Consider the following 110,570-nt stretch of genomic DNA (forward strand, 5'->3'; position numbering starts at 1 on the left):
CCGGCCTTCGCCAGCGTCATCGTGATCGCCGCCGTCAGCGTCGTCTTGCCGTGGTCAACGTGACCAATCGTGCCGATGTTGCAGTGCGGCTTGTTACGTTCGAACTTTTCCTTGGCCATGGCCAAAACTCCTGTGGCCCGGAAGGGGGCGGGTGGATCATCGAAATTCTGGAGCGGGTAGACGGAATCGAACCGACATATTCAGCTTGGAAGGCTGCTGTACTACCATTGTACTATACCCGCGCGGAGACGGCCTCGGGCCCGAAAGCCTTCGACCGCCGACCCGATATGGGGTCCGGACCGTCGTTTCGAAACCGCGTGGTGGGGGAAGCAGGACTCGAACCTGCGAAGCTTACGCAGGGGATTTACAGTCCCCCCCCTTTGCCGCTCGGGACATTCCCCCAGCGCGTTCTCGAACCGTCGGACCGATGCGCCGGCAACCTTTCGGTCGTCGAAACAACAAAAGCTCTCGGTGTCCCGCGTCGCCTGGTTTAGGAGGGGCGCCAGACCCGAAAGCCCTCTGGGCTCCAAATCGGAGGGCGTCTTATAGTGTCGAGAAATCCAGAACGCAACGACCGGAAATCGGGCAAAAAGCCGGTCTTCGGGGACCGGTCCGCGACCCGTCCGGGCGGCTCCGGAGGGGGTGGCAAGGGCCCCTCTGCGGGCGGTCCCGACCGCGGCGGCTGGAACCCCAATCCCAAGCCGAAAGCCTTCTCTGATTCCGCGCCGCGCCCGTCGCGTGCCAAGGCGGACGCCGACAATTTCGTCTGGGGCCGCCATCCGGTCATCGCCGCCCTGGCCAATCCGGCCCGCAAGGGCATGGGCCGTCTGCTGGCGACCGCCGACCGTGCCGCCGAGCTTGAGCGGGACAAACTGGCCAACGGGCACAGGATCGAAATCATCGAGGCCCAGGCCCTGGACCGGATGCTGCCGCCCGGCGCGGTGCATCAGGGTCTGGCCTTCAAGGTCCAGCCGCTGGAAGGTGTGGCGCTGGCGGACATCGCCGGGGACGGCGGCGTCATTGTCATGCTGGACCAGCTGACCGATCCCCAGAACGTCGGGGCCATCTTCCGTTCGGCCCTGGCCTTCGGCGCGAAAGGCATCGTCGTGCAGGACCGCCACTCACCCGCCCTCGCCGGGGCCCTGGCCAAGGCCTCGGCAGGGGCCACAGAACGTCTGCCCTGCGCCCGCGTGACCAATCTCAGCCGGGCGCTTGAAACCCTCGCCGACATGGGCTGGCGGGCCGTCGGCCTCGACGGCTCGGCCGAGCTGACGCTGGAACAGGCCCTCGACGACCGCCCGACCGTCCTGGTCATGGGCTCGGAAGGCGACGGCATTCGCCGGCTGGTGGCGGAGCATTGCGATGTGCTGGCGAAGATTCCGATGCCCGGCGGGTTCGAGAGCCTCAACGTCTCGAATGCCGCCGCTGTGGCCCTTTATGAGGCCAACCGGAAGCAGCGGTCGTGACCGCCTTGCCGATCATCGCTTGATCCTGCCCCACCCCCTGCCCTAGACGCGCGTCATGGAATTCCTCTCGTCTCCCGAATTCGCCAGCCAGGCCGCAGCCCTCGGCCAGGTTCTGATGATCGATCTGGTGCTGGCCGGCGACAATGCCGTGGCCGTCGGCCTGGCGGCCGCCGCCCTCGCCCCCGAGCAGCGCAAGAAGGCCATCCTCATCGGCCTGGCCGCGGCCGTCATCCTGCGCATCGGCTTCGCCCTGATCACCGTGCAGCTGCTGGCCATCATCGGCCTGCTGCTCGCGGGCGGCATCCTGCTGTTGTGGGTCTGCTGGAAGATGTGGCGCGAACTGCAGGAGCAGAGGACGCACGACCAGGCCGAGGCCGAGGCCGAGCTGGAAACCGCCCTGTCCGCCCACCACGGCGGAGGCCCGCCGCCCGAGGCCCTGGGCATCCCGCGAAAGACCTTCGCCGCCGCCCTGATCCAGATCATGATCGCCGACGTCACCATGTCGCTGGACAACGTCCTGGCCGTCGCCGGTGCCGCGCATGAGCATCCCTGGATCATGGTCTTCGGCCTGGTCCTGTCGATCGCCCTGATGGGTGTGGCCGCGACCTTCATCGCCAAGCTGCTGACCAAACACCGCTGGATCGGCTACGTCGGCCTGGTCATCGTCCTCTATGTCGCCGTGCACATGATCTGGGACGGCGCGCGGTCGGTGATCGTGCGGACCGACCGGATGGACGCCTTCAACGCCTCGGCCCCGGCCTTCCTCGACATCAGCGAGAAGGAGAAGGCCAAATTCCTGAAGGGTCTGCCCGCCGAGCCTGCCTCTGAGGCACCGCCACCGGTGACGGTCACTCCGGCGGCAGCGTCCCCCAGCGGCGCATCGCCGACCTGAGCCAGTCCGGCGCAAGGGCCGGGTCGGGCTGGGGCGCGGTGATTGCCGCCGCACGCGCCTGCATATCGGCAAGGGGCGGGACGTCATTGGCCAGACGCTCGGCGTCCGTGGTCGCCGGATCGACGTCCCAGAGCCGCCAGCCGACGCCGTCGGGCACGATATTGGTGCCGTATTTCTGGGGCAGACCGGCATACATCAGCGACCGGTCCAGCGCAGCCGCCGCCAGCCAGCGCGCGCCGGTATGGCCCAGCGCCGCTGCCCGGGCGGCCAGACGGCTGCCAAGGGCGGCCTCCTCCGACAGATCGCCGTGGTTCAGGATCCAGGCGGCGGCATGGAGGGCGTCCGCATCCTCCGGCCAGCCCTCCGCCAGCAGGGCCATGACCGCTTCGCGGCGTGCCCGGTCCCGCGCTCGCAGGGCGACCCAGGCGGGCTCGCCCGCCGACACCGCGCGATCCTCGGCCTGATCCCCGGCCAGCAGCCTGACGAGGGCGGCCGACCGATCCATGGTCAGGCGTCCGCGCCGCCGAAGCGTTCGGACCACTCGGCCACCTGCGTGTCCTCGATCTTGGTGAACAGCACCCCCGCTGCCGCGACCGTCTGACCCCGCGGCAGGGCGTCCAGCAGAGGCTCATCCGCCGTCGGCCAGCTCAGGTCTGTCGCCCCGACGGCGGCCCCGATCTTCACCGCCGAATGCGGCATCACCGGCGCTGCCAGACGGGCGAACAGGGCGACCAGGTTCAGGCCGGTGCGCACGCCGACCGCCGACCGCTCGACATCGGTCTTGAAGGCCGTCCAGGGCGCGGCTTCCTGCAGATATTCATTGCCCAGCACCCAGACGGCGCGCAGGGCCACGGCGGCCTTGCGAAACTCCATCGCCTCGAACTGCGCCGTGGCCTCGGCGATGCCGGCGCGCAGGTCGGCCTCCAGCTTCACCTCCAGCGGCCCCGGCTCGCCCGCATCCGGCACGACACCGTCGAATTTGCTCTCGGCAAATTTGACGATCCGGTTGACGAAATTGCCCAGCACATCGGCCAGGTCCTTGTTGGTCGTCGACTGGAACTGCTCCCAGGTGAAGGCCGCGTCGGAATGCTCGGGCCCGTAGGCCGTCAGGTGCCAGCGCCAGTAGTCGGCGGGCAGCAGTTCCAGCGCCTGGTCCATGAAGACGCCGCGCTTCTGGCTGGTCGAGAATTTGCCGCCGTACCAGTTCAACCAGTTGAAGGCCTTGAGCGTATCCACCGTCTTCCAGGGCTCGCCCGAGCCGAGGATGGTGGCCGGGAAGCTGACGGTGTGGAAGGCGACATTGTCCTTGCCCATGAACTGGACGTAGCGGACGTCGTCCGCCCCCTCGTCCGTCCGCCACCAGTCGCGCCAGGTGGTCCCGGTCGCCTCGGCCCACTCCTCGGTCGCGCCGATGTATTCGATGGGGGCGTCGAACCAGACATAGAAGACCTTGCCCTCCATCCCCGGCCGCGGGCCGCCGTCGGGACCCACCACCGGCACACCCCATTTCAGGTCGCGGGTGATCCCCCGGTCGATCAGCCCCTCGTCGAGATGCTTCAGCGCGATCGAGCGCGCCAACGTCTGCCAGTCATGCTTCGAGCCGATCCACGCCCGGATCCGGTCCGCCAGCTTGGTCTGCAGCAGATACAGGTGCCGCGTGTCCCGGACCTCGAGATTGCGCGAGCCCGACACCGCCGAGTACGGATCGATCAGATCGGTCGGGTCCAGCAGCCGCCCGCAGTTGTCGCATTGGTCGCCCCGCGCACCGACATGGCCGCAATGCGGGCAGGTGCCCTCGACGTAGCGGTCGGGCAGGAAGCGGGCGTCGTCGACGGAATAGATCATCCGGTCGACCCGCTCCTCGATCAGGCCGTTCTTCTCCAGAACCGCGGCGAAATGCTGGGTCAGCCGCTGGTTGGGCGCGTTCGACGACCGGCCGAACCAGTCGTAGCTGAGGCCGAAGGCCTGACCCGCCGCCTTCTGGACCTCATGCTGTTCGTCGCAATAGGTGCGCACGTCCTGACCGGCGGCCGCAGCGGCCAGCTCGGCCGGTGTGCCGTGTTCGTCCGTGGCGCAGATGTAGAGCACCTCATGCCCCTGCGCCCGCTTGAACCGCGCATAGACGTCCGCCGGCAGCATCGACCCGGCGAGGTTCCCCAGATGCTTGATGCCGTTGATGTACGGCAGGGCCGAGGTGATGAGGATGCGGGACATAGAGGCCAGGGATCAGGGATGAGGGATCAGGGATTGGCCATGGTTAGTGGCGAGTGCTTGAGGACATCGCAACCCCGATGCCCCCTAATCCCTAATCCATAATCCCCAATCCCTGCGGTGCCAGCCGCCGCGCCACCCGCACGAACCGCGCCGTCAGCAGCACCGACGACACAAGGCTGGCCACGATCACGGCCCAGACCAGGCCGTTGACGCCCAGCGTATGCGCCAGCCACCAGCCGAGCGGCATCATGATCCCGCCGTAGGCGACGAAATGCATGATAGTGGGCCACCAGACGTCGCCCGCGGCCCGGTTCGCCTGGGCCGCCACCACCTGGATCCCGTCGGCCACGAAGAACAGCGTCGCCAGCACCAGAGCAGGCGCTGCGATGGCCAGCAGAACCGGATCGCGGTTATAGGCACTGACCATCAGACCCGCCGACGGCCAGACGATCACGGCCACGATCAGGGTCAGGGCCGTCACCACACCGATACCGACCAGCCCCGCCCTCAGGACGGCACGACCGTCGCCCGCGCCGTGCGCCCGGCCCACGAGCACAGCCGTCGCCGACGACATCCCCATGGGGACCATGAAGACGATGGCCGAGACATTGAGGACGATCGCCCAGGCCGCTGTTTCGTTGGTGCCGAGCTGGCCGGCGAAGAAGGTCATCGCCGCAAAGGCCGTGACCTCGATGAAATAGGAGGAGCCGCCACCATAGCCGATCTTGCGCTGCTCACGCGCCGCAGCCGGGTCGGGCCGGGGCCGCCTGAACACGCCCAGCGCCCGCGCCTCGGGCAGGCGGGCGATATAGGTCAAGAGGAAGATCGCCAGGGCCGCACGCGCGCAGAACGTCGCCCAGCAGGATGCGATCGCTCCATCCAGCCCTATCCCCAGCAGGTCCGGCACCAGCAGGAGGTTCAGCGCCAGGTTCACCCCGTTGGCGACCCACATCGCGACCATGCCCGGCTTGGGCCTGCCCAGGGCCTCCAGGAAGAACTGGGCCGCCACCGAAACCAGATAGGCGGGCATCGAAAGCGCCAGCACGATCAGTGCCGGCCCTGCCCCTTCCGCCAGTCCCGCCTCCAGATTCATCTGGCCCAGTGCCCATGGGCCGATGAAGATCAGGGCGATACAGGCCGCCACCCCGAGCTGCAGCGAATAGGCCAGCCCGCGCCGCAACACCGCTCCGACCTCTTCGCGCCGGCCCTCGCCCAGCACGCGCGCGGTCATCACCTGCACGCCGAACAGCAGGCCGACGGCCGTGACCACGATGATCGAATGGGGGGCCCAGGCCAGCGAGTGGAAGGCCAGTTCCCGGCTGGCGAAATTGCCGACCACGATCGCGTCGGTCAGACCCATGGTCATGATGCCGATGCGTGCCAGCACCACCGGCCACGCGAGTTGCAGCAGGTCCTTCAGGGTCGCGCGGGTCTGGACGTTGAAGCCGATCATGGGAGGCGGGACAGGCCATGGCACAGGTTCCGCGTCAACCGGATTTGCTTCGCGACGGCATAAGGCGGGCCATGCTCGCACAGCGCAGAGGCGGTGGCGCCGGGCTGGTTCATCACAAAGGCCACGAAGGAGGCACGAAGAACACGAAGGGGCCTGGGCACGGATCGCGCGGAGCGCCATCAAGTCCTCCACATTGGAACGCCTGCGGCGCCACTCGCTCGCTCTCTTGGTGACCTTCGTGCCTCCTTCGTGGCCTTTGTGATGAACCAGCCTCGCCGGACCCGCGTGCGTCGACCGAAGGCGCGCTCCACCTTTCCCGCGCCCGCGAACCCGCTTAAACCAGCCGCATGCCCAAGCTGACCTCCGCTATCGACCCGCACAGCCCCGCCTTCAAGGCGCTCGACGCCCACAATCGGGCCCTCCGCGACGAACTGCACGCGCGGGTGGCGAAGGCCGCGCGGGGCGGATCGGACGCCAGCCGCGACCGCCACGTCTCACGCGGCAAGCTGCTGCCCCGCGACCGGGTCGAACGGCTGCTGGACCCCGGCTCGCCCTTCCTCGAGATCGGCCAGCTGGCCGCCAACGGCATGTATGGCGATGCCAGGGACCCTGACGGCGCCCCCGGCGCGGGCATGATCTGCGGCATCGGCCGGGTCTCGGGCCGCGAGGTCATGATCGTCGCCAATGACCCGACGGTGAAGGGCGGCGCCTATTTCCCGATGACGGTGAAAAAGCACCTGCGGGCCCAGGAGATCGCCGAGCAGAACCGCCTGCCCTGCGTCTATCTGGTCGATTCCGGCGGGGCCAACCTGCCTCACCAGGCCGAGGTCTTCCCGGACCGCGACCATTTCGGTCGCATCTTCTTCAACCAGGCGCGGATGTCGGCTAAGTCGATCCCCCAGATCGCCTGTGTGATGGGCTCCTGCACCGCCGGCGGCGCCTATGTCCCGGCCATGTCGGACGAGAGCGTCATCGTCCGCAACCAGGGCACCATCTTCCTGGCCGGCCCGCCGCTGGTGAAGGCCGCCACGGGCGAGGTCATCTCGGCCGAGGAGCTGGGCGGGTCCGAGACCCATGGCCGCAGGTCCGGCGTCGTCGACTATGTCGCCGAGAATGACGAACACGCGCTCGAGATCGTCCGCACCATCGTCGACAGTCTGAACACGGTGAAGTCGGTCGAGATGGACGTCCGTGAACCCCGCCCCCCCGCCTTCGACGCCGGGGAGCTGTACGGCCTGATCCCCGACGATGTCCGCGCCCCCTATGACGTGCGCGAGGTCATCGCACGGCTGGTCGACGGCTCGGAGTTCGACGAGTTCAAGGCCCTGTACGGCACCACCCTGGTCTGCGGCTTCGCCCGCATCTGGGGTTATCCGGTCGCCATCCTGGCCAACAACGGCGTGCTGTTCTCCGAGAGCGCCCTCAAGGGGGCCCATTTCATCGAACTGGCCTGCAAGCGGAAGATCCCGCTGGTCTTCCTGCAGAACATCTCGGGCTTCATGGTCGGCGGCAAATACGAGGCCGAGGGCATCGCCAAGAACGGGGCCAAGCTGGTCACCGCCGTCTCCTCGGCCGAGGTGCCCAAATTCACCGTCCTGATCGGCGGCAGCTTCGGGGCCGGCAACTACGGCATGTGCGGCCGCGCCTTCGCCCCGCGCTTCCTGTTCACCTGGCCCAACAGCCGGATCAGCGTCATGGGCGGCGAGCAGGCTGCGGCCGTCCTGGCCACCGTCCACCGCGACGCCGACAGCTGGACCCCGGACCAGGCCGAGGCCTTCAAGGCCCCGATCCGTCAGAAATACGAGGATGAAGGCAGTCCCTGGTACGCCACCGCCCGCCTCTGGGACGACGGCGTCATCGACCCGGTTCAGACGCGCGATGTGCTGGGACTGGCCATCTCGGCCAGCCTGAACGCCCCGATCCCGGAGACGACGTTCGGCGTGTTCAGAATGTAATCGTCGGCCGCACCGGCTCGTCCAGCGCCCAGCGGTAGGAGTCCGGGCCGAGCGGCAGGTCGAACAGGCGCGGCGCTTCGCTGTCCGGGGTCGGGTTCCTGTGCAGTTCGAAAGCCGACAGCAGGGCGCGACGGGTGCGTTCCGCGGCCGGACCCTGGACGCCCCTGCTCTGCAGGATGCGCCCGATGACCACATCGCGATGCGCAGCCCCGCCCTGGGCCCTGAGCTGCTCGCGAATCTCGGCGGCCAGTTTCGACTTGGCCGGCGTCAGCCGGGCCGGGTTGCGATGGCGGGGGGCGGATGCCTGCGACATGCGGAGATTTCGTCCCTGGGACGACCCTGATTAACCTTTCAGTCATCAAAACGAACCGCGTTCTCCTGTCAAGATAACTGTGATCTTTGAGGCAGAGCAATGCGATTTGCCGGGTGATGCGTTAGAGACGCACAGCCTCAAGAGGACCTGCCATGAGCCAGCCGACCGACGCCGAATTGAACGCCCTCGACATCACCCCGGGCGAGGCCGCCGAGATCAACGCGATCGCCCATCCGCTGCTGACCGATCCGGCACCGGACGCCAATGACGATCTGGTCCGGATCGACTCCACCGCTGACGGTGTGGTCTTCATCACCATCAACCGTCCGGACCGGCGCAACGCCTTCGATGCGCCGACCATCGCCGCCCTCTATGAGGCCTTCGAGACCCTGCAGGGCGCGGACCATGTGCGCGTGGTCTTCATCCGTGGGGCCGGCGGGACGTTCAGCGCCGGGGCCGACCTGGCCTGGATGGCCGACGCCGTCCGCTGGTCCGAAAGCGACAACCGCGACGACGCCATGGGGCTGGCGAAGATGCTCAAGGCCCTGCACGAGATCCCGGCCCTGACCTGCGCCATCGTCGAGGGCGCGGCCATGGGCGGCGGGGCGGGCATCGTCGCGGCCTGCGACATGGCCGTGGCGGTCAAGGGAACCAAATTCGCCTTCTCCGAGGTCAAACTGGGCCTGATCCCGGCGACCATCGCCCCCTATGTCATCGAGGCCCTGGGGGCCCGCACGGCACGCGCCCTGTTCATGACCGCAGACCTGTTCGACGCAGACGCGGCCATGGGTTTCGGCCTGGTCGGCCAGGTGCTGGACAGCGCCGACCAGATCGACGGCTTCATCGCCGGCTTCACCGACCGCATGAAGGCCTGTGCACCGGGCGCCGTCGGCGACGCAAAGCGGCTGGTGAACCATGTCACCGGCCAGCGTATCGACCACGGCCTGATGGAAGAGACCGCCAAACGCATCGCCCGCGCCCGCGTCTCGCCCGAGGGCCAGGAGGGCGTCAACGCCTTCCTGGAGAAGCGCAAGCCGCGCTGGGCGGAGTAGAAGAAGTGGCTGGTGATTAGTGGCTAGTGGCTAGTGGCCAACGATGGCCGCGACGTTTCGAGCGAAGAAACACACCGTCAGTCGCGGCCGGCCATGTGCCAGCCGCCCACTAGCCACTAGCCACTAGCCACTAGCCACCTCTACAACCGTTCCCATGTTCACCTCCGTCCTGGTCGCCAATCGTGGCGAGATCGCCTGTCGCGTGTTCCGCACCGCCCGCCGCATGGGCATCCGGACTATCGCCGTCTATTCCGAGGCCGATGCGAAGGCCCTGCATGTCCGCGAGGCCGATGAGGCCGTCCTGATCGGCCCGGCCCCGGCGCGCGAGTCCTATCTGGACGCGGCGAAGGTGCTCGCCGCCGCCAGGGCCACGGGCGCCGAGGCTATCCATCCCGGCTACGGCTTCCTGTCCGAGAATGCCGACTTCGCCGAGGCCGTCATGGCCGCCGGCCTGGTCTGGATCGGCCCGCCGCCCGCCGCCATCCGCGCCATGGGGCTGAAGGATGCTGCCAAATCCCTGATGATCGCGGCCGGCGTGCCCGTCACCCCCGGCTATCTCGGTGAGGACCAGTCGCTGGCCCGCCTGCAGACCGAGGCCGACGCCATCGGCTATCCGGTGCTGATCAAGGCTGTCGCCGGCGGCGGCGGCAAGGGGATGAAGAAGGTCGACCGGGCCGAGGATTTCGCCGACGGCCTCGCCTCGGCCCAGCGCGAGGGCCAGTCCTCCTTCGGCGACCCCCGCGTCCTGATCGAGAAATACATCACCCGCCCGCGCCACATCGAGGTGCAGGTGTTCGGGGACACGCACGGCACCGTCGTCCATCTGTATGAGCGCGACTGCTCCCTGCAGCGCCGCCACCAGAAGGTGATCGAGGAGGCCCCCGCCCCCGGCATGGACGCCGCCACCCGCAAGGCCGTCACCGACGCCGCCATCAAGGCCGCGAAGGCCGTGAACTACGAGGGCGCCGGCACCATCGAATTCATCGCCGACGCCTCGGAAGGGCTGAAGGCCGACCGCATCTGGTTCATGGAGATGAACACCCGGCTGCAGGTCGAACATCCGGTCACCGAGGCCGTCACCGGTGTCGATCTGGTCGAATGGCAGTTCCGCGTCGCCGCCGGCGAGCCCATGCCGCTGAAACAGGACGAGATCGGGCTGAACGGCTGGGCCATGGAGGCCCGCCTCTATGCCGAGGACCCCGCCAACGGCTTCCTGCCGAGCATTGGGCGGCTGGAGCATTTCAAACTGCCCAACTACCGCCGCCTCCGGATCGACACCGGCGTCGAGCAAGGCGGCGAGGTCAGTCAGTTCTACGATCCGATGATCGCCAAGCTGATCGTGCATCGCAGCACGCGGACGGAGGCGGCGGACGCACTCGCGTCTGTCTGCGCCGAAGTTGAGGTCTGGCCGGTCAGGACGAATGCAGGGTTTCTGGTGCGATGCCTGAAACACCCGCGGTTCGTTTCCGGCGACGTGGATACGGGGTTCATCGGAGCGGAAGAGCAGAGCCTCGTCGTCACCGAACCATCAGAAACGCTCCTCGCGGAAGTGGCCAACCACGCCCTGGATCGCGACCCGCCCGGCAACGAGAGAAGTTCAGCCTGGTCTTCCCTGGCTGGAGCCAAGGGATTCCGGCTCAACGCCAAACCGCGCACGGCGGTGCAGCTGTGGACCGCTGCGGGTGCTCAGGAGGTTCATCCGGCTGAAGCCGCAAAGTATCTGCGAACCACCATCCTGACGGGTTCTTCAATCGTAGGCTTTGAGCGAGGCGGCGCCTTCGAGTTCTTCGACCGGCCGCCGCTGTCCGGCAGCGGCGGTACCGGCCCCGCCTCCGACGGCGCCCTCCGCGCCCCCATGCCCGGCAAGATCGTCGCCACCCCCGCCAAACCCGGCGACACCGTCACCAAAGGCCAGCCCGTCGTGGTGCTGGAGGCCATGAAGATGGAGCACGCCCTCGTCGCCCCCTTCGACGGCGTGGTCGGCGAGATCGGCGTCTCGGTCGGCGATCAGGTGGCGGCGGATGCGGTGCTGGCGACCGTCGAGGCGAACGCTTCGCCTCAATGACGTCGCTCCACATGATCAAGCTCTGCGTCGGCGTCGCCAGGGTGGAGACGCTGGAGCGCCGTGCCGCCAAGGGCGAGTGGCTGACCGTCCACACCCGCATGACCCCCAAGCGCGCGGCGGAGCTGGAAGACGGCGGTTCACTCTACTGGGTGATGAAGGGTTCGGTGACCTGCCGGATGCCGATCCTCGACATCGTCACCCGGGGCGAGGGCAAGGCCTCGATGTGCCACATCACCCTGTCGCCCGAGGTCATCCGCACCGCCCCCCAGGCCCGCCGCCCCTTCCAGGGCTGGCGCTATCTGGAACCCAAGGACGCCCCGCCCGACCTGTCGACCCTCGATGCGGGCGAGGTGCCGGAGGATCTGGCCAAGCGGTTGCGGGAGATGGGGGCGTGGTAGGGGTCGTAGGGCTTAGGGCTTAGGGCTTATAGGGATTAGGGATTAGGGATTAGGGGCGCTTGCTGCGACGATTGCAGCTCGTAAGTTCGACTTCCCCGCCATCAGCCCCACATCCTGATCCCTAATCCCTAATCCCTAATCCCTACGCCCCCCATGCCCTCCCCCCGCTCCGACCGGCTGGAAGACGCCCTGCATCGTATCTTCGAGGGCGGAAAGACCACGCGTGCCAGCTGGTTCGCCCTGACCGGCGGCGAGACCCTGTTCGCCGAGGGCGACGCCGCCGATACCCTCTATCTGCTGCGCAGCGGCCGTCTGGGCGTGTTCCGCCGCGATCACGGCGAGGCCCGGCCGCCCCAGTTCGTCGGCGTCATCCGGCCCGGTGAGCCCGCCGGCGAAATGGCCATGCTGGCCGGGACCGAACACACCGCCGACGTCGTCGCCCTGCGCGACTGCGAGGTTCTGGCCCTGCCCCGCGACGCCTTCTTCGAGGCCGCGCGGACCGAGCCGGACCTGATGGTCGAGCTGTCCCGGCTGATGATCCAGCGCGCCCGCGACCGACGCTCCGGCGGCGGCGAGCCCAGCGTGTTCGGCTTCATATCGGCCCGCCCTCGCCCGATCCGCGCCTTCGTCGAGCGGATCGCCGCAGCGATAGAGGCGGAAGGCTTCACCTGCCAGGTCATCGACCAGACCGCCCTCGCCTCGGCCGCCGAGTGGTTCAGCCGGGTCGAGGACGCCCACGACTTCGTCCTCTATGTCGCCGAAATGGAGGAGGCCGCCTGGGCCGCCCTCTGCGCACGGCAGGTCGACCGGCTGTTCGTGGTCGGCAACAGCCTGATGGCCCCGCCCAACCGGCCCATGCCGCATGCGGGCGTGCTGGACGCCCAGCGCCGCACCGACCTCATCCTGCTGCGCGAACCCCATATGGCCCGGCCGGCCAATACGGCGGTCTGGCTCGACTCCATCCAGCCCGGCCGCTGGTTCCAGGCGGTCGAGGGGGACAAGGCCGACGCCGATCGCATGGCACGCGTCATCACCGGCTCGGCCGTCGGGGTCGTCATGTCGGGCGGCGGCGCCCGGGCCTATGCCCATCTCGGCGCGCTCAGAGCCCTGCATGAGGCAGGGGTGCCGATCGATTTCGTCGGCGGCTCGTCGATGGGTGCGGTGATCGCTGCCGGTCCGGCGATGGGCTGGTCGCAGGAAGAGCTGGAAGCCCGCATCCACAAATCCTTCGTCGAGAGCGATCCGCTTTCGGACCTGGCCTTCCCGATCCTGGCCATGACCCGGGCCAGGAAGGTCGATCGCCTGCTGTTCGAGGCCTATGGCGAGACCGATCTCGCCGATCTGGTGATCCCGTTCTTTGCGGTCTCGACCAATCTGACCAGCGGCCGGATCGAGGTTCACAGGCGGGGCCTGATGCGCCGCGCCATGCGGGCCTCGATCGCCATTCCCGGCCTGCTGCCACCCATCGTCATCGACGGTCAGGTGCTCGTCGACGGCGCCGTCCTGAAGAACCTGCCGACCGAGGTCATGCGCCAGATGCACAGCGGCCCGATCATCGGCGTCGACATGTCCGAGGCCCGCGGCGTCGATCCTGACCTGATCGAGCACCCGCCGTCGATCTGGCGGCTGATCGTGACCGGCGCCTGGCGACGCGGTCCGCCCATCGTCTCCATCCTGATGCGCTCGGCCACCCTGACCACGGATGCCGATATCGAGAGTTCGCGCGCGGCCACGGATCTGTTGATCCAGCCGACGCCGGACCGGCTGGATATCCGCGACTGGAAGGGTTTCGACGTCGGCGTCGCCGCCGGCTATCTGGCGGCCTCGGAGGCGCTCGCCAGGCTTGATGGGCCCGTGACCGGCCTCCGGCGAAGACATCCGGGCGCCGACATCCCACCATCCCCGGCTGACCCTCAAGCATAAGGCCCGGGGCTTCGGCAGGCCACCCCGGTCCGGGGTGCCTCAGGCTGACGACTGATGGAAGATGGTACCGCCTCTCAGGCTTGAACTGAGGACCTCCGGCTCCACAAACCGGCGCTCTAACCAACTGAGCTAAGGCGGCGCACTCTCGCGAGCGGCGTGTCTAGCGGGGTCTCGGGCGCCGATCAAGACGGATATGGGATTGTGCCCGTCTGTCGTCAGGACGCCCCGTCGCCTGCCCTGCCGTTCCAGCCGCGCCCCCAAAAGAAAACGCCCCGGAGGCGGACCTCCGGGGCGCTGACTTGTTCTGGATCTGTCGGATCACTCCGGCGGAGGCGGACGGAACCGGACGGTCCATTCCACCCGGGCACCGACAGCGGCACCGTCAACCGTACCCGGAGTCACCCGCGAGCGGCGGGCGGCTGCGAGGGCGGCGGCACCGAAGCCCATGCCTTCCGGATCTTCCGAGACCACCCGACAATCCGTCAGGCTGCCACTCGGTTGCAGACCACAGCTGACGCGGACCGAGGAGATACCCTCGACGCCACGGGCGGCTGCCCGCTCCGGATATTCCGGAAGAACCTGGCGACCCCAGCTCGGGTTCGTCACGACCGAAGGACGCGGCGGAGGCGGAGCCGGCGGCGGCGGCGGACCGGGGACGATAACCGGGGGACCACGGTACTCGACACGGTCTTCCTTCTTCGTCGGCTCGATCGGCAGGGTCATCGGCGGCGGCGGCGCGTTCGGCACCGCGACCGGGGGACGCACCTGCAGCTTGGGCGGCGGGGGCGTGTCCGGCGGAGGCGGCGGCGGCGGCGGAGGCGGCGGCGGGATGGGCTCAATCAGCTCCACATCCACCGACTCGTCCGAGTAGTTGATTTCCCGCAGCTTGAACTGGGCGTTGATGAAGTAGAACGCCAGGATCGAGAACAGGATGCTGACGACCAGGATGCTGGCCAGAAGGACGCCCGGGGGAACCCCGAACAAACCCTTGGCCTTCGGCGCATCGTATCTGGAACGGTGATATTGGATGTCTGTCATGATCTCACCGTTTCCTACTGAACGTCCGTATCTTCACCGACCAGGGCAACGCTGTAGAAGCCGTTGTCCTGCAGCGAATTCATGACCTGCATGAAGTCGCCGTAGCGGGTGCCTTTGTCCGCCCGGATAAAGATACGTTCGTCGGCCGGACTACGACGGCCGATCTGGGCCGTAAGCTCCGAACCGATCTGGTCCAGTTCGAGGGCACCGTCGCCAAGATAGGCCTGACCATCGGCGGTGATCGAAATATAGATCGGCGTCGGTGGGTTTGGAGCGAGCGGAGCAACGGCACGCGGCAGCTTCACCTCAACGGACGGTGCGGCAAGAGGGGCCGCCACCATGAAGATGATGAGCAGAACAAGCATGATATCAACGAATGGCGTAACGTTGATTTCGCTGTTCTGCTCAACCTGGTACTTGCCGCCCCCGCCGCCGGAAAGTTTGGCGGCCATCGGGCTTACGCTCCCTTGTCGAGGTTACGCGAGATGGCGTTGGTCAGCTCGGCCGAGAAACCGTCCGAACGGGTGCCGTACGCCGAGATGCGGGTGTTGAAGTAGTTGTAGAAGATAACCGCCGGGATAGCGGCGAAGAGGCCGATACCGGTGGCCAGCAGCGCCTCGGCGATACCGGGGGCGACGACGGCCAGGTTGGTCGTGTTGGTGTTCGCGATGCCGATGAAGGAGTTCATGATCCCGTAAACCGTACCGAACAGACCCACGAACGGGCCGGTCGAACCGGTCGAGGCCAGGAACTGCTGGCCACCCGAGAGGCGCTTGGCAAGGCCGGCCTGAACGGCACCGACAGCGTGCTGGGCGCGCGCCAGGGCCGAGTCAGCGTGATCGCCGGTGACCGAGAGGCCAGCCTGACGCGACAGTTCGATTTCGTCGGTCGCCGCGGCGGCCATGTCGGCCAGCGGGTTACCGTCGAACTCGTCCGACGTTGCCACCTTGCGCATGTCCGCGATGGTGCGGGCCTGGCGGAAGCTTTCGAGGAACTGGTCGGTCTTGCGGTTCAGGGCACCGAACTCGAACATCTTGATGAGGAGCAGAACCCACGAGAACACCGAGGCCAGGACGAGGCCGATCATAACGACCTTAACGACCGGGTCGGCTTCCATGAACATGCTGGCCGGGGTCAGCTTGCCGTGGCCGCCTTCTGCAGCGGGCTCGGCTTCGGCAGCCGGAGCAGCGGCGGGTGCGGCGGCGTCAGCGGCCGGAGCGGCGGCTGCGGCGGCCGGAGCGGCGGCGGGAGCATCCTGCGCGAGAACCGGCGTACCGGCCATAAGAACGCCGGCGGCGGCCATGGCCAGGAGGATGTTGGTCTTCTTGAAATCGAACATAGTTCGCCAGTTCCTGCTGTTTAGTCTGACTTGTGGAACCCAAAAGGAACGGCCGCAGACGACGACCGCCCTCGATGAAAATCTTGTCCGCAGATGACGGGAGAGACCCCCGAATCCTTGGAACGCCTTCTGACGCTTCCGGTTGCCGAATGGCTTCCGGCGCGGCACCGACGGGTTGAGGGAAACCGTTTTCCCCGCCCCCGAAAGCTGCCCGCAAAAGAACGCGGTCAAGCTCCTTTGACGAACGCTTACCGGAGCGTCAAGTGCGCGACAGTGCTTTTCCCCTCGCAAGGGAGCTACTAGCCCCAAAGCTGAAGATTCAGGCCCCAAAGAGGCGTTTTACTGATGGGACCGGGCCGCAATCCCCGACCGGGAAGGGACGATGGTGCCTGGGGGCGGATTCGAACCACCGACACGCGGATTTTCAATCCGCTGCTCTACCAACTGAGCTACCCAGGCAAGCCGTCTGCTCGCGCGAGGGGGGGTCTATAGGCGAGCCGTCCGGGGGTGTCCAGCCGTCTGATCAGTCTTCGGCCGGGTCTTCCGTCGAGACGTCGTCGACGCTTTCCGGGATGACATATCCGCCGGTGAACCAGCGCTGGAGGTCAATGTCGGCGCAGCGCCGGGAACAGAAGGGCTTGTAGTTGCTGTCCGCCGGCCGGCGGCGACAGATCGGGCAAGGGGTCATGATCACTGATCCTCGAGCAGAAAAACGCCCGGTGCCATCGCCGGATCGGCTTTCAGATGGGCGCGCGGACCGAGACGGGCCACCAGCGGTCCGGCCAGCGCCGCATCCACCGGTGCCGCCCGCGCAGTGATGCGCGCGCTCTTCGTATCCGAGAGCAGGCCGAACCGCAGGCTGCGCACAATATCCTGCGCCCGCTGTTCCGGTCGCCGGCCTCTGTCGCGGCCGTTGAGAACCTCCTCCAGTGGCGTACGACGCCATGGCACGGCCAGTTGCAGCACGCCGAACCGGTTCACCGGTCCGAAAACCACGTCAGGGTCACCGCCGAACGCCTGTCTGGCCGCCGTCATGACGGCATCGCCATCAAGGCCGGTCCCGATCAGATCGACCGCCACAAGCCCGCCCCAGCGCCTCAGCCGGATCATGCGGGCCGCCATGTGCAGACCCTGCCGGTTCGCGCGTGTTCTTGCCGGTGCCCCGAATGCCACGCCCGGTGCCGGGGCGAGATCCAGATCGACCGCAACGAGCGCCCGGGTGCGCTGGATCATCAGATCCAGGCCTGTCTCCGGGAACAGTTCGAAGGGCAGGCCCGCTTCTTCCTCCGCGCTCCGGCTCGCCTGAATGCCGGCGAGGCCGGTGGCGGGCTCCACGCCAGGGGCCAGAACGGCCAGCGTCTCCGCCACCGTGGGTCCGGGCAGGAGCAGACGCGGTGCCCCCTCTCCCGCCCCGATCAGGCGCAGGGTCGGCCCCTTGCCCTCACGCGGTTCTGCCGAGACCTCGACCTCGACCTTCTGCCCCTCATTCAGCCGATCCTGTCCGCGAAAGGGCAGGAAACCCGGCAAGTCCGTCCCGAGATCGACGAAGGCGCCCTTCAATCCCGGATGGACCGCGGCAATTCGTCCGATGCAGCGCGCGCCGAGACGATGTTCGGCGACGTCGTCCTCGCGCTGGATCAGCAGATGTTCGAACCGGCCATCCCGTGCGACCACGCCCCGGACCTCGCCGGGCGTGTCGTCAAGGAAGACCTCGACCTCGCTCATGCGCGCCAGCCGGCCCCGTTCAGCAGATTGACCGTCTCGAACAGCGGCAGGCCCATCACCGCCGGATAGCTGCCGACCAGCCGGGTAACGAAGGCCCCGGCCCGGCCCTGGATGGCATAGCCCCCTGCCTTGCCCCGCCATTCGCCCGAGGCGACATAGGCGGTGATCTCGGCGTCGGACAGAACCTTGAAGCTCACCCGGGTGTCGACGACACGATGCGTGGTCCGAACCCCGGCGGTCACGGCCACGCCGGTGAAGACCCGGTGGTTGCGGCCGGAAAGCAGTTTCAGGAACCGGACCGCCTCGGCCTCATCCAAGGGCTTTTCCAGCAGACGCCGTCCGACGGCCACCACCGTGTCAGCGGCCAGGACGACGGCATCCGGTGCCCCGGCCGCTACAGCCTCGGCCTTGGACACAGCCAGCCGCGCGGCAAGGCGCGTCGGCGTCTCATCCTTCAGCGGCGTTTCGTCGATATCGGCAGGTTCGACGCGGTCGGGCGTTATCCCGACAAGCGCCAGCAGTTCAATGCGGCGCGGGCTGGCAGAGGCCAGCACGAGATCCGGACGGCTCATCTGAGCCGGCCCTTACTTGAAGCGATAGGTGATACGGCCCTTGGTCAGGTCATAGGGCGTCATCTCGACCAGGACCTTGTCGCCGGCCAGCACGCGGATGCGGTTCTTGCGCATCTTGCCCGCGGTATGGGCGATGATCTCATGGTCGTTGCCCTCGAGCAGCACGCGGAACGTCGCATTCGGCAGCAGTTCGCTGACGACGCCGGGAAACTCGAGCAGTTCTTCCTTAGCCATGCGGCCTCTCGCGCCCTGAAAACAGGAGTCCGAACACGCGCCGGGCGAAAGCGCGCGTGGTTAAGGAGCGGGCGTATGCCTGAAAACGGCGGGTTAGTCGAGGCAGCTGGGTCGCGGGAATGATTAGTGATGAGTGGTTAGTGGTTGGCCGATGCCGCCGATGGCGTCCACCGATGCGCCGCCTCTGCCTGAGGCCGGCAGCCACTAATCACTAACCACTCATCACTCCTCTTTCACCCCCGCCGGTAAAGCGCCGTCACCAGGGTGAACAGCCGCCGCGCCGTCTCATGGTCGATGGCGATCTTGCCCGCCAGCCGGGCCTGCAGAATCTCGGCCCCTTCGTTGTGCAGGCCACGGCGCCCCATGTCGACGGCCTCTATCTGGGCCGGCGAGGTCCCGCGCAGGGCCTCGTAATAGGTGTCGCAGATGGCGATATAGTCCTTCACCACCTTGTTCAGCGGCGTCAGGGACAGGCCGTGGACGCGGTGGAACGCCGGCCCGGTGATATCGAAGGCCAGCCGTCCGTCCACCATCGCCAGCGTCAGCGCATAGGGGCCTCCCGCTGCGCCCGCCGGCTCGAAACTGTTCTTCTCGATCAGGTCGAAGATGGCGACACGCCGTTCATGCTCGATCTCGGCGGTCGCTGCGTGCAGCGTCGCGGAATCCAGCGCGATTGAAGTCAGCCGGTGCTCGCTCACCCGGGTTCCCCCGCTTCTGACAGATGGCTCGGTGCCAACCGGGCGGGCCAGCGTTCCGACAGATCGGTCAGCACGGCGTCGAGGCATTCTACGTCGATACGCAGATCGCCGCCGCCGGCGAACATCAGAATCACCCGCCCCCCCGGGGCCTCGTCCGGCGCGAACTCCATGGCGAGCAGTTCCAGTGCGCTCTCGGGCAGGCGCGGCAGGCGGCGACTCTTCACCGCAATGACGTCGCCGAACTGCATGGCCGCCATGACCCGCGTGCCGCCGCATTCCCAGCAGAAACGGCTCAGTTTCAGGGTGACCCGCCTCGAGCCGGGCTCCCAGACGATATCAACGGGGCGCAGGATGGCGTCCTGCAGGGCCGCCGAAATGATGTGCAGGTCCTCGGCATCCTCGGCCAGGAGGCGCAGCGGCTCGACCGGCGCGACCGCCGACGTGTTCGCCCCGACCTCGCCGGCCTCAGTGCTCATGGGCAGAGTCCCGCACACGGCGAATCTCCGCCCCGCAGGCGCTGAGCTTTTCTTCCAGACGCTCAAACCCGCGATCGAGATGATACACGCGTCCGACGGTGGTCTCGCCCTGGGCCGCCAAACCGGCGATCACAAGGCTGACCGACGCCCGGAGATCGGTGGCCATGACCTGGGCACCATGCAGGGTGGCGACACCATGCACCACGGCCTCCCCGGCCTGGACATGGATGTCCGCCCCCAGCCGCGCCAGCTCCGGTGCATGCATGAAGCGGTTCTCGAAGATGTTCTCATGGATGACGCTGTCGCCCTCGGCTGTGGTCATCAGAGCCATGAACTGGGCCTGCAGGTCGGTGGCGAAGCCCGGATAGACCTCGGTCGCCACATTGACCGCCTTCAGGCGCACGGCCGGGTCGCGCCTCACGATCACGCCGTCCGGGGTCGGCGTCACCTCGACCCCGGCCTCGATCATCTTGTCGCTCAGGGCTGCCATCAGCTCCGGCCGGGCCCGGGTCAGCCGCACCTCGCCGCCGGTCATGGCCGCCGCCACCGCATAGGAACCCATCTCGATCCGGTCGGGAATCACCGACCAGTTCGCGCCGCCCAGCGAGGACACCCCGGTGATGGTCAGGACATCGGTATCGATCCCCTCGATCCTGGCCCCCATGGCCGTCAGGCAGCGCGCGAGGTCGCCGATCTCCGGCTCCCGCGCGGCCTTGCGAAGGACGGTCACACCATCGGCCAGAACCGCGGCCAGCAGGGCGTGCTCGGTCGCCCCGACCGAGACGAACGGAAATTCTATCTCCGCCCCCTTCAGCCCGTTCGGCGTGCGGGCGATGACATAGCCCTCCTCCAGCTCGATCTCGGCCCCCATGGCCGTCAGGGCCTGCAGATGCAGATCGACCGGCCGCGCGCCGATGGTGCAGCCGCCGGGCAGGGAAACCTTGGCCTCTCCCGTACGCGCCAGCAGCGGCCCCAGCACATTGAACGAGGCCCGCATCTGCCGGACCAGATCATAGGGCGCGAAGGTCGAGGTCAGGGCTGCGGCGTGGAACAGCGTCTCCTGTCCGTCGGCGCCGTCGCGTTCGGTAACCTGGACCCCGAGCTCGCGCAGCAGACGTCCCAGAAACTTGGTGTCGGCCAGGCGCGGCATATTGGTCAGCAGCAGCGGCTGATCGGTCAGGATCGATGCGGCCATCAGCTTGAGGGCGGAGTTCTTGGCGCCGCTGATCGGAATGCTTCCGTTCAGACGGGCGCCGCCGGTGATGGCGATGCTGTCCATATCGTCTCTTGCGGCCCCGAGCAGGGCGCAAGGGGTTCGGTTCTCTAGCGCGGACCGCCACCCTTGCGAAAGGCCGACAACCGTCCGGGCGATGACATTCAGTTGCTCGGCTTTGCAGCCTTGCCCGGGCCGGCCGCCGCCTTGCGACGCCGGAGGTTGTCCCGCAGGGCCGAGGCAAGGCGCTGGGCCCTTTCTGTCGCGGGCGTTTTCGCCGGTGCCAGGGGATCCGGCAGGCTGACCGGCAAATCGGGTTGGGGCAACGCGGCCTTCGACTCATCCATGGGTTTGACCAGACCCCGTGTCAGGCTTTTCCGCAAGCGGACACGCCTCCCGGGACGCGCGAACCACATTTATCCCGCAATCGAAGCAAAAGTGGTTCGGGGGCTTCCCCCTTTGTCCCCGGTTGGCTATAGGGCCGCTTCCTCAGATCAGGCCGCCGTAGCTCAGTGGTAGAGCGCATCCTTGGTAAGGCTGAGGTCGTGGGTTCGATTCCCCCCGGCGGCACCACCCTGAAGACAGAAAGGACGGCGCTTCCTGAAGCGCCGTCCTTTTCCGTTTCGGGCCTTCAATCCGACACCCTCCCCGACAGGCCTCCGAACCTTGTCGTCCCGGACTCCGCCTCCCGGCTGGACCCGCTCTTCCAGTCGCAGAAACCTCTTGTGCGGGCGGCGACGACGACATACTCTTTTAAAGAGAAAACGGAGTCGGCATGTTCAGGAAGATCAATCCAACCCGTCCAGGTTTGACCGGTGTCGCGCTTGTTCTGAGCGGTATTGCTCTGCTGCTCGGCGTCTATCTCCTCTTCGACCGGCAATGGCTCGCGGCTCTTGAAACGGGCCGGCTGGACTTTCTGGAGTTCCTGGGCTGGTACAATTTCTTCGGCTACGCCGCGATCGGGCTGGTTGTGGTCGGCACCATCCTGTTGCTCGTCTCCTTCGCCCGTCGAAGAGGCTGACCTTGTCATCCCGGACGCCGCAAGGCGGCGAGCCGGGACGCATGACCGCAAACCTCCCTCCGCCCGGAAGTTGCGTCAGCGGCTATCCGGGCGACGGGTCAGGACAAACAGCGGCGGTGACCTGCTCTCCCGGATAATCGCAGGGCAATTTCCGGGAGGTTTGGTTGGGGGGCGCATTCCGTCCCGGCCCGGCGCTTCGCTTGGCCGGGATGACAAGGCGAAGCGGCTCAGTCGTCAGCCCGGTCCGGCTGAACCAGCGGAAAGCGCCGCGGCGGGCCGCCCGGGCGCATGACCCGCGCCTCAAACGCCCCGGCCGCGCCCTCAGGCTGATAGCCGGGGAAGGCATAGCCGCTGTCGTCGAAATAAGGATTGTCGTAGCCGCCGCCATACCCCCCGTAGGGATAGCCGTTCTCGACCTGGCGATAGCTGAGATCCAGCCGACCATTCTCGCCGACCGGCAGGGACACCGCCACGCCATAGTCGCGATAACCGTCTGTGCCGATGCCGAAACGGACCTCGCCGTGCGGCTTGCGATCGTCGGCAGGCGCGCGCGCGGCGTCGGCCCAGGGCTTGTCGGCGGTCGAGCGGCCGGCGATCCAGCGGTCGATCTGCTGGTCGGTGGTCAGGCCGTGCGGCACGGCGTCCTGGGTCGCCCCTTCGGTCGAGGCCGCGACCGGCCGGGCGGTGGCTTCCAGATCGACCGGGGTGGCCGGTGCGGTGACGACGACGCCGTCAGGATCGGACGCCAGCAGCGCGGCCGTCAGGATCAGTGCAAAAACGGCCATGCGACGAACTCCACCAGAACCCGCACCCTAACCCCAAATGAGGCCAAGGTCAGGCCGGTCTTTCAGGCCATTCCGTCGCCGCGTCCCAGCGGGTCGGGCAGAGCCCCGCCCTCGGCCACAAAGGTCAAGGCCACGGAGTTGATGCAGTAGCGCAGACCACCCGGCCCGGGCCCGTCCGGAAACACATGGCCCTGATGGCTGTCGCAGCGCGCACAGCGGGTCTCTGTGCGGGTCATGCCGTGGGAGCGGTCGGTGATGGCGAGGACGTGGGCAGGGTCAACCGGCCCGGTGAAACTGGGCCAGCCGGTGCCGCTCTCGAACTTGGTCCCCGTGCGGAACAGCGGCAGGCCGCATTGCCGGCAGCAGAAGACCCCGGCCCGCTTCTCACCCAGCAGGGTCCCGCAGAACGGGGCCTCGGTGCCATGCGCCAGCAGGACACGCTTCTCCTCGGCGGACAGGTCCGCTTCCAGCGCCACCCGCTGGCTGTCGCTGGGAGGCGTCAGGTCATAGCCGGACGCGGAACGGTGGGTGATGGCGGTGTCCTGATCGGTCATGGCCCGAACATAGGAAGGGCCGGGCGAGGGTTCCACCCCGTCCGGCCCGGTCCCGATATCAACCCGTCAGACGCCGGGCCCTGGTGCCTTACTGGAACAGCGTTCCGACCCAGGCCCGCACGGCGTTCTCGTCCACCGGATCACCGGTGTAGATCAGGCCCTGGGCCGGCGCATAGGGCTGGTTGTTGGCGCGCGGACGCGAAGTCCAGGCCTTGTGACCGTAGCTGAGGTCCGAATAGTTCGACGGCAGACGCTCGACCGTCGGCTCGACGAAGATCGAGTCGGTGGCCGTGGTCGAGCCGGCGATACGCACGTTCGGCAGCCGGGACAGAAGGTCCAGGGTATCGAGGCAGCCACCCGAGCAGCCGGCGTCGACCAGGACGATCACAGGCCCCTGCACAGGGTTGGTTGCACCCGTGTCCGAAACCGCCGGGCGTCCAGCCAGTGTAAAGGTCGGCTGACCGGCCGCGATGGCGGCGTCAAAGGCAGCCACGATCTCGCGCGTCTGCTCGATCACGAACATGGACTCCTGCACGAAATACGGATCGGCCTCCATGCGGCCGAGGGCACCGGCGTACCAGTCGCGGTTGCCCTGGGTGGCGCGGTAGGTGATGTCACCCGCGGCGGGCTGGCGGCTGACCGTGAACTCGGGCGTCCAGATGCGGTTGGCCAGGCCGTAGCCACGTGCGGTCGAGGAGTTCTCACCCGAGCCGCGGGCGGCACGGAGGTCCAGCACAAAGCCCTGCGGGCCGCGCAGCGCGGCCGCCTGGGCCTCGACGGCAGCGTTGAACGCCGGCCAGCCGGCGCTGTCCGAGAAGGAATGAACGTGCAGCCACGGGCGACCGTTGACCGTCTCAACCGCCAGCGGCGTCGCCGGCGGCATATAGACCGTGGCGCGATAGGCGGCCTCGAGGTCCCCCGGGACAATCGGGATCGGACGGATCTGGATATCGCGCGGACGGCCGCGGCCCGACTGGAAGCTGCACTGCGAGGGCACGCCGGTGGTGAACGGGTTGTTCCGGTTCCACATCAGATAGGGGGCCGACGTCACCCGACCGGCCTCGGTCTCGAGGTTGCCTTCCCAGCGGTCCAGCTTGGCGCGGGCGAACTCCTCGATCGGGATGAGGTTACAGTCCGTGACCAAGTCGCCGACCCGCGGTGCGTTGCGCGTACCCGGCTTCACATAGGTCACGACATAGCGGCCGTTGCGCCAGCCGGTGGTGAAACCCGGCCAGCTGATGCCGAAATAGGGGCCCGTGCCCTCAAACGTCGGGCTGACCTGAATGTTGGAGTCGCGGAAGCCGCCGGCGAAGAAGCGCAGCAGATAGGCGTGGCTGTCGCCGCTGTTCACGCGCGGGGTCAGGGCCAGCGATTCCTGCAGACCGGTGTCGAGCCAGGCGCGGAAGCCCTGGCTGGCTGCGCCCGGGATCGCCGGGGCCGGATGGTTGGCCGCCAGTTCATCATGCGCCCGCTGCAGGTCCTGTCGTGCCAGGGCCCGGAAGTCCTGGGCGAAGGCGCTGCCGGTGCTGACGGCGACAACCAGGGCTGCAGTGGCGACAACAGAAAGGAAACGGGACATCAGGTCAGGCTCCAGGCCAGTAAGCGGGACAGGGACAGGATCGGATCGGGCGGACAGGCAAGAAAAGGATCGGAAGGCGTTAAACCCCATCGGAACCGCCCTTGCCAAGCCCATACGCGGCTCAGGTGAACGACCCCTCGGTTTACTCCCGTGGGATCGCGGCCTAATCGGGGCGATCATCCCAGGCTGCGATCACATTCGCTTCAGATTCAAAGACACATGTTCTCCAAGATCCTGATCGCCAACCGCGGCGAAATCGCCGTCCGCATCATCAAGACCTGCCGCCGCTTGGGGATTGCGACGGTGCAGGTCTATTCCGAGGCCGACGCCGGTTCGCTGGCGGTCGAGATGGCCGATGAAGCGGTGCTGATCGGCCCCGCTCCGGCGGCCCAGTCCTATCTGCTGGCCGACCGGATTGTGGAGGCGGTGCGTCAAACGGGCGCGGAGGCCGTCCACCCCGGCTTCGGCTTCCTGTCCGAAAACGCCGGCTTCGCCCGCCGCCTGCGCGACGAGGGCATCGCCTTCATCGGCCCCAACCCCGAGGCCATTGAGGCCATGGGCGACAAGATCAGCTCCAAGAAACTGGCCGCCGCCGCCGGGGTCTCCACCGTCCCCGGCCACATGGGCCTGATCGAGACGACGGAAGAAGCCGTGCGTATTGCCAACGGGATCGGCTACCCGGTCATGATCAAGGCCTCGGCCGGCGGTGGCGGCAAGGGCATCCGCGTCGCCCACTCCGACGCCGACATGGCCGAGGGCTTCGCCGCCGTGAAGGCCGAGGCGCTGGGTGCCTTCGGCGACGACCGCGTCTTCCTCGAGAAATTCATCATCGACCCGCGCCACATCGAGATTCAGGTGATGGGCGACAAGCACGGCCATGTCGTCCACCTGTTCGAGCGCGAATGTTCGATCCAGCGGCGGAACCAGAAGGTCATCGAGGAGGCCCCCTCCCCCCTGCTCGATCCGGAGACCCGCGCCGCCATGGGGGCCCAGGCCGTCGCCCTCGCCAAGGCCGTCAACTATGACAGTGCCGGCACCGTCGAATTCGTGGCGGGGCAAGACAAATCGTTCTTTTTCCTCGAGATGAACACGCGCCTTCAGGTCGAACATCCGGTCACCGAACTGATCACCGGGGTCGATCTGGTCGAACAGATGATCCGCTCGGCCTGGGGGGAAAAGCTGGCCTTCGAACAGAAGGACCTGGCCATCAAGGGCTGGGCCATCGAGAGCCGCATCTATGCCGAGGACCCGTATCGCGGCTTCCTGCCCTCGATCGGGCGCCTGGTTCGTTATGAGCAGCCCGAAGAGGGCGACCAGGGCGACTATACGGTCCGCAATGACTCCGGCGTCCGCGAGGGCGACGAGATCTCCATGTTCTACGACCCCATGATCGCCAAGCTCTGCGCCTGGGGCGAGACCCGCGAGGCCGCCATCGACGGCATGGCCCGGGCGCTGGAGGACACCCATATCCAGGGCGTCGGCCACAACATCCCCTTCCTCGCCGCCGTCATGGACCAGCCGCGCTTCCGCTCAGGCCATATCTCGACCAGCTATATCAAGGACGAATTCCCGGACGGCTTCCACGGCCTCGCCCCCGACCGCCGCCAGACCGACATCCTGATCGCCTCGGCCGCCGCCATGAACGAGATCGCCGCCGAGGCCTCGGGCGACCCCTCCGGGCGCACCGACTGGATCGTCCTGATTGACCGGGAGGCCCACGGCGTTTCCCTGTCCTATGACGACGACGAGGTCCTGACCCTCGACCTCGCCGGGGAAGACCGCGCCCTGCAGCTGAGCGACATCGACTGGCGCCCGGGCCTGGCCCAGTTCCGCGCCGTGCTGGACGGCGTCCCCTTCACCGCCGAGGTCGCCCGCGTCGCCGACGGCTTCAGCATCCGCACCCGCGCCGCCCGCGCCCGCGTCCGCGTCCTCAGCCCCGCCGTGGCCGCCCTCTACGCCCGCCTGCCGGAGAAGGTCGCCGCCGACACCTCGAAACTGATCCAGTCCCCCATGCCCGGCCTCGTCGTCTCCATCCCGGTGACGGTGGGCCAGGAGGTCAAGACCGGCGAAACCGTCGCCATCATCGAGGCCATGAAGATGCAGAACATCCTCAAGGCAGAGCGGGACGGCGTCGTTAAGGCCGTCAGCGCCGCGGCCGGCGATCCGGTGGCGGCGGATGACGTGCTGGTGGAGTTCGAATAGCCGACGCCGGTCTGAGCGAAGCCGACAGAGAAGTCCCTGTAGCCCCCTTGAACAGCCAAGCTTCCGAGGGCACAACTCATGGATGAGCGATCTTCCGAAGCGCGGTAAACTTGTTGCCACGCCTGCGATGGTGCGGGCGGTGGACAGGACCTCCTCGGTGTCGGCTGTCGCGCCGAAGCCACCGCTCGAGATTCGACGCTCAACCCGGTTAGGCGAGGTCTACTGGTGCGCATTCAGCCCGCATCACTACCCACCCGAGTTCGACGACAAGCACCTCGTGGTGGTGATCCGTGGAGCCAAACCCGTATTCGGCGCTCACGTCGTGGTTCCGCTGACCAAGAAACCACAGCTAGACAACCCTCACGGTTACAAGCTGATCCGAAACCCGAACCCCAAGTCGGCCGATCAGTCCTGGGCTGTTTGCGACCACATCTACACCGTCGCCTCCGAGCGGCTGCAGCGGTTACGGGATTCCAAAGGCGTGATGAAAGAACCTGAGCGGATCGATGCGGCCGATTTCAGGGAGATCAGCCTGCGGGTGTTGAACGCCTTGAAACCCTTTCTTGCGCAGGCGCACCTGCCCGTGACCGGCCCCCGGGACAGCGGGGACGGGGCTTCTGCCGACACGCCTCCCGCCAGGGCGAAGTCTGCATCGCGCGCCGATCCCACTTGATTTCGGAGCCCGAACCGCTATTTTTCTTCCACGGTTTCGGCCGCCGGACCGCAAGGTCCACGCCCCGAGAGGGGCCAAAGCAAAGGCCAGCCGTCAGGCTGGCCTTTTTCTGTTTCCGGCTTCTGACCGAACGCGCGCCTACCCGATCGCCGCCCTCTTTCGGTAGGCCTTCGACAGCCGTCGGTAAGGGTCCGAGGTCCCGGCCAGCACCAGATAGACACGGGCGATCATCTTGGTCGCGAACACAGATCGTGTCTCCAGAAACGGTCAGAAGGTCAGGGCCGCGACATAGATCCGACAGGACGGACTTCACACCGGCCCCACGCCGGCTAACGTCTGTCCGAACACCCGTCCGAAACTGACCCTCAGCGCCTCATCCGCCTCGTCCATGGTCGCGGGCACGCCCAGATCGACCAGGCTGGTCACCCCGTGCTCAGCAATCCCGCACGGCACGATCCCTGTGAAATGGTCCAGCGCCGGCTCCACGTTCAGGCTGATGCCGTGGAAGCTGACCCATTTGCGGACCTTTACGCCGATGGCGGCGATCTTGTCCTCACGCGACCAGCCCGGCCCCTTGCGCTCCACCCAGACTCCGACCCGGCCCTCTCGCACATCGGCGGGGACGCCGAACTCAGCCAGGGCACCGATAATCCATTGCTCCAGCCCGCGTACGAAGGTCCGCACGTCCTTGCCGCGCTGGTTCAGGTCCAGCATCACATACACCACCCGCTGGCCCGGCCCGTGATAGGTGAACTGCCCGCCCCGGCCGCTGCGATGAACCGGGAACCGGGCCGCATCCAGCAGGTCGCCGTCCTTCGACGAGACCCCTGCCGTATAGAGGGGCGGATGCTCCAGCAGCCAGACCAGTTCGCCGGCCTCGCCGGCCGCGATGGCCGCCGCCCGCGCCTCCATGACCGCCACCGCCGCGTCATAGGCGACATAGCCTTCCGAGACCGCCCATTCGGCCGGGCGGCCATCGGCGCGAATTAGTTTTTCCATCGCGTCGCTTAAGGCTTGGGAAAGCATGACGCCTCCATTGTGGGTGGCGGAAGCACCATGCAAGCCCAGACCGCTGAATCACAGCCAGTATTCGAGTCCCCCTTGAGCCAGATCGATGCCGTCGAAGTTGAGATCTCGGTCATCCTGGGGCGATGCGTGCTGCCTATGAACCAGCTGCTGAAGATGGGCCGCGGAGCCGTGATCCCGCTCAACGCCTCGGAAACCGACGAGGTCTGGATTCTCGCCAACAATCATCCGGTCGCTCGCGGCGAGATCGAAATTCGTGATGACCGCATCGCCATCACGGTCACCCGGGCCGCCGATGTCTATGACTTCATGGCCGGCTCGGCCTGAGGGCGATTGGTGGTTCGTCGTTGGTGATTGCCGGGCCGGATACCGTTGGTTCCGCGCGGCCCCCAGGCGATGAAGCAGCAGTCACCAACTCCTGATCACCAACCACTCAGACAACCCCTTCCCTTCCAGCCCGACCTCCGCTATCAGCCCCCCTCCGATGCGAGCGGTCGTGGCGGAATTGGTAGACGCGCAGCGTTGAGGTCGCTGTTCCCTAACCGGAGTGGAAGTTCGAGTCTTCTCGACCGCACCATCTGATTTGACAGGGCGAAACATCGGCGACAGCTGATCTGAAAACAGGGGAGGCCAAGCGTGAGCAAAACCGCAGACGCCCCCCTGCCCGTCGCCTCCCGGACTGAAATCGACCACATCGCCCTCGACGAGGACTATGTGCTGACGGCGGCCTTCGTCGAGAAGGTCGTCGACGCCTCGGACGCCGGCGATGGGCTGAAGCTGCGGTCCCTGCTGGAAGATCTGCACCCGGCCGACGTAGCCGATCTGATGGGTTTCCTGACCGCCGAACACCGCGCGGTCGTCGTGCTGTGGCTTCCGCCCGACCTGCTGGCGGAAACCCTGCCCGAACTCGACGACAATATCCGCGAGGAGGTCCTGGAGCGCGTCCCGCACCTGACCCTCGCCGAGGCCCTGCAGGAGCTGGACTCCGACGACGCCGCCCTGGTGGTCGAGGACCTGGAAGACGATCAGCGCGAAAAGGTGCTGGCCGCCATGCCCGAGGTCGATCGCGCCGCGATCGAGAGCTCGCTGCGCTACGATGAGGATTCCGCCGGCCGCCTGATGCAGCGCGAGGTCATGGCCGCGCCGTCGTTCTGGAACGTCGGCGATACCATCGATCACATCCGCAAACAGGGCGAGGACCTGCCGGAGCTGTTCTTCGACATCTATGTCGTGGATCCCTCCAACAAGCCGGTCGGCGGCCTGTCGGTCAGCGGCCTGCTCCGCGCGCCACGCACGACGGCCCTCGTCGACCTCATGGAGCCGGTCAATGCGATCGCCGTCGACCAGGACCAGGAAGAAGTCGCCTACATCTTCGAGAAATACCATCTGATCTCGGCCCCGGTCGTCGATGCGGCGGGCCGGCTGGTCGGTCAGATCACCGTCGATGACATCGTCAACATCATCCAGGAAGAGAACCGCGAGGACATCCTGCGCCTCGCGGGTGTGTCCGACGAGGACCGTGGCTCGTCCGTGTCCGAGATCGTGCGCGGCCGCGTGCCCTGGCTGGCGGTCAATCTCGGTACCGCCGTACTCGGTTCGATCGTCATCTCATGGTTCGAGGTCACGATCGCCCAGATCGTCGCCCTGGTGATCCTGCTGCCCATCGTCTCGGCCATCGGCGGTAATGCCGGCACCCAGGCCCTGACCGTGACCGTTCGCGCCCTGGCGACGCGTGAGCTGAACAGCTCCAACGCCGCCCGCACCTTCCGCCGCGAGCTGGCTGTCGGCCTGGCCAATGGTCTGGTGCTGGCCCCGCTGATCGGGACGGCCGCAGGCCTCTGGTTCCAGGACTGGCGCATCGGCGCCGTGATCGGCATGGCCATGGTGCTGAACCTGCTGGTCGCGGCCACCGTCGGGGTCCTGACGCCCCTGACCCTGTCACGGCTGAAGTTCGACCCGGCCGTATCCTCCGCCGTCTTCGTGACGGCGACGACGGATTTCTTCGGCTTCCTGATCTTCCTCGGTCTCGCCACCCTCGTCCTGCTGTAGAACGGCGTGTCCCTTGCTGGTTCCCCGGTCGGGCGAGCGCGCCCGTCTCGATTTGGGTCAATCCGTGTCCGAAACGCCCACAACCCGTCTGAAGGTCTCCCGCGAAGGGATCGTCCTCATCAAGAGCTTTGAGGGCTTTCGTCCGCGCGCCACGCAGCGGGAGGACGGCCGCTGGGTCATCGGCTATGGCCATACCGCCTCGGCCCGCGAGGGTCTGACCGTCGCCGAGGCCGATGCGGAATTGCTGCTCCGGTATGATCTCCTGCCGGTCGTGAAGGCGCTGAACGAAGAGGTTCACAGCCCGCTGAACCAGCATCAATTTGACGCCCTGGCCAGCTTCGCCATCTCGGTCGGTGTGGACCGCTTCCTTGCATCCGATGTCCTTCAGAGGTTGAACGAGGGTCACGCCATACAGGCCGCGGACGCCCTGATCGGGTGGCCGGAAGACATCTCCGTGGACGCACGCCTGCGCCGCCGCTCGGCCGAGCGGGCCCTGTTCGTTGCTGACCCGTCCTCACCGGTCACCCTCGCAGCCTTGCTGGCCGCGCCCCTTCCGTCGGCCGGGCCGGAGGCCGCCGAACCGGATCCGACGCCGCCCCCCGCGACGTCCACCCCTGAACCTCCGGTCCTGCAGCCTGCGGAGGGCGTCGCGCGGGTCAGTCTGGATCGCTATTCCCCCTATGCGGCCCCCATCATCGGCCCCCTGCCGGGCTTTGCGCCCCGGGATCCGGTCGAAGCACCGGTCGTCGCGCCCGTCTTCCCGGCCCAGCCCGAGCCGGCGATAGCCGCGCCGGAACCGGAATCTCAACCCGAGCCAGAGCCGGAGCCTCAGCCTCAGCCCGAGCCTCAGCCCGGGCCCGAGCCCACAGACACCGGTCCCGTCATCCCGCTGGTGTCTACCGCCCTCCTGCCCTCGCCCTTCCCGGCGATGGAGTCCGAACTGGTCCTGACCCCCGCCACCGAGGCCGACTTCATCGAGGCCGAGCGTCCGGTCTGGCCGTCGGACCAGCGCGACCCGGTTCCTTCCGCTGAGGAAACCGGCCTGTTCGAGGACGAACCGACCCTTTCTGTCCTGCGCCACGAGGTTGAACCGGCCGGGCCTCGCCGCTTTGACTGGAGCGAGACCGGTGCCTTTCTGATCATGGGCGGTGTGGGCCTGGCCGCCTGCGGGGCCTCGGCCGCCGCCTTCCGTCTGGCCGTGGAACAGCCCTCACCGATGGGCGAGACGACCGTCATCGCCTGGGCCCTCGCCCTGATCGGGGTGATTTGCGTCGGCGTGTCGTCGTGGAACCTCTATGTGCGGTGGGGCAAGCCGGACTGACTTTCCGGCGAGAGCGGGCGGTGCTACCTCCGCGCCCATGAGCATTCCCAACGCCCCCCAATCCATGGAATTCGGCCTCGGCGAAAACGCCGACATGATCCGTGAGACCACCGCCCGCTGGGCGACCGACCGTCTGGCCCCCCTGGCCGCCGAGATCGACGAGACCAACGCCTTCAAGCGCGAGCTCTGGCCCGAGATGGGCGAGCTGGGCCTGCACGGCATCACCGTCGAGGAAGAATACGGCGGCCTCGGCCTCGGCTACCTCGAACACGTCGTGGCCATGGAGGAGGTGTCCCGCGCCTCTGCCTCGATCGGCCTGGCCTACGGGGCCCACTCCAACCTGTGCGTCAACCAGATCCGCCGCTGGGGCACCGAAGCCCAGAAACAGAAATACCTGCCCGGCCTGATCTCGGGCGAACACGTCGGCTCACTGGCCATGTCGGAAGTCGGTTCCGGCTCGGACGTCATGTCGATGCGGACCCAGGCCGTGAAACAGGGCGACCGCTACGTCCTGAACGGCACCAAATTCTGGATCACCAACGCGCCGCACGCCGAGACCCTGGTGGTCTATGCCCGCACCGGCGAAGGCAACGGCGGCGTCACCGCCTTCCTGATCGAAAAGGGCATGAAGGGATTCAGCGTCTCGAAGAAGCTGGACAAGATGGGCATGCGCGGCTCGGACACCGCCGAACTGGTGTTCGAGGACTGTGAGGTCCCGGAAGAGAACGTCATGGGCCCCGTCGGCGGCGGTGCCGGCGTGCTGATGAGCGGCCTCGACTATGAGCGCGCCGTGCTGGCGGCCGGGCCGCTGGGCATCATGCAGGCGGCGCTCGACGTGGTCCTGCCCTATGTCCGCGAGCGCAAACAGTTCGGCAAGCCGATCGGATCGTTCCAGCTGATGCAGGCCAAGGTCGCCGACATGTACGTGGCCCTGAACAGCGCCCGCGCCTATGTCTATGCCGTGGCCCGCGCCTGCGACCAGGGCAAGACCACCCGCTATGACGCCGCCGGGGCCATCCTGCTGGCCTCCGAGAATGCCGTGAAGGTCAGCCTCGAGGCCGTCCAGGCGCTCGGCGGGGCGGGCTATACGAAGGAATGGCCGGTCGAGCGTCTGGTCCGCGACGCCAAGCTCTACGACATCGGTGCCGGCACCAACGAGATCCGGCGGTTTCTGATCGGACGGGAATTGCTGGGCGGCTAGTTGCCGCATCCCGCTCGCGCCTGACCTTCAGGTACGGATGCGGATGCGCTGCACCGCCAGGATTGACGTTTGTTAAGTGGCGCGCGTCCATCTACCGGCCTAGATCGAGTCATCCCCGCCCCGGACCCCCGTCGCAGATGCCCGACTACGACTATCATAGCGACAGCCGGACCTTCTCCCAGGTGATCGAGGACATCGGGGCCAGGGAGGACCCGAAGCTCTATCTCGGTGAGCTGGTGAACGCCTTCGGCGAGCGCGGCTTCGGGGCCCTGATGCTGTTCTTCGGCCTGCTCAACATCGCCATCGGCATCATCCCCGGAACGACGACGGTCCTTGGGGCTCCCCTGCTTCTGATGGGCCTGCAGCTCGTGATCCGGCAGGAGCAGCTCTGGCTGCCGCGCTGGGCGTTACGGCGCGCGATCGAGCGCGAAACCTATCGCAACGGTGTGAAAAAGGTCCTGATCCGCTTCAAACAGGTCGAACGTCTGTCCAGACCCCGGCTGCCGGCGATGACCAGCCCGGTCTCGGAGGTGCTGATCGGCATCGTCACCGTCCTGCTGTCCTGCATTCTGGTGCTGCCGATCTGGGGCGGAAACCTGGTCCCCGCCCTGATCATTTCGACATTCGGATTCGGACTGATGCAGCGCGACGGCATTGTGGTGCTGATCGGCTGGGCAGGGGTGGCCGGCGTCTGCCTGTTCATCTGGCTCGCCGGGGGGCTGGTCAGCCTGGCGCTGGGGCCGACCATCCAGTGGGTCACTGGCCTGTTCTAGCCCCGCCGCCCGCTGTCGTGTCCGTTGTGATGAAACGGTGCGCGCCGGAGCCGTAGCGCGTCAGGCCGCCTGTTGCGCGCCCGGCCCTGGACCTGCCAGCCCCTGCATGACCATCCGGTTGATTTCGATCAGGGTTTCGAAATCATCCTCGCCCCGCATGATCTCCGAAGAGTGACGGCTGACGAACAGGCTGATGGAGATGATCTGGGCCTTGAGCCCCGGACTCATGACATTGTCCTTGTTGGAGCAGTCGGTCGCGAGCGTCGACCACAGCCGCCGGTTCCAGTCCAGCGCATCGATCCGCGCAGAGATCTCTGTCGGTTCAAGGGTCGAGGCGTGCATCAGCGCCCGGGTCACTTCCCCGAACAGCCGGTACTCCATCTCGCGCGGAGATTCAGCCCTGGCTGCCGCTGTCTTGTACGCCTGTAGCGACATTCGCCAGACCTTCCTCATACTCAACGAGTTTTCGCGCCGCCATCAGCGCCTTGTAGTGCTCGCGCGCCATCACATGGCGCGAAGCTGCGACGCAGGCCGCCAGAATTTCGGGATTGCGGGACGCGCCCATGAACTCGCCGAGCCGTAGAGCGAACTCGTCATAGACCTTGGCCGCTGCGGTCTCGTCCAGATACATCATCATGACCGGGAAATAGACGCGCTTGGCCGGGGTGTTGGCATCCTCGGGCTGGAGAATGTCCTTCTCGCGCAGGACCGACGCCTTGTTCTGCAGGATCAGTACGCCCCGCCGGTCGCCATTCTGGACGACGGCGCCGTTGAGGACGAATTTCTCGCCGGGCTTCAGCGACAGCTTGAGCGGCATTTGCGAGGACGTCTCCTGACAGGACCCGAACGACGATAGGAAGCCGGAACCAAACGCAGCCTAAACAAACGTGGTTAACCAGTTCTTGTCGGCCGATGCGGCTACAAGCGGTGGAGCGAGACGGCCGAAAGCGGACCGTCAGGACGTCGGTGATGGCTGGGAAGCGGAACGCACCACCTGACCCTGCCCGGAGGATCACCGGCGGTTTCCCCGCCCACTCGAGGGCACCGCTCTCTCGTCCATTGACGTTTCTATCAGGGTTTTGTGGTCTATCGTTCCGGAGCAATGGTCCCCGGTAGTGCGAGCCTATGACAAATCCTTGCCTCAGATGTACGGTGGACCAGAACTGCTGTCGGGACCTGCACGGCCTTCTTCTGAATGAAGCCGAGTATCAACGTCATTTCGCAGGACGGTCAGACCATCTGTCGATCGCGCGAGCCGGTCGCGTTTATCGCTTGTCGTCAAACGGACGGGGACCCTGCCCGAATTGGGACATGGGGTGCTCGATCCATGCCGATCGGCCGATGGATTGTGCGCTTTACCCGTATACGATCGGAAACATCTTCGAGGAAAAAGGGAAGGTCTACGCGACCTATCACAGCCGCACCGAGTGTCCTCTGAGCGCAGAGATCATTCAGCCCAGACAGGAAGCTGAAGAGCTGATCCACGACTTCTTGAAGCAGACCTACGGAGAAGAGACGGAAGTGGTTGTGCGCCACGATGAAGGCGCTGCCCGGCTTTACCACCTCGCACGTCGCGCCGCCGCAAAGTCAGGTAAGATTCTCTCGTCGATGACGAGATGAATGTGAGCCGATTCAGTCGGCGCAATCTGCCGGCCAACAAGATCGGCAACTCACGCGCCACCTGACGGGCCTTGCCTTCCTGCCGAGCGCAGACATACCCAAGGGCTCCTCAGGGTCGAAAGCGGCCGGTGACGGCCCGCCGATGAGTGGACCCTGTGTTCCTGGGTGAGGCTGAGCATCGTGTTTCCACATGACCGGTGTTAACCCGGCGCGCCCTATCCCCTGACCCGCCAGGTCGCACCCTGCGGACCGTCCATGACCACCACGTTCAGGGCATTGAGCCGGTCGCGGATGCGGTCGGCCTCGGCCCAGTCCTTGCCCGCGCGGGCGGCGGCCCGTTGCTCCAGCAGGCCCTCGACCTCGGTCCGCAGATCACCGGAGACCTCACCTTCCAGCCAGTCCGCCGGTGTCGCCTGGAGCACGCCGAGGATCGCGCCGGCGGCGATCAGCTCACCCTTGGCCCGGCCGGCGACGCCGGTATCGCCCGCCGTCATGGCGCGTTCGATCTCGCTGGACAGGGCGAACAGGGTCGCCATGGCGCCCGGCGTATTGATGTCGTCCTCAATGGCGGCAAGGAAGTCCGCGGCCGGCTCATCGCCATTGGCCTCGACGGCGGCAGCGCGGTGAAGCGCACCGTAAAGCCGGTCCAGCGCCTTGCGGCTCTGGTCGAGCAGCGCCTGATTCCAGTCCAGCGGCTGGCGGTAGTGGGCACTCAACAGGGCCCAGCGGACGACCTCGCCCGGAATCGTCTGCACCAGATCATGCAGCAGCAGGACATTGCCGATCGATTTGGACATCTTTTCCGCGTCGACGGTCAGAAAGCCGTTGTGCATCCAGTAGCGGCTGTACTCGACATAGGCGTCGGGGGAATGGGCGTGGCCATGGGCGCAGACGCCCTGGGCGATCTCGTTTTCATGGTGCGGAAACACCAGGTCGATCCCCCCGCCGTGGATATCGATCGGCAGGCCCAGCGTCTCCTCGATCATGGCCGAGCATTCGATATGCCAGCCCGGACGCCCCTCGCCCCAGGGCGATGGCCAGGACGGCTCGTCGGCCTTGGACGGCTTCCACAGCACGAAGTCGTGCGGATTTTTCTTGTAGGGCGCGACCTCGACCCGGGCCCCGGCGATCATGTCGTCGAGGTTGCGCCCCGACAGCCGGCCGTAGGTCTCGTAAGACGAGACGTCGAACAGCACATGGCCCTCGGCGGCATAGGCGCAGCCCTGATCCATGATCGCGCCGATCTGTTTGACGATCGCGTCCATATGGTCGGTGACATGCGGCGCGATATCCGGCGGCGACACATTCAGCCGGCTCATGTCCTCCAGATAGGCGGCCTCATAGCGCGCCGTGACCTCGCCGATCGGCGTGCCCTCGCGGGCGGCCTTCTGGTTGATCTTGTCGTCCACGTCGGTGACGTTGCGGGCGTAGATGACCTTGTTTGCGCCATAGGTCCGGCGCAGCAGGCGCACCAGCACGTCGAACACCACCGGCGGCCGTGCATTGCCGATATGGGCGAAGTCATAGACCGTCGGACCGCAGACGTAGAGGGTTACGCGGTCGGGGTCGCGGGGCGTGAAAACCCGCTTTTCTCGATACAGGGTGTCGTGGAGAACCAGCGGCATGGGGAAGCGACGACTTTCAGTTTTCTTGCGGGCCCGGAATCCTTGCTGGATTGACCCGCCGTCCCATATAGCGGTCCACAAGCACAAGCGAACAGCGTCGAGATCCAGAATGAGCCTCATCCCCGTCAAGCCGGTTCTGGTTGGCGACAACGATCCGTCCAAACGCCCCAGCCGTGACGAGGCCCTGAAAGCCGTCCGCACCTTGCTGGCCTGGGCCGGCGACAATCCGGACCGCGAGGGTCTGCGCGACACGCCCAAGCGCGTGGTGGATGCCTACGGCGAATGGTTCGAAGGATATGACGCTGATCCGGCCAAGGAACTGTCGCGGACCTTCGAGGATGTGCAGGGCTATGACGACATGGTCCTGCTGCGCGACATCGAGATCGAGAGCCATTGCGAGCACCACATGGCCCCGTTCATCGGCAAGGCCTATGTCGCCTATATTCCGCGCGAAAAGGTCGTCGGCATCTCCAAGCTGGCACGGGTGGTCGAGATCTTCTCTCGTCGCCTGCAGACGCAGGAGACCCTGACCCAGCTGATCGCCGAGGCGATCGAATCAAACCTGCAGCCGGCCGGCGTGGCCATCATGATCGACGCCGAACACCAGTGCATGACCACCCGCGGCGTGCATCACCGCCACGTCTCCACCATCACCACCCGCTTCACCGGTGACTTCAAGACGGACGCTGCCCTGAAGGATCGCTTCCTGGCACTGGCGAAAGGCTGACTCGCTCGCCTGACAGGGGTATTTTGAGCAATCCCGGGCGTATGGAACCCCAACCGGCCTGAACCCGCTTTACAAGCCGGTTCCGGGACGCCAAGAGACGATCTGAACGTCATATTTTGCGCTCGCCGCGATCGCGCCGGGCCCGATGGAGAGAGTGACACATGGGCTCCAAGCTTTCCGGACCCGCCGGCCAGGGCGGCAAGACGATCGAGCAGAACGCGGACATCAACGTCACGCCGTTCGTCGACATCATGCTCGTGCTGCTGATCATCTTCATGGTCGCGGCCCCGATGGCGACCGTTTCGATCCGCCTCGACCTGCCGCCGGCACAACCGCCGGCAAACCCCGAGGAGGTCAAGGAACCGGTCTACATCACCATCCAGGAGACCGGCTCGATCTTCCTCGCCGATCGCCAGACCACGATCGAGACCCTGGCCGCCGACGTCTGCACGGCCCTGGCCGTCGCCACCGACTGCCGCGAAGAGCGCGTCTTCGTCCGCGCCCAGCCGGACGTGACCTACGATCAGTTCATGGAAGTCATGAACACCCTGCAGGAGAACGGCTTCTTCAAGGTCGGCCTCCTGAACGAAGATATCGAATAGGCGCAACCCAGCGCGCAAAGACCAGAGGCCGCGCCCCCCGGGACGCGGCCTCTTTTTTTGCCTTGTCGCCCGAAAGCGGAAAGGCTGAAGCGCGCTACTCCACCGACTGCCGCGGCGGAGCCGGCGTCGCCTGTGCCGGGCCCGCAGGCGCATAGGGCCTTTCGCCCTGGGGCTCAGCCGGTGCGGGCGCAGGCGTCCGGGCCGCGGGACGGGCTGCCGGACGCCGCGCAGCCGGACGGTTGGCACGAGCCGGGGCGGGTGCCGGAGCGGCCGCTGCCGGAGCGGGAGCCGGTGTCTCGCCGTTCGGCCGGGCCGTTGCCCCCGGGGCCGCCGCCGGCGCGGCCGCCGGGGCAGCAGTCGGCGCAGCCGCCCCCGCTGCAGGCCCGGTCGTCGCAGACGCTGCCGCCGCGCGCGCCGCCAGCTGCTGACGCGCCTCGAACCGCCGGGCCAGCTTTTCGGTCAGGCTACGTGCCTCGGCGGGGTCCATCTGGGCCAGGATCGCGGCCAGCGAACGCGGGCGCATGGCCGCAGCGACGGGCAAACGAACATCATCGTCGAGTGTAGCCATGACACGGGCGGCCTCACGCGGACGCATCGCGGAATAGACCGCCACCATCCGTTCATTCTCGGCCTTTTCCTGCTCGCTGACCTGCCCGAGAAGAACACGGACCTCGGCCTTCACCGCCTCAAGGGCGGCGACCTTGGCGTCCAGCTTCTGCTCGGCTGTCGCCAGAAGGGGCAGCATCGATGCGAGATCGGCGTCGCGTGCATCCAGCTCCGTCCGACGCGCCGACAACGACTGCATGATGCGCAGCTCAGCCGGCGAAATCCCTGCCTGCTGGGCCAGCTGCTCTGGCGTCAGCGCGCAGATCGCCGCAGCGGCTGCCGGGGCCGCGGCCGCGGCCGCTGCTCCGGCGGGCACAGCCTCCTGCGCCCAGGCCTTCGCGCCCTCGAAGACGCCGGGCGCAACGCCGACGGCGCGCACCAGCACCACCCCGCCGATGGCGACGGCGATCAGAGGCAGCAGGCGGGGGATTTTGCTCATGTTCGGCTACTCGAAAGAGCCCTCGGGTCGCAGGGTGCCAGGCACCGGCCCCAGGGCAGGACAGTGGATTCAGGCGGCGAAGAGATCTTCGTCCAGATTGCGGCGGGATTGGTTTAGGCTTTGCTTCGCAGCCTGGTTAGCGGATCGGCCGGCGTTCAGGGCACCGAGAATGGCGGCGACCGGCTCGGCAGCCCGGTTGGAGGGGGCAAACCCCTGGATGCGTTCCGCCAGAGCGGCCATCCGCAGGGCCCGCTCGTCTTCAGCCGTAACAGCAACGGGTGGACGCGCGGCGACCAGCACGGGCTTCGAAACTTCCTGAACGGCGGCTGTCGGGGTGACCGGGGCCCGGGCGATCAGGCTTTCCAGCTGGGCCTTGATCTCCCGCGCCTTGACGATGCGATCGTGCAGAAGGTCTGTTTCCTGGCCCGAAGCGCGCAGGTTGGCGAGCGCGGCCTCGGCCCGTCCGGCGGCTGCGTTGAGTTCGGTGACCGCAGAAGCGAAGGCCTGCTGGCCGGTACGGAGGGCGGACAGCTTTTTCTCCAGCCGCACACCATAGCCAAGTGCCGCTACCAGCAGCAGCATCAGGACGCCGTCGAGGATCATTCCGGTCATCAGCGTTTTCCCTTTGTCAGGCTGGTCGCGGCCTCCATACTGATCGGCCCCTCGATGCGCACGGCGATATGCTGGCCCCTGCGACCCATCTTGCCGGTCGTGACCGGTATCTGGCCGCACCGGACCGAGATGTCGGAATCCGGTGTCGCATTGAGCATCAGGGTGTCACCAACCTTCAGGTCGAGAACCCTCGAAAGCGGGAGCTGCTGCTCGTCCAGGATCGCGCGCACCTCGGTTTCGGTGGTCCAGAGCTCGGTGGCGAGGTGGCCTTCCCAAATGTTGTCGCGGCCGAATTTCTCACCCATGAACTGCTGCAACAGCATCTTCCGGATCGGCTCGAGCGTGGCGTAGGGCAGAAGCAGCTCGATGCGGCCACCCCGGTCCTCCATGTCAATCCGCAGCTTGACCAGGATCGCAGCATTGGCCGGGCGGGCGATGGCGGCGAAGCGGGGATTGGTCTCCAACCGATCGAGGCTGAAATGGACCGGCGTCAGGGGTTCGAATGCGGCCCGGGCGTCGGCCAGCACGACCTCGACCATCCGCTCGACCAGAACCCGTTCGATGGTGGTGTAGGGCCGCCCCTCGATCCGCAGTGCTGCCGTGCCGCGACGCCCGCCGAGCAGGACGTCCACGATGGAATAGATCAGGTTGGAATCAACCGTCAGCAGTCCGTAGTTGTCCAGTTCCTCGGCCCGGAAAACCGCCAGAATGGCCGGCAGCGGGATCGAGTTCAGATAGTCGCCGAAGCGGATCGAGGAGATGTTGTCGAGGCTGACCTCGACGTTGTCCGAGGTAAAATTACGCAACGAGGTCGTCATCAACCGCACGAGGCGGTCAAAGACGATCTCGAGCATGGGCAGCCGCTCGTAGCTGACGAGGGCCGAGTTGATGATGGCGCGGATGCCGGTGCGCTCGGCATCGTCCGCCTCGCCGAGATCGAACCCGAGGAGACTGTCGATCTCATCCTGGTTCAGGACCCGTTCCGACAGGGACGACGGGCGCGCGTCTTCTGCCTCGGCATCGTCCGCAAAGGGGTCGGCGCTTTCGGCGAAAGCCGCGTCGGTCATCCCTACCTCACCAGCATTTCTTCGATCAGCACAGCGTCCACCTTGCCCGGCGAGGCGACCAGATTGACACGGCGCAGGATCTCGGCGCGCAGCTGGAAATTGCCGGCGGAGCCGGCGAGGTCCTCGGGACGCAGTTCGCGAAGGAACCCCTGGAACATATCCTGGAGGCGCGGCATCTCGGCCTGCAGGTGCTCGGCGACAGCCGCGTCCTTGGTCTCGAGCGTCAGCTTCAGCTTCAGGAAGGTCGGGCGACCGTCAGCGGACTGAATATTCACCGTTATATCGGGCAGGGTAAGGAAGGTGACTCCATCGGGCCCCTCGGCGATCACGCCCAGTGAACCATCCTCAGGACCGGCAGCGGCACCATGGTCACCGCCTTTTTTGTCGGCCTTCTTGTCATGACCGCCCTTCTTTTCGGCACCGTGATCATCACCCTTGGCCGCCGCATCCGGCTTGGGCTGCATCATGAAAAAGGCCGCACCCCCACCGCCGCCCAGCACCAGCAAGGCGACCGGAATGACGATGAACAGCAAGGGAAGTTTCTTCTTCTTCGGCGCAGCACCGTCCTCGCCCTCGGCGGCGGATCCATCCGAAACGGCAGGCACGTCGGCGGCCTGATCTTCGCCCTCCTTCGCGCCCTTCTTCTTGCCAAATTTGAACATGGACCACGCCCCAAGAATCTCTCGAACCATAGGAACGTTTTTTGGTTAACGAGCCGCTAAGAACCGGCAATTCCTGCCGGGTCAACCGGACGTCCAAACCGGCCAAAGCCCCGCCAGCACTGGGTTAACCCTCCTGGCACGACCATTGCGTGGAGATCGGGGAAAGGAGCCGCCTTGTGGAAAACGCCGCCTACGTCGGACTGTCACGCCAGATGACACTACGCCGCGAGCTCGACATCGTGGCCAACAACATCGCCAATGCGGACACGACCGGTTTCAAGGTCGAGCAACTGCTGGTCGGTGAAGAGATCGGAGAGCGGGCCCGGAACGCCTTCATCCGGCCCGGTGTCAGCTTCGTGCTGGATAGCGGCATCGGCCGCGATTACGGCCAGGGTGCGCTGGAGCAGACCGGCCGTAATCTGGACTTCGCGATCGAAGGCGAAGGCGCATTCTTCAAGCTCAACGACGGTGTCGGCGAGGCCTATACCCGTGACGGTGCCTTCACCCTGGACCCCGAGGGCCGGCTGACGACCGAAGGCGGCGCGGCCGTTCAGGGCGACGGCGGCGAGATCATTCTGGACCGCTCACTGGGTGAGCCCGCCGTGGCCCCGGACGGTACCATCAGCCAGAACGGCAACCCGGTTGGCCGGATCTCCATCGTTCGCTTCGATGCCCTGGCCGCGCTCGAAAAGGGCGGAGACGGCCTTTACCGGAACGCCTCCAACGCCGTTCCCATCGAGGCGACCGACGCCCGCGTCCGTCAGGGCATGCTGGAAGGCTCCAACGTCAATCCGATCCTCGAGATTACCAATCTGATCGAGATCCAGCGCGCCTATGAGAGCGTCACGCGGATGATCGAAGGCACCAACGACCTGTCACGCCGCGCCGTTGAGCGGCTGGGCCGGGCTTAAAAGGGAACACTGAGACATGCGCGCCCTCAGAACCGCAGCCTCGGGCATGGCAGCCCAGCAACTGAACGTCGAGGTCATCTCGAACAACATCGCCAACATGAACACGGTCGGCTTCAAGCGCCAAAGAGCCGAATTTCAGGACCTGCTGTACCAGAACGTCGAGCGCATGGGGGCCCAGTCGTCCAGCCAGGGCACCGTGGTCCCGACCGGCATCCAGATCGGTGCGGGCGTCAAGGCCGGCAGCGTCTACCGGATCACCGAGCAGGGCTCGCCGACACAGACCGGTGGCCTGTACGACGTCGCGATCGACGGGCGCGGCTATTTCCAGATCCTGCTGCCGTCCGGCGAGACCGCCTTCACCCGCGCAGGCAATTTCGCCCTCAACGGTGAAGGCCAGCTGGTCACGGACGACGGCTATGCCGTGCAGCCCAACATCTCGATCCCGCAGGACGCGGTCGATGTTTCGATCTCCAAGTCGGGTCAGGTCCAGGTCATTACCGCCGGCACCACGGAGCCGTCGATCGTGGGCCAGCTGGAACTGGCCAGCTTCTTCAACGAGGCTGGGCTGGAGGCGATCGGCGACAACCTGCTGATGGAAACCGCCGCCTCGGGCGCGGCCAATGTCGGCACGCCGGGAGATGTCGGCTTCGGCCAGCTGCTGCATCGCTATACCGAGGCATCGAACGTCGACGCCGTGGCCGAGATCAGCGCCCTGATCATTGCCCAGCGCGCCTATGAGATGAACTCCAAGGTCATCACCACAGCGGACCAGATGCTGTCGGTCAGCGCGCAGGTGAAATCGTGAAGTCCCTGATCTTCGGAACCATTGCGGCCCTGATGGTTGCCGGTGCCGCAGTGGCCGGCCCCGTGACCTTGAAAGCCAATCCGGTCGACAGCGATGGCCGTGTCACCCTGGGCGACCTTTTCGACGGGGCCGGTTCGGCTTCGGACGTGCTGGTCGGGACGCGTGTCGGCCCCTCCATCGTCTTCGAGGCCGGACAACTTCAAAGCCTTGCGCGCCAGTCGGGTCTGGCCTGGGCAAATCCGACCGGGCTGCGACGGGTCGTCGTTCGCAACGCCACCGCCGCACCGACAACCGCCCCGCCTGCCCCCGGATCACCCGCAACCGCCGCCAGTGTGGCACCCGCCGTGACCGCAGGTCTCCAGCCCGGCCGAGCCACTTTTGCCGACCGTGTCATCACCCGCAACGACATGGTCGAGGTCGCCTATGTCGTCGGCGGAGTCCGCGTCACCGTCACCGGCCGCGCCGAAGGCAACGCCGCCGCCGGTCAGCCGCTGGTCGTTCGTAACCTGCAATCCGGCCGAAGCATCGACGCCGTGGCGACCGGACCCGGACAAGCCCTCGCCGGCCCGGCTGCCCAGCAAGCCCGCGCAACCCAACAGCTCGCCGCCCGATAGAGGGATAAGGTTTCATGCGTAACGTCCTGACCGTCATCGTCGCCGCCCTGAGCCTCGGAGCCTGCTCCACCGCCGTCGAGGCGGTGCGGGGACCGGAGCTGGCTCCCATCGGCTATCCAGCGGCCCTGATGCCGACCAGTCAGGCCTATCTGCCCTCGCCGGAGCAACAGCGAGCGGACCGTGCCGCCAGCGCCAACAGCCTTTGGCGCGCCGGGGCCCGCACCTTTTTCGGCGATCAGCGTGCACGCCGCATCGGCGACATCCTCACCGTCAATATCGACATCGACGACCGCGCCCAAACCCAGAACTCGACAGCGCGCAGCCGAACCAATGACATCTCGGGTGGCATCACCAATTTCTTCGGTCTGGAGAACAGCCTCGGCCGAGCCTTCCCCGACGGCTTCGACCCGGCCAGTCTGGTCAGCCTGGAAGGGGCGTCAAACGCCAACGGTTCCGGATCCGTGAACCGGTCCGAGAAGGTCAGCCTGACCATTGCCGCCGTCGTCACGGACGTGATGGCCAATGGCAATCTGATCATACAGGGCCGGCAAGAAGTGCGTACCAATCGCGAGGTGCGCGAACTGACCGTCGCAGGCATCGTGCGGCCCGAGGACATCAGCTCGGGCAATACCATCGCCCACACCCAGATCGCGGAAGCCCGCATCAGCTACGGCGGTCGGGGAGACATCAGCCGTGTGCAGGCCACACCGGCTGCCCAGTCACTGGTGGAGCAGTTCAGTCCCTTCTAGGCGGGTCGCGGACAGAAGCTTGCCTCAGCCCGGCCCGGGCCTTGGGTCTGCCGACGCCGTTCGCCAAGTGCGCAATGATTTGATCACGGCCTAGATCTGGCCGGGCATACATCCGGCCTGCCTCAGGAACCGCCAGTGCATGGCCGCGTTTCGGCACGGGTCGTGGCGATCCCTTTCACGCAGTTTGACCCACCAGCCGGATCGGCCTGCCAGTGTCGCCGCACACCGCCAGAACGACTGTGTTTCGCCTATTGCGGTTCCGTCCATGTCTGACCACAACAGTGGCAGAAACTTTCAGCAGGGGCTGAGCCATGATCGGCTTGTTCGTCATCCTGGCCCTGGCCACGCAGAACCCGCCGACGGCGAGCGGCTGGACCTGGGCCCTCTACGCTGACGCGGAGCCGGTGGTTCTGGCACATGAAATCCCCGACAGTGCCAGTCTGCGCACGACCCTGGAGTGCGATCCGGGCACGAGCGTCGCGCGGCTGACCCTTTACGGGGGCACGGCGATCAGCGGTATGGCACGGGTGGTTTCGGGCGAGGCTTCCGCTGTGGCAGAAACATCTCCGGGTCGACCGGGGGCCACCCGGCTGGCTCTCCGAACCGATCATCCGGTTTTCGCCGCCTTCACGGTCGACGGCCGGATGACGATAGTCTTCGGCGATCAGCGTCGCCCGGTCGAGATCCCTCCCCCCCATCTTGCCAAATTGCGCCGGTTCGCGGAACTTTGCGCGGGCTGATTGCCGGAGACCTCTATGCGCGCCGCACGCCTCACCATCCTGACAGGCCTGGCCCTGGCAGCGGCCGCCTGCGCGACGGTTGAAAGCCCGCCGGAGCCGCCCCCTGCCGTCGCTTCATCCGGTCCGCCTGCCCCCATCGCGGATCATGACTGGTTCTATAACCTGGACGGCGGACAGGCCCGGCTGGTCTATGGACGGGCGGAGAGCGATGATCTGCGGCTGGGACTGGATTGCAGCGAAGGTGCAGGGCGGGTGGCGCTGAGCGCCGTTGGTGCGCCGGACGCCAAACCCGAGATCCATATTGAGGCGGGCGGCGAGACAGAACGCTTTCCTGCCAACTCAGAGCCGTCCCAGCTGAACGATGGGGTCTTTCTGACCGCCGAGGCGGACGCGGACGCACCGGTTTTCCAGCGCTTCCGCCAGGTCGGCTGGCTGGCCCTCTGGCTGGACGGCGAGCGTCAAGCCTATGCTCCACATCCCGAATCCGCACCGAATATCGAACGGTTCTTTGCCTTCTGCGGTTGACGCGGCCGCTTTGCTCCGGTGCAGTCCCACCCGATCCGGGAGAGGGACTTCATGAAACTCGTCATCGCCGTCAGCGCCGTCGCCATGCTCGCCGCCGCAGCCCCTGTAGTCGCCAGCCCGACAATGGTCGGGACCGAGGTGGCCCGCAACGCCCAGGACCCGGCCCTGGCCGCAGTCCTCACAGACTATGAGGCCTATCTGCGGGCCGTTGACCCGATCAATGCCGGAATGGAAGGCGACCGCGACGCCTTGTCCCGCCTGCCCGACGGCTCTCGCGCCTTCGAACTGGCCCAGGAGCCCGTGCTCAAGGGATTTGCCGACCGCCTGGCCGGCATCGACACCGCAGGCCTGGGTGAAGACGACCGACTGAACCACGCCTTTCTGACCTATGTCCTGCAGCGCGCTCGGGACCGTATCCCGCTCGATACCAGCCGGATCGACGCCTTCAACTCCGAGGGTGGACCCGGCCAGAACCTCGCCTATGTCGCCAACGTCACCCGCATTGCCACCGCCGCGGACGCCGAAGCCTGGATCGCCCGGCTCGAGGCGATGCCGAAATCCTATGTCGATACGCTGGCCAACGCCCGACGCGGGCTCGAGACCGGCATGGTCCAGTCCCGCTCCATCGTCGAGAACGCCCTGACCCTGATCGAGCCCGAGGCGGCCCTGACGCCGGACGCCGACCCGCTGCTCAAGCCTTTCGCGACCCTGCCCGCCTCCATCCCGGCGGCCCAGCAGGCGGCTCTTCGCGCACGCGCCGCCCGGGCCGTGGCCGACGGGATCATGCCACAGCGACGCGCCTGGGCGCGGTTCCTGCGCGAGGACTATCTGCCCCGCGCGCCCGAGACCCTCGGCCTGGTACACCGTCCGGGCGGGCGCGAGATGTACGCCTATATGGTGCGCGGCTACACCACGACTGATCTGACGCCGGACGAGGTCCACGCCATCGGCCTGCAGGAGGTCGCCCGTATCCGGGGCCGTATGGATACCGAGATGCGCGCCGCCGGCTGGACCGGCGATTTCCCGTCGTTCCTGACCTTCCTGCGCACTGATCCGCAGTTCTATGTCACCAGCCGCGAGGCCCTGCTGGAAAAGGCATCGGAGATGGCCAAACGGGCCGACGACGGCCTGCCGGCCCTGTTCGGCACCCTGCCGCGCCTGCCCTATGGCGTGCGCCCCGTGCCGCGCGAGATCGAGGCCAACTACACCACCGGCCGCTACAACCCCGGCTCGATGGAGAACGGTGTCGCCGGCGGCTATATGGTGAACACCTCCAGCCTGAACCAGCGCGGTCTCTATGAGATGCCGGCGCTGACCTTGCACGAGGGCGTCCCCGGTCACCACCTGCAGATCGCCCTGCAACAGGAGGCCGCAGACGGCCCCTATTTCCGGCGCAGCGTCGACGTCACGGCCTTCGTCGAGGGCTGGGGCCTGTATGCCGAATTCCTCGGGGAGGAGATGGGCTTCTACCGCACCCCCTATGAGCGGTTCGGCCGCCTCAGCTACGAGATGTGGCGCGCCTGCCGGCTGGTAGCGGACACCGGCATCCACTGGCTGGGCTGGGACATCGAACAGGCCCGCGCCTGTTTCCGCGACAACTCTGCCCTCGCCCCACTGAACATCGAGACCGAGCTGCAGCGCTACATCGGCTGGCCGGGCCAAGCCACGGCCTACAAGATCGGCGAGATCCGGCTTCGGGCGATCCGCACGCGGGCCGAGGCCGAACTGGGCGGCCGGTTCGACATCCGTCGCTTCCACGACGCCCTGCTGGTCGACGGTCCCCTGCCCCTCGGCCTGCTGGACGCGCGGATGGACCGATGGATCGCGGAAGAGAAGGCGCGGCCCGCGAACTAGGTCAGACCCAGCGCCGACCGCGCCTTCTTCGTCAGCTTCGCCGCCACGATGCCGTGGGCGATGGCCAGATGCTCGGCCAGTTCATCGTCGGTCCAGTCGTCGATCCGCGCCAGGTTCACCCATTTGTTCCGCGCCATATAGGGCGCCGGGCGGGCCTGGCCGCTTTCGGTCAGCACCTCATAGGCGATGTCGGAGACCTTGAAGGAGATGCTGCCGCCGCCGCCGACCATGCAGAACATCTTGCCGCCGACCTTGTAGGCGTCGTGGTCGTCGCCGAACGGATGATCCAGCGTCGCCGCCGGCAAGGCGAGGCAGACTCTGCCGACCCCCGCGCGGTCCATGATCAGGCCTCCACGCCTACGCCGATAGGGCAGACCACGCCCGTTCCGCCGATACCGCAATAGCCGGCCGGATTCTTCGCCAGATAACCCTGGTGATAGTCCTCGGCGAAATAGTAGGGCCCTGCGGGGGCAATCTCGGTCGTGATGGTCCCGCGCCCGGCCGCCGTCAGGGCCGCCTGATAGGCGTCCCGCGACGCCTCCGCTTCGGCCCTCTGGCCCTCGCTCAGCCAGTAGATCGCCGAGCGGTAGGTGGTGCCGACGTCATTGCCCTGGCGCATGCCCTGGGTCGGGTCGTGGTTCTCCCAGAAAGCCTTGAGCAGCTCGCCGTAGCTAATCTCGTGCGGATTGAAGATCACCTGCACCACCTCGGCATGGCCGGTGCGGCCGGTGCAGGTCTCTTCATAGGTCGGATTGGGCGTAATCCCGCCCGAATAGCCGACCGAGGTCACCCAAACGCCCGGCAACTGCCAGAAGATGCGCTCCACGCCCCAGAAACAGCCCATGCCGAGGATAGCGGTCCCGAACCCCTCGGGATGAGGCCCCTTCAACGGGCGGCCGCTGACATGGTGGACCTCGTCGGTACGCAGGGGCGTCACCCGCCCCGGAAGAGCCTCGGCGGCCGTCGGCATCTCATGGGATTTCTGGAATGACATGGCAGGCTCCCTGTGACCCTCGGGTCGGAAGGCTCTGCCTTCCCGATCCGACGCGGCCGTTCGAATGATCTTTCTTCCATATGGGGCCTCATGCGCCGCTTGCCGAGGGGGTCCGGGTGTTCTATCAGCCTCGCCTCGCGCCGGATCGACCTCCGGCGCGCTACGAAGGCCCTTGGGCGATGTCGTGGAAACGGACAGGTGGCGGAGTGGTCGATCGCGCACGCTTGGAAAGCGTGTGTAGGTGAAAGCCTACCGAGGGTTCGAATCCCTCTCTGTCCGCCACTTCCCAGCTTTGGTCCGGTCGGCATGGAGCGTGCCTTCCGCGAGCCGGGCGGGCAGATACCGGCTGATATCTGAACGCAAGCGCCGCGCAACAGCCTAGTTCAGCGTCGGATTGATAAGGAATTTCTCACCCGTCGCCTTGCGTTCGTAGGCACGCAGAATCTCAGGTTCGAGGGCTTCGCTCAGTCCGATCGACCGGGTGTAGTGGGTGGCAAAGGTGGTGGTCAGCTCATCAAACACGCGCTTGCGCAGGCGCATCACGGTCTCGGCCCCTGCTTTCTGCAGGAACGGCGTCAGCAGCCACCCCGACACGCTCCACTGAAAACCGAAGGCCAGGCGATCCAGGACCATAGGTGAGAGATCCAGAGCACCATAGACGTAGAGCTGCTTGAAGCTCGCCGAGCCGTATCGGCTGTATTCGGTCATGCGATTGACGGCGCCCCGCTCCATGGCACGCATGATGTCGCTGCCGAGCGAGCCCCCGCCGACGGCGTCAAAGGCGACGGTTGCGCCGGTCGAACTGACCGCATCGACGAGCTGCGCCCTGAAGTCCGCGTCACGGCTGTTGAGGACAATGCTCGCGCCGATGTCACGCAGCAGCTGAACCTGTTCGGCAGATCGAACGATATTGACCAGGGGAATGCCGTCGCTGGTGCAGATCTTCTGCAGCATCTGGCCGAGGCTCGACGCTGCAGCGGTGTGCACGATCGCCGTGTGACCTTCGGCGCGGGCGGTTTCCACAAAGCCAAGGGCCGTCAGCGGATTGACCGTCAGTGCCGCCCCCTCGGCCGCGGCGACGCCCTTCGGAAGCGGGAGCGCATCGCGCGTTCTGATCTTGCGGAGGTCGGCATACATCCCGCCCCCGACCATGCCGACGCAACGCCCTATCCAGTCCCGGGCCTGCTCGCCGGCCGCGACGACGGTACCGGCCCCCTCGTTTCCGACGCTCAGCGACTGGCCGAGCCGCGCTGACACACTGGCGCGCCTGGCCTCGGGAATGTCGAAAGCCAGTTCGGGCCGGTCGGAGGACCCCTGCGAGCGCATCGACGCGATGTCGGCCGGGCCCAGCAGCAGCCCGAGATCGCTCGGATTGATCGGGGCCGCCTCAACCCTCACGACGATTTCATCAGGCGCCAGGTCTCCGGTCACGACCTCTTCGAGTGTCAGCCGGAGCAAGCCGTCAGAAACGATCGACCGCAGTTCACGTCCCGTATGCGACATAGGCTTGCATCCCCTTTAGGCCAACATGACCGCTTTGATGGTACTGGTGCCGCCGCCAGTCCGGAAGCGCAAGTCGTAGCCGACCCATGGCCTTGGCAGGGTCGCGGCCCGGCTGTGGGTGGACGGGACGCCCATACGCATCCACCCTGTCGACGAGGGCCCGCGGGATGGCCCACCGATCCTGCTGATGCACGGTAATCCGACCTGGACCTGTTTCTACCGCAAGATAATCCTGGCCCTGGCCGATGCCGATTATCGGGTCATGGCCGTGGATCTGGTCGGATGTGGTCGCTCCGACAAGCCGCCAGAAAAACACGACTATACCCTGGCGCGCCACTATGACTGGATCGCCCGATGGCTGACGGCGCTGGCGTTCATTGAGAGCCCCTCGGTTGTTTCGTCACACCGGATGACATAATATTCTCGCCAGACAAGATTGTGACCGGAGCCCTATCGTGAACGTGATCACCCAGATCCAGGTGCGCAGGAACGACCTGCAAGCCACGCGGATTGTAAACGGGCCGCTGCCGGTCCCGGCCGTCGGCGAAGTGGTGGTCGCCGTCGACAGGTTCGCCCTGACGGCCAACAACATCACCTACGCCGTTACCGGTGACTTCATCGGCTACTGGGGCTTCTTCCCCGTGGACGCGGACTGGGGCGTCGTTCCGGTCTGGGGTTACGGAACCGTGGTCGCCTCCAACTGCCCTGAGGTTCCGGAAGGGGAGCGTCTGTATGGCTTCTTCCCCATGGCTTCCCATGTCGTGCTTCAGCCCGGCAAGGTATCGGCCGGTGCCTTCACGGATTTCGCCGAACATCGCCGGCCTTTGCCGGGCCTCTACAACCGCTATGTCCGGACCGCCGGGGACCCGCCCGAGATCGCTGCCATGGGTGACGAGCGGTGCCTGCTGTTCCCCCTCTTTGCCACCTCCTACATTCTGTCGGACTATCTCGAAGACAACGCCAATTTCGGTGCGACCCGCGTCCTGATCGGCAGCGCCTCGTCCAAGACCGCCTTCGGCCTCGCCCATCTGCTCGCCAAGGCACCGGACCGGACCCTCGAGATCATCGGACTGACGTCGCCGGGCAATGTCGCGTTCACAACCGGCCTTGGCCTGTATGACCGGGTCATCACCTACGACCAGATCGGTGCCCTGGAGACGGGCATACCGACCGCCCTGGTAGACATGTCCGGGTCCGGTGCCGTGATCCAGGCCGTCGATGACCATCTGGGCAAGGACGTGGTCCTAAGCTCCATCGTCGGCGCAACCCACTGGGACGCCAAGCGGCACAAGGGCGAGACGCAAGGCGCACGGCCCACCTTCTTCTTCGCGCCCGCACAGTTCGCCAAGCGCGAGCAGGACTGGGGGCCCGGGGTGGTGATGCAGCGGGCCCTCGAGGCCAGCGCGCGCGTCGCGGCCGACGCCCGGTCACTGCTCGAGGTGCGGCACACCTGCGGGGCAGAAGCCGTGAGGGACGCCTATGTCGAGATGTTGAACGGCCGGACTCCGCCCCATATCGGGGTCATGCTGAGCGTCGCCTGAAACATGGACGATGGCGGCCCCGAAGGGGGCCGCCTTTCCGGACCGGATCGATATCCATTCTGGCAATGTCGGCGGCGAGAGTCTGGGCGTCTGCCCGGGGCTTCTGGCCTATAAGGCGCGCGAAGTCGAAAACCGCCCTTCCCGTCCGGATTGAGGCCACCGGTGCGGCCCAGGCGTTGGCGGCTTCACCCGTCGACGAAGGCCGGTCGCATCAGCGATAGCAGGCGATCAGCTAACTCCGGATTCGGATCAACGCCCTCGGCGGGGTCGCAATCGAGCTTGCCGCTCGTCAGCAGTGAAACAAACCCGTGGACAGTCACCCATGCGAAGGCGACGCCCAGCCCATGGTCGACACCGTCCGGGCGGCGGGTCTCGGCGACCGCCAGGGTCAGAACGTCCTGACAGCGATCTCCGGCCCGGGCCAGGACGCTGTCTGGTGAGGTGATGTAGCCGCGCTGGAACATCATCGTATAGGTCCTCGGCCGCTCCAGTGCGAAGGCGATATAGCCCAGGCCGATGGCTTTCAGCCGGTCCCAGGGATCATCGCCGGCCGCGTCACGCCGCTCCAGCATCCTGGCGGTCAGCGCATCGAAGCCTTCGGCGAGGCCTGCGGCCATCAGGTCGGCGCGTGACGGGAAATAATGGGCCGGGGCAGCGTGGGAGACGCCCGCCCGACGCGCGACTGCCCGCAGACTGACCTGGGACTCAGGCAACTCCTCGATCAGCGCGGCCGCAGCCGCGACCAGCGCCGCGCGCACATCGTCCGGCCGCGATCCTGCACCCTTTTTCACAGCGCCGTCCGCCAGCAAAACGACCTCATCTTGACAGTGTCAAATTATCAACTTATCCGTCTTGACACTGTCAAGCAATGGAGGCTGAACGATGCCTGAAGCGGTCTTTTCGATCACCAGCGCCGGCGCAATGGTCGCCTGGGTCGCGCTGATCGCAGCCCGGTTCATCCCGGCGTTGCGGCGTTGGGTTGATCCGGCAACCGGCTATGTCGTGCCTGCACTGCTCTCGGTCGCCTACGGTGTCCTGCTGTTCAGCTACTGGGGTCAGAGTGATGGCGGTGGCTTCGCCTCCCTCGCCTCCGTGTCAGCCCTGTTCGCCGTGCCGGAGGTACTGCTGGCAGGCTGGATCCACTACCTCGCCTTCGATCTCTTCGTCGGGGGCTGGATCGCGCGAACCGGCTCGGCGGCGGGTATCAGCCCCCTGCTCCTGACCCCGATCCTTCTGGCGACCTTCCTCGCCGGACCCGTCGGTTACCTCGCCTATGTGCTGTTGCGGCCGTTGATGAGCCCGAAGGTGGGGTCATGACGCTCAAGGCGCACAGTGACAGGCATACCCCGTCGTTCAGGGGCTGGGAGCCGGCGATGGCCGTCGTCGGCGCGCTCATTCTGATGGCGATGATCCCCACTGGCTGGCTGGCCCTCATCGACGACCGCACACTCAATGACGTCGGCATCTGGGACAAGCCGCTGAAATTCCTGCTTTCAACCGGGCTGTTCCTGCTGATGGCGTCCTGGGTCGCTACCCGGCTGCCTGTGGGCTGGCGCCACACCCGGGCCGGCCGCTATGTGGTCTGGGCAGCGATTTTGTCGACCCTGTTCGAGGTCGGCTACATCGCCTTTCAGGCCAGCCGGGGACAGGCCTCCCACTTCAACTATTCCAACGGCTTCACCATCGCCATGTATAGCCTGATGGGTGTCGGGGCCGTGATCCTTACCTCGACTGCGCTGGTCCAGGGTATCGGGGTGCTGCGTCATGATGCGGGCGATCCACCGGCCTTCCGTCGTGCGCTGGGCTGGGGTCTTGTCCTGACCTTCGTGCTCGGAACCGCGACGGGTGCCTATATGAGCGCCCAGATTGGCGGTCACTGGGTCGGGGGGCCGGCAAGCGACGCGGGGGGTCTGCCCTTTCTTGGATGGTCGACCACAGCCGGCGATCTGCGCCCGCCGCACTTCCTCGGTATCCATGCCGCCCAGGTGCTGCCGGTCACTGCCCTGATCCTTCTGGCGGTAAATCGCCGCCATGCTGACCTGCTGACCCGGCTGGCCATCGCGGGCTATGTGGCGATCACCGCCGCTGTTTTCTGGCAGGCGGTTTCGGGACGGCCGTTGCTCCCACTTTGATCGCCTCAGCGAGGCCTTCTTAGGCGCACGCCGACCTTGCAAAACCCGGCCAGCGGGGCGGAGCACGGTCCACCCTGAGCCCGGATCCGGTCAGTCGGAAACCACTTGGTGCTGGTTCGACCCACCCGCATTCTCCGCGAGCGAGGGGGAGAGCCTTTGTCTCGAATAGACAACAACCTGCGCTCCAGCGGGACTGGCCCGACGGACAAGGGCACTGGCAGTTCGCTGACGGGTTTCTCCAACCTGGACCTCCGTCTCGACGGTGAAGAAGTTCGAGGTAAACCCCGCACCTGCAGGCACGAGGGTATTGAGCCCTGACAGATCGGCAGGCGTCAGATAGCCCAAACGTTGCCGCCTTGATGCCAGAAGTCGGGCCGTGACCGGACTGTCGAAGAGCACAGCCAGCAGGCGCTCATCCGCCGTATTGATGTTTATCGCTGTCTCGCGGGGAAGAGCTGCAACAAGTTGGGAGAGCGTCTCGATCTCTGCAGGTTGCAATCCGACCACCCGAAGCTCCCCCAGGTTCGCCAAAGGACCCGTTGTGCTGACATAGCTGACAACCGGATCCAGGATTTGATCCGACAGCCCAAGCGCCTCCAGAACCCGAGCGAAACGAGCCCGGGCCAACGGATTTCCGGATCCGACACTGTTAAGGTTGAAGAAGGCCTGATCGTCCCGAACCTGCAGGCTGAAACGGCCTCCCTCGATCACAACGTTCTGATCCTCGACGGCTCTCCAGGCCTCTCGGGCGTGATCACTTGCCGAAGCCTCGACTGCATCGCGCCTGAGCGCGACGATGACCGAGGCTTCGCCCGCGCGCGTATATGCCCTGGCCTGGGCCGCTTCACGGAACCGGACGGTACGATCGATCGCGACCTCCTGAGAGGTCATCATGAGCGTTACCATGATCGCAGCAACGCTCACGACCAGGAGAACGTTCAGCAGGATCATACCCTTACGGCCAGAAGGATTTCGCGTGGTCATGGCAGTTCCGGAAGCTGCACCACTCGGCGCAGGCGCCCCTCCAACCCGTCAGGGGAGTCGCTCAGCACAACCGTCAAGGCGACTGCATCAGCCCTCGGCTCGGCACCCCTTACGGTACCGCCGGGGACAGGCCCCGGCGGCTGGCGGGACCATCCCTGACCCCGAACATGAAAGCTCCATTCGACGGCCGTGACACCGGAAATCAAGCGCTGCTCAGCCCGGTCACCGACCCGCCGATTCAAGCCTCCGTCGATCAGCCGGTATTGCACCGAAGTGGATCCGCCGACCGCGGTGGCGGACGAGCGACGAAAGCCGAGATTCGTACCAGAAAGCTCGAGCGGACCACTGTCCAGCGACTCGAAATCCTGAGAAACCAGATACATGGCGCGTTGGAGTTCTGCCGTCCGGGCCAGCCGTCCATCCAGTCTTTCTCTGGCACCGATGACGCCGTCGAGCAGGGTAAACCCGGCCAGGGCAATCAGGCCAAAAAGGCCAAGCGCGACCATCACCTCTATGAGGGTGAAGCCAGCCCTCAGGACCGGGCCGCCAGCTACCCTGTTCCTCATGAGCCGGCGAGGTGGCTCACCACCCGAAGGCTGCCCCGATTCACGACCTGGATTGCGAGATCACGGGTACACCGACCATCGCCCGAAAAACGCACCGCACCGAGCACACCATCGAACCCTTCGGGCGACGCGAGGCCATCTCGTGACAACCGACCCGAGAGCAGCAAACGGCGTGCAATCTTGGCTCCATCGTAGGCAAGACCAGCCAGCAAGCCGGGCTGGGTCCGGTGCCTCGCTTCAAAGGCCTCGGCGAACCCTCCGAAGACAGCGGGTTCGGGCGCGGCGACCCAGGCTCCGTTCACAGTATCGAGAACGTCGGGCGACTCCTCGCTCCAGCGGGACGGCCCCAGAATTTGCAGCCCAAGACCAGCAATCCGGGCCGCCAGCGGAATGGTCCCGGTCCCCGATTGCGAGAACAACACGGCATCCGGCAAAGCCCCGCCCGAACCCGTCATCAACCAGGCACCGGTGTCACTTGCCGCCATCCCTTCGGCAGCATCGATCTCGAAAAGCTCCATCCCCAAAGAAAGGGCTGATTTGCGGGCCGCGTCGATCGACTGCCGCGACCAGGGATCCGTGTCACGGATGGCGGCGACCCGCCGCACTCCTCGGCCACGGGCATAGCCAAGGACTGCGGATACGCCTTGCGACGCCGTCAAACCCAGAACGAAGGCACCCGAGCCCACAAGATCGCCATCGTTGGAGAAGGTCAGCACAGGCACGCCGCCGGCGACGGCCAGAACCTCCTGAACTTCGCGGGCGAAAAGCGGACCCAAAAGCAGCTCGGCACCGCCCGATACGGCACGGGCGGCCGATACTCGCGCGCCCTCTGCTGTTCCGCCGGTGTCGAGGACGATAAAGCCCGGCTCCCGCTCTTCGGCCGGTCGCGTCAGGTTTATGGCTCGCTCCATGCTCAGGCCCACATCAGCCGACGAGCCAGTTATCGGCAGCAGAGCCGCTATGCGTGGCGTGTTCACGGACCGGGCCCTAGTATCGGGAACGGGAGCGCAAGCGGTGAGGAGCGAAGGAGCAAGCGATGCCAATCCAGCCGAGCCGGAAAAGCGAAGCCACTGTCGACGATCCATTGCCATATCAAACTCCGCTTGCCGCTCTTGTACGACAGGTCGGGGCCCGGCGCCTTGCGATTCTGGGTCTTGCCAGTTTCGCAGTCTCCCTCATTGCCACCGCACCCGCCCGGATCGTGATTTTACCCACCAGTGACGGCGGAACCAATGCCGCAGGGACGATCTGGAATGGCGAGGTCGCGATCGGGGAACAGACCGCTGTATCCTGGCGGCTGGCGCCTATCCGATCGATCCTGAGCCTCGGAGTCGCATCCGACGTGGTGATCCGTGGCGGGCCTACCGACATCACAGCGAAAGCCATCTGGCGGCCCAGGCGACTGGAGTTGAACAACGTCGCGGGGATCGCTGGTCCCGGCCTGGTCAACACCCTGATCGAGGACTTGCCGGTTCGTTGTGACCTCAGCTTTGCGGTCAAACTGGACAAGATCGTGATAGCCGGCCCGGGGTCGCGCATCAGCGGCGAGGTCCGTAGCGGTGCCGGGCAATGCTGGGCCGAGGCCGGCACAGATCCGGAGCGCGTCGCAGTGCCGGCCATGACCGGCAGCGCCGTCACCGGAGCCAATGGGACGTCTGCCTGGCTGGTACCCACCGCACGGCCGCAGGGCGAGCGACTCGTACAGATGACAATCGACCGTTCGGGCAAGTTGACCGCGAAAGTCCTCGAGGCTGGCACGCAAATCCTGCCTGCTGCACTCGGTCAGACCTCAATCGAGATGCAGATGTAACCACACTAGATGCCCGCCAGACTGTTCAGGTTGACGATCGGCATCAGGATGGCCAGCACCAGCAGGAGAACCAACCCGCCCATCAAGAGCAGAATGGCGGGCTCCACCAGGGACACCATTGTGGCCGTCAGGGCCTCGGTATCGCTTTCCAGGTCGGTTGCTGCCCGGGCAAGGGCCTCACCCAGCCGGCCACTGCTTTCGCCGCTTGCCACCACGGCGACCAGCATGGCCGGAAAGCAATCCGCTTCGGTCATCGCCCGCTGCAGACTTGCGCCCTCCTTCAACCTTGCGGCCACCAATCGGGCCCGGCTGCGCACCCAGGCATTAGGGGTCACCGCGGCTGCGGCGTTGACCGCGTCCACAAGCGGTACTCCACTGCGAACGAGGGTCGACAAACTGCCGGCAAACCGCGCTGCATTCATCTGCATGCTGAACCTCGCCGTTGGCGGTTGCTGCGCGATCAGCCGGGCCACAGTCAGGACATTGGCCTCACTTTGCAGCCATTGCCGCGTCGCCAGAACGCTGGCTGCCAGCAGGATCACCAAGATCCAGCCCAGCTTCTGCAGCATGTCGCTGAGGCCGATCAGGCCCCGGGTCAGAAGAGGGAGTTCCGCGCCCCGGGACACGAATACTCTTGTGATATCCGGCACAACATAGACCAGCATCAGAACGACGATCAGCATCGATACAACCGCCAGAAGGGCGGGATAAATCAGCGCCAACTGGACCTTGCGCTGGGATCGCTCACGTCTCTCGACGAACTCGGTCAGGTGCGCGAGCACGGCATCGAGTTGGCCCGACTGCTCACCTGCAGCGACTGACGCCCTGTAATAGTCAGGGAAAACTCGGGGGTGTTCTCCCAGGGCGACCGCGAAGCTGCGCCCCTCGAGAATGGCACCACGGACGTTGAGCAACACGGAGCCTTCCGGCCGCTTGGCATTCTGGTCGCCAATGATGCGCAGAGCCTGTTCAATGCGAATGCCGCTGCCGATCATTGTCGAGAGCTGACGGGTCAGGGCAGCAAGCGCCCTGTTACCGACGCGGGGCCGGAAAAGGCGAGCCAGATCGATGTCGCGCCTTCCCGGGCCGACAGCCGCTTCAGTCGTCAGCTCGACCGATGTCGGGATCAGATTGCGGTCGCGAAGAGCTCTTCGGGCCCCCGAGGCGTTCGGCGCCTCCACGACCCCGCGTATCGGCTTGCCGGTCTGGTCTACTGCCCTGTAGCTGAAGGCGGGCATGGCTCAGGTCTCATCCTGAACAACGCGATACACCTCATCGACTGTGGTCAGCCCGGCCAGCAACTTGGCCCTGGCGTCGTCCAGCAGGCTTGGGCCCGAGAGGCGAGCCGCCTGTCCAAGTTCCAGTTCGGAGGCACCATCGTGAATGAGCGCCTGCAACCGTTCGTCGACCTCAACCACCTCATAGAGCCCAAGACGACCCTTGTAGCCTTCCTGCCGGCAATCCGGGCATCCACGCGCCCGCCAGATCCGGACGCCGATTTCCAGAGCACCTCCCAGGGCCTCCGCGTCCACCGCTGTTGCCTCCGAAGGCTCGCGACAATGAGGGCAAAGACGTCGAACCAGCCGTTGGGCGATCAGCCCGACCAACATCGGCGCCAGAAGATAGCGTTCGACTCCGATATCGATAAGCCGAGTGACGCTGCCGATTGCGCTGTTTGTGTGCAGCGTCGACAGAATCAGATGGCCCGTCAGGCTGGACCGGACAGCGACCTCGGCCGTTTCCTGATCACGGATCTCTCCCACCATGATCACGTCCGGATCCTGGCGCAGGATGGATCGCAGCCCGCGCGCGAAAGTCAGGTCGATGCGGCTGTTGACCTGTATCTGACCGACTCCCTCGAGTTCGTACTCGATGGGATCTTCAACAGTCATGATATTGCGACGCCGGTCGTTCAGCCGGGTCAGGGCCGCATAGAGACTCGTGGTTTTGCCCGCGCCCGTTGGGCCCGTAACCAGTATGATCCCGTGAGGCCGGGCGATCATTCGCTCAAAGACCGCAAGATCCCGCTCCTGCATGCCCAGCCCGGTCAGTCCCAGACGAGTCGCATCACGATCCAGCAGTCGCATGACGACCCGCTCGCCATACTGGGTGGGAACCGTCGACACACGCACGTCCAGGTCCAATCCGCCGACCCGCAGCTTGACCCGACCGTCATGCGGCAACCGCTTCTCCGCGATGTCCAGTTGGGCCATGACCTTGATGCGACTGACCAGGAGAGGAGCCAGAGCGCGATCAGGCTCGATCTTGTCCCGTAGCACGCCATCCACACGGAAGCGGACGATGACCCGCTTTTCCTCGGTCTCGATATGGATATCCGACGCGCCTTCCCGAACTGCCTCCAGAAGCAGTGCGTTGATCAGGCGAATGACCGGAGAGTCGTCTCGCTGGTCCAGCAAATCATCGACCATGACGGCAGACTGGGCCAGGGCGGCCAGATCATCGCCGGACGCAACCGTAAAGTCTGAGGACTGCCCGGCGAGGCTGCGATACTGGCCCTGCAACTCGGCTTCGAAGGTCTCTTCATCGACCGGCACAAACTGCACGTCAGGTCCGAAGACCCGCTGCACTTCGAGCCTTGCTTCCAGCTTGAGCGGGATTCGATGGTTACAGAGCAGGCAACCATTTTCGTCCGTCTTGACGAGGACGCCGGCTCGGCGTGCGAAGGCATATGACAGACCGTAATCCGTCGACGTCGACGTCGCACTGTCGACAGTCGGCTCACTCATCGGCGCACCAGCGACAACCGGGCATTGACGACGCCGGGCGCGGTCTGGCGCTCGATCCTGCCGGCCGCGACGGTTACGCCGGCGTCGCGCTCCAGACGATCAAGCCATTGAACCAGTCGATTGAAATCCACGGCCTCAAGCACCACGCGGGTCAGCTCGCCTTGCTGTTCGATCTGGCGAATCTGGAGCGCAGATTCGCTGGCGGTAATCGTGACGATCATCTGGACAGGTTGGGACCGTATTGGACTGGCAGCCGCAGTCTGCAGCGTCGGGCCTGCGCTTCGGAGTCGCGTCGCGAGCTCGGTATAGAGCCGGATCTCCGACTGTGCTGCCGTCCGCGCTTGCTGAAGCGGGAGCCAAATCCCGACCCATGATCCCCACAGAAGCAAGATCGTGACCAGAACGAGCAGCAGGGACCGTTCTCTGGGTGCACGATCTTCCCACCAGGTTCGACCTTGGCTGATCAGGGAGCCGACGAAGGCAGGCAAGGTGAAGGCCGACCTCATGGTACCTGCTCTTGAGGCGACAGGATAATGGTCTGACGGGCCCGCCCGCCCTCGGCGACAGCTCCGCGACTGACAGGGGCCAGACCGGCACCACGCAAGGCAGCCTCGACGTCCTGAAGGGCTGCCAGATCGGACGCCTCGACTTCCATGGTTAGCCCGGTCGCCCGTTCAAAGGCCAAGGACTGAAACGAGATGGTCTGCGCGACGGGCTGAAGGACTTCGGCGGCTCGAACAAGCACGGGAAGCAGGCCGGTTGCTTGGCTGGCGCGAGGGAGCATGGCTTCCGCTGTCGCGGCGAGATCCCCGCTGACCGGTCCACCGGCCTTGGCGACCAGATCTGCCACCTCTGCCCGTCTGCTATCCGCCGTGATGATCAGGGCCACAGTGTCCACGGTATGGATCGCCACATGCCCCAGCAGCCCGATGCCGGCGACCAGTAGAAGCCGCTTGAGCCAGGGTGCGCGCTTTGACTTCGGGGCATAGCGCCCCTGGCGAAGGTCGAGTGCTATGGAACCCGCCCAGGACACCGGCCCCGAAACGGCAGCGGAACCCGGCTCGGACGTGAGCTCCGGCGGCAATTCGTCCCCGTATGAAATCAACCGGGGACGATCAGCGGCCTGCCAGACAGCAGAAAACACCGATGACGGCACCGCAAACGCCGTGCCGTCATGCCCATGCACCATGACGCGGTTCGCGCTGGCAGCCACCGACCAACTGCCGAAATCTGCCCGCGGGAGTGTCAGGGCGTCGGGAAGGACAGCCGCGGTCTCAAGACCGGCCGCCTCGATCACCTCGCACCATTGGGCCATCAGATCATGGCGGACGATGCCGGCCATATAGCGACCCGGCGAAAGCGCCTCGCCCAAGGCCGCGTGCAGAACCTCGATTGGCTCCGAAACCTCATCTTCCAGCACGAAAGGAAGTGCGGCGGCCCGTCGTGCCCGGTTCGCGATCGGCAGGTCGACGCCGAGAAGCCTCACCTCCTCCGTCGGGACCAGGACAACGGGCAGCCCGGTCCAGCTGGCGTCCCTGAGCACGAGCCCATCGGCACCGAGCGACCACACGCCATACGCCGGGCCTGGTCGCTGACCGCCGGTGACTTCCGGCGCATAATCGATATCTCGTTCAGGCATGGGCGCCCCTTGGCGACCGATGTATAGCTGGCATCATGTTTGTGACGCCAGAGCTTGAGCGACCTGCGGAACCGGGAGCCGCCAGAAAAATTCTGGTGTGCCGGGGTGGGTTCACCTTGATCGAGATGATTGTGGTTTTGGCCATCATCGGTGTGATGGCGCTCATTATCGTGCCGAACGTGATCGGTCGGCCAGATCAAGCGAGGGTGACGGTTGCCAAGACCGATATGCGCACGATCTCGGCAGCATTGAAAATCTATCGTCTCGACAACGGCGACTATCCGACGACCGAACAGGGGCTCGAGGCCCTGGTGAGCCGACCGGCGGCACCGCCGCAGCCCGCCAACTGGTCGCCTGAAGGTTACCTGCCGGCTGTTCCGCTTGATCCGTGGGGCAATCCTTACGCCTACCGGAGTCCCGGAGAGAGCGGAGCTTTCGAGCTATCGAGCCTCGGCAAGGATGGTCAGCCGGGTGGCGAAAGGCTCGATGCAGATCTTTCGGCTGCGGACCGCTAAGCCGTGACCCGGGGGCACCGTGTCGGTATGACCCTCATCGAGGTATTGGTCACGCTCGCCATTGTCGCCGTAATGGCGACGATAGTCGTTCTGGGGATCGGTGGCCCCGATCGCGGATTGACGGTCCAGACCGAGGCCAACAAACTGGCTGAACGTATCGGTCTCGCTGCGGATGAAGCCATGGTAACGCGTCGGCCGATTGCTCTGGTTTGGGATTCACGCGGATATCAGTTCGTTACACCTGCAGCGGACGGAAGCTGGATGCCGGATACCCACGCATTGCTTGGCCAGCGGCACGACCTGCCCCGCAGTCTGACCCTCACCGCTGCCGAACCCGCCCTGATCGATATGACGGACGCGTCCCTGATCGCTTTCGAGCTGTCCCTGACCGACGCTTCACGGTCGGCGACAGTCTTCTTCGATGGTCTGAACGTTTCGACCTCCTCCGGAGCGCCCCGTTCATGACGCGATTGACCGGCCTCGCCAGCCGTGAGGGCTTTACCCTGATGGAAGCCCTGGTTGCGCTGACCATTCTCGCTATCGCGGGCACGGGGCTGGTCCGCGCGACGGAGGCGCATGTCGACCAGGTCGACGGGATTCAACAGCGAACGATCGCCCAGTGGGTTGCAGAAAACCGCCTGATCGAACTGGAACTCGACCCCGCAAACCTGGCTGAGGGAAGCGAACGGGTCGAGATGTTGGGACGAAACTGGGATGTGTCCGTAGACGTCGACGCCACCGAGGATCCAGAACTCGCGAAGGTCACGATTAGTGTCGCAGCGGACGGAACGGACAGCGCCGCAGCTGTACTGACCGGCTTTGTCGATATCGGACGATCGGCGGTATGAACCGGAGCTGGTTGAAATACTGGACCGTCTTCGATCAACGCAGACAAGCGTTGGTCCTGACGATCCTTACGGGGCTGGTGATCGCGTCCCTCGCCTTTGGCCTTGCCGGAATGTTCTGGCGTCTGGCAGGACTGAATGATGGGCGCGATCGCGTTGCCCTGGTCGTCGAGCCCGCGGTAGTCGGGCGTTCAACGGACATCGCTGCTATCCTGGCGCTGGCACCGTTCGGCGGCGTCGTAGCTGATGCCCAGGGATCCGTCTCGGGCATGACCCTTAAAGCGATTTTCATGGCCCATCCGGCAGAGGCCTCCAGTGCCCTGATTTCGGTCGGCGATGCTCCAGCCACCGTGGCCCTCCCGGGACAGACGCTCAGCGGCGGGGCCGTGGTTCAGTCAATTGCCGCGGATCACGTAGTGCTTCAGGTCAATGGACAGGCAGAGCGACTGGAGTTTCCCAAGCCTGTCGATGCGGCCGGTGGTCAGCCGGTTGTTCCGGTCGCTGAACGGACATCGGCCCCGCCCCCTCCGCAAGCCGGAGCAGGCACCGCTGGCCAGCCGGTCGCGGCGGCGGAGCGTGGAATGAACGCCGTGGTGGTCGAGCAGTATCGACAAAGGCTTGCGGGCAACCCGCAGGCTTTGGCGAGCGAAATGAACGTCACTGCGACGTCGGCGGGATATCGGGTGGGCGAGAACCCACCAGCCCCGCTGCGTGCAGCCGGCCTGCAGCCGGGCGATGTCGTAGAGAAAGTCAACAACCAGCCGGTCGGAACCCTCGGGAACGCCAGGTCGGTGCTGGATCAAGCCATTCTGTCGGGCGGTGCCCGCGTCGAGGTGCTGAGGAACGGGCGGCGGATTACGCTCTCGTTTCCTCTTCGCTAGGAGCACATTCTTGAAGCACTACCGCCAATCCCTGTCGCTCGCACTCTGCCTGGGCCTCGCTCTGGCCGGGCCCGGCTGGACGCAGACCGTGCCGCCCGTGGGCGACGTTGTGGTCAATATGCGCGGTGCCGAGATCAAGGACGTCGCCGAGCAGGTCTCACGGATTACCGGCCGGACCCTGATCCTCGATCCCAGTGTCGCCGGAACGGTCAATGTCGTTTCGTCCGAACCACTGGCTCCAGCCGGCGTGTGGGATCTGTTCCTGTCTGTGCTCCGTGTTCATGGATATGCCGCCATTCGCAGCGGCGCATCCTGGCGGATCGTGCCCCAGGCGGCGGTCATCCAGAGCGGTTCGGGCGTTGATCTGCGCCGCGCACGATCCCAGGAGGTCGTGACCCGCCTCATCCGCCTGCAAAACCTGTCACCCGATCAGGCCGTGCGGGTTCTGCGCCCCCTGGTCGCCTCATTCGGCAGTCTTGAAGCGATCAATGCCCCGCCGGCCATCGTCGTCACCGACTATGCGGAGAATGTCCGGCGGATCGAAATCCTTGCGCAGGCCCTGGACAGTGGAAGCGGCCAGGCCTTCGAAAGTCTGACGCTGCGATATGCCAGCGCATCCGAAGTCGGCCAGTCGATCACCTCTCTGCTCGGTGCCGGCAGCGAGGGCGGGGGAATCCGTGTCGCGGTGGACGAGCGCAGCAACATCGTCCTGGTCCGGGGCGACGCCAACGACATTCGCGAGGCGCGTGCGGTAGCGGAAGCGCTTGACGTTCCAGGCGGCACAGCACCGGTCACCAGGGTCGTAAGGCTGAATCACGCAGACGCCGAGACCGTGACAGAAGTTCTCCGTGGCCTCTTGGGCGCTTCCGACTCGGCCTCCAATCCCGTGGCACGCGCGCTTGGAACGAGAGACCAGGACATCAGTGTCGCTGGCCAGATGGCGAGTGGCGGAACAGCCGCCGGCCAGGTCAGTGGGCCGGGCTCCGGGCCTATGACCGTCGGCTCGCCCGGGGGCCGCGCAGCTGCCGGTTTTTCGCTGGCCGATATCAACATCCAGCCGGCCCCGGAGCTTAACGCCGTCGTCATGCGCGGTTCACCGGCCGCAATCGCAGAGATGGCGGCCTTGATCGCAGACCTCGACCAGCGCCGCCCGCAGGTCATGATTGAGGCCGTGATCGTCGAGGTCACGGGCGACCTCGCCGAGCAGCTGGGCGTTCAGCTGGGGCTGGGTGCCGCCGCCGTGCAGACAGGTTCCGCGGGCGGAACATCCTTCTCGAACGCCGGCGTTTCCCTCCGTCAAATCCTTCTGGCGCTTGGTGCACCCGGCGCTGTTGCCCTGGCGCCGGAGGGCGCGTCCGCCATGATCCGCAGCGGCGATGACTTCAGTATTTTGATCCAGGCACTGAACAGTTCGACCCGAGCCAACCTGCTTTCGACGCCGAGCATAACGACCCTGGACAACCAACCGGCCGAGATCATTGTCGGTCAGAACGTTCCCTTCAGAACCGGGAGCTTTACCACTCAAGGCAACTCGACCAATCCGTTCACAACGATCGAACGTGAGGATGTCGGCATTACCCTGAGGGTCATTCCGCGCATCCATGATGGTGACGTGATCAGGCTGGAGGTGGCCCAGGAGGTGTCCTCGCTGGTGAACGCAAATCTGGCCGGTGCTGCGGACCTGATTACCAATCGCCGCAGCATCGAAACGACCGTGCTGGCCGACAACGGACAGACCATCGTACTTGGAGGCTTGATCAGCGACGATCGCCTGTCGTCGAACAGCCAGGTGCCGATGCTGGGCGATATACCTGTCCTGGGGCGTGCCTTCCGCAGCAATCGGGAGAGCATCACCCGAAAGACGCTGTTTATATTTCTGCGTCCGACCATTCTGCGGGATCCGGTGGACGTGGCGGCGAATGCCCGGGCCCAGTACGAAAGGTTGCGGGATCAGGAGTCGCTGCCGACACGAGGTTTCAGCCTGCTGGCCACGCCTCCGGGACCACGTTTGCCGTCAGAGATAGAGGGCATCTACTGACCGGAGCGGCTGTTCGCTGAACGCTGGTCTGATCGACGGTTCAAGATCGCGGCCAACAGGGCAGCACCGTCCATGTCCCGCTTGCGGGCCCAGGGGATGACCAATCGGTCCAGGGAAGGCTTGTCGGTCCCGGGGTCATGGAAGGGTGTGTCGGTCAGCGCGGATCTGGATGCCACCACAAAGGTGACCATGCGGCGGCTTAGCCGCGATAGCTCCGCAAAAGCCGCATGGTCGAGGGGATCTGAAGTCGCCACGGTTAAGGCCCACTCATCCGTCTCAATCAGCGCCATTCTTTGCTCGCTGAGAAAGGCGGCCAAGCCGTTCGGACCCGCCCCGAGGCCGATCGGGGGGCGTTCAGCGGGATACCAGCGCTGGAGTCCGGTCACATGGGAATAGGCATCCGCGAGGGCTTCGTCGCCCACCCCGCCCAGGTCACAGAGGACCTGTTCAACCGGCCAACCCTGCCGGGACGCGACGGCGCAGGCTCCGCCGAGCACGGAAAGATCGACCGGGTGGTCTGCAAGCAGCCGGTCGATGACCGCGTCGCGGTCCCGGGTCAGTTCGCGCTCGCGCTTACCTCGATCGAGCAGGACCTGCAGGAAGCCTGGCTGTCCCCGACGCCAGAGAAGCCAGGTCGAGGCTGTTGCGATGGCGACCAGGCAAGGCAGGAGAAGCAGCCAGTAAGACCGTCCCCCGGGAACAGTTCCGGTCTCCGCAGCGGCTGCAGATGGCTCCGGCCGAGGCATGGGCGGGGAGACTTCAAGACGCATCTCAGGCGGCGGCACGCTGACGATATCAAGTGGCGGTCGGAGGGCGAGCGCACCCTGCATTTCCATAAGGCGATAGCCGTCCCCGGACCGCACCAGGGCAATGCCCTCCTCAGCCAAGGCCACCGAGAACTGCTCAGCAAGTTCGGTGGTCGTGAGTGACTCGGCGACGCGAAAGCTGATCTCGGCCTCAAGGTCCGGGTCAATCACAACCCTCGTCCGCAGTGACTGCACCAGTACGGCCTCCGCCGCATCTTCAAGCGAGGCCTTTTCGAGACTGATCAGATAGTAGTTCGAGCCGGCAAGACCTGAATCCGGGACGCGGGCCCTTGCCTCAGTCGCCAGGAAAGCGCCCCACGCCAGGGCGATAAAGGCAGCGGCGAAGGCAGGTAAGGATTTCATGCGCGGGGCAACTGCGACCGGGACCCTGTTCCATCCCTTAGCGATCTCTAGCCAAACCTGCCGCCCTGCGCATCCGGCAAACGGCAGCGCCGATTTTCGTCGAACGGCGCTCGGAAACATTTTCTCCACCCAACACGATTTTTCTCGCCCAAAGCGCTGATTCGAGAGATGGTTTCCCGCTGTCTGCTTCGGGGGAAGTTCATGCAAATTGGTCTGGTTGCAAGGCGGGTGCGATCCATCGCGGTCTCTCTTGCACTTGTTGCGGGTCTGGCGGCCTGCGGCGGCGGCGGCGGACAGGACGGCGGCACCGGTCCCGAACCACCGCCGGTAACCGCGCCGCTGAGTGATGCGGAAGCCGCGCGCTTTCTGACCCAAGCGACCTTTGGTCCGACCGAAGCCGACATCAATGCGCTCAAGCCCCTTGGCTATCGGGCCTGGCTGGACCAGCAGATGGCCCTCCCGTCCTCTTCCCACCGGGTCTACATGGATAACCGGCTGGTCCAGTTGCGGCTCACGCAACCGACGGCCACGCTGAACGCCAATCATTTCTATGAGAGTTTCTGGTCGTACTCCACGAACGGCCAGGCCCAGCTGCGCGAGCGGATGAAGCTCGCATTGTCCGAGATCTTCGTGATCTCGATGGTCGACCCGGCTGTCGATGCGCGCGGTGCCAGTTCCTACTACGACATGCTGGGAGACAACGCTTTCGGCAACTACCGGACGCTCCTTCAGCAGGTGAGCCTGCATCCCATGATGGGCGTCTACCTGACCCATCTGGCCAACCAGAAGGAAGACACTGCGACGGGCCGGGAGCCCGACGAGAACTACGCCCGTGAGGTCATGCAGTTGATGTCCATCGGCGTGCACCGCTTGAATATTGACGGGTCTGTAGTCACGGACGGTTCCGGAGCCCCGGTGCCGGCCTATTCGCAGGCCGACATCGCGGGGCTCGCCCGGGTGTTCACGGGCATGAGCTGGTATTCGCCAACCCCGACCAACAACACCTTCCTCGGCCGAAACCGCGACCCGGACGCCAGCATCCGGCCGATGATCTTCTATCCGGCTTTCCATTCGACCTCGGCGAAGACGTTCCTCGGAACCACAATCGCGGGCGGTTCAACCGACGGCGCCGCCGAGCTGAACACGGCCCTCGATGTGATCTTCAACCACCCGAACGTCGGTCCGTTCATCGGTCGCCAGCTGATCCAGAGGCTGGTCACCAGCAACCCCAGTCCAGCCTATGTGCAGAGGGTCGCCACGGTCTTCAACAACAACGGTTCCGGTGTGCGCGGCGATCTGGCTGCAGTGGTTCGAGCCATCCTTCTGGATGCGGAAGCGCGCGACATGACAGCCATCAGCAGCACGACCTTCGGCAAGGTACGTGAACCGATGATCCGCCTTGCCAACTGGATGCGTGCCTTCTCCGCAACATCGGTCTCGGGGAACTATCTGATCACCTCAACCAGCGCCAACACTTCGCTCGGACAGTCCCCGCTCGCGTCGCCGTCGGTGTTCAACTTCTACCGGCCCGGATACATCCCCCCAAATACCCGGCTTGGTGCGGCAGGCCTGAGGGCACCCGAGTTCCAGATTGTCGATGAAGTGACAGTCGCCGGCTATGCCAACACCATGCAGAATGTGATCGGGACCGGAATCGGTACCGGCACCGACGTGCGGTCAGCCTACACTGCGGAGATAGCCGTGGCCGGAGATGCCACGCTCCTCGTCGACCGGGTCAACCGTCTGCTGCTGTATGGCCAGATGTCGCCGACACTCCGGGTACGGATCACTGACAGCGTGAACAGTGTTGCCATTCCCGGTGCCGGCGCGACCCAGGCCCAGATCGACGCTGCCCGGCTGAACCGTGCCAAGCTGGCAATCTATATGACGATGATCTCGCCAGAGTATCTGGTTCAGCGGTGAGGAAGAGAGCATGACAAACGCACCGCTTGACCGCCGACACCTGCTCCGGATCGGCGGCGGGATGTCTATCCTGGGGGCTGCAGCCCCGTTTGCCGTCCAGCTTGCGGCGGCCGGGTCCGCAGCCAGCCAGACCGCACCGGACTACAAGGCTCTGGTTTGCGTCTTCCTGTTTGGCGGCAACGACTCCAACAACACGGTGTTGGCAACCGACAGCGACTCGTTCGGGCGTTATTGGGCGGCTCGCAATACCGGCGATGATCCTATCGCCCTGATGCCACCCGGCACGCCGCCGGCGGCTATCGGTTCCGTATCACCCGTGACCGGCCGCACCGTAACGGCGCGTTCACCGGAGGCTTGGGGCGGTGTGTTGCCGATCGTCCCCCGTACGCCCAATCCGATCCCAGCTGGAACCAACGCCACGGTGCGGACATTCGGGCTGCATCCGATGCTGGCCCCGCTCAAGACGCTGTTCGATGCTGACCGTCTGGCTGTGGTCGCCAATGTCGGCACTCTGATCCGGCCGATAACCAAGGCCCAGTATCAGGCACGCACGGTCGCCTTTCCCGCAAATCTGTTCTCACACAATGACCAGCAGTCGACCTGGCAAGCCGGAAACACCGAAGGTGCGAGAGTTGGCTGGGGCGGCCGATTCGGCGACGTGCTGTCGGGTCTGAATGGCTCCAACAGCCTGTTCACCGCGATCTCGACAGCCGGCAACGCCGTCTTCCTCTCAGGCCAGAGCGTGGTCCAGTATCAGATGTCGACAGCTGCCCAGCCGGCCGTGGTCATCAACGGTGGCTCGACCGGGACACTCTTCGGCTCGACCGTCGCGCCATCGCGCGTCCGCGACATCATTCAGGACGAAAGTGCGGCCAGTCTGTTCGCGGCCGACTATGCGACCGTCACCGGGCGATCGGTGGGGGCTGCGACGACACTGAATTCTGCCTTCACCCAATCGACCGTGACCGCCATCCCGGCTCCGCCGACCTTTGTGAATCCGATTACGGGCCTGACCGAGACCAATACGCTTGCCGTTCAGTTGCAGACCGTGGCCAGGATGATCGCGGCGAACAGCACACTGGGTCTTCGCAGACAGGTCTTCTTTGTCAGCCTCGGCGGATGGGACAATCACGATGTCCAGAACACCGCCCAGCCGAACAACCTCGCCAAGGTCGCTCAAGCCCTGTCCTATTTCGACGGCGTCCTGGGCTCGGTCGGCGGCATGAATATGCGGAATTCTGTCACAACCTTCACCGCCTCGGACTTTTCCCGCACATTCACCACCAATGGCGACGGAACCGACCACGCCTGGGGTGGCCACCATTTCGTTATGGGCGGGGCCGTGCGCGGGGGCGACATTTACGGTCAATATCCTACGCTGGGTGTCGATCTCGGCGCGTTCCGCAATCCGGATATGACGGGGGCTTCGCTCGTTCCTACAACCTCGGTCGATCAGTACGCGGCTACGATGGGGCGCTGGCTCGGAACTTCAGATGCGAACCTCGACAACATCTTCCCAAATTTGAGGAATTTCACGCGTCGAGACCTCGGTTTCATGTCAACCTGACCGCCGTGGCCAGAGGTCGGTCACGGCAGGCGGAATGCCCGCCCTAAGACGGGATCCGGGTGAGACGATGCAGGACGTCGGGCAGGCACAGTACATTCTCGCGGGCGATGCGGCCGGTTCTATCCTCGCGACACACGAGCCCCTGAGCTTCTGGGGCGGTGTCGATCCGGCGACCGGGCGGATCATCGACGTTCATCACCCGCTGCATGGCCAGTCCGTAACGGGCAGGATGCTGGTGATGCCCTCGAGCCGCGGGTCCTGCACCGGAAGCGGCGTCTTGCTGGACCTGGTGCTGGGCGGACGGGGGCCCTCGGCCCTGATCTTCCGGGACCCCGAGGATGTGCTGACCCTTGGAGCCCTGGTGGCCGCCAGGATGTTTGACCGTGTCCTGCCGGTGCTGCGGGTATCGTCCCGGATATTTGACGCGCTGACAGGGGTCGCAGAGGCCCGCATCATCGACAACAGGCTCGAGGCGGAGGGGCTCCGGCTGGCCATTGAGGCACCGCTGACGGCCACTCTGGACCTGTCACCGGCGGACAGGACGATGCTGGCCGGTGATGCCGGCATGGCGGCTCAGCAGTCGATGCAGATCATCTGCGCGATGGCCGCCAGTCAGGGGGCAGAGCGTCTGATCGATGTGTCCCAGGGCCATATCGACGGCTGCATCTATGCCAGCCCGGCCAATCTGACCTTTGCCCTGAAGATGGCCGAACTGGGCGGTCGCGTCCGCATAACCACCACGATGAATGCCATTTCCGTCGATCGCCAGAACTGGCGCGCACAGGGCGTAGCTACGGATTTCGGCATCCCTGCTCAGCAACTGGCCGATGCCTATGTCAGTATGGGTTGCCGGCCCAGCTTTACCTGTGCGCCCTATCTGCTGGACAGCGCGCCCGCGGCCGACGAGGTGATCGCCTGGTCGGAATCCAATGCCGTGATCTATGCCAACACCGTGCTGGGGGCCCGCACAGCGAAACATCCGGACTTCCTGGATTTGTGTATCGCCCTGACCGGGCGGGCACCCCATTCCGGGGTCTATCTGGACTCCGCCCGCAAGGCACAGCGGGTCATTGACGTTCATCTGCCCGAAGGGATCGACGACGGATTCTGGCCCCTGGTCGGCTATCTGGCGGGACAGCGGGCACCCGACCGGATTCCGCTGCTGCGGGGTCTCGCCCCTGGCAAACCGTCGCGCGATGACCTGAAGGCCCTTTGCGCGGCATTCGGAACGACTTCCGCCTCGCCCATGCTGCATATCGAGGGTGTGACCCCCGAAGCGGCCACAGCGGCGGCACCTGACGCCGACCATCTGACGATCACCCGCGATGATCTGCGCGCCGCATGGGGGCACCTGAATGGCGGCCCTGCGGCGGTGGAACTGGTGGCGATCGGAAGTCCGCATGCCTCGCTTCAGGAATGCCGGGCCCTGGCCGACGGGCTTTCGGACCGACGTCAACATCCCGGGACCCGGGTGATTGTCACGGCCGGGCGCGAGGTGATCCAGCAGGCCGACGCGGAAGGACTGCTGACACGGCTCAGGGCCAGTGGGGTACAGGTCATACCGGACATCTGCTGGTGTTCGATCCGGGAGCCTGTCTTTCCGCCGGAAACGCAGACAGTGCTGACCAATTCAGGGAAATATGCCCACTACGGGCCCGGGCTGAGCGGCCGGTCCGTGCGGCTGGGCAGCCTGTCAGACTGCATCACGGCCGCCCTGACCGGGCAGGCGGCCCCGCGCCTGCCGGACTGGCTGGACTGACGGAGGGTTACCCGCTCCTCAGAAGGTCTTGCGGACCCGCGCAAAGAAGAAGGGCTCGAAGGTGGCGCTGCGACGCTCGATGGCATTGATCCCCGCCACGTCGCGTGGCCCTGAATAGAGCTCCCGGATCCGCGTCCGTTCCCTTGAGGAAAAATTCTCGACCTGGAAACGAAACGCCAGATCGGTCCGCGGCGAGTATTCCCAGAACAGCTTCCACCAGCCCCCCTGCTCCGTCGTCTGAACCTGACGCAGGCGATAGGAGCGCGAGGTATAGGCAAGGTCACCCTCAAGCACGAGGGTGGACCTGAGCGACGGGAGGTCCCGGGAGAACTGGAAATCTCCCTCAAACGGGCGCTCACCCGAGATGCGGCGATCCTGACCGGTGACCGGATCAGTCACGGACGACCACCGACGGGTCCCGTTGAACCGGACGATTCCTCCGCTGACGCCCAGACGGTCAAGCGGGAGCGTCAGGCTCAGCCTTACCTCATCCCGCGTGCCGTCGCCGATGTTGCCCGGGGCGTCGAAGCGACCCGCGACCGGTATCAGGTCAACGACCTGCTGTACCCGGTCATGGCGGTAGGAAAGGAGCACCGCCCCCCTGCCCCAGAACCGCTGCTCGGCCGTAAGCTCGAATACATCGGCCACCTCTGGTTCGAGGTCTGGATTGCCTGCACTGACAACACCCTCGCCAAAGTCCGTGGATGCCGCAAAATCCTCAAAGTCCAGCTGGCCGACTTCCCGCTCGAGCCGCAGCCGCAACTGGGTGCCGGGCCTCACCGCCCAGCCTGCAAGGAACCGCGGCTTGAAATAGGAGAGCGTCTTCTCCTGCCGGGCATCGCCACTCAGGGAGATTGTCGAGCGCTCGTATCGGCCCGACAGTTCCAGGTCGATACCGTGCATCGGTGACCAGCTGGCCGCGACGAAGCCATCCGCGCGTCCCTCCTCGATCAGCACATTGGCGACCGGCAGGATAACGGGCACGCCGCCAGACGACCGTGAAGACTCCACATCGAGGCTGTTGAAGGCCCCCTCAGCGCCGAATTCCAGCTTGAGGGTTTCGGACGCCTGAAAGGTCGCTGCTCCGCGAAGGATGCTCTCCATTGCCGTCGCGATCTCATTGGCCCGTTCCGGTGCCCCCCGTCCGGTGCTCCCCGAGCGCTGGTCATCGCGGTCATAGGTCTGGATCAGCACGAGGCGGGACAGCCATCGATCACTGAGGCGATACTCAAGGTCGGCACCCAACTCCCCGCCGGTACTTTCAAGGGCTGACTCAGTCGTTTCGCGGACCGGACCTGTCATGACATTCACGAGCTCATAGAGCTCGTTCCGGTCATTGTTGTTCGATCGCAGGGTCGAGTTGAGCCGGAGGTTGCCGGCACCGAGATCGACCTCCGCCGCCAGCCCTCCCTCCAGGGCACGGGTCCGAAAGTCCGTACCGAAATCGCCCGACTGGATCAGGGTGCCGTCTGCCGAGCGCAGCGAGACCGGTCCGTCCCCCGAATCCATCTGCATCAACTCATCCCGGAACGACAGCGTCCCCTCGATCGAAAAGGCATCGGAACGCCGTGCGGCCTCGATGCGGGCGTGCCCGCCTGGGTCACCCTCCGGGTAGACCTTTACGAAGACGGTGGAGGACATGGTTGAGTAGGATCCGCCGCGACGGATGATGTTCAGGACGACGGGCTGACCCTGCATGTCGATGCCGGGCGCGCCGCCGCGGATCAGGTCGATACGCTCTACGGTTCCGGCGGGGATGCGCTGCAGGAAGCTTCTCAGACTGACCGATTTGAGTGACGGAACCTGGCCATCCACCAGGATGTTTCCCGTCGCCCCGGCCAGACCGCGCACATCCTGTTCAATGTCGATCATGACAAAGCCGGGCACACGTCCGACCATTTCGCTGGCGGTCGTAGGCCGGGCTTCTGCGAAGAATTCCGGCGGGAAACTCAGAACGCCGGACTCAGCGGCTGGCTCCACAGCCGGTTCCGTCGGGGGCGGTGTCTGGGCGAGGGCCGGCAGCGGCCCGCAAACGCTGGCCAGCAGACAGGTGATCGAAAGGAAACCGCGCCGCCGGGACATCATCGCTCCTCCGCAGCCCTGCCTGCTGCTCCCGAGGTATCCGGGAATCGCTTCATCCGAAAGCTGACCTCGGATGATGACTTCATACTAAAGACTGGCTTTATGGTCCATTGCAGGGATAGAGCAGATATCCCGCGCGTGAACGGGCTCAGGAAGCTGGCTCACCAAGGCGTGATCCCCTGAAACGGGGCAAGCTGAAAGCGGGGCCAGAACCCGGATCCAGTCCTCGGCAAGACGGTCGCCGCAGCAACCGCCGCAGCGGTTGTGACCAACTTGCTGGCGGGGCACAGAATGAAATCGGCAAGGCGTGAATGTGAGCCCTCGCCAAGCCAAAAACCCGGTTTCGATGTTCGCGACGAGTTGTCGTGGACTGACATCAACTACGCTACCTATACTCCTATCAGCACGCCGAAAGCTGGCCGGAGACTCCCTTGCCCGAACCCATTCGCTCTATCCTGATCGTCGGCGGTGGGACCGCGGGCTGGATGGCCGCCGCTGCGCTGCAACGCACGCTGGGGCCTCATGCAAAGGTCACCCTGGTCGAGTCCGACGACATCGGAATCGTGGGCGTCGGCGAGGCGACGGTTCCGCCCATTCGCGATTTCAACGCCATGATCGGTCTCGACGAGGCCGAGTTCATGCGGGAGACAAAGGCGACCTTGAAGGTCGCCATCGTGTTCAAGGACTGGGGGCATATCGGCAACCGCTACGTCCACCCGTTCGGCACCTTTGGCCGGGGACCGACCCTGGCGGAATTCCAGCAAACCTGGTTCGCGCTCAGGGCGCGAGGTCTTGCCGGTGAGCTGGCCGACTATTCGATCTGCTCCCGTGCCGCCGATGCCGGCAAGGTGGGAGATCGTGATCCCGATCCGCGCTCACCCACGAACAGCCTGTTCAGCGCCTATCATTTCGACGCCGGCCTCTTCGCCCGGTATCTGCGCAAGGTCTGTGAAGGGCGCGGGGTCCAGCGGGTTGAGGGCAAGATCGTCCAGGTCAACCAGCGGCCCGAGGACGGTTTTGTCACCGGCGTAACCCTTGAAGACGGACAGGTGCTGGAAGCGGACCTGTTCATCGACTGCACCGGATTCCGGGCCCTGCTGATCGAGGGGGCGCTGAAGGCCGGTTACGAAGACTGGTCGCACTGGCTCCCGGTCAATCGGGCGATGGCGGTACCCTGCGCGAGCGTCAGTCCGCTCACGCCCTATACGCTGTCGACAGCCCGCGAGGCCGGCTGGCAATGGCGGATCGCCCTGCAGCACCGGACCGGCAATGGCTATGTCTACTGCTCGGACCATCTGTCGGACGACGCGGCACGCGAAACCCTGCTGGCCAATCTGGACGGCGAGCCCCTGGCAGAGCCTCGCCCGCTGCGGTTCGTGACCGGCCGGCGCAGGAAATACTGGGACAAGAATGTCGTCAGTCTCGGCCTGTCCAGCGGTTTCATCGAGCCCCTGGAGTCAACCAGCATCCATCTGGTCCAGGCCGGGATCTACCGCCTGCTGCAGCATTTCCCGGACAGGGATTTCAGCCAGGTCAACATCGACGGCTACAACCGGCGTCTGGGTCGTGAGGTCGAGCTGATCCGCGATTTCGTGATCCTGCACTATCATGCGAGTCAGAGGGACGACACGCCCTTCTGGCGGCAGGTCGCGGCCATGCCGATCCCCGACAGCCTGGCCGAAAGGGTCGAGGCGTTCCGTGATCGCGCCCTGCTCTACCAGGTCGGCGCTGACGAGTATTTCAGCCAGGGCTCCTGGCTGGCGGTGATGCACGGCCAGGGCATCGTGCCGACCGGCCCGAACCCGCTCTATACCTACCAGGATGCCGCGCGGAATGCGGCGGGCCTGAACCATGTGTCGGACGTACTGGCACGCACGGTGGCGGCCCTGCCGGAGCATGAAGCCTATCTGAAGGCGCGGGACATGTGGTCCGGGCCGGACTGAGTCCCAGCCCGCCGCGCCCCTGCCCTTGCCGAACACAGCATCGGCAGAAGATATGGAGCGCGGCGGAGGGCTTCAGTGGCCCCCGGGGGTACCGCCCGCAGCCGGGGCATTCCGGATGCTCGCCCGCGATGCGGCGAAGGCAAAGCCCACGAGCAGCAGATAGCCGATCAGCGGCACATAGAAGACCGGGTTCAGCGTGGCCGAGTTGTCGGCGATCTGCCCGGCGACCGGCGGCAGGAGGGCGCCGCCGATGATGCCGAACACCAGCAGGCCCGAGGTGGCCGGGACCGGTGCGGTGGAACGCTCCAGCGTCAGGGTGAAGATGGTCGGGAACATGATCGAGTTGAAGAAGCCGATCGCGATGGCGGCATAGGCGGCGGTCGTCCCGCTGGTCTGGGTGACCACCAGGCACAGGGTGGCCGCCACGGCCGTATTGAAGATCAGGATGGTCGTGGCCGGGATCTTCGTCAGCATCAGCAGGCCACCGACCAGTCGACCGACCATGGCCCCGCCCCAGTACCAGGCCACCATACTGCCGGCGGTCGCCAGCGGCAGGTTGAGAATGTCGGGGCTGTGCAGGAAATTGGTGAGGAGGTCCCCGATGGTCACCTCAGACCCGACGTAGAAGAAGATGGCCAGGGCTCCGAAGACGGCCCAGGGCGACTTCAGGGCGACCAGGGGCGACATCCGGTCTTCGGCCGTCGGCACGGGGGCCGCCGCATTGATCGTCTTGCGGGCGGTGAAGATGAAGCCGGCCACCACCGCGAAGAACAGGCCCACGGCGAGGAAGGCCAGATCGATACTGCGCAGCGATTCCGCCCGGGTCGCCGGATCGGTGATGATGGCGTCTGCGGCGAACACCCCGCCGGTCAGCAGGATCGGCGCGGCGATCAGCGGCCCGAGGGTGGTGCCGAGGGAGTTGAAGAACTGCGAGAAATTCAGTCGGGCGTGCGAACTCTTCGGATTGCCCAGGGCCGCCACCAGGGGGTTGGCACCGACCTGCAGGAGGGTGACTCCGGACGCGATCACGAACAGGGCGATCAGCACCCCGGGATAGAAGTCTGCCAGGGTGGCGATCGGCACGATCAGACACCCCGCGACCATGGTGACCAGGGCCACGATGATGGCCTGGCTATAGCCCAGCCGCCCGAGGAGGGCCGCGGCCGGAATGGACGCCACGCCATAGGCGATGAACCAGGCAAAGGTCGTAAGGGTCGCCTCGGTATAGCTGAGCTCAAAGACCCGCCGGACCGCCGCGATCAGCGGACCGATCAGTGAGGTCACAAAACCCCAGGCGAAGAACAGCGTCGTCACATAGGCGAAGGCGAGGCCCGTGCCCTTCGGTTTGGCTGTTTGATTTTCGGTCATGGCAATCTCCTGGCCTTGTGAGGTCCGCACATCAACCATGCGGCCCCGCAGCTTTCATTCAGACGTGACGTCCAGCTCCTGACGCCAGCGCTCATCAACCCCATGAAGCAAAAGGGCCGCCCCGGTCTCCCGAAGCGGCCCTTCCCCGACCGGTTGGGTCGATTAGTAGCGGTAGTTCAGACCGACCAGGAAGGTCCGGCCGTAGACCTGATGGTCGATGATCCGCCGCTCGTCACCGTTCTCGTAGGTGTAGAAAGGCTCATCGGTCAGGTTGTTGACCTGGAACTGGGCCGAGAGGCCTTCCAGCGGTCCGGATTCGAACTGGTAACCGATCTGGGCGTCGACGATGGATTCCGCGCCGACCTGGCGGAGGGTCCGGCCGTTGCCGAAGCCGGCGACTTCGCCAAGGAACTCCGAGCGGTAGCGGTTGCTGATCCGGGCCTGAACACCGTCCCGCTCATAGTAGAGCGTGAGGTTGGCGACGGTTTCCGACAGCCCGGGGATCGGCGTCGAGGGGCTGCTCGGGTTCGGCTGAATCTCGCTCTCGGTGGAGGAGACCGAGAACTGTCCACCGAAGCCTTCCAGCGCAGGCGAGATGAAGTCGAACGGTGTGGAGACCGAGAACTCGACGCCGTAGATCGCCCCACCCTCGCCGTTGGCGGGCGCGGAAACCAGACCCTCGTTGATCACGGGCGCACCAGCACCGGTCGGGAAGCCGGTGAAGTCAAAGACCAGGTTCTGGTTGTAGATGTAGGTATCCAGGTCCTTGTAGAAGCCCGCGAGTGACACATAGGCCGAGCGACCGAAATACTGCTCGATCGAGATGTCGAACACATTGGCGATCCAAGGCTTAAGCTCCGGATTGCCGCCGCCGCCGCTCCAGGGCGAGCTGTTCACGGTCGCGCCCGGAACGTTCAACGCATTGTTGAAGCCGAAGGTCCGGGACGCCCGCATCTCGTCCATCCGCGGACGGGCCTGGGTCCGCGCCGCAGCCAGACGCAGGAAGCGCTGGTCGCCGATTTCGAAGATCAGGTTGGCGCTGGGCAGGAACTCGGAATAGGTGTCGCCGCCCGTAACCGCCACGGAACGGGTACCCGCGCCGCCGCCCGTCGCGGCGAAGCCGCTCGAGCTCTGGTCCACCATGGCGACCTGGAAGCCGACGTTTCCGGTCAGAGGCATGCCGGCAAAGGTCGTCTCCAGATTGGCCCGGATGAACGGCGTGACGATCGTTTCCTCAACAGACCAGTTCTTGGCCAGGACGTCCGAGTTGGGGTTGCGGACGCGATTGAAGAAGCCGCTGTTGAGCAGGCCGAGGGTGTCGTAGCTGACCATCCCCGGGATGCCGATGAAGGCAAGTGAAGTCGGGGCGAGTCGGAACTGGGTCGGTACGACATTGAACCCGCCGCCCGCCACGCCGAGGAAGAATTCATCGGCGATGAGCTCCTTCTCCCGCGTGTTGTAGTTGACGCCGAAGTCCACGGAAGTGACCGGGCCATCCGTCAGATGCGCCGTGGCCTGCAGACGGGTCGCGAACAGTTCGTCGGTGACCGTCGGGCTGTTCAGATAGCCGTCCTGCCCGCCGGGGATCACATCCCCGCCCCAGCCCTGGGGGCTGCTCGGGCGGATGAGGTTGAAGTCGGCGTAGTTCAGCGTGTTGTCGAACTGGGGAATACCGTTGCCGTCAATCCGGAAGGTCAGCGAATCAGCAGCGCCCGATCCGTTGTCGCCCGTGCCGGCGTAGCTTTCGATGATCTGGTCGGTGCGGTCGACGCTGGAGAAGCTGACGTCCGCAACGAGGGTCCAGCGATCGTTCGGTGTGTACTCCGTGTTGAAGCCCAGCGCCTTGACCTCGCTTTCGCGGGTGTTCACGTCATTGCGCACGACACCGCGCACGTTGTTGAACGTGCCTTGGGTGACCAGGCCGTCGGTGACGGTTCGTCCCGGCTGAAGCGAAGCCGATGACCACTGCAGCGGAAACTCGATGCCGCGCAGAATCTGGGTGTTGTCAAACTTCGAATAGAAGGCGTCGATCGTCGTGTGCCATTGGTCATTGGGCCGGAACTCGACGACCCCCATAAAGCCGTCACGCTCGAGCTCGGACGACATCACATAAGGCTTCGTGCCGCCGATGACCCGGACACCGGGCGCGATATCCGGATAGCCCCAGGCGTTGAAACGCTCGGACTGGTAGGGCGAGCCCATGTGGGCATAGCCCAGGGCGATCCCGATGGTGTCGTCGGCGAACTGGTCGATGTAGGACACGCTGTAACGGGTGCCGTTATCCGTCGTCCCGGCGTTCAGGGCACCGATGTCGTTCAGCTCATAGCGGACATTGGCGGCAAAGGCGCGACGGCCATAGGCCAGGGGCCGGATCGTCTGCAGATCTGCCGTACCGGCAAGACCCTGACCGACCAGCGCCGAGTCCGGCGTCTTGTAGACGGTCACACCGGACAGCAGTTCCGAAGGATATTGATCGAACTCCACACCGCGGTTGTCGCCGGTCGAGACCTGCTCGCGGCCATTCAGAAGGGCGGTGGTGAAGTCGGGGCCCAGGCCCCGGATCGAGATCACCTGGCTGCGGCCGTCGAGACGCTGAGCCGTCAGACCCGGCAGGCGCGCGAGCGATTCGGCGATGGAGACGTCCGGCAGCTTGCCGATATCTTCAGCAGTCACGACCTCGACGATGGAGGTGTTGTTGCGCTTGGCAGCGATCGAGCTCTGGATCGAGGCCCGGATGCCGGTCACGATGACTTCATCGATCTCCTGCGCCTCGGTGCCGTCCTGCGGCGACTCCTGGGCGACGGCAGCGCCCGCGACCGTCAGGATGCCGATTGCGCCGAAGGCGGCGCCGGCGAGGAGGCGCGCGCGCCGGGTGATCTGGTAGTTCATCATCATTCTCCCTTGGGCCGCCGCTTTTCTCGCGAAGCGTCCGGTTTCACCGCAAAGTAATGCAAAGTTTCGGAAACCTTGCAAGCGGCTATCCGCCGCCTCTTGCGGCTACGTGGCCAAAATGTGACGGCGGCGACCGGCCCTGTTGCAGTGCACAAGGCCATCCTTCCTTGCGCTGCCGCATTTTCGACCCGGACATCATTCGGATTGACAGCCAGCAACTCCGCTGCAAAATCTTGCAAACTTGGCTGCGGGTCAAAAGGGCTCCCGGCGCTCGAGGAACGCCAAACGATGAGCAAATCCCTCCGCGACCGGAAAGGAACACGTGCCGGCGTGCTTGCCACCCTCGTCGCGCTGGCATGGGCGGGACTCGTCGGTACCTCATCCGCCCAAAGCGGCCCCGACACCCTGCGCGCGCTGCGCGAGCGGCCCGCCGAGGATGAGGTCATCTATTTTCTGCTGCCTGACCGATTCGCCAACGGGAACCCTTCAAACGACCGGGGCGGGTTGTCGGGCGACCGTCTGGTCACCGGCTACGATCCGACCGATCCCGGTTTTTTCCACGGCGGCGATCTCGCAGGCCTGACCGATCGGCTCGACTATATCCGCGGCCTGGGGGCGACCGCCCTCTGGCTTGCGCCCATCTTTCAGAACAAGCCTGTGCAGGGACCGCCCGGCCAGGAAAGCGCAGCCTATCACGGTTACTGGATCACCGACTTCACCCGCGTGGACCGGCATTTCGGCACGGAATCAGAGTTCCGCGCCCTCGTCGACGCCGCACACGCCCGCGGCATGAAAGTCTATCTGGACATCGTGATCAATCACACCGCCGACGTTATCCGGTATCGGGAATGCCCGGCCAATGACTGCGCATATCGCTGGGCCCGTGACTATCCCGTCCAGCGCAGGGGTGGCGTTTCGGGCGAGGCCATCAACGCCGGTTTTGTCGGGGACGGATCGGTTGAGGATTTCGCGCGGCTGACGCGGCCCGACTATGCCTACAGCCCCTATGTCCCGGCGGGTGAGACGGACATCAAGGCACCGGCCTGGCTCAATGAGGTCGGCCTGTACCACAACCGCGGCAACAGTGCCTGGTACGGCGAAAGTGCGCTGGACGGCGATTTCGCCGGACTTGACGATGTGATGACCGAGCATCCCCGCGTCATCGCGGGCTTCATCGAACTTTACGCGTCCTGGATCGAGACCTACGGGATCGACGGGTTCCGGATCGACACGGCCAAACACGTCAATCCCGAGTTCTGGCAAGCGTTTGTCCCGGCCATCCTGGAACGCGCGCGGGCAGCCGGGATCCCGAACTTCCACATTTTCGGAGAGGTCTACGGTTTCGAGCCCGGCGAACTGGCCCGCCACACCCAGGTCGATACCCTGCCGAGCGTTCTGGATTTCGCCTGGCAGCGCGCGGTCCAGGAGACAGTTGCGGGAACCGCAGGTCCCGACCGCATTGCCCGGGTCCTCAACGCCGATCCGGTCTATGCGGGTGGTGCCGCGGCCGCCCTGCGGCTGCCGACCTTCGCCGGCAACCATGACATGGGCCGTATCGGACACCTGATCCTCAGGGAGAGGCCGGCCATTGCCGATGCCGAGTTGCTGGATCGAGCCGCGCTCGCCCATGCCCTGATTGTGCTCGGACGGGGCGTGCCCGTGATCTATTACGGTGATGAGCAGGGCTTTACCGGCGACGGGGATGATCGGCGGTCACGGCAGGACATGTTCGAGACGCAGACCCCATCCTACGCCGACGACCGCCGCATAGGCACGGCTTCAGGGCCCTTCGATCCCGGGGCTGACCTGTACCGGCGCATCGCCGTCATGACCGCGGCGCGCGCGGCGGACGCGCGACTCCGGCGAGGTCGTGTGGTGGTCCGTTCGGCCGACCAGACCCCGGGCGTTCTGGCACTCTCCCGCCTCGATTCCCGGGGAGAGACGTTGGTGGTGTTCAACACGGCGACCGAAGCCCGCGAGGTCAATGTCTCGGTCGAGGCCGATTCTGCGGCGTGGCAATCGCTGATCGGTGCCTGCCCGTCCCGCAGCACCGCTCCGGGCGTCGTCTCCCTCTCCCTGCCCGCTCTGGGCTATCTCGTTTGCGTCTCCGAAAGCCCAGCGTGACCGCCCATATTCTCGAACGACAACCGTCCCTTGCCAGCGCTGCCGACTGGTGGCGCGGGGCTGTGATCTATCAGGTCTATCCTCGCAGTTTCGCCGATACCAACGGCGACGGCATCGGGGATCTGCCCGGCATCACCCGGCACCTCGATCATATCGCCTCGCTCGGCGTCGACGCCATCTGGCTCAGCCCCTTCTTCACCTCGCCCATGAAGGATTTCGGCTATGACGTGGCAGACTATTGCGACGTCGATCCCGTATTCGGAACCCTGGCCGATTTCGATCGCCTGATCGCGCGCGCCCATGCCCTCGGCCTCAAGATCATCACCGATCTGGTTTTTGCGCACACATCGGACCAGCATCCGTGGTTCCACGACAGCCGCAAGGCCCGCAGCGGGCCCAGATCGGACTGGTATGTCTGGTCTGACCCGCGTCCCGACGGATCGCCGCCCAACAACTGGCAGTCCGTCTTCTCCGGTCCGGCCTGGACCTGGGACGCCCGACGCGGCCAGTATTACATGCACAACTTCCTGCCGGAGCAGCCGCAACTCAACCTGCACAATCCGGCAGTCCAGGACGCCCTGCTTGAGGTCGCCCGCTTCTGGCTGGACCGTGGCGTTGACGGCTTCCGCTTTGACGCCATCAATTTCGCCATGCACGACCCGCAGTTGCGGGACAATCCGCCGGCACCGCCCGGTGGCCAGCGCACCCGACCATTCGATTTCCAGGACAAGCTCTACAACCAGTCCCATCCGGGGATCGTCGACTTCCTGGTAAGAATCCGGGCCCTGACCGACAGCCGGGGGGGTCGGTTCAGCGTGGCCGAAGTCGGCGGCGACCATGCCGACCAGGAGATGCAGACCTTTACCGAGGGCGAGCGTCACCTGAACAGCGCCTACGGGTTCCTCTACCTCTACGCCCCCCGGCTTGCCCCCGCGCTGGTGCGCGAAGGCGCCGAGACCTGGCAGGGCCGCGCCGGCCAGGGGTGGCCTTCCTGGACCTTCTCGAACCACGACGCACCGCGCGCCATCTCCCGTTGGGCTGAGGGCCGCGACCTCAAGGCCTTCGCCGAGATGGCGATGCTCCTGCTGATGACCATGCGGGGGAATGTCTTCATCTATCAGGGCGAGGAACTCGCCCTGCCCCAGGCCAATGTCCCCTTCGAGCGGCTGGTCGATCCAGAGGCCATCGCCAACTGGCCCCGGACCCTCGGCCGGGATGGTGCCCGGACGCCCCTGCCCTGGAAGGCAGAGCAACCCCAGGCCGGCTTTTCGACCGTCGAGCCCTGGTTGCCGATCGATCCGGTCCATATCCCACTGTCCGTGGACCGGCAGGAGGGCAATCTGTCCTCCATGCTTCACACGACGCGACGCCTGGTTGCCTTTCGCAAGGCACACAGCTCCCTCCTGCTGGGCGAGATGAACCTTCTGGAGGCCGACCGGGACCTGCTGTGCTTCGAACGACTGTTTCGTGGCGAGCGTCTGCTTTGCGTGTTCAACCTTGGCCACGGCCCGGTATCGTGGACGATACCGCCCGGGCTTCGGATCATCGAGGCGGTCAATCTCGAGGCTGCGCAGCCCGGAGTCCTGCCACCGATGGCGGGGCTGGTGCTCGCGGGCACGCCCGGATGAACTCAGCCGCCGCAGCTCTCACGCACGATCAGGTCGGTGGGAATGCGTTCCGAGCGACCGACCGCGTCCCCGGAATTGTCGAGCAGTTTGGACACCAGAAGCCGGCCCGCCTTCATCGTATCCTGGGCGATCGTGGACAGAGCCGGGCGGCTGTACCGGCTGAACGGCACATTATCGAACCCGATGACCGAGACATCCTCGGGCACGCGCAGGTTGGCGTGCAACAGGGCACGAACTGCGCCGAGCGCGATCTGGTCCGAGGCGCAGACAATGCCGTCGAACTTCAGACCCCGCCGAATGAGGCCATCGACAGAGGCCTCGGCCGACTCGACCTCGAAATGGGCTTCCATGATGAGGTCCGGATCGACATCGATCCCGGACTTTGCCAGCGCTTCGAGGTAGCCGCGATGTCGCTGCATGGCCTCCGGCGGGTCGAGATCGCCAAGAAACACGATGCGTTTGCGCCCCAGCCGGGCCAGATGCAGCGTCGCGCGACGCCCCCCGGCCAGATTGTCAGACCCGACCGAGCAATAGGCCTGGTCCTGCATCTGGGCACCCCACACCACGAACCGGCCCTCTGTCTCGGCCAGCCGGTTCAGGCTCTGATGCAGGGTGCTCTGTCCGAGGAAGATCACGCCGTCGGCCCGGCTGGTATTCAAGGCCGCCGACAGGTCGTCGTAACTTGTTGGCGAGAAATGGCTCATGATCACGTCGCAGCCGCGCTCACGCGCCGCTTCGCCGACGCCGGCCAGGAGTTCAAGAAAGAATGGGTCGCTCAACCGACCCTCGCGGCCCTGGGGCCGGGGCGTTACCAGCGCGATTACGCCGTCGGCACCGATCGGTCCGGCCGGCATGTACCGACGAAACGGATAGTCATGCTCCCGCGCCAGTTTCCAGATCAGCTGCTTCGTGCGGGCGTTGACCGCCGGGCTGTCGTTCAACGCCCGCGATGCGGTCGATATCGACACGCCCGCCAGCCGGGCCAGATCTTCAAGACGGGTGTTGCGTCGGCTCAAGCGTGGGCTCCGGTCGGTACTCTGTCTGCAAATTTTGCTGCAAATCTTGCTTGTTCTGCGCCCCTCCGGTCGCGCTTGGCAAGTGCAATGCCCGGGAGCGCTCCTCGATGTTAAGTCGCCGCAGGCTCATCTCAGCCTCAGCCATGCTTGCCGGCATGCCCGCCGTAGCAAAGGCGCAGCCCGCCGGAGAAGTGTTCACCGCGGCCTCACCCGGAAACATTCTTTCGGTATCGGTGACGGTCAACGGCGAGGGGCGCCCGGAATACAGCGTCAGCCGTCTGGGGCGGCCCGTGATCGCCCCGTCCCGGCTCGGCTTCCTGCTGACCGACGCGGCCAAGCTGGAGCGCAATTTCGTCATCACCGCCGACGCCCCCACCTTGCATGACGATAACTGGGAGCAGCCCTGGGGCGAGCGCCGCTTCATCCGAAACCACTACACCCAGCTCCGGGTCCACTTCACGGAACGGAATGGCCTCCAGCGGCGGATGGCGGTCGTATTCCGTCTCTACGACGACGGCCTCGGCTTCCGATACGAAATCCCGGACCAGCCCAATCTCAAGACCGTCAGCATCGGCGATGAACTGACCGAGTTCGCCATCATCGATTCCGGCACCGCCTGGTGGATCCCGGCCTTCGAATGGAACCGCGAGGAATATCTCTACAACCGCACCCGGATCGACTCGGTCGGTGTGGCCCAGACCCCTCTGACGGTGCGTACCGATGACGGTCTGCATGTCTCGATCCACGAGGCGGCGCTGACCGACTATTCCGGCATGAACCTGCGGCGGGTCGAGGGCGGGCGGTTCAAGGCCTTCCTGACCCCCGGCCTGACCAATGCGGCCGTCGAGCTGACCGCCCCGTTCACCACGCCGTGGCGTACGCTGCAGATCGCCGACCGCGCCGGGGACCTGGTCGAGTCCAGCCTGATCCTGAACCTGAACGAGGCCAATACGCTCGGCGACGTCAGCTGGTTCAAGCCGATGAAATATGTCGGCATCTGGTGGGAGATGCACCTGGACCTGAAGTCCTGGAGCTCGGGGCCGAAGCACGGCGCGACGACCGAAAACGCCATCAAACACATCGATTTCGCGGCTGAGCATGGCTTCGGCGGCGTGCTGATCGAGGGCTGGAACGTGGGCTGGGACGGCGACTGGTTCGGCACCGGCTGGGACTACAGCTTCACCCGACCCTATCCCGATTTCGATCTCGAACGCGTCGCGGCCTACGCTCGCCAGAAGGGCGTAGAAATCATCGGCCACCATGAAACCGGCGGCAACGCCTTCCACTACGAGCAACAGCTGGATGCCGCCTTTGCCCAGATGCAGCGGTTCGGCTGGCACTCGGTCAAGACCGGCTATGTCGCGGACGCGGCCGGAGCGCGGGTGCGCGGCCCGGACGGACAACCACGCCTGGCCTGGCACGAGAGCCAGCCGATGGCCCAGCACCAGCTCCGCGTGGTCGAGACGGCTGCCCGATATCAGGTCGCCGTCAATGCCCACGAACCCTTCAAGGATACGGGCCTGCGCAGAACCTGGCCGAACATGATCTCGCGCGAGGGCGCGCGCGGCATGGAGTTCAGCGCCTGGGGCCAGCCGGGCAACCCGCCCGAGCATGAGGCCAATCTCGTCTTCACCCGCCTGCTGGCCGGGCCGATGGACTATACGCCCGGTATATTCGGCATGAAGACGCGCAGCCCGGACGGCATCGCCACCACCTGGGCCAAACAGCTGGCCCTGTATGTGACCATATACAGCCCGATCCAGATGGCGGCGGATCTGCTGGAGAACTACGAGGCCAATCCGGGCCCGTTCCAGTTCATCAAGGACGTCGCCGTCGACTGGGCAGAGACCCGGATTCTCAACGGCGAGATCGGCGACTACGTCACCACCGTTCGCAAGGACCGGAACTCCGACGAATGGTTCCTCGGTGCCGTCACCGACGAGCATCCACGGGTGCTGGACGCCGCCCTGTCGTTCCTCGACCCGGGCCACCGCTACCGAGCTGAAATCTATCGTGACGCGCCGGACGCCCATTGGCAGACCAATCGCGAGGCGATCGTCATCGAAAACCGCGAGGTCACAGCCAGTGACACCCTGAGCCTTCAGTTGGCCCCCGGTGGCGGTCAGGCCATCCGCTTCGTACCGATCGGCAGAGGACGCCGCACATGACCACCAACGCACCGGACGCCACCCTCGTCGGCCGCACCCGCCCGCGCCTGAGTCAGCTTGCCATCTGGAACATGTGCGTCGGCTTCTTCGGCATCCAGATCGGCTTCGGCCTTCAGAACGCCAACACCAGCCGCATCTTCCAGACCCTGGGCGCCGAGGTCGACAGCCTGGCCATCCTGTGGATCGCCGCGCCCCTGACCGGCCTGATCGTCCAGCCGATCATCGGCTATTTCAGCGACAAGACCTGGGGGCCGCTGGGCCGGCGGCGGCCCTACTTCCTGTTCGGCGCGATCGCAACGACCATCGCCCTGATCTTCATGCCCAACGCCCCCGTTCTCTGGATGGCGGCGGCGGCCCTCTGGATCATGGACGCGGCGATCAACGTCACCATGGAGCCTTTTCGCGCCTTCGTCGGCGACAATCTGCCCGAGGAACAGCGCGCCACCGGTTATGCGATGCAGAGCTTCTTCATCGGCACCGGCGCGGTGTTCGCCTCCTGCCTTCCGTGGCTGTTGTCCAACGTCCTGAATGTCGCCTCGACCGCGCCGGAGGGCATCGTGCCCGACACCGTGCGGATCAGCTTTTATGTCGGCGCGGCGGCCATGCTGGTCGCCGTGCTCTGGACGGTGTTCTCCACCAAGGAATACAGCCCCGAGCAGATCGATGCCTTCGAAGGGGCTCGCCCCTCGCCGGTCACGACCGAGGCCCTGCGTCCGGCCGCCCGCTATCTCACCGGCGGGCTGGTGTGGCTCACTTTGGGGACACTGGCCTGTCTGGCCGTCTGGCTTGTGCGCGAGCAAGCCATCGCCTTGCCGGCCGATCTCGAGGACTGGCGCAAGGCGGTCGGAAAGGAACTGTACATCCTGGCCGGCTTCGTTGCAGCCTTCGGTGCTCTCCAGCTGCTGGTCGCGGGTCTGCGTCGTGCCGCCCGCTCTAATGGCCTGACCGAGATTCTCGACGACATGTTCGGCATGCCCGAGACCATGCGCAGGCTGGCGGTGGTGCAGTTCTTCAGCTGGTTCGCCCTGTTTGCCATGTGGATCTACACCACCGCTGCGGTGACAGCCGTCCACTACAACTCCAGCGACCCGACCTCGGCGGCCTACAATGAGGGGGCGGACTGGGTCGGTGTCCTCTTCGGGATCTACAACGGCGTCGCGGCCTTGGTTGCCTTCGCCTTGCCGGTGCTGGCGCGCCGGATTGGCAGGCGCGGGGCCCATGCCGTGGCGCTTTCGATGGGCGGTCTGGGATTGCTCGGCATTTTCCTGATCCGCGATCCGCAGATGCTATGGCTGCCGATGGTGGGGGTCGGCATCGCCTGGGCCTCGATCGTTTCGATGCCCTACGCGATCCTGTCCAGCGCCGTACCGGGGCGCAAGATGGGCGTCTATATGGGCGTCTTCAACATCTTCATCGTGGTGCCCCAGTTGGTCGCCGCAACCGTGTTGGGGCTCATGCTCAACGCCCTGTTCCAGTCGCAAGCCATCTGGGCGTTGGTGGTGGGCGGGGTCAGCTTCTTCATCGCGGCCGCCTGCAGCCTGCGGGTGACGGAACCGAAGGTGATGCCGTGAACATCGACCGGCGTCATGCCCTGAAGGCTCTGGCCGCCCTGCCGATCCTCGGCGGCCCCCTGTCGGCGAGGGCCGAGGTTCCGGCCGCCGGCCGACTTGTCGAACACCCGCAGATGACCTCGGCCCATGTGGGTCCGCGCGACGTCACCGTCTGGCTTCCGCCCGGTTATGAGGCCAATGGAGAGGGATGGCCGGTCCTCTACATGCACGACGGCCAGAACCTGTTCGACAATGCGCGGGCCGGCTTTGGGGTCGAATGGGGTGTGGATGAACATGTCAGCCGGCTGGGCGCCGGGGGCCAGATCCGGATGCCGATCGTCGTCGGCGTTCACAACACCCCGCTGCGCCTGCGCGAATACGTGCCCGCCGACATGATCCGCGCCCTGCCGGGGGACATCCGGTCGGATCTTTTGAACCTCTACGGCGGGGAACCCCTGTCAGACGGCTATCTCCGGTTTCTCGTGGAGGAGTTGAAGCCCTTCGTGGACCGCACCTACCGCACCCGCCCGGGACGCGACGATACCGTCATCATGGGTTCCAGCATGGGTGGACTGATCTCCCTGTATGCCCTGATGAAACATCCGGAGGTCTTCGGCAGCGCCGGCTGCCTGTCGACCCACTGGCCGCTTCGGATCGAACGCCTCGATGACAACCGGCTGGAGCGTTGGCGCGAAACCATCGTCCAGACATGGAGCGATGTCATCGCCCGGGGCCTGCCCGATCCCGCGACGCACCGGCTCTATTTTGATCGCGGGGACGAAACGCTGGACCAGTTCTATGCCTTTTTTCAGAGCCGTATCGACACGGTCGTCTCGGGCGAGGGATGGGAACCGGACCGTTTTCGAAGCCTGGTCTTCCCCGGCGCCGAGCATAATGAGGCCTCCTGGAATCAACGCCTCGATACCCCGCTGACCTTTCTCCTGCCTCCCGAATGACGAGCCCCACCATGCGCACAGTCTCCCGCCTCGCCCTCGGTGCCGCCCTGTTGCTGAGTGCGGGATGTTCGACCCTGCAAGGCCTGATTCCCGGCCGCGAGGCGGCTACGCCCGTAATCGTCCCCGCCCCGCAGGTCGCTGCGATCGCGCCGGGCGCACCCGGGGACCAGCCCGTCTGGTCCAGCGCGGCCAAGTCCGGCGCAGGTGCGTCCTACGAAGCCTATGTCGACGGGCAGTACCGTGACGGTGGCCGCACCGGCGACGTCTCCCGGGTCTGGTTCTCGCTCGCGGACGGTGTCCTGACCGAGACCATGTACGGCCTGATCCATGAGGCCCAGATCAAACAGATGCGGTTCGCCGTTGTGGTCGACGGTCAGGTCTTCATCGAAGGCCGCGACACGACCAGCCGCATTGAATATCTGAACACGGACGCGCGCGGCCGGCCACTTTCGCCGGCCTATCGGGTGGTGACCACGGACCGCGGCGGCCGCTTCGAGATCGAAAAGCGCATCTACACCGACCCCGATCGTCAGTCCCTGGTCGTGCGCACGGCGATCCGCGGCCTTCGGGGCGACATCCAACCCTATCTGCTGCTTGAGCCGCATATGGCCAATACGGGGGTCGGTGACTCCGGAGATGCCGTTGCCTCGGGGCGCCCGATCATTGACGGTGTGGAGCAGCAGGAACCGGGTGCACTCTATGCTTACGAGGGGGACACCCACCTTGTGCTTCAGGCCGATCGTCCCTTCGTCACCGCCAGTGTCGGCTATGTGGGAACCTCGGACGGCCTGACTGACCTCGCAGACGGTCGGCTGGACCACGTCTACCGCTCCACCGGCGACACGAACGGCAACATCATGCTGACCGCCGGCCTCGAGCGGCTGCGGGCGGGTGAGACCCGACAACAGGACTTTGTCATCGGCTTCGGCCGGTCCCGTCAGGAGGCCCGTCGCTCGGCCACGGAGAGCTTCACGACCGGGCTCGACGAAGTCCTTTCCCGTTTCAATGGTGAGGGTGACCACGTCGGTTGGGAAGACTATCTGGCCTCGCTTACGGACCTGCCCCGGATCGCCGAACAGTCCACCGACGGTGGCAAGCTGGCCTGGGCCTCCGCCCTGATGCTGAAAGTTCAGGAAGACCGGACCTTTGCCGGTGCCCTGATCGCCTCCCTGTCCAATCCATGGGGCGAGACCGTCGACGCCACAGCCTCATCGACCGGCTACAAGGCCGTCTGGCCGCGCGACTTCTATCAGGTCGCCATGGCCTTGATGGCCCTCGGTGACGTCGAGACGCCGGTCGCCGCCTTCCGCTACCTGCCCCAGGTCCAGGTCCGCGCCGACACACCGGGCAACACCGGCGCGACCGGCTGGTTCCTGCAGAAAACCCATGTCGACGGGCAGATTGAGTGGGTCGGGGTCCAGCTGGACCAGACCGCCATGCCCATCATGCTGGGATGGAAGCTCTGGAAGGCCGGCCGCATCAGCGACGCCGAGCTGACCGCCATGTATTTCCGCATGATCAAACCCGCCGCTGACTTTCTCGTCGATGGCGGCAAGGCCGGCATCCTCTGGAACGACCGCCAGATCACCCCGCCCTGGACCCAGCAGGAACGCTGGGAGGAGCAGGAAGGTCATTCGCCCTCTACCACCGCGGCCGTCATCACCGGCCTGACCGTCGCCGCCGATATCGCGCGGTCCTCCGGCGACCCCGCCTCCGCCGCCCGCTACCAGGCCGCCGCCGACGACTATGCGTCAAAGCTGGAATCCCGGATGTTCACGACCGCAGGAAGCCTCGGCGACGGCCGCTACTTCCTGCGCCTCAGCCGCAACGAAGACCCCAACGATCAAGGCCTGCTGGGCGAGAACAACGGCCAGCCCGGCCTGCCGGAGGACCGCATCATCGACGGCGGTTTCCTTGAGCTGGTCCGCTACGGTGTCAGGGCTGCCGATGCCCCTTCGATCACAGCCAGCCTGCCCGAGTATGATGACCAGACCCGGGAAGCCCGCCTGCGCGTGCGCTATGATCTGAACGGTGCGCCGGGCTGGCGTCGCTACGGCAACGATGGTTACGGCGAGAATATCGACACGGGCGGCAACTATGGCGTCGGCGGCATGACGCCCGGTCAACGCGGACGGGTCTGGCCGATCTTCACCGGCGAACGAGGCCATTATGAAATCGCACGCGCCGTTTCCGAGGGCGCGAACGACGCGGCATTTGAGGCCATTCGCACGACCTATGTCGGTGGAATGGAGTCCTTCGCCAACGAAGGCCTCCTTTTGCCTGAGCAGGTCTGGGACGGTGTCGGCAATCCGACGCGTAACCAGTACCGCCCGGGCGAGGGCACGGACTCAGCGACGCCGCTGGCCTGGACCCATGCAGAGTATATCAAACTCCTGCGCTCTCTGGCGGATCGGGCCGTCTGGGACCGCTATGCTCCGGTCGAGCGTCGCTATGGTCAGTCCGGCCGCTGACGCCGGCCTTCTCGCCGGACGACAGGAACGCGCGTCATTGATTGAACCAGACCGGGCAATCCGTCGGAGGGTGCCATGAACCACGCCATGAACACGATCGAACTGTATCTGGCGGCCATGCTGATCATATTCAGCGTGCCCTACCTTGTCTGGCGCGGCCTGCGAACGGAGGCCTACGCACCCCTGGCGGTGGTGCAGATCATCGGCGGCATAGTGCTGGGCCCCGGCATTCTGGGAGCCGTGCTCCCGGACGCGCACGCGGCCGTCTTCAACCCGCAGGTCATCATGGCCTTGAATGGTGTCGCATGGTGGGGAGTCATGATTTTCGTCTTCGTCGCCGGCCTCGAACTGGATACCAGCGAGCTCTGGACCAATCGGGTCGAGACCGGCGTGACGGCCGGCCTGGCCCTGGCGACGCCGCTCGTGTTCGGTACCGTGGCGGCTATCGGTCTGGTGCAGTTTCCTGGTTGGGCCGGGTCAGGCGCCGAGAATTGGCAGGTCGTCCTCGGCATCGGCATGGCCTGTGCGGTGACAGCCCTTCCGATCCTGATGTTGTTCATGGAAAAGCTGGAGATTCTCCGTCAGCCCTTGGGTCAGCGCATTCTTCGCTACGCCAGCCTCGACGACATCGCCATCTGGGGCGTCCTGGCGCTCATCCTGCTGGATTGGGAGCGCATCGGCCGCCAGGCGGCATTTGTCGTCGGCTTTGTCGTTGCGACCATGGCGATCCGGGCCTTGATGAAGCGTCTGCCGGAGCCCGACCGTTGGTATGTCAGCCTGATCTGGCTGGCAGCCTGCGGCCTTGCCGGCGACTGGTCAGGCCTGCATTTCATGGTCGGTGCCTTCCTGGCCGGAGCCGTGCTGGACAAGTCCTGGTTCGACCGGACGAAGATGGACCTGTTTCGCAACCACATCCTCCTGGCGCTCATGCCAGTGTTTTTCCTGAGCACAGGCCTGAAAACGCAATGGGACGTCGGCGGGGTGGCGGTCTTCCTCGCCGCCGGCCTGCTGCTTTTCGCATCCATCGCCGGCAAGCTGACCGGGGTTCATCTGGCCGGCCGCATCCTGAAATGGCCGAAAGGTGAGGCCCGGGTAATCGGCTGGCTGCTCCAGACCAAGGCGCTGATCATGATCATCTTCGCCAACATCCTTCTGGACCGGCAGATCATCAGCAATGACGCCTTCACCGCCCTGCTGCTGATGGCCGTCGGATCGACCATGCTCACCATGCCGATCGTCACGCCACTGCTTAAGCCCCGGCAGGGATAAAGGCGGGCGGCGCAGGACAGACCCGCGCATGACCCCATCAGGGTGTGATCAGCAGACAGGGGCCCTGCCGGACCCGCTCGTTCGGCATCGGGTCCGGAAGCTCACAAGGTCGGGCTCGAGCCCTCGGTCTGGCCGGGGTGGGCCGGCTGCCGCAGGACAGCATGCCCACCGCCGCGCGCCCTAGCCGATGGGCCTCAGGGACGAAATACGATCATTCATTCCGGAGTCCCGAAGGTCACGGATATTGTTCCGGAATACCATGCACCGTCCGCGGAAATACGCGTCGGTACAGGCCTGCCACTGGCCGCGGAACTGCATCGAGCTGATCTCGTCATTGAAACCGGTATGGTCCAGGTTCACGACTTCACCATCGAAGCGGATCGAACGACCGCGATAGTTATGGTCTCGATAGGCGATGACAAACGCACCGCGGTTGCCACCGCCATAGCCCGGATTGTAGCCGCCGCCGCCATTGTTGCCGGGGTTGTAACCACCGCCACTGTTGTTGCCGGGGTTATAGCCGCCGCTGCCGCCGCTGCCGCCGCTGCCCGGATTGTAGCCGCCGCCACCGGAGTTCTGCCCGCTTCCGCCGCCGCCCGGATTGTAGCCGCCACCACCGGAGTTCTGGCCGCCTCCGCCGCCACCCGGGTTGTAGCCGCTGCCACCGCCGGGGTTGGCACCACCGCTCGCACCGCTGTTGATCGGCGGACGGGACTGCTGCTCCGCCGGAGCCTCAGCCGCCGACGACAGGGTCGCAAAACTGATCGAGAGCGCAAAGGTCGAGACTGCCGCAGCAGCCGAAAGGCCATAATAGAAATTTTTGATAGACACTATAAGTCACTCCTGTTGTGCTCATTGGCGGCTTGGGATCAAAATGCTTGATGTGGAGACTTTATGAGTTTTCATGAGCAGTCAAATTTGTCAGCTATCACCCTTAGTATTGAGGTCGACTTATAGTTGAATGGTTGAGAGCGCCTCATTGATGCAATGACCGGACATCAGTTCTGGGATCCGGCATTGTTTTGATCCTCTGACTGCAGTGGTTTGATTTGAAAGAGATTGTCGATGTGTAATGCCTGCGATGAACGCTTCATGCATGTCATGCGGAGCCTTCACGGCCGTCGTGACGTTCTGCGCGGCATTGGCGGAGGCTTTTTCGCCGCCGCAGTGGCTGCGCCGGGAGCGGCGCTGGCGCAGGCCGCAGATCACGGTCACGCCGACACGATCTTCCTCGCCCGGCGCATCCACACCATGGACGCGCGCAATACCGTTGTGCAGGCGATCGCCGTCCGGGATGGCCGGATTGTCGCGAGAGGCCGCCGCGACGACATCATGGACCTGAAGGGACCGCGCACCCGGACGATCGATTTCGGCGACTACACGGTCCTGCCGGGCTTCGTTGACCCCCACATGCATTCGAATTTTGCCGGCCTGCGCCCCTGGCTGGACATCGGCCCCTTCACGACGGCCACCATGGACGAAGCCCGCCAGAAGATCCGCGACGCGGCCGCCCGGGCCGGCCCCGGAGCCTGGATCCAGGGCAAGATGCTTGACCCCTCGATCATGCCGGGACGCGAGCTGACCCGGGCCGATCTCGATCAGCTGTCTCCGGAAACGCCGGTCTTCATTCTCGAGTCCAACGGACACAATGCCTATGCCAACAGCCGGGCCATCGACCTGGCCGGGCTGACGAAGGATACGCCGGACCCGCCCCAGGGCCGGTTTGTCCGCGGCGCGGATGGCGAACTGACCGGCCGGCTGGAAGAACCTCCGGCCTTCCAGCCCTTCATTCGCGTGATGTCATCGCCGGGCGAGGCCGAGCTGGTCGGGTTTCTGCGGGCCGATCTGGATGATGCTGCAGCCAAGGGCTGTACGGCCCTGCATGACTGCGGCATCGGCGGCCTGTTCGCCGAGGCTGACATCGGCCTCATCGAGGCGGCGCTGCAGGGCGACGCCCCCGTCCGTTATGCCGGGCTGCTGGTCTCGACCCACTATGAAAAATGGAAGGAGATGGGGCTGCGGCCGGGCCTTCACTCACCCAATTTTTCATTCAGCGGGATCAAGGCCTGGTCGGACGGTTCCAACCAGGGTCTGACCGGTTATCAGCGAGCGCCCTATCTGAACTCGACCAACCGCGGCACGCTCAACTATTCGCCCGAAGAGATCGAGAGTCTGGTCCGCACGCTGCACAACGACGGCTGGCCCATCGGAATCCACGCCAATGGCGATGCCGCCATCGATGTGGTGCTCGACGCCTATGAGCGGGGCACCAACGGCGAGGGTGGCCACGCGCTCCGGCACCGGATTGAGCACTGCAGCATTCTTCACGACGACCAGATCGCCCGGATGAAGGCGCTCGGTATCTCGCCGTCGTTCCTGATCGGTCATGTCCACTACTGGGGCCGGGCCTTCCGCGATCGACTGCTCGGGCCGGAACGTGCTGACAGGCTGGACCCCTGCCGCTCCGCCCTTACCGGCGGCCTGCGGATCTCGCTGCACTCCGACTACAATGTGACCCCGATCGACCCGCTGCGCTGCGTCGAGAATGCCGTTCTGCGTGACATGAACGAGGGCGGCGGCATCCTGAACCCGGATGAGTGCATCTCGCCGATCCAGGCCCTCCGGGCGGTCACGATCGATGCCGCCTGGCAGTGCCATCTCGACGACACCTGCGGCAGCCTTGAGGTCGGCAAGGCCGCCGACCTGGTGGTGCTGGAGCGCGACCCGACGACCGCCCCGCCGGACACCCTCCGGTCGATCCGGGTACATTCCACCTGGCTCGCCGGCGAAGCCCGTTTCCAATGAGACGGGGCGCGGGGTCGGCAAGCCTGCTGGTACAGGTTTTCTCGCCCCGGTCTGACCGGCCTTCGACTATTCGCCTCGCGCGCGCCCGGTGTCCGGCGGCCCCGGTTGATCGTCGTCGTCGATCAGGATGCGCTCTGCCGCTCCCTGAATGTCGTCATACTGGCTGGCGCGCAGGGTCCAGACAAAGGCACCGACAGCCATCAGGCCCAGGAACACCGAGAAGGGTCCGAGAAGAAGCAGTATGTTCATCGCCCGCCCCTCACCCGCAGGGCATTGATCGTCACGACCAGGGAAGAGCCTGACATCGCGAGCGCGGCCACGAACGGGTTCACCAGACCGATCATAGCGGCAGGGGCCGCCACGAGGTTGTAGAGGGCCGCAAAGCCGAAGTTTTCCAGCGCCCGGCGACGGGCCGAACGCGCCACGTCTATCGCCTCGACAACGGCCATCAGGGCGTCGCCGGTCAAGACAAGGTCTGCCGCATTCTGACTGGCCGCCAGCGCCGTTCCGGGCGCGACGGCGGCATGGGCACGCGCCAGTGCGGCGGCATCGTTCAAACCGTCCCCGACCATCAGAACCTTGCGACCCCCTGTGGTGAGGCGGTCAATCGCGTCCGACTTCTCCTCCGGCAGCAGGCCTGCGCGCCAGTCGGCGACACCCACCGCATGGGCCACCCCCTTTACTGCGCCGTTCCGGTCACCCGACAGGATCTCTACCGTCAGGCCACGCGCCCTGAGCGCCTTGATCGTGTCGGCTGCGTCCGGTCGCAGACCGTCCGTGAAGTGAAGCCGAACCTTTGTCTCGCCCTCAAAGCCGAACCAGATTTCCGTCTCACCGGAACGGCGGGTCGGGGCACCCACGAATGCTGCCCGACCCAGGCGTGCACGGCGACCGTCGATCAGACCTTCAACCCCAAGGCCCGGATGCTCGGTGACCCCGGTGGCCAGCGGGCCCTCTCCGGCCGCCCGGGCCACAGCGCGTGCCATCGGGTGACCGGACGCCCGGGCCAACGGAGCGGCCATGGCGATGATGGCCGATGAAGCACCGACCAGGGCCGGGCACCCCTCGGTCAGAACGCCGGTCTTGTCGAACACCACATGATCGATCTCCGCCAGCCGTTCCAGTGCGGCCCCTGACTTGACCAGAACCCCGCCTCGGAACAGCCGCGCCGAAGCCACCACCTGGACCGCCGGAACGGCCAAACCGAGGGCACAGGGACAGGTGACGATCAGGACCGCGACGGCACGGATGAGGGCTTCCCGCGGTTCGAGACCAAGGGCCCAGCCCCCGGCGAAGGTGGCAAGGGCAGCCGCATGGACCACCGGCACATAGAGCGCCGCCGCGCGGTCGGCGAGCCGGACGTAGCGCGAGCGCGACTGGGCACCGGCGTCAACGAGGCGCGCAATGGCCGCCAGGGTCGAATCCTCCGAGCGTGCCCGGGCGCGCAGGGTCAGCAGGCCTGAGGTATTCACGGCTCCCGCCCGGCAGAGCTGTCCCGGCCGGACCCGCTCCGGTGCGCTTTCTCCGGTCAGGAGGCTGTTATCCAGCAGGGCCTCGCCGTCCTCGAGTGTGGCGTCGACCGGAATCCGGTCGCCCGGGCGAACGCGCAGCAAATCTCCGGGCTGGACATCGCCGAGGGGGATAGACCGTTCGCGGCCGGCTGCATCAACGATACGGGCCACGGGTGCCTGAAGCGCCAGCAGGTCCCCTGCGGCGCTGCGCGCCTTCGCCCTCAGCACATGATCCAGCCAGCGCCCGATCAGCAGCAGGAACAGCAGTGAAACCGCCGCGTCGAAATAGGCGTCACGCCCGTTGAGGATCGTCTCCGAAAAGCTGATCGCCAGGGTCAGGATCACCCCGACCGAGATAGGCACATCCATATTGGCCCGGCCCGCCCGCAACGACCGCCAGGCGGACTTGAAGAAGGTCATCCCTGCAAAGATGGCACAGGGCGCGCCCACGGCGGCCGACATCCACATCATCATCGAGCGGGTGGCGGGGCCGAGTTCCTGGCCGAACAGTCCGGCCCAGATCGGAACCGAAAACATCATGGCATTCATCGCGCCGAAGCCCGCGACCGCCAGGGCAAGGATCAGCTGCCGCCCCTCACGGTCCCGCTGCACAAGCGCAGCGCCGGGGTCATAAGGGGTCGCCGGATAGCCGAGCCGCTCGAGAGCGGAGATTATCCGTCCCGGATCTGCGGCAGCGCCCTCAAGAGCCAGGGCCAGGCGCCCGGTAGACAGGTTCAGACGTGCCGAGGCCACGCCCGGAAGGCGCGCCATCTCGCGCTCGATCTTGGCGATGCAGCCGGCGCAGCGCGCCCCGGTCACCAGCAGATCAAGTCGGGTCTGACCATCCTTGGTCCGCCGCAGGAAGGCGGACATGTCAGGCCCGGTCGCATCAAAGGTCACGGCCATGTCAGCCTCCGCTCGGCCACAAATGGTTGACCGCCGCCCGTGGCATCGACACGGGCGTCCCAGACGCCGGACAGGCCGGCGCGGGCACCGCTGTACTGGCCCGGCGCTGTCTCGGTGAGGGTCAACACGCTGCGGCCCTGTTCAGTGGCCGGCCGCAACAGGGTGGCGGTGACCTTCAGCCCACGCAGGGGTTGGCCGTCCCGGTCGCGGAGCAGGACGATCACGGCGTCCGGCCGGGCCTCGAGGGCGGCGCGCCAGCCGATGGCTTCCTGGACCCGAAGCCGCTCCAGTTCGGCATTGTAGATCAGGCCCGCCTCATAAGGCCTCGGCGCGACCTGACCCGGGTGGGTGCGATAGGCCAGGGTCAGAAAAGCACCGTCGACCCCAATGACAACGGCGAAAAAGGCCACGACCCCGGCGGCGACATGCCAACCCTTTACGGTGAACGGGGCTCGCGGCGGTGTGGAGGGGGCGGTCATCAGCGGGAGTCTCCAAAGTCGAAAGCGGTCCGGACCGTCTGGACCTCATCCCCCGACCGGATTGCGAAGGTTGCAGGCCGGCTGCCTTCGGTAACCTCGGCGGCGGGCGTGGTGACGAAGACCCGAACGGAGGTGACCCGGTTGGGGTCGACCTGAAGGCGCAGCGGGTTGGAAACCGGCCGACCGGGACTTCTGAGGGTCGCGCCCGGAACGCCGGCATAGCGGACTTCCACGGTCGCCGGTTCAAAGCCGTGGTTGGCGATCTTCAGCGTATAGCCGTTGCGGACAGCCCCATCATGAAGCCGGATCGCAGCCGGATTCCGGTCGCGCAGGGCGTGAACCTCGAGGGTCTTGCGGGTGCTGAAGCCCCAGATCATGAGGCCGCTGACGATCGCCAGCGCAACGCCGTAATAGAGGGTCCGGGGGCGGATCAGACGGTGCTCCGGCTTGTGACCGCAGCTACGGGCCGCAACTGCCGCATCCGTGTCATAGGCAATGAGCCCCCGCGGCCGGCCGACCTTCTCCATGACCTCATTGCAGGCGTCGATGCAGAGGCCGCAGTTGATGCATTCCAGCTGGGCCCCGTCGCGAATATCGATGCCCATGGGACAGACCACAACGCACTGGTTGCAGTCGATACAGTCGCCACGCCCTTCCCAGGTCTCCGCCTTCTTGTGCGGCCCGCGTGGTTCTCCGCGGTCGTAGCGGTAGGTCACCTGGAAGGACTGGTCGTCCAGCATCGCCCCCTGGATGCGCGGCCAGGGGCACATATAGGTGCATACCTGCTCGCGCATATGTCCGGCGAAGACATAGGTGGTGAAGGTCAGGACGGCGCAGGAGACATAGGCCGTCATGGGCGCGGTTCCGACCCAGAAGGTACGGATCAGGTCCGGCGCATCGTGAAAATAGAAGATCCAGGCACCGCCGGTGCCGAAGGCGGTACCGATCCAGACCGCGTGCTTACCCGCCTTGCGCCAGAATTTGGTGAAAGACATCGGGGCCGCGTCGAGCCGCATCCGCGCGTTCCGGTCACCCTCGAACAGGCGCTCGATATAGATGTAGAGATCGGTCCACACGGTCTGGGGACAGGCGTATCCACACCACAGCCGACCGAACAGGGCCGTCACAAGGAACAGTGACAAGGCCGCGAGCACCAGCAGGCCGGTGATGAAATACACCTCCTGCGGCCACAGCTGGATCATGAAGAAATAGAACCGGCCACCATCGAAATCGACGAGCACGGCCTGGTCGGGAAGGGCTCCCGGCCGATCCCAGCGGATCCATGGCGTTATGTAGTAGATCGCCAGCGTGACGATCAGCAGCGCCCATTTGATCCAGCGCCACTGGCCGTTGACCAGTTTGGGATAGATCGGCACGCGGGCCTTGTAGAGGCCCGTGGGGCGGGTTTTCTCGCGCTGTTTTTCGGCGACAGACACCGGACCCGTCCTCGTCGAACGCTCACGGGTCCGGTCAATGATGATGGTCATGGCGCGGCTGCAGCGGCTCCTGACGCCTCGCCGCCCCCGGCGTTGACGTGGACATAGACAGCCAGGGCCTTGATCACCCCGGGCGAGAACCGGCCCTCCCACGTCGGCATGACGCCGTTGCGGCCATTCTGGATCTGACCCCGGATGGACTCGCGGTCGGACCCGTACAGCCATTCGCTGTCGGTCAGGTTGGGGGCACCGACCAGGCGATTCCCCACGCCCGTCGGCGTATGGCAAGCCGCGCAGTTGTCGGCATAGAGCTGCTGCGCCCTTCCCACTGCCGCCGCGTCCGCGGGACGGCCCGAAAGTCGAACGACATATTCCGTCATGTCGGAAACCTGTGCGGGGCTGAGCATGCCATCTCTACCGAAGGCCGGCATCTGCGAGGTCCGGGTCTGGGGATGGGCCGACCGGACGCCGACCCGAAGGGTGTGCTCGATCTCCTCAAGCGTTCCACCCCACAGCCAGACGTCATCGCGCAGATTGGGATAGCCGCGTGTCCCGCCGCCCCCGGCACCGTGACAGGTCGCACAGTTGTCCCCGAAGACGGATTGCCCGACCGACAACGCATGCGCCTGCAGGGCCGGGTCGGCCTCGATCTGCTGCAGGGATGCCGTCGCCAGCATCGCCTCGTCGCGGCCACGCTGAACCCGAAGCGCGTCCAGCTGTTCGGCGACATCGGCCCGGTCGGACTGTTTGAGAACCCCCGGGGTGTAGCCGTTCAAGCCCGGCCAGGCCGGCATCAGCACCCAATAGACAACGGCGAAGATGATGCAGCCGTAGAAGATCCAAAGCCACCAGCGTGGCAGCGGATTGTCCAGCTCGCGGATACCGTCCCATTCGTGTCCGGTCGTCTCGATGCCGGAGTGTTCGTCGCGCTCGGGTTCAGACATGCTCGTCCTCGTCGTTTTCGAGCGGGAGATGGGAAAGGCGCTTGAACGCCTCGCGGTTTTTCGGCCACAGCGCGTAGACGACACCGGCGATGAAGACAGCGCCGAAATAGAGGGTGCCGCCCTGCTGGGCGAACTTCGCCACGGTTTCGTAGTCGAGGCCACTCATCGCAGGTTCTCCGGGTCTTCAGCCTGGTAGGTGCGGAAGTCGACCTGGGTGCCGAGCTGCTGCAGATAGGCGATCAGGGCATCCATCCGTGTCAGCCGCGCAGGATTGCCGTCGAAGTCGCCCTGGGCGACCCGCGGGCCGTATCGGCTGCGAAGATCCGAGGTCGCGCTGGCGAAGGGATCGACCTGGGCATTCAGGTCGGCCGCGGCATTCTCGATCTGGTCCGCGGTATAAGGAACGCCGACGGTCAGCATGGTTCTCAGCTGGGCCTGGATCGCGTGTTGATCGAGGTCCTGATCCGCCAGAAAGCGGTAGGGAGGCATGTTGGACTCAGGCACCACCGAGCGCGGATCGGTCAGGTGCTCGCGGTGCCAGTCGTTGGAATACTTGCCGCCGACGCGCGCCAGGTCTGGCCCCGTCCGCTTCGATCCCCACTGGAACGGGTGGTCGTACATGCTCTCGGCGGCAAGGCTGTAGTGGCCATAGCGTTCGACCTCATCCCGGAGTGGGCGGATCATCTGCGAGTGGCAGCCGTAGCAGCCCTCCGCGATGTAGACGTCACGCCCGGCCAGCTCGAGCGGGGTGTAGGGGCGGACGCCCTCGACCTCCTCGATCGTGCTCTCGACCCAGAACAGCGGGGCGATTTCGACGATGCCGCCGATGGACACCACGACCGTGATGCCCAGGACCAGCCAGAGCGAGTGGCGCTCGAACCTGTGATGCTGTTTCCACATGATCTGATCCTCACTCGGCCGGCAGGAGTTGCGGCTGGATCGTCGTCGCGGGCACGGCCGAGCTGTTCGGCACGGACGGCATGCGGATCGTTCGCCACAGGTTGTAGGACATGATGAGCGTGCCGCTCAGGAACATCAGGCCACCGACGGTGCGGATGATGTTCTGGATGTGCTTGGCGGACACCGTCTCGATGAAGCTGTTCGCGAGGAAGCCGTCGGGCGTGTACTCGCGCCACATCAGGCCTTCCATGATACCGGAGACCCACATCGCGGTGATGTAGAGAACGATACCGGTCGTCGCGATCCAGAAATGCCACTCGACGAGGTTGTTCGAGTACAGCCGCTCCTTCTTCCAGAGCCAGGGCACCAGGCAGTAGATGGCGCCGAAGCTGATGAAGCCGACCCAGCCCAGGGCCCCCGAATGGACGTGGCCGATGGTCCAGTCGGTGTAGTGCGACAGGGCGTTTACCGTCCGGATGGACATCAGCGGACCTTCGAAGGTCGACATGCCGTAGAAGGCGATGGCCACGACCATCATGCGCACAACCGGGTCGGTGCGCAGCTTGTCCCAGGCCCCTGACAGGGTCATCAGGCCGTTGATCATCCCGCCCCAGGACGGCATCCACAGCATGATCGAGAAGGTCATGCCCAGCGTCTGCGCCCACTGCGGCAGGGCCGTGTAGTGGAGGTGGTGTGGGCCCGCCCAGATGTAGATGAAGATCAGCGACCAGAAGTGGACGATCGACAGACGGTAGGAATAGACCGGTCGCTCAACCCGCTTCGGCACGAAGTAATACATCATGGCGAGGAAGCCGGCAGTCAGGAAGAAGCCGACCGCATTGTGCCCGTACCACCACTGGACCAGAGCCCCCTGGACGCCGCCGAACACAGAGTAGCTGCGGGCCTCCAGCAGGCCGACCGGCACGGAGGCGTTGTTGACCAGGTGCAACAGGGCGACGGTGACGATGAAGGCCAGATAGAACCAGTTGGCCACGTAGATGTGGGGTTCCTTGCGCTTCCAGATCGTGCCGAGGAAGACCAGCAGATAGGCGACCCAGACGATGGTCAGCCACAGGTCGACGTACCATTCAGGCTCGGCGTATTCCCGCGCCTGGGAAATGCCCGCGACATATCCGCTGGCCGCAAGCACGATGAACAGCTGGTAGCCCCAGAAGACGAACCAGGGCCAGATCCCGCCGGCCAGCCGCGCCTTGCAGGTCCGCTGTACCACCCAGAAGGACGTACAGATCAGGGCGTTACCCCCGAAAGCGAAGATGACGCCGGAGGTATGCAGGGGCCGTAGTCGGCCAAAGTTCAGCCAGCCGTGCTCCGGGAAGTAGAATATCTCGGGCCACGACAGCTGCGCCGCGATCAGCACACCGACCGTCATGCCGATCACACCCCAGAACATGGTGGCGATGACCCCGGCGCGTATGACCCCGTCCTGGTAGCGAGTCGGGTCACTGCGGAAATTGCCCTGGGCGACGCCGATGGTCAGGGCGCTCAGGGCGATGACCGAGGCCGCCATCAGGATATAGCCATGGAACCGGAAAGCCGTGTCATCCGTAAGGGCCGTCGCGAACAGGGCCAGGACCGCGGAGATGCCGAGGAACAGGAACAGGGCGACGACGTCTGACGGGGCATCGGCGTCGGGCGTGGCTATGGACGGCATTCGGATGGATCCCTTGAGGACAGAATGCCTCCGTGCCCGGGCTTCGCAGGCCGCGCCTTGCGCTGGCGCAAAGCGGGCCGGGCATTTTTCGGGTCCTGTCGGCCCAGGAGAAAACGAGATGCGTATTCAGGATATCCAGGACGAGCAGGTACTCGGCGCGGCGCTGATCCTGCTTGGCCTTTCACTGGGTGGTGCGGCCGCGGCGACAGGCCTGCTGGCCGCGGCCCACATGGCACAGACCGGCCCGATGTGCGGGTCGACCCTCGGTCATTGCTTCCGCTGTGTGGCCGCTGTGGCCCTGCTCTTAGCCGCACTGGCGAGCACCGGCGCGGCTGCCTGGCTGCTGAAGCCGCGACCGGCGCTCCCCGCAGCAGTCTGACCGGGTCTCTCAGCCCTGCCGGGCCAGCGCATTGTGGACTGTCGTCAACAGCGCATCGGTGAGAAGCGGCTTCTCGACAATCGGAACACCGGCCGCGGCCGCCCGGTTTCTCAGGACAGTGCGGGGATTGGTCGTGATCAGGATTGCAGGCAGGCCCACGCCCACCGCCCGAAGACACTCAAGCAGGGCGAGGCCATCCATGCCCGGCAGGTTTTGATCCAGAACCAGACAGCCTGTGTCCGGCAGGTCACCCGCTGCCAGCAGGCTTTCGCCATCGCGAAAGCTGCGCACATCAAGGCCTTCGAGGTCGAACGAGAAATGCACGGCATGGGTCACCGCAGGGTCGTCGTCCACAAGGATGACGGCGGGCCGGGTCGCAAGACTGACGGTCGTCGCCGTCACGCGCACAGACCCTCGAGCCGATGACGCTGGAGCAGGCGAACGTGGCGCGATGACCGCGCCTCGACCAGGCCCTGGGCCTGGAGCTGGGACAAGGTGCGCGAGACGGTATGGATGGTCAGACCGACATGGTCGGCGATGTCCTGCCGGGTCATGGGCAGGTCAATGATTTCCGGCCGACCCATGCGTTCGGCGAAATCCAGCAGGAAGGCGGCGACGCGCTCGGTCGCCCCCTGTCGCGCAAGGATCAGGGCGTGGTCCTCACTCCGCCGGAAGGCCCGGACGGTGACCTGCCACAGCGCCCGCGCCAGACCCACATCAGTCACGGCACGCCCGGCAAGCTCGGTCCGCTCCATCGCCAGGGCATCGACGCGGCTCAGGGCCTCGGCTGTGGTCGTATGCTCCAAGCCGGCCTCGAGGCCGAGAAAATCCCCCGGCAGATAAAACCCTGTGACCTGCCGGCGGCCGTCACTCAGGAGGCGGTAGCTGATGACGGCACCGCTGAGCACCCGATAAACGAGCCGGACCGGGTCACCTTGCCTGAACAGAACCGCACCGGGGGCGAAGGGTGATCGGGGTGCTGCTGTCGCGTTCGCAAACGCACCGCAAAGCGCGCAATCGGACCCCACATCCGACGACGGCACAACCGCTTCCCGGGATTCATGATGGCGTAGGGCGGTCATCCGGTCCTCCTTGCACAGCCGATGACCGAGGTTAGGACCCTGCCCCGCTCGCCGGTATTCGGGTCTGCCCCCTAAGGGGTTTCCCTGATGCCGGAAGGTGGACCCGCTACACCGCCCGGGCGTGCCGGGACTCAACAGCGGACAGCCCCGCGTCGAAACAGGCCGCGACGACACGCATCAGCCGGAAGGCCTCTGCCGGGATGGTCACCGAGCGCCCCTCGACACGGCACAACCCGTCGGCCTCAAGCCTCGATGCCGCGGCCAGGGCCGCGTCCAGCGCCGTCGTTTCAAATCCACGCATCCGGCACTCTGAACCGACGTCGACAGTCAGGTCGCACATCAGGCGTTCAATGACGCACGCGCGCAGTTCATCCTCCCCCGAGACCGGAAGGCTTCGCCCGACGGGCAGTTGCCCGGCCTCGACAGCACGGCCCCAGACATCGGTCGCTGCAGCGTTCTGGATGAAACCGGCGGCCAGCCGGCCGATCGAGGAAGGGCCGACTGGAATCAGCACGGGGGCCGGATCGTCCGTGTAGCCCTGAAAATTCCTGCGCAAGGTTCCGGATGCGGCCGCCCGGGCGAGCGGGTCGCCCGGAAGGGCGTAATGATCGAGGCCGATCCGCAGATAACCCCCGTCCCGCAGCACCGAGTCCGCCGCTTCAGCCTGGGCCCAGCGTCCATCGCTGTCAGCGAGCTCGGCCGCCTCGATCATGACCTGGTGCTTCTTCATCCAGGGAACATGGGCATAGCCGAACACGGCCACCCGGTCCGGCCGCAGCTGGATTGCGGCCTCGGCCGTGGCGGCGACGTTCTCCGGCGTCTGGCCCGGAAGGCCGTACATCAGATCGAAATTGACGGCCCTGACGCCCGCCGCCCGCAACCGCGTGGTAGCGGCGGCCACCTGATCGAGGGGCTGAACCCGGTTCACACGGGCCTGCACCGCCGGATCAAACGTCTGGACTCCGAGGCTGGCGCGGGTGACCCCGGCCTCGCCCGCCGCGTCAATGAAGGCGTCCGAGAGCAGGCCTGGATCGAGTTCAACGGCCACCTCGGCCCCGGGACGAAGGGCGAACCGCTCGCTCATGTGCCGGACAAGGGTACGGAAATGGTCCGGCGACAGGGCGTTGGGACTGCCCCCGCCGAAATGCAGGTGCGCGGCCCCGGCATGCGGTCCGACGGCGTCCGCCCACAGGTCCACTTCGCGCATCAGGGTCCCGAAAAAAGCCCCCACCCGCTCATAGTCGTGGACGACACTGGTATGGCACCCGCAGTACCAGCACAGGCGACGACAGAAGGGGATGTGAACATAGGCCGAAACCGTCTGGTCTCTGCGCAGTGTGGCAAGCCAGGTCCGAACCTCCTCATCTCCGGCCACGGGTTGAAAGGCGATCGCTGTCGGATAGCTGGTGTAGCGCGGCAAACTCCGCGCGGCATGAGGCCGCCAGGCCGCAGGCAACTGCCCCGACGACATCGGATGGATCAGGGGTTCCGGAGCGTTATGCGGCATTCGCCGACCTAACCGCCGCAGTCGTCTGGTGGAATTCGGGAGTTTCACCTACGGGTTGTTGCGGAGGCTGGAATGACCGTTAACCACCCGGACGCGAGCAAGGCCCGGGCCCTCTGGGCCTGGATGCTGGTGGCCCGCCATACCCGGCTGGGCCTGGTGACCGCTTTCGTCCTCACCGCCGCCGCTTTCCTGCTGCGCCTCACCCTTTCGCCGGTACTTGAAGACCGGCTCTTGTTCATGATTTTCATCCCCGCCGTGATCGGCGCGGCGGCGCTTGGCGGCGCGGTACCCGGCGCAACAGCGACCCTGCTCGGCCTTGGCTGCGGCCTGATGATCTCGAGCGCCCCGGATGGTCTGACCGACGGGGACCTGATCAGCGCAGTCGTCTTCCTGCTGATCGGTGCAGCGGTGACCGCGGGTGGGGAGGTCTTCCAGTCCATGCGGTCGCGCTCCGTGGCCGTGAACCGCGACCTGCTCGCCCGGGAAGCCCACCTCCAGTCCATCCTTGCGACCGTGCCGGACGCGATGGTGGTCATCACCGAAGACGGGAACATGCAGTCCTTCAGTCTCGCCGCCGAACGCCTGTTCGGCTGGAAGGCCGACGAGGTGATCGGTAGCAATGTGAACATGCTGATGCCCGAACCCTACCGCGCGCATCATGACGGCTATCTGGATCGCTATCTGACCACCGGCGAGCGACGTATCATCGGGGTCGGTCGGGTCGTCCTGGGAGAGCGCCGCGACGGCTCTACCTTCCCCATGGAATTGTCCGTCGGAGAGATGATTTCGGGCGACCGAAGGTTCTTCACAGGCTTCGTCCGCGACCTCAGCGAACGACAGGACATTGAGCAGCGGCTTCAGGAACTGCAATCCGAACTGGTCCATATCTCCCGGCTGAGCGCCATGGGGGAGATGGCGTCCGCGCTGGCGCACGAGTTGAACCAGCCGCTTTCGGCGATCGCCAACTATCTCAAGGGATCATCGCGCCTGCTGGCTGCAGAACCGGTGCCGCGCGAACGCCTGCTCGAGGCCGTCCACAAGGCGGGTGAACAGGCGCTTCGCGCCGGGGAGATTATCCGCCGGTTACGGGACTTCGTGGCCCGAGGAGAGGCAGAACGGCGGGTCGAAAGTCTGCCCAAACTGGTCGAGGAGGCCAGCGCCCTCGCCCTGGTTGGCGCGAAGGAAACCGGCGTCCGCGTCCAGTTCAGATTTGCGCCCGGGATCGAGTTTGTTCTCGCCGACCGGGTTCAGGTCCAGCAGGTTGCGCTCAACCTGATCCGCAACGCCATGGAGGCGATGGAAGACAGTCCCAGCAAGGTACTGGAGATCCGGATCGACGCGGCGGCAGATGGTCATGCCCAGGTTACAGTCGCCGATACCGGTTCAGGAATCAGCGCAGAGGTCGCCGAACAGTTGTTCCAGCCCTTTGTTACGACCAAACGGACCGGTATGGGCGTCGGCCTGTCGATCTCCCGAACGATCATCGAGGCGCATGGCGGACGCATCTGGACGGAGCCGAACCCCGGCGGTGGGACCCGACTCTGCTTTACACTGCGGGCTGTTGGCGAGGAGGAACTCAAAGATGCTGAATGAGCCGGTCGTCCATATTGTCGACGACGACGCCGCGATCCGCGATTCACTGGCGTTTCTTCTGGACACGGCAAACCTGCGGTCGCGGACCTATGACTCCGCCGCGGCCCTGCTGGCGTCCGCAGGACATCTGGCCCCGGGCTGCATTGTCACGGATGTCCGCATGCCGGACATGAACGGCCTGGAGATGGTCCGTCGACTGTCCGAGATCGGGGTGAGCCACCCGGTGATCGTCATGACCGGCCATGCGGACGTTCCGCTGGCCATCGAGGCCGTCCGGGCCGGCGTGAAGGACTTCATAGAGAAACCCTTTGACGATGACGCCCTGCTCGCCTCGGTTCGCGCGGCCATCGCGCACCAGACCCTTGCGGCAGAGCACGCCGGACGGGATGCCGAATTGCGTGACCGGCTTGCCAGCCTTTCAGCACGGGAGCGCCAGGTGCTGGACGGCCTGGTCGCCGGACAGGCCAACAAGGTCATCGCCTACGACCTCGAGATCAGTCCCCGGACGGTCGAGGTCTACCGGGCCAATGTCATGACCAAGATGCAGGCCCGCAGCCTGTCCGAACTCGTCCGCATGACGATTCTCGTCCAGCGCCCCTGACTCCCCGGCCTTCAGGTGTTTCCCGGAGGTGACCCGGGCGGGCGCAGATGGGAATGATCCGGATCATCGCGAGGTCCATCCTGATGTTCGACTACCAGGCCGCATTCCAGACCGCTGTGGAGCAGGTCAAGGGCGAGGGGCGCTATCGCGTCTTTGCCGACCTGAAGCGCGTGCGCGGCCAGTTCCCTAGGGCGAAGCGCCGTCGCGAGGACGGGTCGGAGCAGGACGTGGTGGTCTGGTGCTCGAACGACTATCTGGGCATGGGTCAGCACCCGGCGGTGCTGGAGGCCATGCAGACCGAGATCGA

The 110,570-nt window shown here is 65.6% G+C and carries 105 protein-coding genes, 7 tRNA genes and 1 pseudogene; 55 read left to right on the forward strand and 58 right to left on the reverse strand.

All coding sequences use genetic code 11. The annotated features are described in order from the left end of the window. The 3 genes from Q0053_RS01590 to Q0053_RS01600 form a co-directional block, all read right to left on the reverse strand. Positions 1-119: GTP-binding protein (locus Q0053_RS01590; protein WP_293345763.1), on the reverse strand; the 119-nt coding region annotated here is incomplete at its 3' end. A gap of 49 nt (positions 120-168) precedes the next feature. After that, positions 169-242 (reverse strand) — tRNA-Gly (locus Q0053_RS01595). Positions 243-318: 76 nt separating this feature from the next. Then, positions 319-402: transfer RNA gene (locus Q0053_RS01600), tRNA-Tyr, on the reverse strand. Between the two features lie 146 nt (positions 403-548). Between Q0053_RS01600 and rlmB the strand changes: the two genes are divergently transcribed. Both rlmB and Q0053_RS01610 read left to right on the forward strand, forming a co-directional pair. Continuing rightward, positions 549-1,466, forward strand: coding sequence for a 23S rRNA (guanosine(2251)-2'-O)-methyltransferase RlmB (rlmB, locus tag Q0053_RS01605; RefSeq protein WP_298095091.1), 918 nt, complete (start codon positions 549-551; stop codon positions 1,464-1,466). A gap of 55 nt (positions 1,467-1,521) precedes the next feature. Then, the gene (locus tag Q0053_RS01610) at positions 1,522-2,358 is read left to right on the forward strand and encodes a TerC family protein (protein ID WP_298095095.1); all 837 of its coding nucleotides are present in this window, start codon (positions 1,522-1,524) and stop codon (positions 2,356-2,358) included. On the opposite strand, the gene Q0053_RS01615 is transcribed toward Q0053_RS01610, so the two are convergent. The 3 genes from Q0053_RS01615 to Q0053_RS01625 form a co-directional block, all read right to left on the reverse strand. Continuing rightward, positions 2,315-2,863, reverse strand: a complete 549-nt coding sequence (locus Q0053_RS01615; protein ID WP_298095098.1) for a hypothetical protein — start codon at positions 2,861-2,863, stop codon at positions 2,315-2,317. The genes Q0053_RS01610 and Q0053_RS01615 overlap by 44 nt on opposite strands. A 2-nt stretch (positions 2,864-2,865) precedes the next feature. Further along, positions 2,866-4,572: a methionine--tRNA ligase gene (gene metG / locus Q0053_RS01620; RefSeq protein WP_298095101.1), complete on the reverse strand. Its 1,707-nt coding sequence runs from the start codon at positions 4,570-4,572 to the stop codon at positions 2,866-2,868. A 91-nt stretch (positions 4,573-4,663) separates the two neighbouring features. Next, positions 4,664-6,025: an MATE family efflux transporter gene (locus tag Q0053_RS01625; protein ID WP_298095104.1), complete on the reverse strand. Its 1,362-nt coding sequence runs from the start codon at positions 6,023-6,025 to the stop codon at positions 4,664-4,666. A gap of 347 nt (positions 6,026-6,372) precedes the next feature. Between Q0053_RS01625 and Q0053_RS01630 the strand changes: the two genes are divergently transcribed. After that, complete coding sequence (locus tag Q0053_RS01630) at positions 6,373-7,980, forward strand: carboxyl transferase domain-containing protein (RefSeq protein WP_298095107.1); 1,608 nt, start codon at positions 6,373-6,375, stop codon at positions 7,978-7,980. On the opposite strand, the gene Q0053_RS01635 is transcribed toward Q0053_RS01630, so the two are convergent. Further along, a complete protein-coding gene (locus Q0053_RS01635; protein ID WP_298095110.1) occupies positions 7,970-8,293 on the reverse strand; it encodes a hypothetical protein in 324 nt (107 codons plus the stop codon). The two genes, Q0053_RS01630 and Q0053_RS01635, sit on opposite strands and share 11 nt — an antisense overlap. Positions 8,294-8,445: 152 nt before the next feature. Between Q0053_RS01635 and Q0053_RS01640 the strand changes: the two genes are divergently transcribed. From Q0053_RS01640 to Q0053_RS01655, 4 genes are all read left to right on the forward strand, one after another. Beyond that, positions 8,446-9,345: an enoyl-CoA hydratase-related protein gene (locus Q0053_RS01640; RefSeq protein ID WP_298095112.1), complete on the forward strand. Its 900-nt coding sequence runs from the start codon at positions 8,446-8,448 to the stop codon at positions 9,343-9,345. A 154-nt stretch (positions 9,346-9,499) separates the two neighbouring features. Next, positions 9,500-11,410, forward strand: coding sequence for an acetyl/propionyl/methylcrotonyl-CoA carboxylase subunit alpha (locus tag Q0053_RS01645; RefSeq protein WP_298095114.1), 1,911 nt, complete (start codon positions 9,500-9,502; stop codon positions 11,408-11,410). Positions 11,411-11,421: 11 nt separating this feature from the next. Continuing rightward, on the forward strand, positions 11,422-11,808 hold the full coding sequence (locus Q0053_RS01650) for a DUF1489 domain-containing protein (protein ID WP_298095116.1): 387 nt from the start codon (positions 11,422-11,424) through the stop codon (positions 11,806-11,808). 153 nt (positions 11,809-11,961) lie between these two features. Then, positions 11,962-13,731, forward strand: coding sequence for a patatin-like phospholipase family protein (locus Q0053_RS01655; protein ID WP_298095119.1), 1,770 nt, complete (start codon positions 11,962-11,964; stop codon positions 13,729-13,731). A gap of 62 nt (positions 13,732-13,793) precedes the next feature. Here the strand turns inward: Q0053_RS01655 and Q0053_RS01660 are convergent. The 12 genes from Q0053_RS01660 to murA form a co-directional block, all read right to left on the reverse strand. Further along, positions 13,794-13,870 (reverse strand) — tRNA-His (locus Q0053_RS01660). 179 nt (positions 13,871-14,049) lie between these two features. After that, positions 14,050-14,769: an energy transducer TonB gene (locus Q0053_RS01665; RefSeq protein ID WP_298095123.1), complete on the reverse strand. Its 720-nt coding sequence runs from the start codon at positions 14,767-14,769 to the stop codon at positions 14,050-14,052. 14 nt (positions 14,770-14,783) lie between these two features. After that, positions 14,784-15,221 (reverse strand): biopolymer transporter ExbD, encoded by a 438-nt coding sequence (locus Q0053_RS01670; protein ID WP_298095125.1) that lies wholly within the window; start codon positions 15,219-15,221, stop codon positions 14,784-14,786. Positions 15,222-15,226: 5 nt separating this feature from the next. Next, a complete protein-coding gene (gene exbB / locus Q0053_RS01675; RefSeq protein WP_298095128.1) occupies positions 15,227-16,108 on the reverse strand; it encodes a tonB-system energizer ExbB in 882 nt (293 codons plus the stop codon). Positions 16,109-16,491: 383 nt separating this feature from the next. Continuing rightward, a tRNA-Phe gene (locus tag Q0053_RS01680) sits at positions 16,492-16,567 on the reverse strand. Between the two features lie 64 nt (positions 16,568-16,631). Next, positions 16,632-16,799, reverse strand: coding sequence for a DNA gyrase inhibitor YacG (locus Q0053_RS01685; protein WP_298095361.1), 168 nt, complete (start codon positions 16,797-16,799; stop codon positions 16,632-16,634). After that, entirely contained in the window at positions 16,799-17,833 is a 1,035-nt protein-coding gene (locus Q0053_RS01690; protein WP_298095131.1) for a ribonuclease E/G, read from the reverse strand. The genes Q0053_RS01685 and Q0053_RS01690 overlap by 1 nt, the downstream gene beginning before the upstream one ends. Continuing rightward, positions 17,830-18,405, reverse strand: a complete 576-nt coding sequence (locus Q0053_RS01695) for a nucleoside triphosphate pyrophosphatase (protein WP_298095134.1) — start codon at positions 18,403-18,405, stop codon at positions 17,830-17,832. The genes Q0053_RS01690 and Q0053_RS01695 overlap by 4 nt, the downstream gene beginning before the upstream one ends. Before the next feature lie 12 nt (positions 18,406-18,417). Further along, positions 18,418-18,639: a translation initiation factor IF-1 gene (gene infA, locus Q0053_RS01700; protein ID WP_013269122.1), complete on the reverse strand. Its 222-nt coding sequence runs from the start codon at positions 18,637-18,639 to the stop codon at positions 18,418-18,420. 233 nt (positions 18,640-18,872) lie between these two features. Continuing rightward, entirely contained in the window at positions 18,873-19,337 is a 465-nt protein-coding gene (locus tag Q0053_RS01705) for a UPF0262 family protein (protein ID WP_298095138.1), read from the reverse strand. Further along, positions 19,334-19,813: a DUF2948 family protein gene (locus Q0053_RS01710; RefSeq protein ID WP_298095141.1), complete on the reverse strand. Its 480-nt coding sequence runs from the start codon at positions 19,811-19,813 to the stop codon at positions 19,334-19,336. Before Q0053_RS01710 ends, Q0053_RS01705 begins: the two co-directional genes overlap by 4 nt. Continuing rightward, entirely contained in the window at positions 19,803-21,092 is a 1,290-nt protein-coding gene (gene murA / locus Q0053_RS01715) for a UDP-N-acetylglucosamine 1-carboxyvinyltransferase (RefSeq protein WP_298095144.1), read from the reverse strand. The genes Q0053_RS01710 and murA overlap by 11 nt, the downstream gene beginning before the upstream one ends. A 432-nt stretch (positions 21,093-21,524) precedes the next feature. On the opposite strand from murA, the gene Q0053_RS01720 reads away from it, so the two are divergent. Then, positions 21,525-21,599 (forward strand) — tRNA-Thr (locus Q0053_RS01720). Positions 21,600-21,801: 202 nt separating this feature from the next. Beyond that, positions 21,802-22,047, forward strand: a complete 246-nt coding sequence (locus tag Q0053_RS01725) for a hypothetical protein (RefSeq protein WP_298095147.1) — start codon at positions 21,802-21,804, stop codon at positions 22,045-22,047. A 227-nt stretch (positions 22,048-22,274) separates the two neighbouring features. Here Q0053_RS01725 and Q0053_RS01730 read toward each other — a convergent pair whose 3' ends face one another. The 3 genes from Q0053_RS01730 to Q0053_RS01740 form a co-directional block, all read right to left on the reverse strand. Then, positions 22,275-22,832 carry a hypothetical protein gene (locus tag Q0053_RS01730; protein ID WP_298095150.1) on the reverse strand — a complete coding sequence of 186 codons (558 nt, stop codon included), beginning with the start codon at positions 22,830-22,832 and terminating at the stop codon, positions 22,275-22,277. Positions 22,833-22,894: 62 nt separating this feature from the next. Next, positions 22,895-23,386 (reverse strand): peptide-methionine (R)-S-oxide reductase MsrB, encoded by a 492-nt coding sequence (gene msrB / locus Q0053_RS01735; protein ID WP_298095153.1) that lies wholly within the window; start codon positions 23,384-23,386, stop codon positions 22,895-22,897. 88 nt (positions 23,387-23,474) lie between these two features. Next, positions 23,475-24,965, reverse strand: coding sequence for a hypothetical protein (locus Q0053_RS01740; protein ID WP_298095157.1), 1,491 nt, complete (start codon positions 24,963-24,965; stop codon positions 23,475-23,477). Positions 24,966-25,184: 219 nt separating this feature from the next. Between Q0053_RS01740 and Q0053_RS01745 the strand changes: the two genes are divergently transcribed. Then, positions 25,185-27,167 (forward strand): acetyl/propionyl/methylcrotonyl-CoA carboxylase subunit alpha, encoded by a 1,983-nt coding sequence (locus Q0053_RS01745; protein WP_298095160.1) that lies wholly within the window; start codon positions 25,185-25,187, stop codon positions 27,165-27,167. Between the two features lie 82 nt (positions 27,168-27,249). Next, on the forward strand, positions 27,250-27,840 hold the full coding sequence (locus Q0053_RS01750; RefSeq protein WP_298095163.1) for a type II toxin-antitoxin system PemK/MazF family toxin: 591 nt from the start codon (positions 27,250-27,252) through the stop codon (positions 27,838-27,840). A gap of 309 nt (positions 27,841-28,149) precedes the next feature. Here Q0053_RS01750 and lipB read toward each other — a convergent pair whose 3' ends face one another. Next, positions 28,150-28,866 carry a lipoyl(octanoyl) transferase LipB gene (gene lipB, locus Q0053_RS01755; protein WP_298095166.1) on the reverse strand — a complete coding sequence of 239 codons (717 nt, stop codon included), beginning with the start codon at positions 28,864-28,866 and terminating at the stop codon, positions 28,150-28,152. Positions 28,867-28,941: 75 nt separating this feature from the next. On the opposite strand from lipB, the gene Q0053_RS01760 reads away from it, so the two are divergent. The 6 genes from Q0053_RS01760 to Q0053_RS01785 all read left to right on the forward strand — a co-directional run bounded on the left by Q0053_RS01760 (position 28,942) and on the right by Q0053_RS01785 (position 34,210). Beyond that, a complete protein-coding gene (locus tag Q0053_RS01760; protein ID WP_298095169.1) occupies positions 28,942-29,193 on the forward strand; it encodes a FliM/FliN family flagellar motor switch protein in 252 nt (83 codons plus the stop codon). Positions 29,194-29,356: 163 nt separating this feature from the next. Further along, positions 29,357-29,443 (forward strand) — tRNA-Leu (locus Q0053_RS01765). A 59-nt stretch (positions 29,444-29,502) separates the two neighbouring features. Beyond that, on the forward strand, positions 29,503-30,915 hold the full coding sequence (gene mgtE, locus Q0053_RS01770) for a magnesium transporter (protein WP_298095172.1): 1,413 nt from the start codon (positions 29,503-29,505) through the stop codon (positions 30,913-30,915). 64 nt (positions 30,916-30,979) lie between these two features. Then, positions 30,980-32,236: a lysozyme gene (locus tag Q0053_RS01775; protein ID WP_298095175.1), complete on the forward strand. Its 1,257-nt coding sequence runs from the start codon at positions 30,980-30,982 to the stop codon at positions 32,234-32,236. 37 nt (positions 32,237-32,273) lie between these two features. Then, entirely contained in the window at positions 32,274-33,437 is a 1,164-nt protein-coding gene (locus Q0053_RS01780) for an isovaleryl-CoA dehydrogenase (RefSeq protein ID WP_298095177.1), read from the forward strand. Between the two features lie 137 nt (positions 33,438-33,574). Further along, positions 33,575-34,210 (forward strand): exopolysaccharide biosynthesis protein, encoded by a 636-nt coding sequence (locus tag Q0053_RS01785; protein WP_298095180.1) that lies wholly within the window; start codon positions 33,575-33,577, stop codon positions 34,208-34,210. Between the two features lie 60 nt (positions 34,211-34,270). On the opposite strand, the gene flaF is transcribed toward Q0053_RS01785, so the two are convergent. Together flaF and flbT are read right to left on the reverse strand one after the other, a co-directional pair. Beyond that, on the reverse strand, positions 34,271-34,645 hold the full coding sequence (gene flaF, locus Q0053_RS01790) for a flagellar biosynthesis regulator FlaF (protein ID WP_298095182.1): 375 nt from the start codon (positions 34,643-34,645) through the stop codon (positions 34,271-34,273). Beyond that, a complete protein-coding gene (gene flbT / locus Q0053_RS01795) occupies positions 34,605-35,027 on the reverse strand; it encodes a flagellar biosynthesis repressor FlbT (protein ID WP_298095184.1) in 423 nt (140 codons plus the stop codon). Before flbT ends, flaF begins: the two co-directional genes overlap by 41 nt. A gap of 494 nt (positions 35,028-35,521) precedes the next feature. On the opposite strand from flbT, the gene Q0053_RS01800 reads away from it, so the two are divergent. Next, complete coding sequence (locus Q0053_RS01800) at positions 35,522-35,830, forward strand: hypothetical protein (RefSeq protein ID WP_298095186.1); 309 nt, start codon at positions 35,522-35,524, stop codon at positions 35,828-35,830. A gap of 215 nt (positions 35,831-36,045) precedes the next feature. Here the strand turns inward: Q0053_RS01800 and cysS are convergent, their stop codons facing one another. After that, on the reverse strand, positions 36,046-37,455 hold the full coding sequence (gene cysS / locus Q0053_RS01805; RefSeq protein ID WP_298095189.1) for a cysteine--tRNA ligase: 1,410 nt from the start codon (positions 37,453-37,455) through the stop codon (positions 36,046-36,048). Positions 37,456-37,564: 109 nt separating this feature from the next. Between cysS and folE the strand changes: the two genes are divergently transcribed. Further along, entirely contained in the window at positions 37,565-38,182 is a 618-nt protein-coding gene (gene folE, locus Q0053_RS01810; RefSeq protein WP_298095192.1) for a GTP cyclohydrolase I FolE, read from the forward strand. 161 nt (positions 38,183-38,343) lie between these two features. Continuing rightward, on the forward strand, positions 38,344-38,784 hold the full coding sequence (locus Q0053_RS01815; RefSeq protein WP_298095194.1) for a biopolymer transporter ExbD: 441 nt from the start codon (positions 38,344-38,346) through the stop codon (positions 38,782-38,784). 94 nt (positions 38,785-38,878) lie between these two features. On the opposite strand, the gene Q0053_RS01820 is transcribed toward Q0053_RS01815, so the two are convergent. From Q0053_RS01820 to Q0053_RS01835, 4 genes are all read right to left on the reverse strand, one after another. Beyond that, entirely contained in the window at positions 38,879-39,829 is a 951-nt protein-coding gene (locus Q0053_RS01820; RefSeq protein WP_298095197.1) for a hypothetical protein, read from the reverse strand. A 69-nt stretch (positions 39,830-39,898) separates the two neighbouring features. Next, a complete protein-coding gene (locus Q0053_RS01825) occupies positions 39,899-40,441 on the reverse strand; it encodes a DUF6468 domain-containing protein (RefSeq protein WP_298095198.1) in 543 nt (180 codons plus the stop codon). Next, positions 40,441-41,508 (reverse strand): flagellar motor switch protein FliM, encoded by a 1,068-nt coding sequence (fliM, locus tag Q0053_RS01830; RefSeq protein WP_298095201.1) that lies wholly within the window; start codon positions 41,506-41,508, stop codon positions 40,441-40,443. Before fliM ends, Q0053_RS01825 begins: the two co-directional genes overlap by 1 nt. 2 nt (positions 41,509-41,510) lie before the next feature. Further along, positions 41,511-42,170, reverse strand: a complete 660-nt coding sequence (locus Q0053_RS01835) for a flagellar basal body-associated FliL family protein (protein WP_298095202.1) — start codon at positions 42,168-42,170, stop codon at positions 41,511-41,513. A gap of 176 nt (positions 42,171-42,346) precedes the next feature. Between Q0053_RS01835 and flgF the strand changes: the two genes are divergently transcribed. The 7 genes from flgF to Q0053_RS01870 all read left to right on the forward strand — a co-directional run bounded on the left by flgF (position 42,347) and on the right by Q0053_RS01870 (position 48,368). Further along, positions 42,347-43,081 carry a flagellar basal-body rod protein FlgF gene (gene flgF / locus Q0053_RS01840; protein ID WP_298095205.1) on the forward strand — a complete coding sequence of 245 codons (735 nt, stop codon included), beginning with the start codon at positions 42,347-42,349 and terminating at the stop codon, positions 43,079-43,081. 16 nt (positions 43,082-43,097) lie between these two features. Next, entirely contained in the window at positions 43,098-43,886 is a 789-nt protein-coding gene (gene flgG / locus Q0053_RS01845) for a flagellar basal-body rod protein FlgG (protein ID WP_298095208.1), read from the forward strand. Then, a complete protein-coding gene (locus tag Q0053_RS01850; protein ID WP_298095209.1) occupies positions 43,883-44,500 on the forward strand; it encodes a flagella basal body P-ring formation protein FlgA in 618 nt (205 codons plus the stop codon). Before flgG ends, Q0053_RS01850 begins: the two co-directional genes overlap by 4 nt. A gap of 14 nt (positions 44,501-44,514) precedes the next feature. Beyond that, positions 44,515-45,249 (forward strand): flagellar basal body L-ring protein FlgH, encoded by a 735-nt coding sequence (gene flgH, locus Q0053_RS01855; RefSeq protein WP_298095212.1) that lies wholly within the window; start codon positions 44,515-44,517, stop codon positions 45,247-45,249. A gap of 311 nt (positions 45,250-45,560) precedes the next feature. After that, entirely contained in the window at positions 45,561-45,989 is a 429-nt protein-coding gene (locus Q0053_RS01860) for a hypothetical protein (protein WP_298095214.1), read from the forward strand. Between the two features lie 15 nt (positions 45,990-46,004). Continuing rightward, the gene (locus Q0053_RS01865) at positions 46,005-46,514 is read left to right on the forward strand and encodes a hypothetical protein (protein WP_298095217.1); all 510 of its coding nucleotides are present in this window, start codon (positions 46,005-46,007) and stop codon (positions 46,512-46,514) included. Positions 46,515-46,565: 51 nt separating this feature from the next. Beyond that, entirely contained in the window at positions 46,566-48,368 is a 1,803-nt protein-coding gene (locus Q0053_RS01870) for a DUF885 family protein (protein ID WP_298095219.1), read from the forward strand. Here Q0053_RS01870 and Q0053_RS01875 read toward each other — a convergent pair. Both Q0053_RS01875 and msrA read right to left on the reverse strand, forming a co-directional pair. Continuing rightward, positions 48,365-48,709, reverse strand: coding sequence for an MmcQ/YjbR family DNA-binding protein (locus tag Q0053_RS01875; RefSeq protein WP_298095222.1), 345 nt, complete (start codon positions 48,707-48,709; stop codon positions 48,365-48,367). The genes Q0053_RS01870 and Q0053_RS01875 overlap by 4 nt on opposite strands. Positions 48,710-48,711: 2 nt before the next feature. Then, positions 48,712-49,362: a peptide-methionine (S)-S-oxide reductase MsrA gene (gene msrA, locus Q0053_RS01880; protein ID WP_298095225.1), complete on the reverse strand. Its 651-nt coding sequence runs from the start codon at positions 49,360-49,362 to the stop codon at positions 48,712-48,714. Between the two features lie 192 nt (positions 49,363-49,554). On the opposite strand from msrA, the gene Q0053_RS01885 reads away from it, so the two are divergent. Beyond that, positions 49,555-49,644 (forward strand) — tRNA-Ser (locus Q0053_RS01885). Between the two features lie 96 nt (positions 49,645-49,740). On the opposite strand, the gene Q0053_RS01890 is transcribed toward Q0053_RS01885, so the two are convergent. After that, the gene (locus Q0053_RS01890; protein WP_298095228.1) at positions 49,741-50,865 is read right to left on the reverse strand and encodes an NADH oxidase; all 1,125 of its coding nucleotides are present in this window, start codon (positions 50,863-50,865) and stop codon (positions 49,741-49,743) included. Positions 50,866-50,983: 118 nt separating this feature from the next. Between Q0053_RS01890 and Q0053_RS01895 the strand changes: the two genes are divergently transcribed. The 3 genes from Q0053_RS01895 to Q0053_RS01905 are packed head-to-tail and all read left to right on the forward strand — an operon-like array spanning position 50,984 to position 52,560. Then, entirely contained in the window at positions 50,984-51,283 is a 300-nt protein-coding gene (locus Q0053_RS01895; RefSeq protein WP_298095230.1) for an alpha/beta fold hydrolase, read from the forward strand. A gap of 37 nt (positions 51,284-51,320) precedes the next feature. After that, positions 51,321-52,406, forward strand: a complete 1,086-nt coding sequence (locus Q0053_RS01900) for a DUF2855 family protein (protein ID WP_298095233.1) — start codon at positions 51,321-51,323, stop codon at positions 52,404-52,406. A 10-nt stretch (positions 52,407-52,416) separates the two neighbouring features. Beyond that, on the forward strand, positions 52,417-52,560 hold the full coding sequence (locus tag Q0053_RS01905; RefSeq protein ID WP_298095236.1) for a hypothetical protein: 144 nt from the start codon (positions 52,417-52,419) through the stop codon (positions 52,558-52,560). Positions 52,561-52,591: 31 nt separating this feature from the next. On the opposite strand, the gene Q0053_RS01910 is transcribed toward Q0053_RS01905, so the two are convergent. Further along, entirely contained in the window at positions 52,592-53,197 is a 606-nt protein-coding gene (locus Q0053_RS01910; protein ID WP_298095239.1) for a TetR/AcrR family transcriptional regulator, read from the reverse strand. A 91-nt stretch (positions 53,198-53,288) separates the two neighbouring features. Between Q0053_RS01910 and Q0053_RS01915 the strand changes: the two genes are divergently transcribed. Next, entirely contained in the window at positions 53,289-53,723 is a 435-nt protein-coding gene (locus Q0053_RS01915) for an ABA4-like family protein (RefSeq protein WP_298095241.1), read from the forward strand. Positions 53,724-53,779: 56 nt separating this feature from the next. Then, complete coding sequence (locus Q0053_RS01920) at positions 53,780-54,538, forward strand: hypothetical protein (protein WP_298095244.1); 759 nt, start codon at positions 53,780-53,782, stop codon at positions 54,536-54,538. A 90-nt stretch (positions 54,539-54,628) separates the two neighbouring features. Here the strand turns inward: Q0053_RS01920 and gspK are convergent, their stop codons facing one another. Genes gspK through Q0053_RS01935 form a run of 3 tightly spaced genes read right to left on the reverse strand, consistent with a single transcriptional unit; the run spans position 54,629 to position 57,065 of the window. Then, complete coding sequence (gene gspK / locus Q0053_RS01925) at positions 54,629-55,522, reverse strand: type II secretion system minor pseudopilin GspK (protein WP_298095247.1); 894 nt, start codon at positions 55,520-55,522, stop codon at positions 54,629-54,631. Beyond that, the gene (locus Q0053_RS01930) at positions 55,519-56,088 is read right to left on the reverse strand and encodes a type II secretion system protein J (protein WP_367276669.1); all 570 of its coding nucleotides are present in this window, start codon (positions 56,086-56,088) and stop codon (positions 55,519-55,521) included. Before Q0053_RS01930 ends, gspK begins: the two co-directional genes overlap by 4 nt. Then, positions 56,085-57,065, reverse strand: a complete 981-nt coding sequence (locus tag Q0053_RS01935; RefSeq protein ID WP_298095253.1) for a penicillin-binding protein activator — start codon at positions 57,063-57,065, stop codon at positions 56,085-56,087. Before Q0053_RS01935 ends, Q0053_RS01930 begins: the two co-directional genes overlap by 4 nt. A 59-nt stretch (positions 57,066-57,124) precedes the next feature. Here Q0053_RS01935 and Q0053_RS01940 point away from each other — a divergent pair, with 59 nt between their 5' ends. Then, positions 57,125-57,898 carry a hypothetical protein gene (locus Q0053_RS01940; protein WP_298095256.1) on the forward strand — a complete coding sequence of 258 codons (774 nt, stop codon included), beginning with the start codon at positions 57,125-57,127 and terminating at the stop codon, positions 57,896-57,898. Positions 57,899-57,903: 5 nt separating this feature from the next. Here Q0053_RS01940 and Q0053_RS01945 read toward each other — a convergent pair whose 3' ends face one another. From Q0053_RS01945 to gspL, 4 genes are read right to left on the reverse strand one after another with little or no spacing between them, the layout of a single operon-like run. Continuing rightward, positions 57,904-59,136, reverse strand: coding sequence for a type II secretion system F family protein (locus Q0053_RS01945; RefSeq protein WP_298095259.1), 1,233 nt, complete (start codon positions 59,134-59,136; stop codon positions 57,904-57,906). Positions 59,137-59,139: 3 nt separating this feature from the next. Further along, the gene (gene gspE, locus Q0053_RS01950; RefSeq protein WP_298095262.1) at positions 59,140-60,645 is read right to left on the reverse strand and encodes a type II secretion system ATPase GspE; all 1,506 of its coding nucleotides are present in this window, start codon (positions 60,643-60,645) and stop codon (positions 59,140-59,142) included. Beyond that, positions 60,642-61,151, reverse strand: coding sequence for a type II secretion system protein M (gspM, locus tag Q0053_RS01955; RefSeq protein WP_298095265.1), 510 nt, complete (start codon positions 61,149-61,151; stop codon positions 60,642-60,644). The genes gspE and gspM overlap by 4 nt, the downstream gene beginning before the upstream one ends. Further along, positions 61,148-62,284 (reverse strand): type II secretion system protein GspL, encoded by a 1,137-nt coding sequence (gene gspL / locus Q0053_RS01960; protein WP_298095268.1) that lies wholly within the window; start codon positions 62,282-62,284, stop codon positions 61,148-61,150. Before gspL ends, gspM begins: the two co-directional genes overlap by 4 nt. A 95-nt stretch (positions 62,285-62,379) precedes the next feature. Between gspL and gspG the strand changes: the two genes are divergently transcribed. Genes gspG through gspD form a run of 5 tightly spaced genes read left to right on the forward strand, consistent with a single transcriptional unit; the run spans position 62,380 to position 66,563 of the window. After that, positions 62,380-62,799, forward strand: a complete 420-nt coding sequence (gspG, locus tag Q0053_RS01965) for a type II secretion system major pseudopilin GspG (protein WP_298095363.1) — start codon at positions 62,380-62,382, stop codon at positions 62,797-62,799. Between the two features lie 27 nt (positions 62,800-62,826). Then, a complete protein-coding gene (locus Q0053_RS01970; protein ID WP_298095271.1) occupies positions 62,827-63,264 on the forward strand; it encodes a prepilin-type N-terminal cleavage/methylation domain-containing protein in 438 nt (145 codons plus the stop codon). Positions 63,265-63,269: 5 nt separating this feature from the next. Continuing rightward, on the forward strand, positions 63,270-63,647 hold the full coding sequence (gene gspI / locus Q0053_RS01975; RefSeq protein WP_298095273.1) for a type II secretion system minor pseudopilin GspI: 378 nt from the start codon (positions 63,270-63,272) through the stop codon (positions 63,645-63,647). Positions 63,648-63,658: 11 nt separating this feature from the next. Further along, positions 63,659-64,525, forward strand: a complete 867-nt coding sequence (locus tag Q0053_RS01980; protein WP_298095276.1) for a type II secretion system protein N — start codon at positions 63,659-63,661, stop codon at positions 64,523-64,525. Positions 64,526-64,535: 10 nt separating this feature from the next. Next, a complete protein-coding gene (gene gspD / locus Q0053_RS01985; protein ID WP_298095279.1) occupies positions 64,536-66,563 on the forward strand; it encodes a type II secretion system secretin GspD in 2,028 nt (675 codons plus the stop codon). Here the strand turns inward: gspD and Q0053_RS01990 are convergent. Further along, positions 66,557-67,852, reverse strand: a complete 1,296-nt coding sequence (locus Q0053_RS01990; protein WP_298095366.1) for a hypothetical protein — start codon at positions 67,850-67,852, stop codon at positions 66,557-66,559. The genes gspD and Q0053_RS01990 overlap by 7 nt on opposite strands. 81 nt (positions 67,853-67,933) lie before the next feature. Between Q0053_RS01990 and Q0053_RS01995 the strand changes: the two genes are divergently transcribed. Genes Q0053_RS01995 through Q0053_RS02005 form a run of 3 tightly spaced genes read left to right on the forward strand, consistent with a single transcriptional unit; the run spans position 67,934 to position 72,981 of the window. Then, on the forward strand, positions 67,934-69,655 hold the full coding sequence (locus Q0053_RS01995; RefSeq protein WP_298095281.1) for a DUF1800 domain-containing protein: 1,722 nt from the start codon (positions 67,934-67,936) through the stop codon (positions 69,653-69,655). 10 nt (positions 69,656-69,665) lie between these two features. Further along, complete coding sequence (locus tag Q0053_RS02000; RefSeq protein ID WP_298095284.1) at positions 69,666-71,222, forward strand: DUF1501 domain-containing protein; 1,557 nt, start codon at positions 69,666-69,668, stop codon at positions 71,220-71,222. A gap of 34 nt (positions 71,223-71,256) precedes the next feature. Then, on the forward strand, positions 71,257-72,981 hold the full coding sequence (locus tag Q0053_RS02005) for an aconitase family protein (protein WP_298095287.1): 1,725 nt from the start codon (positions 71,257-71,259) through the stop codon (positions 72,979-72,981). A gap of 18 nt (positions 72,982-72,999) precedes the next feature. Here the strand turns inward: Q0053_RS02005 and Q0053_RS02010 are convergent, their stop codons facing one another. Continuing rightward, the gene (locus Q0053_RS02010) at positions 73,000-75,063 is read right to left on the reverse strand and encodes a TonB-dependent siderophore receptor (RefSeq protein ID WP_298095288.1); all 2,064 of its coding nucleotides are present in this window, start codon (positions 75,061-75,063) and stop codon (positions 73,000-73,002) included. A gap of 431 nt (positions 75,064-75,494) precedes the next feature. On the opposite strand from Q0053_RS02010, the gene Q0053_RS02015 reads away from it, so the two are divergent. Next, positions 75,495-77,006, forward strand: coding sequence for a tryptophan halogenase family protein (locus tag Q0053_RS02015; RefSeq protein ID WP_298095291.1), 1,512 nt, complete (start codon positions 75,495-75,497; stop codon positions 77,004-77,006). 72 nt (positions 77,007-77,078) lie between these two features. Here Q0053_RS02015 and gluP read toward each other — a convergent pair whose 3' ends face one another. Then, positions 77,079-78,374 carry a glucose/galactose MFS transporter gene (gene gluP / locus Q0053_RS02020; RefSeq protein WP_298095294.1) on the reverse strand — a complete coding sequence of 432 codons (1,296 nt, stop codon included), beginning with the start codon at positions 78,372-78,374 and terminating at the stop codon, positions 77,079-77,081. A 162-nt stretch (positions 78,375-78,536) separates the two neighbouring features. Next, positions 78,537-81,263: a TonB-dependent receptor gene (locus tag Q0053_RS02025; RefSeq protein ID WP_298095297.1), complete on the reverse strand. Its 2,727-nt coding sequence runs from the start codon at positions 81,261-81,263 to the stop codon at positions 78,537-78,539. 291 nt (positions 81,264-81,554) lie between these two features. Between Q0053_RS02025 and Q0053_RS02030 the strand changes: the two genes are divergently transcribed. Together Q0053_RS02030 and Q0053_RS02035 are read left to right on the forward strand one after the other, a co-directional pair. Beyond that, the gene (locus Q0053_RS02030; RefSeq protein ID WP_298095300.1) at positions 81,555-83,390 is read left to right on the forward strand and encodes an alpha-amylase family glycosyl hydrolase; all 1,836 of its coding nucleotides are present in this window, start codon (positions 81,555-81,557) and stop codon (positions 83,388-83,390) included. Further along, a complete protein-coding gene (locus Q0053_RS02035; RefSeq protein WP_298095303.1) occupies positions 83,387-85,018 on the forward strand; it encodes an alpha-glucosidase in 1,632 nt (543 codons plus the stop codon). Before Q0053_RS02030 ends, Q0053_RS02035 begins: the two co-directional genes overlap by 4 nt. 2 nt (positions 85,019-85,020) lie before the next feature. On the opposite strand, the gene Q0053_RS02040 is transcribed toward Q0053_RS02035, so the two are convergent. After that, on the reverse strand, positions 85,021-86,034 hold the full coding sequence (locus Q0053_RS02040) for a LacI family DNA-binding transcriptional regulator (protein WP_298095306.1): 1,014 nt from the start codon (positions 86,032-86,034) through the stop codon (positions 85,021-85,023). 155 nt (positions 86,035-86,189) lie between these two features. On the opposite strand from Q0053_RS02040, the gene Q0053_RS02045 reads away from it, so the two are divergent. The 5 genes from Q0053_RS02045 (at position 86,190) to Q0053_RS02065 (ending at position 94,448) form a co-directional block, all read left to right on the forward strand. Next, the gene (locus Q0053_RS02045) at positions 86,190-88,202 is read left to right on the forward strand and encodes a glycoside hydrolase family 97 protein (protein ID WP_298095309.1); all 2,013 of its coding nucleotides are present in this window, start codon (positions 86,190-86,192) and stop codon (positions 88,200-88,202) included. Then, the gene (locus Q0053_RS02050; protein ID WP_298095312.1) at positions 88,199-89,773 is read left to right on the forward strand and encodes an MFS transporter; all 1,575 of its coding nucleotides are present in this window, start codon (positions 88,199-88,201) and stop codon (positions 89,771-89,773) included. Before Q0053_RS02045 ends, Q0053_RS02050 begins: the two co-directional genes overlap by 4 nt. Beyond that, positions 89,770-90,708: an alpha/beta hydrolase-fold protein gene (locus Q0053_RS02055; RefSeq protein WP_298095315.1), complete on the forward strand. Its 939-nt coding sequence runs from the start codon at positions 89,770-89,772 to the stop codon at positions 90,706-90,708. The genes Q0053_RS02050 and Q0053_RS02055 overlap by 4 nt, the downstream gene beginning before the upstream one ends. 11 nt (positions 90,709-90,719) lie before the next feature. Further along, positions 90,720-93,179, forward strand: coding sequence for a glucan 1,4-alpha-glucosidase (locus tag Q0053_RS02060; RefSeq protein WP_298095318.1), 2,460 nt, complete (start codon positions 90,720-90,722; stop codon positions 93,177-93,179). 75 nt (positions 93,180-93,254) lie between these two features. After that, positions 93,255-94,448, forward strand: a complete 1,194-nt coding sequence (locus tag Q0053_RS02065) for a cation:proton antiporter (RefSeq protein WP_298095321.1) — start codon at positions 93,255-93,257, stop codon at positions 94,446-94,448. Positions 94,449-94,628: 180 nt separating this feature from the next. Here the strand turns inward: Q0053_RS02065 and Q0053_RS02070 are convergent, their stop codons facing one another. Further along, on the reverse strand, positions 94,629-95,279 hold the full coding sequence (locus Q0053_RS02070; RefSeq protein ID WP_298095323.1) for a beta/gamma crystallin-related protein: 651 nt from the start codon (positions 95,277-95,279) through the stop codon (positions 94,629-94,631). 234 nt (positions 95,280-95,513) lie between these two features. Between Q0053_RS02070 and Q0053_RS02075 the strand changes: the two genes are divergently transcribed. Continuing rightward, a complete protein-coding gene (locus Q0053_RS02075) occupies positions 95,514-97,253 on the forward strand; it encodes an amidohydrolase (protein ID WP_298095326.1) in 1,740 nt (579 codons plus the stop codon). 66 nt (positions 97,254-97,319) lie between these two features. On the opposite strand, the gene ccoS is transcribed toward Q0053_RS02075, so the two are convergent. From ccoS to ccoN, 8 genes are read right to left on the reverse strand one after another with little or no spacing between them, the layout of a single operon-like run. After that, on the reverse strand, positions 97,320-97,502 hold the full coding sequence (ccoS, locus tag Q0053_RS02080) for a cbb3-type cytochrome oxidase assembly protein CcoS (protein WP_298095329.1): 183 nt from the start codon (positions 97,500-97,502) through the stop codon (positions 97,320-97,322). Next, positions 97,499-99,670, reverse strand: a complete 2,172-nt coding sequence (locus Q0053_RS02085; RefSeq protein ID WP_298095330.1) for a heavy metal translocating P-type ATPase — start codon at positions 99,668-99,670, stop codon at positions 97,499-97,501. Before Q0053_RS02085 ends, ccoS begins: the two co-directional genes overlap by 4 nt. Further along, the gene (locus Q0053_RS02090) at positions 99,661-100,149 is read right to left on the reverse strand and encodes a FixH family protein (RefSeq protein ID WP_298095332.1); all 489 of its coding nucleotides are present in this window, start codon (positions 100,147-100,149) and stop codon (positions 99,661-99,663) included. Before Q0053_RS02090 ends, Q0053_RS02085 begins: the two co-directional genes overlap by 10 nt. Then, on the reverse strand, positions 100,149-101,636 hold the full coding sequence (gene ccoG / locus Q0053_RS02095; RefSeq protein ID WP_298095334.1) for a cytochrome c oxidase accessory protein CcoG: 1,488 nt from the start codon (positions 101,634-101,636) through the stop codon (positions 100,149-100,151). The genes Q0053_RS02090 and ccoG overlap by 1 nt, the downstream gene beginning before the upstream one ends. Continuing rightward, positions 101,633-102,529, reverse strand: a complete 897-nt coding sequence (gene ccoP / locus Q0053_RS02100) for a cytochrome-c oxidase, cbb3-type subunit III (RefSeq protein WP_298095336.1) — start codon at positions 102,527-102,529, stop codon at positions 101,633-101,635. Before ccoP ends, ccoG begins: the two co-directional genes overlap by 4 nt. Beyond that, positions 102,522-102,695 carry a cbb3-type cytochrome c oxidase subunit 3 gene (locus Q0053_RS02105; RefSeq protein WP_298095339.1) on the reverse strand — a complete coding sequence of 58 codons (174 nt, stop codon included), beginning with the start codon at positions 102,693-102,695 and terminating at the stop codon, positions 102,522-102,524. The genes ccoP and Q0053_RS02105 overlap by 8 nt, the downstream gene beginning before the upstream one ends. Beyond that, positions 102,692-103,429, reverse strand: coding sequence for a cytochrome-c oxidase, cbb3-type subunit II (ccoO, locus tag Q0053_RS02110; protein ID WP_298095342.1), 738 nt, complete (start codon positions 103,427-103,429; stop codon positions 102,692-102,694). Before ccoO ends, Q0053_RS02105 begins: the two co-directional genes overlap by 4 nt. Before the next feature lie 10 nt (positions 103,430-103,439). Then, on the reverse strand, positions 103,440-104,957 hold the full coding sequence (ccoN, locus tag Q0053_RS02115; RefSeq protein WP_298095370.1) for a cytochrome-c oxidase, cbb3-type subunit I: 1,518 nt from the start codon (positions 104,955-104,957) through the stop codon (positions 103,440-103,442). 262 nt (positions 104,958-105,219) lie between these two features. Here ccoN and Q0053_RS02120 point away from each other — a divergent pair, with 262 nt between their 5' ends. Beyond that, positions 105,220-105,480 (forward strand): hypothetical protein, encoded by a 261-nt coding sequence (locus tag Q0053_RS02120; protein WP_298095344.1) that lies wholly within the window; start codon positions 105,220-105,222, stop codon positions 105,478-105,480. 9 nt (positions 105,481-105,489) lie between these two features. On the opposite strand, the gene Q0053_RS02125 is transcribed toward Q0053_RS02120, so the two are convergent. From Q0053_RS02125 to hemN, 3 genes are all read right to left on the reverse strand, one after another. Then, the gene (locus Q0053_RS02125) at positions 105,490-105,882 is read right to left on the reverse strand and encodes a response regulator (protein ID WP_298095347.1); all 393 of its coding nucleotides are present in this window, start codon (positions 105,880-105,882) and stop codon (positions 105,490-105,492) included. Further along, positions 105,879-106,562, reverse strand: a complete 684-nt coding sequence (locus Q0053_RS02130; RefSeq protein WP_298095349.1) for a helix-turn-helix domain-containing protein — start codon at positions 106,560-106,562, stop codon at positions 105,879-105,881. The genes Q0053_RS02125 and Q0053_RS02130 overlap by 4 nt, the downstream gene beginning before the upstream one ends. Before the next feature lie 106 nt (positions 106,563-106,668). Next, positions 106,669-108,069 carry an oxygen-independent coproporphyrinogen III oxidase gene (hemN, locus tag Q0053_RS02135; protein WP_298095352.1) on the reverse strand — a complete coding sequence of 467 codons (1,401 nt, stop codon included), beginning with the start codon at positions 108,067-108,069 and terminating at the stop codon, positions 106,669-106,671. Between the two features lie 72 nt (positions 108,070-108,141). Here hemN and Q0053_RS02140 point away from each other — a divergent pair, with 72 nt between their 5' ends. The 3 genes and pseudogenes from Q0053_RS02140 to Q0053_RS02150 form a co-directional block, all read left to right on the forward strand. Further along, positions 108,142-109,662 (forward strand): PAS domain-containing sensor histidine kinase, encoded by a 1,521-nt coding sequence (locus Q0053_RS02140; protein ID WP_298095355.1) that lies wholly within the window; start codon positions 108,142-108,144, stop codon positions 109,660-109,662. Continuing rightward, positions 109,652-110,263, forward strand: a complete 612-nt coding sequence (fixJ, locus tag Q0053_RS02145) for a response regulator FixJ (protein ID WP_298095358.1) — start codon at positions 109,652-109,654, stop codon at positions 110,261-110,263. Before Q0053_RS02140 ends, fixJ begins: the two co-directional genes overlap by 11 nt. 83 nt (positions 110,264-110,346) lie before the next feature. After that, positions 110,347-110,570, forward strand: a pseudogene (locus tag Q0053_RS02150) (5-aminolevulinate synthase); the annotation flags it as partial.

It is taken from the genome of Brevundimonas sp. (assembly GCF_027487935.1).
Classification (GTDB): Bacteria; Pseudomonadota; Alphaproteobacteria; order Caulobacterales; family Caulobacteraceae; genus Brevundimonas.

Coding starts and splice junctions, on each gene's coding strand:
- cysS (WP_298095189.1), bottom strand. CDS start 37,455: ATGCCGCTGGTTCTCCACGACACCCTGTATCGAGAAAAGCGGGTTTTC.
- Q0053_RS01780 (WP_298095177.1), top strand. CDS start 32,274: ATGAGCATTCCCAACGCCCCCCAATCCATGGAATTCGGCCTCGGCGAA.
- fixJ (WP_298095358.1), top strand. CDS start 109,652: ATGCTGAATGAGCCGGTCGTCCATATTGTCGACGACGACGCCGCGATC.
- Q0053_RS01825 (WP_298095198.1), bottom strand. CDS start 40,441: ATGACCGGAATGATCCTCGACGGCGTCCTGATGCTGCTGCTGGTAGCG.
- lipB (WP_298095166.1), bottom strand. CDS start 28,866: ATGCTTTCCCAAGCCTTAAGCGACGCGATGGAAAAACTAATTCGCGCC.
- flbT (WP_298095184.1), bottom strand. CDS start 35,027: ATGCCGCTCAAGCTGTCGCTGAAGCCCGGCGAGAAATTCGTCCTCAAC.
- Q0053_RS01890 (WP_298095228.1), bottom strand. CDS start 50,865: ATGTCGCATACGGGACGTGAACTGCGGTCGATCGTTTCTGACGGCTTG.
- folE (WP_298095192.1), top strand. CDS start 37,565: ATGAGCCTCATCCCCGTCAAGCCGGTTCTGGTTGGCGACAACGATCCG.
- Q0053_RS02045 (WP_298095309.1), top strand. CDS start 86,190: ATGCCCGCCGTAGCAAAGGCGCAGCCCGCCGGAGAAGTGTTCACCGCG.
- Q0053_RS02105 (WP_298095339.1), bottom strand. CDS start 102,695: ATGAGTGGCCTCGACTACGAAACCGTGGCGAAGTTCGCCCAGCAGGGC.
- Q0053_RS01650 (WP_298095116.1), top strand. CDS start 11,422: ATGATCAAGCTCTGCGTCGGCGTCGCCAGGGTGGAGACGCTGGAGCGC.
- Q0053_RS01750 (WP_298095163.1), top strand. CDS start 27,250: ATGAGCGATCTTCCGAAGCGCGGTAAACTTGTTGCCACGCCTGCGATG.
- Q0053_RS02030 (WP_298095300.1), top strand. CDS start 81,555: ATGAGCAAATCCCTCCGCGACCGGAAAGGAACACGTGCCGGCGTGCTT.
- Q0053_RS01655 (WP_298095119.1), top strand. CDS start 11,962: ATGCCCTCCCCCCGCTCCGACCGGCTGGAAGACGCCCTGCATCGTATC.
- Q0053_RS01820 (WP_298095197.1), bottom strand. CDS start 39,829: ATGAGCAAAATCCCCCGCCTGCTGCCTCTGATCGCCGTCGCCATCGGC.
- Q0053_RS01625 (WP_298095104.1), bottom strand. CDS start 6,025: ATGATCGGCTTCAACGTCCAGACCCGCGCGACCCTGAAGGACCTGCTG.
- Q0053_RS02050 (WP_298095312.1), top strand. CDS start 88,199: ATGACCACCAACGCACCGGACGCCACCCTCGTCGGCCGCACCCGCCCG.
- flgG (WP_298095208.1), top strand. CDS start 43,098: ATGCGCGCCCTCAGAACCGCAGCCTCGGGCATGGCAGCCCAGCAACTG.
- Q0053_RS02025 (WP_298095297.1), bottom strand. CDS start 81,263: ATGAACTACCAGATCACCCGGCGCGCGCGCCTCCTCGCCGGCGCCGCC.
- Q0053_RS01670 (WP_298095125.1), bottom strand. CDS start 15,221: ATGGCCGCCAAACTTTCCGGCGGCGGGGGCGGCAAGTACCAGGTTGAG.
- Q0053_RS01865 (WP_298095217.1), top strand. CDS start 46,005: ATGCGCGCCGCACGCCTCACCATCCTGACAGGCCTGGCCCTGGCAGCG.
- metG (WP_298095101.1), bottom strand. CDS start 4,572: ATGTCCCGCATCCTCATCACCTCGGCCCTGCCGTACATCAACGGCATC.
- Q0053_RS02085 (WP_298095330.1), bottom strand. CDS start 99,670: ATGGCCGTGACCTTTGATGCGACCGGGCCTGACATGTCCGCCTTCCTG.
- gspL (WP_298095268.1), bottom strand. CDS start 62,284: ATGCCTGAACGAGATATCGATTATGCGCCGGAAGTCACCGGCGGTCAG.
- msrB (WP_298095153.1), bottom strand. CDS start 23,386: ATGACCGATCAGGACACCGCCATCACCCACCGTTCCGCGTCCGGCTAT.
- Q0053_RS01940 (WP_298095256.1), top strand. CDS start 57,125: ATGCCAATCCAGCCGAGCCGGAAAAGCGAAGCCACTGTCGACGATCCA.
- Q0053_RS01800 (WP_298095186.1), top strand. CDS start 35,522: ATGGGGTGCTCGATCCATGCCGATCGGCCGATGGATTGTGCGCTTTAC.
- gspE (WP_298095262.1), bottom strand. CDS start 60,645: ATGAGTGAGCCGACTGTCGACAGTGCGACGTCGACGTCGACGGATTAC.
- Q0053_RS01930 (WP_367276669.1), bottom strand. CDS start 56,088: ATGAGGAACAGGGTAGCTGGCGGCCCGGTCCTGAGGGCTGGCTTCACC.
- gluP (WP_298095294.1), bottom strand. CDS start 78,374: ATGACCGAAAATCAAACAGCCAAACCGAAGGGCACGGGCCTCGCCTTC.
- Q0053_RS01745 (WP_298095160.1), top strand. CDS start 25,185: ATGTTCTCCAAGATCCTGATCGCCAACCGCGGCGAAATCGCCGTCCGC.
- Q0053_RS01875 (WP_298095222.1), bottom strand. CDS start 48,709: ATGGACCGCGCGGGGGTCGGCAGAGTCTGCCTCGCCTTGCCGGCGGCG.
- Q0053_RS01815 (WP_298095194.1), top strand. CDS start 38,344: ATGGGCTCCAAGCTTTCCGGACCCGCCGGCCAGGGCGGCAAGACGATC.
- Q0053_RS01740 (WP_298095157.1), bottom strand. CDS start 24,965: ATGTCCCGTTTCCTTTCTGTTGTCGCCACTGCAGCCCTGGTTGTCGCC.
- Q0053_RS01695 (WP_298095134.1), bottom strand. CDS start 18,405: ATGAGCCGTCCGGATCTCGTGCTGGCCTCTGCCAGCCCGCGCCGCATT.
- Q0053_RS01870 (WP_298095219.1), top strand. CDS start 46,566: ATGAAACTCGTCATCGCCGTCAGCGCCGTCGCCATGCTCGCCGCCGCA.
- Q0053_RS01995 (WP_298095281.1), top strand. CDS start 67,934: ATGCAAATTGGTCTGGTTGCAAGGCGGGTGCGATCCATCGCGGTCTCT.
- flaF (WP_298095182.1), bottom strand. CDS start 34,645: ATGTCGCTACAGGCGTACAAGACAGCGGCAGCCAGGGCTGAATCTCCG.
- Q0053_RS01635 (WP_298095110.1), bottom strand. CDS start 8,293: ATGTCGCAGGCATCCGCCCCCCGCCATCGCAACCCGGCCCGGCTGACG.
- Q0053_RS01785 (WP_298095180.1), top strand. CDS start 33,575: ATGCCCGACTACGACTATCATAGCGACAGCCGGACCTTCTCCCAGGTG.
- Q0053_RS01610 (WP_298095095.1), top strand. CDS start 1,522: ATGGAATTCCTCTCGTCTCCCGAATTCGCCAGCCAGGCCGCAGCCCTC.
- Q0053_RS01640 (WP_298095112.1), top strand. CDS start 8,446: ATGAGCCAGCCGACCGACGCCGAATTGAACGCCCTCGACATCACCCCG.
- Q0053_RS01725 (WP_298095147.1), top strand. CDS start 21,802: ATGTTCAGGAAGATCAATCCAACCCGTCCAGGTTTGACCGGTGTCGCG.
- Q0053_RS01905 (WP_298095236.1), top strand. CDS start 52,417: ATGGCGGCCCCGAAGGGGGCCGCCTTTCCGGACCGGATCGATATCCAT.
- hemN (WP_298095352.1), bottom strand. CDS start 108,069: ATGCCGCATAACGCTCCGGAACCCCTGATCCATCCGATGTCGTCGGGG.
- flgH (WP_298095212.1), top strand. CDS start 44,515: ATGCGTAACGTCCTGACCGTCATCGTCGCCGCCCTGAGCCTCGGAGCC.
- Q0053_RS01690 (WP_298095131.1), bottom strand. CDS start 17,833: ATGAGCGAGGTCGAGGTCTTCCTTGACGACACGCCCGGCGAGGTCCGG.
- gspM (WP_298095265.1), bottom strand. CDS start 61,151: ATGAGGTCGGCCTTCACCTTGCCTGCCTTCGTCGGCTCCCTGATCAGC.
- Q0053_RS02075 (WP_298095326.1), top strand. CDS start 95,514: ATGTGTAATGCCTGCGATGAACGCTTCATGCATGTCATGCGGAGCCTT.
- exbB (WP_298095128.1), bottom strand. CDS start 16,108: ATGTTCGATTTCAAGAAGACCAACATCCTCCTGGCCATGGCCGCCGCC.
- Q0053_RS01645 (WP_298095114.1), top strand. CDS start 9,500: ATGTTCACCTCCGTCCTGGTCGCCAATCGTGGCGAGATCGCCTGTCGC.
- Q0053_RS02005 (WP_298095287.1), top strand. CDS start 71,257: ATGCCCGCCCTAAGACGGGATCCGGGTGAGACGATGCAGGACGTCGGG.
- Q0053_RS01665 (WP_298095123.1), bottom strand. CDS start 14,769: ATGACAGACATCCAATATCACCGTTCCAGATACGATGCGCCGAAGGCC.
- Q0053_RS01615 (WP_298095098.1), bottom strand. CDS start 2,863: ATGGATCGGTCGGCCGCCCTCGTCAGGCTGCTGGCCGGGGATCAGGCC.
- Q0053_RS01970 (WP_298095271.1), top strand. CDS start 62,827: ATGACCCTCATCGAGGTATTGGTCACGCTCGCCATTGTCGCCGTAATG.
- Q0053_RS02060 (WP_298095318.1), top strand. CDS start 90,720: ATGCGCACAGTCTCCCGCCTCGCCCTCGGTGCCGCCCTGTTGCTGAGT.
- Q0053_RS02065 (WP_298095321.1), top strand. CDS start 93,255: ATGAACCACGCCATGAACACGATCGAACTGTATCTGGCGGCCATGCTG.
- Q0053_RS01920 (WP_298095244.1), top strand. CDS start 53,780: ATGGCCGTCGTCGGCGCGCTCATTCTGATGGCGATGATCCCCACTGGC.
- Q0053_RS02140 (WP_298095355.1), top strand. CDS start 108,142: ATGACCGTTAACCACCCGGACGCGAGCAAGGCCCGGGCCCTCTGGGCC.
- fliM (WP_298095201.1), bottom strand. CDS start 41,508: ATGACCGACGCGGCTTTCGCCGAAAGCGCCGACCCCTTTGCGGACGAT.
- Q0053_RS01990 (WP_298095366.1), bottom strand. CDS start 67,852: ATGTTTCCGAGCGCCGTTCGACGAAAATCGGCGCTGCCGTTTGCCGGA.
- Q0053_RS02090 (WP_298095332.1), bottom strand. CDS start 100,149: ATGACCGCCCCCTCCACACCGCCGCGAGCCCCGTTCACCGTAAAGGGT.
- murA (WP_298095144.1), bottom strand. CDS start 21,092: ATGGACAGCATCGCCATCACCGGCGGCGCCCGTCTGAACGGAAGCATT.
- ccoP (WP_298095336.1), bottom strand. CDS start 102,529: ATGTCTGAACCCGAGCGCGACGAACACTCCGGCATCGAGACGACCGGA.
- Q0053_RS01710 (WP_298095141.1), bottom strand. CDS start 19,813: ATGAGCACTGAGGCCGGCGAGGTCGGGGCGAACACGTCGGCGGTCGCG.
- Q0053_RS02000 (WP_298095284.1), top strand. CDS start 69,666: ATGACAAACGCACCGCTTGACCGCCGACACCTGCTCCGGATCGGCGGC.
- gspK (WP_298095247.1), bottom strand. CDS start 55,522: ATGACCACGCGAAATCCTTCTGGCCGTAAGGGTATGATCCTGCTGAAC.
- Q0053_RS02130 (WP_298095349.1), bottom strand. CDS start 106,562: ATGACCGCCCTACGCCATCATGAATCCCGGGAAGCGGTTGTGCCGTCG.
- Q0053_RS01945 (WP_298095259.1), bottom strand. CDS start 59,136: ATGCCCGCCTTCAGCTACAGGGCAGTAGACCAGACCGGCAAGCCGATA.
- Q0053_RS01835 (WP_298095202.1), bottom strand. CDS start 42,170: ATGTTCAAATTTGGCAAGAAGAAGGGCGCGAAGGAGGGCGAAGATCAG.
- Q0053_RS02120 (WP_298095344.1), top strand. CDS start 105,220: ATGCGTATTCAGGATATCCAGGACGAGCAGGTACTCGGCGCGGCGCTG.
- msrA (WP_298095225.1), bottom strand. CDS start 49,362: ATGTCATTCCAGAAATCCCATGAGATGCCGACGGCCGCCGAGGCTCTT.
- Q0053_RS02010 (WP_298095288.1), bottom strand. CDS start 75,063: ATGTCCCGGCGGCGCGGTTTCCTTTCGATCACCTGTCTGCTGGCCAGC.
- Q0053_RS01860 (WP_298095214.1), top strand. CDS start 45,561: ATGATCGGCTTGTTCGTCATCCTGGCCCTGGCCACGCAGAACCCGCCG.
- infA (WP_013269122.1), bottom strand. CDS start 18,639: ATGGCTAAGGAAGAACTGCTCGAGTTTCCCGGCGTCGTCAGCGAACTG.
- ccoS (WP_298095329.1), bottom strand. CDS start 97,502: ATGAACATACTGCTTCTTCTCGGACCCTTCTCGGTGTTCCTGGGCCTG.
- Q0053_RS01730 (WP_298095150.1), bottom strand. CDS start 22,832: ATGGCCGTTTTTGCACTGATCCTGACGGCCGCGCTGCTGGCGTCCGAT.
- ccoO (WP_298095342.1), bottom strand. CDS start 103,429: ATGTGGAAACAGCATCACAGGTTCGAGCGCCACTCGCTCTGGCTGGTC.
- ccoG (WP_298095334.1), bottom strand. CDS start 101,636: ATGACCATCATCATTGACCGGACCCGTGAGCGTTCGACGAGGACGGGT.
- Q0053_RS01630 (WP_298095107.1), top strand. CDS start 6,373: ATGCCCAAGCTGACCTCCGCTATCGACCCGCACAGCCCCGCCTTCAAG.
- Q0053_RS01915 (WP_298095241.1), top strand. CDS start 53,289: ATGCCTGAAGCGGTCTTTTCGATCACCAGCGCCGGCGCAATGGTCGCC.
- ccoN (WP_298095370.1), bottom strand. CDS start 104,957: ATGGCGGCCTCGGTCATCGCCCTGAGCGCCCTGACCATCGGCGTCGCC.